The 115,343-nt window shown below is 42.9% G+C and carries 110 protein-coding genes, 1 tRNA gene, 1 other RNA gene and 1 pseudogene (2 of these 113 cut by a window edge); 54 read left to right on the top strand and 59 right to left on the bottom strand.

All coding sequences use genetic code 11. The annotated features are described in order from the left end of the window. Nucleotides 1–624, bottom strand: the 5' portion of a protein-coding gene (locus ABIB50_RS14260) for a class I SAM-dependent methyltransferase (protein WP_429380543.1). It extends 57 nt beyond the left edge of the window; the window shows 624 of its 681 coding nt (coding positions 1–624); its start codon is at nt 622–624; the stop codon falls past the left edge of the window. Between the two features lie 162 nt (nt 625–786). On the opposite strand from ABIB50_RS14260, the gene ABIB50_RS14255 reads away from it, so the two are divergent. After that, nucleotides 787–1,296, top strand: a complete 510-nt coding sequence (locus tag ABIB50_RS14255; RefSeq protein WP_429380541.1) for a hypothetical protein — start codon at nt 787–789, stop codon at nt 1,294–1,296. Between the two features lies 1 nt (nt 1,297). On the opposite strand, the gene ABIB50_RS14250 is transcribed toward ABIB50_RS14255, so the two are convergent. Further along, nucleotides 1,298–1,495 (bottom strand): YqaE/Pmp3 family membrane protein, encoded by a 198-nt coding sequence (locus ABIB50_RS14250; RefSeq protein WP_429380539.1) that lies wholly within the window; start codon nt 1,493–1,495, stop codon nt 1,298–1,300. A 241-nt stretch (nt 1,496–1,736) separates the two neighbouring features. On the opposite strand from ABIB50_RS14250, the gene ABIB50_RS14245 reads away from it, so the two are divergent. Continuing rightward, a complete protein-coding gene (locus ABIB50_RS14245; protein WP_429380537.1) occupies nt 1,737–2,165 on the top strand; it encodes a secondary thiamine-phosphate synthase enzyme YjbQ in 429 nt (142 codons plus the stop codon). 63 nt (nt 2,166–2,228) lie between these two features. Here the strand turns inward: ABIB50_RS14245 and ABIB50_RS14240 are convergent, their stop codons facing one another. Continuing rightward, nucleotides 2,229–3,200, bottom strand: coding sequence for a GlxA family transcriptional regulator (locus tag ABIB50_RS14240; RefSeq protein ID WP_429380535.1), 972 nt, complete (start codon nt 3,198–3,200; stop codon nt 2,229–2,231). Between the two features lie 139 nt (nt 3,201–3,339). Between ABIB50_RS14240 and ABIB50_RS14235 the strand changes: the two genes are divergently transcribed. From ABIB50_RS14235 to ABIB50_RS14210, 6 genes are all read left to right on the top strand, one after another. Continuing rightward, nucleotides 3,340–3,765 (top strand): VOC family protein, encoded by a 426-nt coding sequence (locus ABIB50_RS14235; protein ID WP_429380533.1) that lies wholly within the window; start codon nt 3,340–3,342, stop codon nt 3,763–3,765. A 51-nt stretch (nt 3,766–3,816) separates the two neighbouring features. Then, nucleotides 3,817–4,314: a DinB family protein gene (locus tag ABIB50_RS14230; RefSeq protein ID WP_429380531.1), complete on the top strand. Its 498-nt coding sequence runs from the start codon at nt 3,817–3,819 to the stop codon at nt 4,312–4,314. Between the two features lie 8 nt (nt 4,315–4,322). Then, the gene (locus tag ABIB50_RS14225; protein ID WP_429380529.1) at nt 4,323–4,535 is read left to right on the top strand and encodes a hypothetical protein; all 213 of its coding nucleotides are present in this window, start codon (nt 4,323–4,325) and stop codon (nt 4,533–4,535) included. A gap of 30 nt (nt 4,536–4,565) precedes the next feature. Then, nucleotides 4,566–5,942, top strand: coding sequence for an MATE family efflux transporter (locus tag ABIB50_RS14220; RefSeq protein WP_429380527.1), 1,377 nt, complete (start codon nt 4,566–4,568; stop codon nt 5,940–5,942). A 292-nt stretch (nt 5,943–6,234) separates the two neighbouring features. Continuing rightward, nucleotides 6,235–7,020, top strand: a complete 786-nt coding sequence (locus ABIB50_RS14215) for a 3-keto-disaccharide hydrolase (RefSeq protein WP_429380525.1) — start codon at nt 6,235–6,237, stop codon at nt 7,018–7,020. Between the two features lie 207 nt (nt 7,021–7,227). Beyond that, nucleotides 7,228–7,467, top strand: coding sequence for a hypothetical protein (locus ABIB50_RS14210; protein WP_429380523.1), 240 nt, complete (start codon nt 7,228–7,230; stop codon nt 7,465–7,467). A 9-nt stretch (nt 7,468–7,476) separates the two neighbouring features. Here ABIB50_RS14210 and ABIB50_RS14205 read toward each other — a convergent pair whose 3' ends face one another. The 3 genes from ABIB50_RS14205 to ABIB50_RS14195 form a co-directional block, all read right to left on the bottom strand. Beyond that, a complete protein-coding gene (locus tag ABIB50_RS14205; protein ID WP_429380521.1) occupies nt 7,477–10,251 on the bottom strand; it encodes a PKD domain-containing protein in 2,775 nt (924 codons plus the stop codon). 182 nt (nt 10,252–10,433) lie between these two features. Then, complete coding sequence (locus ABIB50_RS14200) at nt 10,434–13,085, bottom strand: PAS domain S-box protein (protein ID WP_429380519.1); 2,652 nt, start codon at nt 13,083–13,085, stop codon at nt 10,434–10,436. A 450-nt stretch (nt 13,086–13,535) separates the two neighbouring features. Next, entirely contained in the window at nt 13,536–14,939 is a 1,404-nt protein-coding gene (locus tag ABIB50_RS14195) for an FAD-binding oxidoreductase (RefSeq protein WP_429380517.1), read from the bottom strand. Nucleotides 14,940–15,025: 86 nt separating this feature from the next. Here ABIB50_RS14195 and ABIB50_RS14190 point away from each other — a divergent pair, with 86 nt between their 5' ends. Then, on the top strand, nt 15,026–16,237 hold the full coding sequence (locus tag ABIB50_RS14190; RefSeq protein ID WP_429380515.1) for a glycosyltransferase family 4 protein: 1,212 nt from the start codon (nt 15,026–15,028) through the stop codon (nt 16,235–16,237). On the opposite strand, the gene folB is transcribed toward ABIB50_RS14190, so the two are convergent. Then, nucleotides 16,225–16,581: a dihydroneopterin aldolase gene (folB, locus tag ABIB50_RS14185; RefSeq protein WP_429380513.1), complete on the bottom strand. Its 357-nt coding sequence runs from the start codon at nt 16,579–16,581 to the stop codon at nt 16,225–16,227. The genes ABIB50_RS14190 and folB overlap by 13 nt on opposite strands. 138 nt (nt 16,582–16,719) lie before the next feature. On the opposite strand from folB, the gene ABIB50_RS14180 reads away from it, so the two are divergent. Both ABIB50_RS14180 and ABIB50_RS14175 read left to right on the top strand, forming a co-directional pair. Beyond that, nucleotides 16,720–17,901, top strand: a complete 1,182-nt coding sequence (locus tag ABIB50_RS14180) for an acyl-CoA dehydrogenase family protein (RefSeq protein ID WP_429380511.1) — start codon at nt 16,720–16,722, stop codon at nt 17,899–17,901. An 82-nt stretch (nt 17,902–17,983) separates the two neighbouring features. Further along, nucleotides 17,984–20,113: a tetratricopeptide repeat-containing sensor histidine kinase gene (locus ABIB50_RS14175; RefSeq protein ID WP_429380509.1), complete on the top strand. Its 2,130-nt coding sequence runs from the start codon at nt 17,984–17,986 to the stop codon at nt 20,111–20,113. On the opposite strand, the gene ABIB50_RS14170 is transcribed toward ABIB50_RS14175, so the two are convergent. After that, the gene (locus ABIB50_RS14170) at nt 20,081–21,436 is read right to left on the bottom strand and encodes a GH1 family beta-glucosidase (protein WP_429380507.1); all 1,356 of its coding nucleotides are present in this window, start codon (nt 21,434–21,436) and stop codon (nt 20,081–20,083) included. The two genes, ABIB50_RS14175 and ABIB50_RS14170, sit on opposite strands and share 33 nt — an antisense overlap. A 256-nt stretch (nt 21,437–21,692) precedes the next feature. Between ABIB50_RS14170 and ABIB50_RS14165 the strand changes: the two genes are divergently transcribed. The 5 genes from ABIB50_RS14165 (at nt 21,693) to rnpB (ending at nt 24,169) form a co-directional block, all read left to right on the top strand. Next, on the top strand, nt 21,693–22,184 hold the full coding sequence (locus ABIB50_RS14165; protein WP_429380505.1) for a DinB family protein: 492 nt from the start codon (nt 21,693–21,695) through the stop codon (nt 22,182–22,184). A 50-nt stretch (nt 22,185–22,234) separates the two neighbouring features. After that, the gene (locus ABIB50_RS14160; RefSeq protein ID WP_429380503.1) at nt 22,235–22,639 is read left to right on the top strand and encodes a hypothetical protein; all 405 of its coding nucleotides are present in this window, start codon (nt 22,235–22,237) and stop codon (nt 22,637–22,639) included. 2 nt (nt 22,640–22,641) lie between these two features. After that, entirely contained in the window at nt 22,642–23,277 is a 636-nt protein-coding gene (locus ABIB50_RS14155; RefSeq protein WP_429380501.1) for an SCO family protein, read from the top strand. Then, nucleotides 23,274–23,693: a c-type cytochrome gene (locus ABIB50_RS14150; RefSeq protein ID WP_429380499.1), complete on the top strand. Its 420-nt coding sequence runs from the start codon at nt 23,274–23,276 to the stop codon at nt 23,691–23,693. The genes ABIB50_RS14155 and ABIB50_RS14150 overlap by 4 nt, the downstream gene beginning before the upstream one ends. 88 nt (nt 23,694–23,781) lie before the next feature. Beyond that, an RNA gene (rnpB, locus tag ABIB50_RS14145) (RNase P RNA component class A) lies at nt 23,782–24,169 on the top strand. Nucleotides 24,170–24,230: 61 nt separating this feature from the next. On the opposite strand, the gene ABIB50_RS14140 is transcribed toward rnpB, so the two are convergent. After that, complete coding sequence (locus ABIB50_RS14140; protein WP_429380497.1) at nt 24,231–25,436, bottom strand: glycoside hydrolase family 76 protein; 1,206 nt, start codon at nt 25,434–25,436, stop codon at nt 24,231–24,233. A gap of 264 nt (nt 25,437–25,700) precedes the next feature. Here ABIB50_RS14140 and ABIB50_RS14135 point away from each other — a divergent pair, with 264 nt between their 5' ends. Next, complete coding sequence (locus ABIB50_RS14135; RefSeq protein WP_429380495.1) at nt 25,701–26,798, top strand: MBL fold metallo-hydrolase; 1,098 nt, start codon at nt 25,701–25,703, stop codon at nt 26,796–26,798. 247 nt (nt 26,799–27,045) lie between these two features. On the opposite strand, the gene ABIB50_RS14130 is transcribed toward ABIB50_RS14135, so the two are convergent. The 4 genes from ABIB50_RS14130 to ABIB50_RS14115 form a co-directional block, all read right to left on the bottom strand. Further along, complete coding sequence (locus tag ABIB50_RS14130; protein WP_429380493.1) at nt 27,046–28,248, bottom strand: PQQ-dependent sugar dehydrogenase; 1,203 nt, start codon at nt 28,246–28,248, stop codon at nt 27,046–27,048. A gap of 491 nt (nt 28,249–28,739) precedes the next feature. After that, nucleotides 28,740–29,243, bottom strand: coding sequence for a hypothetical protein (locus ABIB50_RS14125; protein WP_429380491.1), 504 nt, complete (start codon nt 29,241–29,243; stop codon nt 28,740–28,742). A gap of 116 nt (nt 29,244–29,359) precedes the next feature. Further along, nucleotides 29,360–29,920, bottom strand: a complete 561-nt coding sequence (locus tag ABIB50_RS14120) for an REP-associated tyrosine transposase (RefSeq protein WP_429380489.1) — start codon at nt 29,918–29,920, stop codon at nt 29,360–29,362. A gap of 123 nt (nt 29,921–30,043) precedes the next feature. Further along, nucleotides 30,044–30,847 carry a hypothetical protein gene (locus tag ABIB50_RS14115; RefSeq protein WP_429380487.1) on the bottom strand — a complete coding sequence of 268 codons (804 nt, stop codon included), beginning with the start codon at nt 30,845–30,847 and terminating at the stop codon, nt 30,044–30,046. 609 nt (nt 30,848–31,456) lie between these two features. On the opposite strand from ABIB50_RS14115, the gene ABIB50_RS14110 reads away from it, so the two are divergent. Together ABIB50_RS14110 and ABIB50_RS14105 are read left to right on the top strand one after the other, a co-directional pair. Then, nucleotides 31,457–31,939: a hypothetical protein gene (locus ABIB50_RS14110; protein WP_429380485.1), complete on the top strand. Its 483-nt coding sequence runs from the start codon at nt 31,457–31,459 to the stop codon at nt 31,937–31,939. A 289-nt stretch (nt 31,940–32,228) separates the two neighbouring features. Then, a complete protein-coding gene (locus tag ABIB50_RS14105; protein WP_429380483.1) occupies nt 32,229–32,759 on the top strand; it encodes a hypothetical protein in 531 nt (176 codons plus the stop codon). A gap of 274 nt (nt 32,760–33,033) precedes the next feature. Here the strand turns inward: ABIB50_RS14105 and ABIB50_RS14100 are convergent, their stop codons facing one another. Then, nucleotides 33,034–34,140: an AAA family ATPase gene (locus tag ABIB50_RS14100; protein WP_429380481.1), complete on the bottom strand. Its 1,107-nt coding sequence runs from the start codon at nt 34,138–34,140 to the stop codon at nt 33,034–33,036. A gap of 667 nt (nt 34,141–34,807) precedes the next feature. On the opposite strand from ABIB50_RS14100, the gene ABIB50_RS14095 reads away from it, so the two are divergent. Beyond that, complete coding sequence (locus tag ABIB50_RS14095) at nt 34,808–36,184, top strand: sigma-54-dependent transcriptional regulator (protein ID WP_429380479.1); 1,377 nt, start codon at nt 34,808–34,810, stop codon at nt 36,182–36,184. 108 nt (nt 36,185–36,292) lie between these two features. Further along, on the top strand, nt 36,293–36,814 hold the full coding sequence (locus ABIB50_RS14090) for a DinB family protein (RefSeq protein ID WP_429380477.1): 522 nt from the start codon (nt 36,293–36,295) through the stop codon (nt 36,812–36,814). A gap of 143 nt (nt 36,815–36,957) precedes the next feature. Here ABIB50_RS14090 and ABIB50_RS14085 read toward each other — a convergent pair whose 3' ends face one another. Further along, a complete protein-coding gene (locus ABIB50_RS14085; RefSeq protein ID WP_429380475.1) occupies nt 36,958–37,473 on the bottom strand; it encodes an SHOCT domain-containing protein in 516 nt (171 codons plus the stop codon). Nucleotides 37,474–37,557: 84 nt separating this feature from the next. Between ABIB50_RS14085 and lepA the strand changes: the two genes are divergently transcribed. Then, complete coding sequence (gene lepA, locus ABIB50_RS14080) at nt 37,558–39,345, top strand: translation elongation factor 4 (RefSeq protein ID WP_429380473.1); 1,788 nt, start codon at nt 37,558–37,560, stop codon at nt 39,343–39,345. A 170-nt stretch (nt 39,346–39,515) separates the two neighbouring features. Continuing rightward, nucleotides 39,516–40,397 carry a bifunctional 5,10-methylenetetrahydrofolate dehydrogenase/5,10-methenyltetrahydrofolate cyclohydrolase gene (locus ABIB50_RS14075; RefSeq protein WP_429380471.1) on the top strand — a complete coding sequence of 294 codons (882 nt, stop codon included), beginning with the start codon at nt 39,516–39,518 and terminating at the stop codon, nt 40,395–40,397. Between the two features lie 56 nt (nt 40,398–40,453). On the opposite strand, the gene ABIB50_RS14070 is transcribed toward ABIB50_RS14075, so the two are convergent. Then, nucleotides 40,454–40,792, bottom strand: a complete 339-nt coding sequence (locus ABIB50_RS14070) for a Rieske (2Fe-2S) protein (protein ID WP_429380469.1) — start codon at nt 40,790–40,792, stop codon at nt 40,454–40,456. Nucleotides 40,793–40,798: 6 nt separating this feature from the next. Then, on the bottom strand, nt 40,799–41,563 hold the full coding sequence (locus tag ABIB50_RS14065; protein WP_429380467.1) for a hypothetical protein: 765 nt from the start codon (nt 41,561–41,563) through the stop codon (nt 40,799–40,801). A 154-nt stretch (nt 41,564–41,717) separates the two neighbouring features. On the opposite strand from ABIB50_RS14065, the gene ABIB50_RS14060 reads away from it, so the two are divergent. Together ABIB50_RS14060 and ABIB50_RS14055 are read left to right on the top strand one after the other, a co-directional pair. Then, nucleotides 41,718–42,341 (top strand): 7-carboxy-7-deazaguanine synthase QueE, encoded by a 624-nt coding sequence (locus ABIB50_RS14060; RefSeq protein ID WP_429380465.1) that lies wholly within the window; start codon nt 41,718–41,720, stop codon nt 42,339–42,341. 39 nt (nt 42,342–42,380) lie between these two features. After that, a complete protein-coding gene (locus ABIB50_RS14055; RefSeq protein WP_429380463.1) occupies nt 42,381–44,279 on the top strand; it encodes an OmpA family protein in 1,899 nt (632 codons plus the stop codon). Here ABIB50_RS14055 and ABIB50_RS14050 read toward each other — a convergent pair whose 3' ends face one another. Both ABIB50_RS14050 and recQ read right to left on the bottom strand, forming a co-directional pair. Beyond that, nucleotides 44,280–46,709, bottom strand: a complete 2,430-nt coding sequence (locus ABIB50_RS14050) for a hypothetical protein (RefSeq protein WP_429380461.1) — start codon at nt 46,707–46,709, stop codon at nt 44,280–44,282. Between the two features lie 85 nt (nt 46,710–46,794). Further along, nucleotides 46,795–48,987 carry a DNA helicase RecQ gene (gene recQ / locus ABIB50_RS14045; protein WP_429381004.1) on the bottom strand — a complete coding sequence of 731 codons (2,193 nt, stop codon included), beginning with the start codon at nt 48,985–48,987 and terminating at the stop codon, nt 46,795–46,797. Between the two features lie 247 nt (nt 48,988–49,234). Here recQ and ABIB50_RS14040 point away from each other — a divergent pair, with 247 nt between their 5' ends. Next, nucleotides 49,235–50,320, top strand: coding sequence for a mannose-1-phosphate guanylyltransferase (locus ABIB50_RS14040; protein ID WP_429380459.1), 1,086 nt, complete (start codon nt 49,235–49,237; stop codon nt 50,318–50,320). Nucleotides 50,321–50,488: 168 nt separating this feature from the next. Beyond that, nucleotides 50,489–50,893, top strand: a complete 405-nt coding sequence (locus ABIB50_RS14035; RefSeq protein WP_429380457.1) for a DUF1761 domain-containing protein — start codon at nt 50,489–50,491, stop codon at nt 50,891–50,893. Between the two features lie 42 nt (nt 50,894–50,935). Here the strand turns inward: ABIB50_RS14035 and ABIB50_RS14030 are convergent, their stop codons facing one another. Then, a complete protein-coding gene (locus ABIB50_RS14030) occupies nt 50,936–51,310 on the bottom strand; it encodes a DUF1801 domain-containing protein (protein WP_429380455.1) in 375 nt (124 codons plus the stop codon). A gap of 41 nt (nt 51,311–51,351) precedes the next feature. Beyond that, nucleotides 51,352–52,119, bottom strand: a complete 768-nt coding sequence (rlmB, locus tag ABIB50_RS14025) for a 23S rRNA (guanosine(2251)-2'-O)-methyltransferase RlmB (protein ID WP_429380453.1) — start codon at nt 52,117–52,119, stop codon at nt 51,352–51,354. 278 nt (nt 52,120–52,397) lie between these two features. Between rlmB and dnaB the strand changes: the two genes are divergently transcribed. After that, nucleotides 52,398–53,957, top strand: a complete 1,560-nt coding sequence (gene dnaB / locus ABIB50_RS14020) for a replicative DNA helicase (RefSeq protein WP_429380451.1) — start codon at nt 52,398–52,400, stop codon at nt 53,955–53,957. Between the two features lie 92 nt (nt 53,958–54,049). On the opposite strand, the gene chrA is transcribed toward dnaB, so the two are convergent. Both chrA and ABIB50_RS14010 read right to left on the bottom strand, forming a co-directional pair. After that, on the bottom strand, nt 54,050–55,249 hold the full coding sequence (gene chrA / locus ABIB50_RS14015; RefSeq protein ID WP_429380449.1) for a chromate efflux transporter: 1,200 nt from the start codon (nt 55,247–55,249) through the stop codon (nt 54,050–54,052). 96 nt (nt 55,250–55,345) lie between these two features. Next, nucleotides 55,346–55,684 carry a tetratricopeptide repeat protein gene (locus ABIB50_RS14010; protein WP_429380447.1) on the bottom strand — a complete coding sequence of 113 codons (339 nt, stop codon included), beginning with the start codon at nt 55,682–55,684 and terminating at the stop codon, nt 55,346–55,348. 46 nt (nt 55,685–55,730) lie between these two features. On the opposite strand from ABIB50_RS14010, the gene ABIB50_RS14005 reads away from it, so the two are divergent. The 6 genes from ABIB50_RS14005 to ABIB50_RS13980 all read left to right on the top strand — a co-directional run bounded on the left by ABIB50_RS14005 (nt 55,731) and on the right by ABIB50_RS13980 (nt 61,126). Continuing rightward, complete coding sequence (locus ABIB50_RS14005; protein ID WP_429380445.1) at nt 55,731–56,468, top strand: electron transfer flavoprotein subunit beta/FixA family protein; 738 nt, start codon at nt 55,731–55,733, stop codon at nt 56,466–56,468. A gap of 17 nt (nt 56,469–56,485) precedes the next feature. Further along, entirely contained in the window at nt 56,486–57,463 is a 978-nt protein-coding gene (locus ABIB50_RS14000) for an electron transfer flavoprotein subunit alpha/FixB family protein (protein ID WP_429380443.1), read from the top strand. A gap of 24 nt (nt 57,464–57,487) precedes the next feature. After that, a complete protein-coding gene (locus ABIB50_RS13995) occupies nt 57,488–58,090 on the top strand; it encodes a bifunctional nuclease domain-containing protein (protein ID WP_429380441.1) in 603 nt (200 codons plus the stop codon). Nucleotides 58,091–58,114: 24 nt separating this feature from the next. After that, nucleotides 58,115–58,633 (top strand): hypothetical protein, encoded by a 519-nt coding sequence (locus tag ABIB50_RS13990; protein WP_429380439.1) that lies wholly within the window; start codon nt 58,115–58,117, stop codon nt 58,631–58,633. A gap of 99 nt (nt 58,634–58,732) precedes the next feature. Further along, entirely contained in the window at nt 58,733–59,998 is a 1,266-nt protein-coding gene (locus tag ABIB50_RS13985; RefSeq protein WP_429380437.1) for a nucleoside permease, read from the top strand. A 33-nt stretch (nt 59,999–60,031) separates the two neighbouring features. After that, nucleotides 60,032–61,126 carry a DUF3667 domain-containing protein gene (locus tag ABIB50_RS13980; protein WP_429380435.1) on the top strand — a complete coding sequence of 365 codons (1,095 nt, stop codon included), beginning with the start codon at nt 60,032–60,034 and terminating at the stop codon, nt 61,124–61,126. A gap of 8 nt (nt 61,127–61,134) precedes the next feature. On the opposite strand, the gene ABIB50_RS13975 is transcribed toward ABIB50_RS13980, so the two are convergent. From ABIB50_RS13975 to ABIB50_RS13945, 7 genes are all read right to left on the bottom strand, one after another. Then, entirely contained in the window at nt 61,135–61,707 is a 573-nt protein-coding gene (locus ABIB50_RS13975) for a porin family protein (RefSeq protein WP_429380433.1), read from the bottom strand. Nucleotides 61,708–61,807: 100 nt separating this feature from the next. Beyond that, a complete protein-coding gene (locus ABIB50_RS13970; RefSeq protein WP_429380431.1) occupies nt 61,808–63,436 on the bottom strand; it encodes an acyl-CoA carboxylase subunit beta in 1,629 nt (542 codons plus the stop codon). 320 nt (nt 63,437–63,756) lie between these two features. Then, a complete protein-coding gene (locus ABIB50_RS13965) occupies nt 63,757–64,341 on the bottom strand; it encodes a TIGR00730 family Rossman fold protein (RefSeq protein WP_429380429.1) in 585 nt (194 codons plus the stop codon). A gap of 54 nt (nt 64,342–64,395) precedes the next feature. After that, nucleotides 64,396–65,865: an IMP dehydrogenase gene (guaB, locus tag ABIB50_RS13960; protein ID WP_429380427.1), complete on the bottom strand. Its 1,470-nt coding sequence runs from the start codon at nt 65,863–65,865 to the stop codon at nt 64,396–64,398. 348 nt (nt 65,866–66,213) lie between these two features. Beyond that, nucleotides 66,214–67,491: a M16 family metallopeptidase gene (locus ABIB50_RS13955; RefSeq protein ID WP_429380425.1), complete on the bottom strand. Its 1,278-nt coding sequence runs from the start codon at nt 67,489–67,491 to the stop codon at nt 66,214–66,216. Nucleotides 67,492–67,516: 25 nt separating this feature from the next. Continuing rightward, nucleotides 67,517–67,885: a four helix bundle protein gene (locus ABIB50_RS13950; RefSeq protein ID WP_429380423.1), complete on the bottom strand. Its 369-nt coding sequence runs from the start codon at nt 67,883–67,885 to the stop codon at nt 67,517–67,519. Between the two features lie 49 nt (nt 67,886–67,934). Beyond that, nucleotides 67,935–69,170, bottom strand: a complete 1,236-nt coding sequence (locus tag ABIB50_RS13945) for a M16 family metallopeptidase (RefSeq protein ID WP_429380421.1) — start codon at nt 69,168–69,170, stop codon at nt 67,935–67,937. 112 nt (nt 69,171–69,282) lie between these two features. Here ABIB50_RS13945 and ABIB50_RS13940 point away from each other — a divergent pair, with 112 nt between their 5' ends. From ABIB50_RS13940 to ABIB50_RS13930, 3 genes are all read left to right on the top strand, one after another. Continuing rightward, nucleotides 69,283–69,831 carry a hypothetical protein gene (locus tag ABIB50_RS13940; protein ID WP_429380419.1) on the top strand — a complete coding sequence of 183 codons (549 nt, stop codon included), beginning with the start codon at nt 69,283–69,285 and terminating at the stop codon, nt 69,829–69,831. Between the two features lie 1,048 nt (nt 69,832–70,879). Beyond that, nucleotides 70,880–71,434 (top strand): hypothetical protein, encoded by a 555-nt coding sequence (locus ABIB50_RS13935; protein ID WP_429380417.1) that lies wholly within the window; start codon nt 70,880–70,882, stop codon nt 71,432–71,434. 17 nt (nt 71,435–71,451) lie between these two features. Continuing rightward, nucleotides 71,452–72,243, top strand: a complete 792-nt coding sequence (locus tag ABIB50_RS13930; RefSeq protein ID WP_429380415.1) for a hypothetical protein — start codon at nt 71,452–71,454, stop codon at nt 72,241–72,243. Nucleotides 72,244–72,308: 65 nt separating this feature from the next. Here the strand turns inward: ABIB50_RS13930 and ABIB50_RS13925 are convergent, their stop codons facing one another. From ABIB50_RS13925 to ABIB50_RS13910, 4 genes are all read right to left on the bottom strand, one after another. Next, nucleotides 72,309–72,653, bottom strand: a complete 345-nt coding sequence (locus tag ABIB50_RS13925; protein ID WP_429380413.1) for a phosphoribosylpyrophosphate synthetase — start codon at nt 72,651–72,653, stop codon at nt 72,309–72,311. A gap of 105 nt (nt 72,654–72,758) precedes the next feature. After that, on the bottom strand, nt 72,759–74,216 hold the full coding sequence (locus tag ABIB50_RS13920) for a dihydrolipoamide acetyltransferase family protein (RefSeq protein ID WP_429380411.1): 1,458 nt from the start codon (nt 74,214–74,216) through the stop codon (nt 72,759–72,761). 44 nt (nt 74,217–74,260) lie between these two features. Next, the gene (locus ABIB50_RS13915) at nt 74,261–75,508 is read right to left on the bottom strand and encodes a competence/damage-inducible protein A (RefSeq protein WP_429380409.1); all 1,248 of its coding nucleotides are present in this window, start codon (nt 75,506–75,508) and stop codon (nt 74,261–74,263) included. A 4-nt stretch (nt 75,509–75,512) separates the two neighbouring features. Continuing rightward, nucleotides 75,513–78,224 (bottom strand): putative LPS assembly protein LptD, encoded by a 2,712-nt coding sequence (locus ABIB50_RS13910; protein WP_429380407.1) that lies wholly within the window; start codon nt 78,222–78,224, stop codon nt 75,513–75,515. Between the two features lie 94 nt (nt 78,225–78,318). Between ABIB50_RS13910 and ABIB50_RS13905 the strand changes: the two genes are divergently transcribed. Both ABIB50_RS13905 and ABIB50_RS13900 read left to right on the top strand, forming a co-directional pair. After that, complete coding sequence (locus tag ABIB50_RS13905; protein WP_429380405.1) at nt 78,319–79,218, top strand: N-acetylmuramoyl-L-alanine amidase family protein; 900 nt, start codon at nt 78,319–78,321, stop codon at nt 79,216–79,218. A gap of 115 nt (nt 79,219–79,333) precedes the next feature. Beyond that, the gene (locus ABIB50_RS13900; protein ID WP_429380403.1) at nt 79,334–80,284 is read left to right on the top strand and encodes an MlaD family protein; all 951 of its coding nucleotides are present in this window, start codon (nt 79,334–79,336) and stop codon (nt 80,282–80,284) included. Between the two features lie 268 nt (nt 80,285–80,552). Here the strand turns inward: ABIB50_RS13900 and ABIB50_RS13895 are convergent, their stop codons facing one another. From ABIB50_RS13895 to ABIB50_RS13885, 3 genes and pseudogenes are all read right to left on the bottom strand, one after another. Continuing rightward, nucleotides 80,553–82,592: a PAS domain-containing protein gene (locus tag ABIB50_RS13895; protein ID WP_429380401.1), complete on the bottom strand. Its 2,040-nt coding sequence runs from the start codon at nt 82,590–82,592 to the stop codon at nt 80,553–80,555. A 139-nt stretch (nt 82,593–82,731) separates the two neighbouring features. Continuing rightward, a pseudogene (locus ABIB50_RS13890) lies at nt 82,732–82,848 on the bottom strand (hypothetical protein); the annotation flags it as partial. 256 nt (nt 82,849–83,104) lie between these two features. After that, nucleotides 83,105–83,695, bottom strand: coding sequence for a hypothetical protein (locus tag ABIB50_RS13885; RefSeq protein ID WP_429380399.1), 591 nt, complete (start codon nt 83,693–83,695; stop codon nt 83,105–83,107). A gap of 154 nt (nt 83,696–83,849) precedes the next feature. On the opposite strand from ABIB50_RS13885, the gene ABIB50_RS13880 reads away from it, so the two are divergent. Next, nucleotides 83,850–84,737 (top strand): winged helix-turn-helix domain-containing protein, encoded by an 888-nt coding sequence (locus tag ABIB50_RS13880; RefSeq protein WP_429380397.1) that lies wholly within the window; start codon nt 83,850–83,852, stop codon nt 84,735–84,737. Between the two features lie 33 nt (nt 84,738–84,770). Here the strand turns inward: ABIB50_RS13880 and ABIB50_RS13875 are convergent, their stop codons facing one another. The 4 genes from ABIB50_RS13875 to ABIB50_RS13860 form a co-directional block, all read right to left on the bottom strand. Then, entirely contained in the window at nt 84,771–85,682 is a 912-nt protein-coding gene (locus tag ABIB50_RS13875; RefSeq protein WP_429380395.1) for a ribonuclease Z, read from the bottom strand. Nucleotides 85,683–85,703: 21 nt separating this feature from the next. After that, nucleotides 85,704–86,081 carry an STAS domain-containing protein gene (locus ABIB50_RS13870; protein WP_429380393.1) on the bottom strand — a complete coding sequence of 126 codons (378 nt, stop codon included), beginning with the start codon at nt 86,079–86,081 and terminating at the stop codon, nt 85,704–85,706. A 53-nt stretch (nt 86,082–86,134) separates the two neighbouring features. Further along, nucleotides 86,135–87,079, bottom strand: a complete 945-nt coding sequence (locus tag ABIB50_RS13865; protein WP_429380391.1) for a phosphoribosylaminoimidazolesuccinocarboxamide synthase — start codon at nt 87,077–87,079, stop codon at nt 86,135–86,137. 85 nt (nt 87,080–87,164) lie between these two features. Then, complete coding sequence (locus tag ABIB50_RS13860; protein ID WP_429380389.1) at nt 87,165–88,124, bottom strand: PhoH family protein; 960 nt, start codon at nt 88,122–88,124, stop codon at nt 87,165–87,167. 104 nt (nt 88,125–88,228) lie between these two features. Between ABIB50_RS13860 and ABIB50_RS13855 the strand changes: the two genes are divergently transcribed. The 3 genes from ABIB50_RS13855 to ABIB50_RS13845 are packed head-to-tail and all read left to right on the top strand — an operon-like array spanning nt 88,229 to nt 90,926. Further along, nucleotides 88,229–89,014, top strand: a complete 786-nt coding sequence (locus ABIB50_RS13855) for an SAM hydrolase/SAM-dependent halogenase family protein (protein WP_429380387.1) — start codon at nt 88,229–88,231, stop codon at nt 89,012–89,014. Beyond that, nucleotides 89,011–89,538 carry a hypothetical protein gene (locus ABIB50_RS13850; RefSeq protein ID WP_429380385.1) on the top strand — a complete coding sequence of 176 codons (528 nt, stop codon included), beginning with the start codon at nt 89,011–89,013 and terminating at the stop codon, nt 89,536–89,538. The genes ABIB50_RS13855 and ABIB50_RS13850 overlap by 4 nt, the downstream gene beginning before the upstream one ends. Continuing rightward, nucleotides 89,535–90,926: an MBL fold metallo-hydrolase gene (locus tag ABIB50_RS13845; RefSeq protein ID WP_429380383.1), complete on the top strand. Its 1,392-nt coding sequence runs from the start codon at nt 89,535–89,537 to the stop codon at nt 90,924–90,926. The genes ABIB50_RS13850 and ABIB50_RS13845 overlap by 4 nt, the downstream gene beginning before the upstream one ends. Before the next feature lie 211 nt (nt 90,927–91,137). On the opposite strand, the gene ABIB50_RS13840 is transcribed toward ABIB50_RS13845, so the two are convergent. The 9 genes from ABIB50_RS13840 to ABIB50_RS13800 form a co-directional block, all read right to left on the bottom strand. After that, nucleotides 91,138–92,091, bottom strand: a complete 954-nt coding sequence (locus tag ABIB50_RS13840; protein ID WP_429380381.1) for a D-2-hydroxyacid dehydrogenase — start codon at nt 92,089–92,091, stop codon at nt 91,138–91,140. A gap of 110 nt (nt 92,092–92,201) precedes the next feature. Beyond that, nucleotides 92,202–93,269 (bottom strand): 3-phosphoserine/phosphohydroxythreonine transaminase, encoded by a 1,068-nt coding sequence (serC, locus tag ABIB50_RS13835; protein WP_429380379.1) that lies wholly within the window; start codon nt 93,267–93,269, stop codon nt 92,202–92,204. Nucleotides 93,270–93,474: 205 nt separating this feature from the next. Next, nucleotides 93,475–94,125: a ribulose-phosphate 3-epimerase gene (gene rpe, locus ABIB50_RS13830; RefSeq protein ID WP_429380377.1), complete on the bottom strand. Its 651-nt coding sequence runs from the start codon at nt 94,123–94,125 to the stop codon at nt 93,475–93,477. A gap of 90 nt (nt 94,126–94,215) precedes the next feature. Continuing rightward, nucleotides 94,216–94,491 (bottom strand): hypothetical protein, encoded by a 276-nt coding sequence (locus ABIB50_RS13825; RefSeq protein WP_429380375.1) that lies wholly within the window; start codon nt 94,489–94,491, stop codon nt 94,216–94,218. A gap of 233 nt (nt 94,492–94,724) precedes the next feature. Next, nucleotides 94,725–96,845, bottom strand: coding sequence for a polyribonucleotide nucleotidyltransferase (locus tag ABIB50_RS13820; RefSeq protein WP_429380373.1), 2,121 nt, complete (start codon nt 96,843–96,845; stop codon nt 94,725–94,727). A gap of 132 nt (nt 96,846–96,977) precedes the next feature. After that, complete coding sequence (gene rpsO / locus ABIB50_RS13815; protein ID WP_429380371.1) at nt 96,978–97,256, bottom strand: 30S ribosomal protein S15; 279 nt, start codon at nt 97,254–97,256, stop codon at nt 96,978–96,980. Nucleotides 97,257–97,369: 113 nt separating this feature from the next. After that, entirely contained in the window at nt 97,370–98,125 is a 756-nt protein-coding gene (locus ABIB50_RS13810) for a hypothetical protein (RefSeq protein WP_429380369.1), read from the bottom strand. A 50-nt stretch (nt 98,126–98,175) separates the two neighbouring features. Next, nucleotides 98,176–98,541 (bottom strand): VOC family protein, encoded by a 366-nt coding sequence (locus tag ABIB50_RS13805; protein ID WP_429380367.1) that lies wholly within the window; start codon nt 98,539–98,541, stop codon nt 98,176–98,178. A 49-nt stretch (nt 98,542–98,590) separates the two neighbouring features. Continuing rightward, nucleotides 98,591–99,169 carry a hypothetical protein gene (locus ABIB50_RS13800; RefSeq protein ID WP_429380365.1) on the bottom strand — a complete coding sequence of 193 codons (579 nt, stop codon included), beginning with the start codon at nt 99,167–99,169 and terminating at the stop codon, nt 98,591–98,593. 112 nt (nt 99,170–99,281) lie between these two features. Here ABIB50_RS13800 and ABIB50_RS13795 point away from each other — a divergent pair, with 112 nt between their 5' ends. The 4 genes from ABIB50_RS13795 to ABIB50_RS13780 all read left to right on the top strand — a co-directional run bounded on the left by ABIB50_RS13795 (nt 99,282) and on the right by ABIB50_RS13780 (nt 102,937). Then, the gene (locus ABIB50_RS13795) at nt 99,282–99,701 is read left to right on the top strand and encodes an acyl-CoA thioesterase (RefSeq protein WP_429380363.1); all 420 of its coding nucleotides are present in this window, start codon (nt 99,282–99,284) and stop codon (nt 99,699–99,701) included. 255 nt (nt 99,702–99,956) lie between these two features. Further along, complete coding sequence (locus tag ABIB50_RS13790) at nt 99,957–102,152, top strand: penicillin acylase family protein (RefSeq protein WP_429380361.1); 2,196 nt, start codon at nt 99,957–99,959, stop codon at nt 102,150–102,152. 264 nt (nt 102,153–102,416) lie between these two features. Next, nucleotides 102,417–102,650, top strand: coding sequence for a hypothetical protein (locus tag ABIB50_RS13785; protein WP_429380359.1), 234 nt, complete (start codon nt 102,417–102,419; stop codon nt 102,648–102,650). Then, complete coding sequence (locus ABIB50_RS13780) at nt 102,635–102,937, top strand: type II toxin-antitoxin system RelE/ParE family toxin (RefSeq protein WP_429380357.1); 303 nt, start codon at nt 102,635–102,637, stop codon at nt 102,935–102,937. Before ABIB50_RS13785 ends, ABIB50_RS13780 begins: the two co-directional genes overlap by 16 nt. A 257-nt stretch (nt 102,938–103,194) precedes the next feature. Here ABIB50_RS13780 and ABIB50_RS13775 read toward each other — a convergent pair whose 3' ends face one another. After that, complete coding sequence (locus ABIB50_RS13775; RefSeq protein ID WP_429380355.1) at nt 103,195–104,172, bottom strand: D-alanine--D-alanine ligase; 978 nt, start codon at nt 104,170–104,172, stop codon at nt 103,195–103,197. A 130-nt stretch (nt 104,173–104,302) separates the two neighbouring features. Here ABIB50_RS13775 and ABIB50_RS13770 point away from each other — a divergent pair, with 130 nt between their 5' ends. The 7 genes from ABIB50_RS13770 (at nt 104,303) to ABIB50_RS13740 (ending at nt 109,622) form a co-directional block, all read left to right on the top strand. Next, the gene (locus ABIB50_RS13770) at nt 104,303–105,073 is read left to right on the top strand and encodes a PASTA domain-containing protein (RefSeq protein ID WP_429380353.1); all 771 of its coding nucleotides are present in this window, start codon (nt 104,303–104,305) and stop codon (nt 105,071–105,073) included. Further along, nucleotides 105,073–105,375, top strand: a complete 303-nt coding sequence (locus tag ABIB50_RS13765; protein ID WP_429380351.1) for a rhodanese-like domain-containing protein — start codon at nt 105,073–105,075, stop codon at nt 105,373–105,375. Before ABIB50_RS13770 ends, ABIB50_RS13765 begins: the two co-directional genes overlap by 1 nt. A gap of 15 nt (nt 105,376–105,390) precedes the next feature. Next, nucleotides 105,391–106,446 carry an endolytic transglycosylase MltG gene (mltG, locus tag ABIB50_RS13760; protein ID WP_429380349.1) on the top strand — a complete coding sequence of 352 codons (1,056 nt, stop codon included), beginning with the start codon at nt 105,391–105,393 and terminating at the stop codon, nt 106,444–106,446. After that, entirely contained in the window at nt 106,447–106,854 is a 408-nt protein-coding gene (locus ABIB50_RS13755; protein ID WP_429380347.1) for an acyl-CoA thioesterase, read from the top strand. It abuts the gene before it with no gap. 11 nt (nt 106,855–106,865) lie between these two features. Then, nucleotides 106,866–107,837, top strand: a complete 972-nt coding sequence (locus tag ABIB50_RS13750) for a YihY/virulence factor BrkB family protein (RefSeq protein ID WP_429380345.1) — start codon at nt 106,866–106,868, stop codon at nt 107,835–107,837. A 106-nt stretch (nt 107,838–107,943) separates the two neighbouring features. Beyond that, a tRNA-Ser gene (locus ABIB50_RS13745) sits at nt 107,944–108,028 on the top strand. 271 nt (nt 108,029–108,299) lie between these two features. Next, nucleotides 108,300–109,622 carry a site-specific integrase gene (locus ABIB50_RS13740; protein WP_429380343.1) on the top strand — a complete coding sequence of 441 codons (1,323 nt, stop codon included), beginning with the start codon at nt 108,300–108,302 and terminating at the stop codon, nt 109,620–109,622. Between the two features lie 67 nt (nt 109,623–109,689). Here ABIB50_RS13740 and ABIB50_RS13735 read toward each other — a convergent pair whose 3' ends face one another. From ABIB50_RS13735 to ABIB50_RS13700, 8 genes are all read right to left on the bottom strand, one after another. Further along, complete coding sequence (locus ABIB50_RS13735) at nt 109,690–109,947, bottom strand: hypothetical protein (RefSeq protein WP_429380341.1); 258 nt, start codon at nt 109,945–109,947, stop codon at nt 109,690–109,692. 26 nt (nt 109,948–109,973) lie between these two features. After that, nucleotides 109,974–110,243, bottom strand: coding sequence for a helix-turn-helix domain-containing protein (locus tag ABIB50_RS13730; RefSeq protein ID WP_429380339.1), 270 nt, complete (start codon nt 110,241–110,243; stop codon nt 109,974–109,976). A 316-nt stretch (nt 110,244–110,559) separates the two neighbouring features. Then, complete coding sequence (locus tag ABIB50_RS13725; RefSeq protein ID WP_429380337.1) at nt 110,560–111,510, bottom strand: hypothetical protein; 951 nt, start codon at nt 111,508–111,510, stop codon at nt 110,560–110,562. 34 nt (nt 111,511–111,544) lie between these two features. Next, a complete protein-coding gene (gene traM, locus ABIB50_RS13720) occupies nt 111,545–112,657 on the bottom strand; it encodes a conjugative transposon protein TraM (RefSeq protein WP_429380335.1) in 1,113 nt (370 codons plus the stop codon). 12 nt (nt 112,658–112,669) lie between these two features. Next, on the bottom strand, nt 112,670–113,287 hold the full coding sequence (gene traK / locus ABIB50_RS13715) for a conjugative transposon protein TraK (protein ID WP_429380333.1): 618 nt from the start codon (nt 113,285–113,287) through the stop codon (nt 112,670–112,672). Between the two features lie 3 nt (nt 113,288–113,290). Further along, nucleotides 113,291–114,418 carry a conjugative transposon protein TraJ gene (gene traJ, locus ABIB50_RS13710; protein WP_429380331.1) on the bottom strand — a complete coding sequence of 376 codons (1,128 nt, stop codon included), beginning with the start codon at nt 114,416–114,418 and terminating at the stop codon, nt 113,291–113,293. A 7-nt stretch (nt 114,419–114,425) separates the two neighbouring features. Further along, a complete protein-coding gene (locus ABIB50_RS13705) occupies nt 114,426–115,079 on the bottom strand; it encodes a TerB family tellurite resistance protein (RefSeq protein WP_429380329.1) in 654 nt (217 codons plus the stop codon). Nucleotides 115,080–115,097: 18 nt separating this feature from the next. Next, nucleotides 115,098–115,343, bottom strand: the end of a protein-coding gene (locus ABIB50_RS13700) for a hypothetical protein (protein WP_429380327.1). The gene runs 408 nt beyond the window's last position; the window shows 246 of its 654 coding nt (coding positions 409–654); its start codon lies beyond the right edge, outside the window — the gene reads right to left on this strand; it ends in the stop codon at nt 115,098–115,100.

The following is a 115,343-nucleotide window of genomic DNA, read 5'->3' as shown; positions in this document are numbered from 1 at the left end:
GGTATAGCCTGCTTCAATAGCTATTTGCTGCAGGGTATGCTCATCAATATACAACCAGTTAAACCATTCGGTTTTTAGGTTTTTATATTCGTATTGATACTGTATTTCGCCGTAATAGCCTTGTTTGGGCAGCTTACCCTCATACAGGTAAGCGATATCGGACGAATCGAACAACAATTGGCCGCCTTTATTTAACATGGTTTTAAGATGGATGAGCAAATCTTTTAAACCGGTTAAGGTACCAGCCAAACCAATACCGTTCATCAGCAATAGCAAAGTATCAAATTTGCCCTCAAAAGTAAATATGTCTGCTTCGGTTGCTTTATTAACGCCGCGCTCCTGCATAGTTTTAACACCTAACGGCGAGATATCAATTGCTGTAACGTCTACCCCTTGCTCCTGTAGCAGCAAAGCATGGCTTCCTGCCCCGGCCCCTATGTCCAATATTTTGCCGCGGCATTGCTCAAGCGCCATCCATTCAATATCTGGTATATCATCCTCTCCCCTAAAATAGGTAGCTATGGGCATTGCCTCTTTAGGGCCATATTTATTGTTTATCCAGAGTTTACCCCCGGGTAAATTGCGGTGGTGGTCAAATATGGCTTGTCCTAAAACATCATTCATAAATAAATAAAATTGGCTGCAAGTTAAACAAACACAACCATTGCTTCATTTGTTACGTAATACAATTATACTCCCGGGTTATTTCAAACTATTATTTCCGTTACAAAAGCAGCGGTGTATAATTATTTATATAGTTTTGGATGAACCTAAGTAACCTAACCTATGAAAAATTCACATCTTATACTTACATCTTTAATAGCCTGCACGGTGTTTTCCTGTAAAAAGGATGAGCTGGCCGGCGCAAAATCGCAATATGCCAAATTAATTGTAGGCACCTGGAAGGCGTATCAGCAAAACACAAAAGTTTATGATCTTACTACAAACGAGCTTTTAAAAGATTCGACCGTTAATTTTACCGATGCAAATGCGGGAAGAGCATTTACTGAAATTTACAATGGAGACGGCAGCGCCTATGTTACCGTCCAAACCCGCAAGCTTGGCGCTTTAGTAGCAACTACCGATACAACCAGCTACCTAAAATATACCATATTAGGTGCAAACCTTAACTTAAAACAAAATATTGGCGGCACTGAAACCAAACCTATACTTACCTTAACATTAACCGTTATGGGTCTGCAAAGCACACGTACCGGCACGCTAAATGCCGGCTGGGGTTTGGAGAGTGATGCGCCTTATAAAATAATACAGGGAACCTACTACACCAGGCAATAACTTACCTGCCGTATTTCATTACCCTGACCAACTGGCGGTGCCTTTTGGCGGCGTAATAATCGTTGGTAACCAGTATGGCGTGTATTACGCCCGGTATCCAGAAACAGATGGTTAATATAATGCTCAATATAAAGGCGCCTATCCTGCCTGTGCTAAACACAGCAAGGGGCGGCAATAACAAACAAAGAAAATAGCGCATAACTGTAAATTTATATACTCCAATATATCTGTTAGACGGTGCAGCAGCTAAGTAGTTACAACCTAAATTAGATTAAGGGATCATTGTTTTGCTTTGCCGGCCAACAGCCACAGTTCGCTTGAACTAAATTCAAAAAAAGCTAAAGTATTCATGGATAAAGGTTTTTACTAATTTACAGTTTTATATCAGATTTTAAATATTAGCCTGATTATTGCGATAAATTTGCAAGCACATACTATCGATGAAAATATATCAGCAACAAATACAGCTTAGCCAACGCCGCCGGGGCTTCCATTTAATAACTGCCGAGGTTTGGAATTCATTACCTGAGTTACGTGATATAAAAACCGGCATGTGCCAGGTATTTATTCAGCATACATCGGCATCGTTAACCATCAATGAAAACGCCGACCCCACAGTACGCAAAGATTTTGAAATGTATTTCAGCAAAACAGTACCCGAGAACGATCCTGATTATTTGCACGATGATGAAGGGCCGGACGATATGCCCGCACATTTAAAAGCCGCGCTGTTAGGCAGCTCGGTAATGATCCCTATCCGCAACGGCAAGTTCGCGCTGGGCATATGGCAGGGGATTTATTTATGCGAGCATAGAAACTACGGCGGCAACCGCACTTTGATGATTACTGCGTGGGGATCACCCCTCTAAATCTCCCCAATGGGAGGGCTTAAATTTTTAAAGTCTCCCCTTTGGAGAGGGTTGGGTGGGGTGTCATCCCATATAAAACTTTTCCCGGTACCCGGTTGGTGTCATGCCGACGGTTTTCCTGAAGATCTTACGGAATGCTTTTGAATCGGTGTAACCCGAGTTAACCATAACTTCGGTCATTTGCTGATTGGTTTCTACCAATAGTTTCTTTGCAGCTTCAATACGTGTTTTTTGCAGGTACTCTATAGGCGTTATGCCGGTTACCTGTTTAAAACGGCGGGCAATGTTGCGGCGGCTGCCCGGTATTTCTTTTATCAGCTCTTCAATAGTACCCGTGTTATGATAAGCGCTTTCAATACTTCTTTGCGCCATGGTGACCAGCTCGTCATTATGCTGCTGCGATGGCGAGAAGGTGCTGAAATAAGTTTGATGCTCCCTGTCCATATCAATAGAAAACAATTTGGCTATCCGTACAGCTATATCTTTACCACAATACTTTTGCAGCAGGTGCAGCATTAAATGAAAACTTGACGTTGAGCCGCCGCTGGTATAAAGCCCACCATCGCCGGTTACCACTTTGTCGGCCTGAAGCTTTACTGTTGGGAAAGCATGGGCAAACTGCGGGCAGGCATCAACATGGGTAGTGGCCAATTTACCGTTTAACAGCCCGGTGGCGCCTAATAAAAACGCGCCGGTACAAACGCAGGCCAGTTCGGCCCCTGCTTTAAACTGTTGCTGCAGCCAGGGAATATATTTTTGATTTTCATATACAGCCAGCCCAATATCCGCCGAACCAAATGCCGGTATAAATATCAGGTCTTGCTTTGCTGAATTATTAACCGATTGGATTTGATAGCTGTTAAATTCGACTGCTTTTTGCTGATCTATCACATCGGCGCTAAACAATGAGATATTAAAAACCGGGTCTTTCTTATCATTAACATAAAAACGGTTAACGCTTTCAAAAACATCTAAAATAGCGGCTACGCTTAATAGCCTGTACCTGTTTGTAAGTAAAATGCCCAGTTGTATCATCTGTATTAAATATTTGGTGACGGCTAAATATATAAAAAAATGTCCCGAATACCCCCTATAGTTGACATTTACACACACCTTCAATATTGTAAATAGCCCTTACCTTAGCATTATCAAAAACACTTAAAACAACACAACAATGGCAAAGATCAATCCGTACTTAAACTTTTTAGGTAATACCGAAGAAGCTTTTAATTTTTACAAATCAGTATTTGGCGGCGAGTTTTCATCTTTTGTACGCTTCAGAGATACTGAACATGGCGCCAATCTTCCTGAAGAAGATAAGGACAAGCTGATGCATGTTTCCTTACCAATTGGCGATAACATATTAATGGCTACCGACGCTTTGGAATCAGCAGGCCATACGATAAGAATAGGAGATAATTTCTCGATCTCTATCACTCCCGAAAACATGGAAGAGGCCAATAAAATATTTGACGGCCTGGCTGCCGGCGGTATTGTAGAGGTGCCTATCGAGAAAATGTTTTGGGGTGCCTGGTTTGGTATGCTGACAGATAAATTCGGCGTAAAGTGGATGGTAAATTACGACGAAAATCAGAAATAATAAATCCAAGTGCTTCGCTTGAAAGAGCGGAGCACCTAATCACTCTACCTTATGAAAGACTTATTAACAGAATTAGAAAAAACTAAAACGCAGCTTATCCAGGCCATTGCTGCTATCAGCGAGGAGCAGTTTAATACTGTACCCTTTAAAGATAGCTGGACAGCAGGACAAGTTACAGAGCATATTTTTAAAGCGGTAGGCGTTGGTGTGCTTTATGGCAAAACCCAACCAACAGAACGCGCACCGGATGAAAACGTTGAAGAAACTGGCAAACTCTTCTTAAACATGGATATCAAAATGAAGTCGCCTGATTTTATTTATCCGTCTGATGGACCGCATGATAAAAATGAAATGCTGGCTAAACTGGAAGACAGTTTTAACAAGTTGATAACTGCTGCTAAAACGCTCGACCTGACTTTGACTTGTGTTGATTTTGCCATACCCGGCGCCCCACCCTGGACAAGGCTTGAATTTATCTGGTTTTATGTTTTCCATACCACCAGGCATACCAATCAGCTAAAAAATATAGCTAAGGCATTAGCGGGATAATTAATTCTATGATAGTCGAGGTCTTTAAAACAAATGTTAATGAGGTTGAGCCGTCTGAAATATTGATCAGGCAGCTGCTTGACCATTTCCCTGAAAGCCGGATCAACTTTGACCTGGAAGACTGCGACAAAATTTTACGGGTTGAAGCGAAAGCCATCATATCCAAAAAAATAATTGAAGTATTAAACGCAAATGGCTATTCTTGCGAAGTACTTTTGTAAGTAATTATAGCCTTTCCCGACTACCCTATCATGACCTTAAAAACTATCTTTTCTGTAATCAAGCAATCCCTGAATGGCGAAAGCCAGGATTATACGCAGGGCAGTATCCGCAAAGCGGTATTCCTGCTGGCAGTGCCGATGATATTAGAGCTAAGTCTTGAAAGCGTATTTGCTTTGGTTGATATATTTTTTGTAGGCAAGCTTGGCGAAAACGCTATAGCCAGTGTTGGGCTTACTGAATCTGTTATTACCATAGTTTATTCGATAGCCATTGGCTTAAGCACGGCCACGGGCGCGGTAGTTGCCCGCCGCATTGGCGAGAAAAATCCGGACGGCGCAGCGCATGCAGGTGCGCAATCATTAATTATCGCTTTTATAATATCAGCAGTATTAACTGTTGTGGGCATGGTATATGCCAGCGATATTTTAGGGCTGATGGGCGCCAGTAAACAAGTAGTAGCCGACGGCGCGATATTTACCCGCATTATGTTTGGTGGCAGCCTGGTTATTATCCTGATCTTCCTCATAAACGGCATCTTTCGCGGCGCTGGCAACGCGGCAATGGCCATGAAAAGCTTATGGATAGCCAGTTTGGTTAATATCATACTCTGCCCTATCCTCATCCACTTCTTTGGGTTAAAGGGTGCGGCTATGGCAACAGTAACCGGCCGTACCTCTGGTGTGGTTTACCAGGTTTATCACTTAATAAAAGGTAATGGCATAGTGAAATTTACAGCCGCTCACTTCAATTTTGATACACCTGTAATTAAAACCATCATAAACATAGCCTGGCCCGCTACATTGCAGTTTATTATAGCCAGTGGCAGTTGGATAGCAGTAGCACGTTTAGTGGCTGAAACAGGCGGAACGGCGGCCTCTGCAGGTTACCAGGTGGCTATACGTAACGTGGTATTCTTTATTCTACCCGCCTGGGGTTTAAGTAACGCGGCAGCAACCCTGGTTGGTCAGAATTTAGGTGCCAAAGAAATTGACCGCGCCGAAAAGAGCGTAATGATCACAGCAAAGTATAACGCCATTTTTATGGGGATAGTAATGGTTATATTTTTATGCTTCTCTAACCATATCATCCGCATATTTACGCAGGATGCGGAAGTAGTAAAATATGGCACGCAGGCTTTGCAAGTGTTTGGCTCGGCTTATATTTTTTACGGGATAGGTATGGTAATGACCCAGGCCCTTAACGGCGCCGGCGATACCCAAACGCCTACCTGGATAAATTTTATCTGTTTCTGGCTGATACAAATACCGTTGGCCTGGTACCTGTCAAAACATTTAGACATGAAAGCCACCGGTGCTTTTATTTCCATCCCGATAGCAGAAACAATGCTGGCCCTGGCTGCGTGGTATTACTTTAAAAAAGGTAAGTGGAAAGAAGTTAAGGTGTAAACAATTAACAGCAACTATAGTATACACCAAAGCAGGTCTACAATCAATAATAGGGCTACACCCCAGCCTAAAATCACAAGTCCGATAGGTTTCTTTGGGTAAGGGTCTTTGTCTAAAAATTCCATATTAATTGTTTTCTTATACTGATTATACGTAATTAATCCTGTTTGGGTTGGCGCTTTTGTAAAATTTTTGTTTGCTCAGTTAAAAGACAGCTATAAATCCATTAAATAAATTAAAATCTTATAGATTTGGCTTGAATATTATAAACGATCACACAAAAACTAAATTCATGAAATACAATTTTATTTTGGCAGCGAGCCTGCTATGTTTAACATCTGTTGGCTATGGGCAGGTAACTACAGCTACTATTAAACAAGCTAACCTTGCATCGTCAAACCCAAACAGTGCCGAGCTTTTTGAACCAATACCTAATGTGGTTACCCCTGCTAAAACTTGGGGCAATGCCCCTTCGGATGCTATTATTTTATTTGATGGCAAAAATTTAGACGAATGGCAATCACCAAAAGATCAATCGGCTGCAAAATGGACCGTAGCAAAAGATATCCTTACCGTTGATAAAACGGCAGGCGATATTGAAACCAAACGTAAATTCGGCAGCTTTCAGCTGCATATCGAGTGGAAGATACCCGCGGATATTACCGGCACCGGGCAGGCCCGCGGCAATAGCGGTATATTTTTATCAGGCAAATACGAGATCCAGGTATTAGACACTTATAACAACGATAACAAAACCTACATTAATGGTATGGCAGGCAGCGTATACCGCGAGTCTATCCCATTGGTGAACCCTGCTAAAAAAGCCGGCGAATGGAACGTTTATGACATCGCCTATACCGATCCTGAATTCAATGCCGATGGTACTGTAAAAGAACCTGCGCGCGTTACTATTTTCTTTAACGGGGTGTTGGTTCAAAATAACGTTGCCATTAAAGGCGCTACGTCAACCACCAGTGCGCACAAATATACTGCACACGGCCCTGCTTCAATAAGATTACAGGCACATGGCGATAAAAGCGCCCCTATCAGCTATCGTAATATCTGGATAAGAGAATAATATTTCCTGCAATAAAATCAAGCCGTCCGGATACACATTGGGACGGCTTTTTAGTGTACTTATAATTTAATTGTAAAGAGACTCAATCTATTACAACATTTAACGTTTCGCCATGCAATATTAAATCAGATACAGCGTATTTACATATATTAAAACCCACTGCCATTTGATAAAAAACGGACTATTCAAGTATTAAATCATCACAACATGAATTATAAACTGAAGTTAGCCGACGGTACCACACAGCTTATTGAAATTACTGCCGGATATTTTAAAACCTGGCGCGTGTGGAAAGTTAAAATAAACGGCAAAGCAGCTATGCTTTATAAACTGGGTAGCGAGTGGATGCAGCGTAATGAAGACTACCTGGATATGTATACGCTTAAGGCTATTGGTGAATTTATAGACACGATGATAACCCCACCCGGTAAGCAACAATTGGCTTAAATAGTTTGACTATCTGATAATGGTAACATAACCTGATACGGGTTTGCGGCCATTTTTGAGATCAATTATATAATAATATACCCCAAAAGGCAGGTCGCCGGTATTGGATTGTCCAGCCCAGGGAGTTTTATAACCAATGGATGAAAATACCTTTAGCCCGTTACGGTTAAAAACATCAACAGTACAACCCGAAAAACTATCTAAATATTTAATATCCCATTTATCATTTATACCATCGTTGTTTGGCGTAAAAGTATTGGGTACTACAGGGTCTAACAATGCCTTTATATTTACATTATCACTAACCGAGCATCCTTTATTATTGGTTACGGTAAGCGTGTAAGTAACGTCCTTAGTTACCGTAATAACGGGATCTAAAATAGTGGTGCTGCTTAAACCTATTGCCGGCGACCATTGGTACTTGAGGCTATCGCCTGTTGCGCTGGCGTTCATGCGTGTAACCCCTCCGGCTAATACAACCATATCTTTCCCGGCATCAACTGTAGGTATGGGTTTAACAACTATTACACGGGTTACCGTGTCGGCACATGCTGTTGCGGCCGTATAAATGTAGCTTATGGTATGGGTGCCTACACCGGCCGCCAATGGGTCAAATAACCCCGACGTGCTAACGGCTGTTCCTTTATACGTACCATTACCTGCAATACCACTAATCTCTTTCGCCGCAAGCTGTGTGGGGCCATTATTTATACACAACGAGTCGGGGCCGTTAAAGGTAAGCGACGCTGCTCCATACACTGTTATGGTTACTTCTTTGGGTTTCATGCAGGTTTCGCCTGAATAGGCATACATTACCACCCTAAAAGTTTTTTTCGGCTGTGAGCTAAATTGAGGGTAAAAATGATAATATAGTTTACCGGGGGATGGATTGTTATCTACCTCGGGCGGGATACTTGTATTATCGGCATCATAATACCAATCTATCCTGGTTATTGAACCCGGGAAAACAGAAGCTTTATTACGGAAGTATGTGTTGCGCCCGCTACATAATGATGCTTCATTTAGTACGTCAAAATCAGCTTCAGGATTTGAGCCGTTGATCATAACAGGTTTGGTTACAGAACCGACACAACCCGAGGCTGAAGTTACAGTTAATGTAACCTGGTATAACTGCGCCTTCAAAAATATATGCTGTGGATTTTTTTGTGTGGATGTATTGAGGGTGCCGCTGCCCGGGTCGCCAAAATCCCACAAGTAAGTGAGGTTACTATTGTCCGCTATTTTGGTGTTATCAGTAAATTTAGCGTAACTGCCATCTGCGCAAGTTGGCGGTAAGGTAAAATCAACTACCGGCAATGGGTTTATCACAATGGTTCTGCTTAATACCGACGTGCACCCTCTGTCAGTATTTATGGTTAATTTTAACTGATAGCTGCCTGCTGTTGCATAAGTATGCTGGAAGGGAGCCATCGCGTTATGGGTTTCTGTAGGGCTGCCATCGCCAAAATCCCAAACCCGCGCCAGCACAAAACCATCGGTACTTACTGATGCATCGGTAATAGTTACGGCTTTTGTCACACAATCAGGTGTTGAATAACTAAAAGCCATATCAATACTTTTAAAAACGTGTACTACCTTAGCCGTATTTGTTGGTGTACATCCAAGCTTATTCCTAACTGTTAGCTTAACCGGGTAATCGCCGGGGGCGTTATATATGTGTAAGGGGTTTTGCTCTGTTGATGTTTGTCCATCACCAAACTCCCAAAGCCAGCTTCCTACTTCTGAATCACCGGCCGTAGATTGGTCTGTAAACAAAATGGGCTCGCTTTGACAAGTCGCCTTCGCTACCAAAAAATCGGCGGTAGGCAAAGCCAAAACTTTTACTTCAAATGCATTTGAAGCTACTACACAGCTTGGCGTATTAATATTAGCTAACGAACTGGTAACAAGCCGGTAAGAGTACGTCCCCGGTTCGGGTGGAGACATAACAGTGAACGATGTAGCTGTACTTGGCGGGGTTTGATCTACCCAGTTACGGTTTTTATAAATCTGTACCTTTTGAGAATTACCTGCAGGAAGCAACGTAGTGGATTTAATAGTTACGGGGTTAGAAGTACCCTCACAAAAAGCGCTGTTGGCCTCGTCAGACGTAACCCTTACCGGTGCTCCATAGGGTCTAAAAACAATATCATCAATTGCTATATCGTTACCCAGGCCACCGGGCGCGTTGTTTACCATTTTAATAATAACAGCTTCTCCATCAGATGTTGTGGTAAATGTAAAAGTATAGTTTGTCCATACACCCAATTGACTGATGTTACCGGTGCTGCCACTGCCCAGAGGGGCACCGTCAAGTGATTCAATACTGAAACTAACGTTAGGCAAAATTGGCCCCTGTATTTTTATGATATTTTTTATAAAGGCAGAAAATTGATAGGTTGTATTGCCGCATAAGCCGGGAACTTTACGCCTGTAAAATTCGCCGGGCGTATAACTTGCATTCACTATCATCATATAACCATTTGGGTCGCCTGTATGATCAGTAGTAAGACCCCAGCCATTATTTAAACCGCCTGTAGTACTGGCAATGGTATAGGAATTATCATCGGGCGTTGCTGCTACATAAGAATAGGTGGTTGATCCTGAATCGGGCCTAAGGGCTCCGCCAAATTGGTTGATACCCGCCCCAAAAGTTATATGCACGATAGGATCGCCCAAACTTTGTGAATAACTTTTACTGGAAGTGGTTATAATAAACAGCAGAACATAAGCCACTACCAAAAGATATCGCTTATAAATTATCCTGCTAAAATATGGTAGCATGTTTCTTCCCCCTCGGCACATTTATAGTTGGTGCCTAAAAGTATCATAAATTATGCAAATACTCAATAAGCTATACAGACCTTTACGTCAGTATTTCTCTTGTGGTTGCACCCTGCGATCATCTAAATAATCTTCTTATCATCAGATTGGATATTTTTACGCTTACCGGGGCAATCCTATATCTATTCGGCCTTGCCGTGCAAAGGTATCGAAAAGCAAAAAGTTGAACCTTTGCCAACGCTGCTGGTCACCCAGATTTTGCCGCCTTCGCGCTTAATTATTTCTGATGATATGTATAAACCAAGCCCCAGGCCCGGGAAAGTGTGCTGCATATCGCCGCTCACACGGTAAAATTGCTCGAAAACCTTGTTCAGCTTATCCTCAGCGATCCCGATACCAAAATCCTGTACGCATAGCCTTACCTCGTCATCCTTTAACGATGTGCTTATTATGATCTTATCTGCCTGCGGCGAATACTTAATTGCATTGGTTATCAGATTGGCAATAACCTGGCCTATGCGTTCTTTATCTCCAAATACTATACCAATATCTACATGATTTTCAACCAACGTATGCTTTTCGGTTGTGCGTTGCAGGTCTTCAATCAATTCCTGCACCATTGGTACAAAATCAAACTCCCTGTCATTAAACTGCAGCTTGCCCGAGTTTATTTTGGTAACATCCAGCAAATCAGAAATAAGGCTTGTAAGGCGGTTTATTTGCGCGTCCATGCGGGCTATCATGGCAGCTTCTTTAACCTCACCTTTTTTAAGCAGCATTTTTTCTAATACCTGGGTATAGGCTTTAATACTGGTAACCGGGGTTTTAAGCTCATGGCTGGCTATGCCTATAAAATCATCCTTTTGTTGCTGGATATGTTTTTGCTCGGTTATATCAACACATGATCCAATATAGCCCGCGAATTTTCCACCACTATTGTACTGCGGCTGCCCGGTTAAAACACACCAGTGAACGCCACCATCCACATGGTTAAGCCTGAATTCAACTTCAAACAGGCCATGTACCGCTATATTACCGCTTAGTTTTTCGGCTACTTTTTTGCGATCTTCCGGTAAAATTGCGTGCAGCCAGCCTGTACCCAAATGCTGCTCATAATGCCTGCCTGTCCAGTCTATCCAGGTTTGGTTTACATATGTTACCGCGCCCGACGCATCAGACATCCACAGTGTTGTTGGCGCGGCGCTGGTAATATTACGTAATAGCTGCTCGCTGTCTGCAAGCGCCTGTTTAGCTTTCAACTCGGGCCGCATATCGCGCATTACTGCACCTACAGCTATAGGGATACCCGAAATTGGGTCATCTATCCGGATACAATTATTATATACCGGGAAAATCTCGCCGGTTTGAAGGTGCCTTACCAGCATGGTTCCTTCCCAGCGGCCCTTGGCCATTACAGTTGGTAAAACTTCCTGCTCAACCAGTGCAAAGTGTGCCGGGTCATGCAATTCGGATATCGGCACCCTTGAAACGTGAGCCGCGTCATCAAAACCCAGCATCGCCATGCCGGCCTGGTTAATGTAAGAGTTAGTGCCATCCATGCTCAATATCGACATTAAGTCGACGCTGTTATCAACCAGGGTAATTAATTTACGTTGTTCTTCTATGGCTTTCCTGTGTTCGGTGGTATCAAGTAATGTACCTAAAATACGCACGGCCTCTCCTTTGTCGGTATAAATAACTTTCCCCTCCACCTTTAACCAATGGATTGATTTGTCTTTCCTGATCACCCGGGCCTCATACAATAGCTTGCCTGAGGTAATAGCATCTTTATGAGCCTTTTTTCTAAGCTCCAGGTCATCCGGGTGGAAAACAGATAGGTATTCGTTGCGAGGAGCGGGTTCATCAAACCCCAAAATATTTGCGGATATGCTTGAAGTTATCATCTCACCGGTCACCAGGTCGAGGTCAAAGGTACCCAGGCCAACCGCGTCGACAGCAAGGCGGGCACGTTCTTCCGCTTCTTCTATTTTCTTTTTTGCGATAATTGTTTCGGTAACTTCATTGGCGACAACGATAACGCCGCTTATGGTGCCATCGGTTTCCCTGAATGGCTGATAAACAAAGTTTACGTATACGGTATCCAATTCGCCGTTGCGCTCTAACAATACCGACGCGCCCTCGCCTTTAACCGGCACACCGGTAAGGCGCACACCATCCAACAGTTCTTCAAACCCCTGCCCCTTTACGTGCGGGATACAATCAAATATGGGCCTTCCCATCATCTGGGTGGCCGTTTGGCCATATAGCTCAGATATTTGCGGGTTGATCAGATCAACCACAAATCCGGCTCCCTTTAGTATGGCTATACCAACCGGCGCCTGCATAAATGTAGAATACAATTGCTGCTGCTGTTGTTTAAGTGCTTCAACCCCTGCCTGTTCGCGTTGGGTTAATTTATACAGCTCGGTTACATTTATAGGCGAATGTATGAAGTATACCACATTGCCATCGTCATCTAAAACCGGGGTGTTGGTAGTTGTCCACCAGCGCTCCTCAAACTCATTAGTACCGGGTATAGGGATATCATACCGGTAATTACTCATGGTATGTGGCTTTTTTGAGCGGATAGCCTCATCAAACGAAAAAATGGTACGCTCGATATTTTTCGATTCCTCATCGGTTGGATTTGCCGGGAATGCTCCAAAAACAGATGTGCCGATCAATGATTCACGGGTACTGTTGGTTGCTTTAAGATAGGCATTGTTTACATCAATAATAGTGTATAACGGCTTATCTATGCTTATAATAAGCATGGTAGCCTCGCTATTGTAAAAAATATCTTTATAACCGTATTCAGGTAGTTTTGTAACCATATTTAAAGGATTTATCCCTGTCTAATAAAATCAATATCACATAACAAGTTATAAGCCTAATTGATTTAAATAATGCTCAATATGCTAAAATATTTATACTTTTTAAAGATGCCATATTATTCATATATCCAAAACCATTAGCATTTTCACCCTTCAATCAATTTTAGGGTCATGGCTTGCAGCTATATTTCCTTAAAGGAAAATTTTAACAACGAATTAATGTTAATAAATAATAAGTTATATTTGTAATATCATGACCCCACCCCTACAGGATCCAGCCCAGAAAAAAAAAGCTGTAAAATCTTATCCTGTTTGCCCAAAGTGTAAAAGAAAAATGGATATCCGCATTACACGCAGCATCCTTGTTAAAATATTATTGTTCTGGTTGCCTATCCGAAGGTATAAATGCAGTAACTGTGGTCGCAAACGCCATATCCTGTACCGTTAATATTACCTGTTAAATATTTTTCCCGGGTTTAAAATATAATTTTTATCAAATACCTGCTTAATGCCCCGCCATATTTCAAAATGTACCGGTGTGTATTTTATTGGCATAAAATCTTTTTGTACCAGCCCTATACCATGCTCGCCGGACAGTGTCCCGCCCAGGAATACCGTCAGCTCAAATATTTCGCGGATGCCGTCTTTTAGTTTATTATTCCAGTCGTCATCGCTCATATTGGCTTTTATGATATTTACGTGCAGGTTGCCATCGCCTGCATGGCCATAGCAAACCGACTCAAACCCATATTTATCCCCGGTAGCTTTAATGCCCGCTATTAATTGCGGTAATGCCGCACGCGGTACAACGGTATCTTCTTCCTTATAAACCGAATTTGATTTTACCGATACCCCTATAGTTCGCCTTATGCGCCACAGTTCTTCTTTTTGGATGGCTGTGTCTGCAAATAATACATTAGTACAGCCAAACTCTTCTAATACCGTATTGATCTTTTCGCAATCGGTAAATATGATGTCAGCATTGTTTCCATCCACCTCAATCAGCAGGAATGCCGCATCACCAGGTTGCAGGTCAAAAACTATCGCGTCTTTTTCTATCACCCATTCTATTGCCCTGCGTTCCATAAATTCAAGAGCCGACGGTATAATGCCTGCCCTAAAAATGGCCGATACTGCCTTACAAGCGGCATCATTTGAAGTAAAGGACGCCAGCATTAATGCGTCAACAGTTGGAGCCGGGATAAGCTTTACCACAATTTTGGTGACTATACCCAATGTACCTTCCGACCCGATGATGAGCTGCGTTAAATTATAGCCTGATGCATATTTTAAAGTGTCGGCGCCGGTCCATATAATTTCGCCAGAGGGCAATACCAGTTCCAGGTTCAGAATATACTCCCGTATCGTCCCGTATTTTACCACCCTTGGCCCGCCCGATCCATGCGACACATTCCCCCCAATAAAGCAGCTACCTTTGCTTGCGGGGTCTATCGGGTACAGCAATCCTTTAGCTGCTAGCTGGTTCATAAATTCTTCGGTAATAACACCGGGCTCTACAGTTGCCTGCAGGTTTTGCTCATCAATAGCTATGATCTGGTTAAAGCGTTCCATCGCCATAACTAAACCACCCATAACCGGTAATGCTCCCCCGCTTAAACCAGTGCCCGCGCCGCGTGGTGTTACCGGTATTAAATGTTCATTACAAAGTTTTAATAACGCGGCAACTTCCAGTGTAGATTTTGGCTTAACCACAACTTCGGGGTAATAGCGCAGGTCCTCGGTCTCGTCATGGCTATAGCGCTCCATTTCGGCGTGGCCGGTTATAACCGCATCACTACCAACAATATGGGTAATTGCGCTCAATATATCCGGGGTTATTTTATTATAGGCCATAAAATTGATGAAAACCAAAACTATGTATTATGCGCTGTAAATTAATTTTTATACGTATAATTAACACACAAATATATCCCGCCAATATGAAAAAATTATTGCTATCTGTTTTTGCATGCGATCCTTCTAAAGGATCAGAAGATGGCAATGGCTGGAACTGGGCCTTAGGTATGGCCGGTAAAGGCTATGAGGTACACTGCCTAACCCGGAGCGTAAATCGCGAAGGTATAGAATTACATACCAGGCCCGATAAAGTAACTTTTCATTATATAACAATGCCGTTAGGTACCGAGAAGCTGTTTCATGCACCGGGACCAGGAATTTATATGTATTACATGCTTTGGCAATGGCTGGCGTATAAAAAAGCAGCCGGCTTGCATAAGCAATTCAAATTTGACCTGGCCCACCACGCAACCTGGGGCAGCTTACAGATGGGGTCATTTTTATATAAGCTGGATATCCCCTTTGTTTTTGGGCCTGCAGGTGGCGGGCAGATAGCCCCCGAGGCTTTTAAAAGCTATTTTAAAGGCTACTGGGCATCCGAAGTAAAAAGGGAGAAGGTGAGCGATATGCTGGTTAAGAATAACCCGGCCTGCAAAAAGATGCTTAAAAAAGCGTACTCGGTGCTGGTCTCCAACCGGGAGACCATGGCGTTGGCAAAATCTGCCGGTGCAAAAAACTGTCACATATCATTAGACACCGCCTTGCCCGATAGTTTTTACCCGGAGGTGCTTAAAATCAAATCGCCCAAAAAAGATAAACTGCAATTATTGTGGGTGGGCCGCTTTATGCCGCGCAAGGGTGTTTTACTGGTATTGGAGGTTATGCAACAGTTAAAATCATACCCCGGCATAACCCTTACCGTTGTAGGGCATGGCGAAATGCAGCAGGAAATTGAAGATTGTATCATAGAATATGGCTTGGAAAACACCGTACGATTAACGGGAAAAGTACCTTACGAAGAGGTCCGCTCCTATTATGATTCGCATGATGTTTTCTTTTTCACTTCGCTGCGCGATTCAAATGGTGTGCAGGTTATAGAAGCTATGGCATTTGGTATGCCTGTTATCACCCTTAATTTACATGGGCAGGGCATTATTGTAAGCGATGAAACCGGTATAAGGTGCAGCCCCGAATCGCCGGCTATTGCCGTGGCCGAATTAAAAGAAGCGGTGCTTGAACTTTATAACAACCCCGCTAAAGTAAGCAGCATGAGCGCCGAAGCCGCCAAATATGCCGCCAAACAAAAATGGCCCGAAAAAATAAATGATACCGTAACTAATTATTACCCTTTTTGATAACTGAGCGATACGGCCGAATAAGCTACTTTACCGCCCAACGGCGGGTTAGCTTTTTTTAAGGTAAGCTTTATAACATCCACAAAATTATATTGTTGCTTTACTGCGTCAATAATAGCCTGCGCAACAGTTTCCAATAACTTTTTAGGCACTTTCATTATTTCGCAAATAATATTATAAAGCTTTTCGTAATTAACGGTATTAGCCAAGTCATCCAGGTTTAAGTTGCCCGGTTGGATAAATTCAACCTCGATATCAACAATAAAGCACGTCCCTAATTTTTGTTCTTCGGGATAAAAGCCGTGGTAGGCAAAAAATTCTGCTCCGTGTAATGCTACAATCATAACACAAAGTTAACACTTTGGGTTGATTAGTTGATTTAGTGAGTGGTGAATGGTTCTTAATTTGATTCAACTTTTTATGCACCATTCACCACTCACTAATCGCTATTCAACTATATTTGTTTACAAACAAATACCACTATGGCTAAAACTGATCTTTTTGAATCGCCCGATTATTACTTATTAGACGAATTATTAACCGATGAGCATAAGCTGATCCGTAAAAGCGTGCGCGATTGGGTAAAAAAAGAAGTAAGCCCTATAATTGAAGACTATGCGCAACGGGCCGAGTTCCCCAAACAGCTTTTAAAAGGACTGGCCGAGATAGGCGCCTTTGGCCCTACCATTCCGGTACAATATGGCGGTTTGGGGTTGGACTATATGGCCTATGGCATCATCATGCAGGAGATCGAGCGTGGCGATTCGGGGATCCGGTCAACCGCGTCCGTACAGGGGTCATTGGTGATGTACCCTATTTATGCTTACGGATCTGAAGATCAGAAAATGAAATACCTGCCCAAACTGGCAAGCGGCGAACTGATGGGTTGCTTCGGCTTAACCGAGCCCGATCATGGATCTGACCCGGGAGGCATGACCACCAATTTTAAAGATGCCGGCGACCATTACCTGTTAAATGGCGCAAAGATGTGGATCTCCAACTCGCCATTTGCTGACATTGCTATTGTTTGGGCAAAAAACGAACAAGGTAAAATACAGGGCCTGATAGTGGAGCGCGGCATGGAAGGTTTTACCACGCCCGAAACACATAATAAATGGTCGTTACGCGCGTCGGCAACCGGCGAGCTGGTATTTGATAATGTTAAAGTACCAAAAGAAAATTTATTGCCCAATGTATCCGGGTTAAAGGGGCCGCTTGGCTGTCTTAACCAGGCACGTTACGGCATTGCCTGGGGCGCTATCGGCGCGGCTATGGATTGTTATGACACCGCCCTGCGTTATGCCAAGGAGCGTAAACAATTTAACAAACCAATTGCGGCATTCCAGCTACAGCAAAAAAAGCTGGCCGAGATGATAACCGAAATAACAAAGGCCCAACTATTGGTTTGGCGCTTAGCAACCTTAAAAAACGAGAATAGGGCCACGCCCGCGCAAATATCAATGGCTAAACGTAACAGCGTTGAAATTGCTATAAATATAGCGCGTGAAGCAAGGCAGATACTTGGCGGAATGGGCATTACCGGCGAATATCCTATTATGCGGCATATGATGAACCTTGAGTCGGTAATTACGTATGAAGGTACACATGATATACATTTATTGATAACTGGTTTGGATATTACCGGCGAAGAAGCTTTTAAATAGCGTTATTGTAAAAAACTTATTCTTTTAGTTTAATTATAGCTGTAAATATTATATTTGTTCATCAGCCCCAGTAATTATTAGTTTGAATTGCCTTAACAAACATCAGTACGCTAAATATACCCTACGTAATTGGTGGTGGTTGCTGTTGGTACTGGCAATAACTTCCTGCAAACAAAAAAGCTCCGAAGCAATTGGTAATTCTGATGACTTTAAAAAAGCAGCTGTACATGTTGATGCCTTGTTTGCCAACAATCGTGCAGAACAGGCTATAACTGTGCTTGATTCGTTAATAAAACATTCCAATAACCTAACGCGCGAAGACAGGTACCGCACTTATGGTTACCGCTATTTTTATTACCACAAAGCGGGCGATCAAAAAAAAGCTTTATTGTACGCAGATACCATGCTTAATTTTGCTACACAAAGCGTAGCCGTAAATAAAAAACAATACATAAACCTTTATGTAGATGCTAATTTTGCATTGGTTGATACCTACTTCGCATTACAACAATATAATGATGCCTATCATCATCTTTTTCAGGGATATCTAATCGGAAAAAATAATTTCAACAAAGTCGTGTTGTCCTATTACCTATACCGCATGGGCATGATCACTTATAAAATGGGTAGTTACAAGTTGGCTAAAAACTACTTCAAAGAAAGCTACAATTATCTTGAGATAAACCCCAGTGATTTTGTGAACTTTTATCATGTGCAGGAATTGCTGGATAACATTGCCCTTAGCTATAAGCATAATAACCAGCTTGACAGCGCATTGATTTATTTTGACCGGTCTTTAAAATTCATTAACAAATACGGGCCGCAATTTAAGGACCGGCCAAAAATGATAGAAATTGCCCGCGGGGTGGTTTATGGAAATCAATCAGAAGTGTTGGTTTTACAAGGTAAGTATCAGCAGGCTATCCAGCTTTTAAAAAAGAGCATTGCAATAAACCTGCAAAAAGATTATGATAATAATGATGCTGCCTTCAGTGAAATAAAACTGGCCAAACTTTATTATGACCAGCATAGGGATAAAGAGCTGCTTGAGCTGTTAACCGCAGTGAGCAACCAGCTTAAAAGCATCAATAACTCTGATGTGGAAGCCGACTGGAACAACCTGATGAGCAAGTACTACCAGCGTAAAAATGATTTGCCTAAAGCCCTGGCATACCTGCAAACCTACAATACTGTTAAAGATTCGAATATTAAAAAACTCAATCTCTTAAAGGAGAGTGATATCAATAAGCAGTTTGACAGTTACGAAAAAGAGCGGCAAATAGAGCAGCTAAGCAATAACAATAAAATACAACTGATATCGCTTTACGTAATAATTGTTGTTACTCTAATGGCTTTGGTTATTATCTTCCTGGTTTACCGCAACTGGAAAAGATCAAAACAGGATGTAAAAACCGTTAACCTGCTAAACCAGCAGATTAATGAGCAAAACAGTGTATTGGAAAAAGCATTGGATGAGCTGAAAATAAGCAGCCAGGAAAAAGACAGGATACTACGTACCGTAGCGCATGACCTCAGGAACCCAATAGGGGGCATAGCATCATTAACTAAGTTAATGGCTGATGACGAATACACTGACGATCAAAAAGAACTGATAAACCTGGTTAAAGAAACATCGTATAATTCGCTTGAGCTGATCAATGAGATCCTGGAGGCAACAAACATCTCCTCTATCGAATTGAACCCTGAACTGGTCGAAATTAACTCGCTGGTAAATAACAGTGTGGAATTGCTTCGCTTTAAAGCATCAGAAAAGGGGCAAAAGATATTTTATGAACCCCTGAGCGCGCCTCTTGAATTATTAATAAGCCGCGAAAAGATCTGGCGGGTAATAAGTAACCTTATAAGTAACGCCATTAAATTTAGCCCTACCGGCGCGCCTATTTTTGTAAAGGTGGCTAAAGAGAAAGAACAGGTTATAATTTCGGTGTTGGATAATGGTATTGGGATCCCCGAAAAATTAAAGGACCAGGTTTTTAATATGTTTACTGCCGCGCAGCGCCCGGGTACCAATGGCGAAAAATCCTTTGGGTTAGGCTTATCTATCTGTAAACAGATCATTGAAAAATCGCACGGAAAAATCTGGTTTGACAGCAGTAACCACGGCTCCATATTCTTCATCGCCCTGCCTATAAATACAAACGGTGTGGCATCAGCCCAACTACCTAAGCAGGTTGGCATACCACAGTCCTGATGCTTTTACAGTGCGTTGTAAAGTTTCAAAATCAACATATATAATTCCAAACCTGGGGTGATAGCCTTCGGCCCATTCAAAATTATCGGTCAATGTCCAGATAAAGTAACCGCTTACTTTACAGCCTTCGTTTTTGGCTTTTAATACTTCCTGCAGGTATTGTTGCAGGTATTCAACACGCTGTGGGTCATTAACCTCGTCCTCAACCAGCTCATCTTTAAAAGCCGCGCCGCTTTCGGTAAGGTAGATCTTTTTGATCTGCGGATACTGGTTATACTTTTTAAGGATATGATAAATAGAAGCTGGGTACACTTCCCAGCCCATGGCAGTAATAGGTACGTTGCGCTTTTCGGCCTTAACCAAACTTGCATGGATATAGGGTGTAAAAAACGAGTGTTTAACTATCTCGCGGGTATAATTTTGCAGGCCTATGAAATCGAAATCAAACTTTACGTTATCCAAATCGCCCGGCAAAATATATTTATCCATGCCTTTAAGTACCGGGGTAAGCTCGGCAGGATACCCCAAACCTAATACCGGCTCAATAAATAAACGGTTAAGTAAAGCATCAACCCTTGTTGCAGCGATGATATCTTTCTGTTTATCAGAATAAGGTTCGATGTAGGAGCAGGAATAAGTGGTTCCTATCTCCGCATCAGGCAAAGCCTTGCGTAATATTTTACCGCCGGCGGCAATACTTAACGTAGCATGGTGTATGGCCGGTAAAAAGTTCTTTAGCCCTTTTCTGCCCGGTGCATGGATCCCTAAAAAGTACCCTGCTCCGGTAAATACAGATGGCTCGTTCATTACCATCCAATGTTTTACCCTGTCGCCAAAAGCAGTGGCACAAATGGTAACGTAGTTGGAGAACCAATCAATAACGGCACGGTTTGTCCAGCCGCCCTTTAGTTCCAGCGCGTGCGGCAGGTCCCAATGATATAAGGTGAGCCAGGGTTGTATACCTTGTGCCAAACAATAATCAATAACGCGGTTATAATAGTCAATACCAGCCTGGTTAACTTCGCCTGTACCGGTTGGTAAAATACGCGACCACGCTATCGAGAACCTGAAATTTGGAATATTAAGCTGTTTGATGAGGTCGATATCGTCCTGATACCTATTGTAAAAATCGGTTGCTGTACGGTGGTGATGGCCGCCCTTTATTTTACCTTTTTTTTGGGTAAAAATATCCCATACAGATTCGCCCTTGCCGTCGGCATCATGCGCGCCCTCTATTTGGACAGCCGCGGTTGATACCCCCCAGGTAAAATCTTCGCCGAAAAATTGTTTGTTTAGTACGGTATCCTGGATATTAGATTTCATTAAATTGAGCTACACAACGCCCAAATTGTATATTATAATTGTATTAAAGAAACGTTAGTAAAAATAAATTAGTGAATGAAAGATGACCTGATACTTTTTAAGATCATCCATTCGCGTAAGCTGTTGAATAAATTGACGATGAATTTCATAACAGTTTGTTTTAATTTTCAATACTAAGGTAAGGCTCCTGTGTGTGGTTATGATGTTGTTAATATTATGTTATTGTTAATGATTTAGTAACATCAAAGCTTTAATAATGTTTAATTTAGCCGTTATTATTACAATTACCATGAAGGATTATTTTATCAAACTATTTAACTACGATAAGTACACCAACCAAAAAATAGCCGAAACCATAGTAGCCGTAAACGGCCCCGAAAAACCGCTGCAATTGATGGCCCACCTGCTAACAGCCGAACAGGTTTGGCTGCGCCGCTTAAATGGCGAATACAAAATAAGCGTTGTTTTATGGCCCACCTGGCAGGCCGGCGAGTTGGAGCCGGTAATTAACGAAACACATGCATCGTGGGTGAGCTACTTAAACAACTTTACTGATGCGGACCTGGAGAAAACCATTACCTACCAAAATTTCCAGGGGCTTGAGTTTACCATGCGCGTGGTTGATATTATAACCCATGTAATAAATCATGGCACGCATACGCGGGCGCAGGCCGGCGTACATTTAAGGCTGGCTGGTGCCGAACAGTTGCCCGTAACCGATTTCTCTTTTTACATTAATACCATATAAGTAAGCTGCTTATTTACAATATTTGTAGTCCTGAAAACAACCCATCAACAATGAAAAAAATATTTATTGCCGCATTTGTTTGTTTGGCGCTTAACGCTTGTAAAGACCCTAAAGCCGATGAAAAAGCAGTGTTAAATGACGTTATTAAACTGCATGATAAAGCCATGGCATTTGACGAGCAGGTAATGCATAACAAAATGAAGCTTGACACTTTGTTGCTGGAAGCTAAAAACGACGAAGCCAAGGTCAGGATCAAGGATTTGGCCACTAACCTAAACAAAGCCGAAGTTGAAATGGAAAAATGGATGCAGGTTTTTGATCCGGGTAAGAAGGGCACACATGAAGAGATCATGAACTACCTGACAGATCAGAAAAAGCAGATAACAGTGGTCGACTCATTATTAGCAGGCTCGGTTAAAGAATCAGACGAGTATTTAAAACCGTTTAGAAAATAAGCATGAAAAAAATATTTGGTATTGCTTTTATACTGGCTATCGCTGCCTGCAAGTTTAACGGCGAACAAACGGCATTACCTTTTTACGGTAACCGCACGCCCACTACCGTAAATGGAAAAACAGATACCATTTACCAAACCATCCCCGCATTTAAAACGGTTAACCAGTACGGCGATAGCATCACCAATAAAAGCCTGGACGGTAATATTTATGTAGCCGATTTTTTCTTTACCACCTGCCCGTCCATCTGCCCTACCATGCACCGTAACATGCTTACGGTTTATGAAGCATTTAAGGCCGAGAAAGATATTAAGATCATATCCTACTCTATCGACCCAAAACACGACAGTGTAGCGGTGCTCAAAAAATATGCCGATAAAATGGGCGTTACGGGCAATACCTGGTGGCTGCTGCAAGGCAAGAAGGAGGAAATTTATAAGCTATCAGAAAGCTACCTGGTGGGCAAGCCTAAGGAAGACGCCCAGCAGCAATTTATACACGATGGTTTCTTTATTTTGATAGACAAGCAAAAGCACATTCGCGGGTTTTATGATGGCACCGTGCCCGAGCAGGTTGCCAACCTGATAACGGATATCAAAAAGCTAAAAAGCGAACCCGACCAAATAGTCGCTAAATGAAACTGAAAGTAATAAGCGGTATCGGGTTGCTATTGGGGCTATTAATTTTCTCATGTCAAAACGACGACGGGATCACCTTTAAGCGTTATTACTCAACGGGTAGCGTTGTATATCAAACTAAATGTCAAAACTGCCACGGTAAAGACGGGCAGGGCCTGTCATCCTTAATGCCGCCGCTTACAGATACTCCTTTTCTCAAAGCTAATAAAACCTCATTAGCCTGTTTTGTTAAATACGGAATAAAAGGCAAGCTACTTATCATCAACCACAAACCCTTTGAAGGCGACATGCCGGTAACCGACCTCGCCCCAATTGAAATTGCCGAGGTGCTGACCTATTTTACCAACTCGTTTGGTAATAATATGGGAATTGTTACAGCGCAACAGGTTAGTGACGATCTGGCTAAGTGTAAGTAGTCCGGTTCCCGCCACCACTTGCAAGAGGCGAATCGCACAAACCCCTCCCTTTGCTCTCCTATTTCCCGACTAAAACCCTACCTTTACCCCTGCAAAACGTTCTATCGCTGCTCCAACCTACGGGCGGGGCGGAGGAAAGTCCGGGCAACACAGAGCATCCTGCTTCCTAACGGGAAGGCGCCCGCAGCGGGCGACAGCAAGTGCCACAGAAAATAAACCGCCTTGTTTACAGGGTAAGGGTGAAAACGTGAGGTAAGAGCTCACGGCTTTCCCGGGCGACCGGGATCGCGGTAAACCTCAGGAGTTGAAAAACCAAATAGGTCTTGAAAGCGGGGCGGCTCGTCCCCTGTTCCCGATTTATCGGGAGCCGTCAAGATGGGTAGGTTGTTTAAGCCTGTCAGCAATGGCAGGACCAGATTAATGATAGAAGTCATCATTCGATGATACAGAACCCGGCTTACAGGTTTGCAGCTGATTAAGAAAACACCCCCGATTCGTCGGGGGTGTTTTTGTTATAGAGCAAGCTAATTGTTTTGGTTAGCGATAAAGGTAAACACCATTCATCATAGCAACGCCGCCGGTAGTTTCAAAGGCGTTTCGGTTGGTTTCGGCAGTGCGGGTGCCCCAGATGTTCCACATCAATCCGCGCGAGTTACGGATTGACCAGGCTTGCCCGGCATTATTATCCAGCCAGGCGCCATAGTTACTTACCGTACCGGTATTTTTAACAAAGCGGCAGGCCCAGCGTGCAAAAATGCTTTTCATGCCCTGGGTATCGGCGTTACCATTCTCGTCCTTTAAAATACCGCCCGATGTGATACATAAGTTGGTGCGGGCATAGTCCATTGCCTTGCTGCCCGTAGCCAGGTAACCGCCTGATGGGTATGGCGCCCTCATCAAATCGCAAGCGCCAATAAAGGTACCCTGCGTGTATGACAGCGGCCCCTCGGTAATGACACCCGAGTTGTTAATGGCGCCCTTAACTTCGCCGGTTGAGGCTACGTAAAGTTTGCTTATCATCCAGTCCATGATCAGCTTGGCTTTGTCGCGGTAGGCTACATCACCGGTGGCTTGGTAAAGCAGCAGGGCGCAGATAGCCGCCGGTGCGTTTACGCAGGTATTTTTGGTATTGTTGGCTGTTGTCCAGAACAAGCCGCCGCCATTAACCGAGGTGTTCCAGGCGCGGTTCCACATCATGTTAAAGTTATTTTTGGCCATGTCCAGCTGTCCGCCGTCATTGGTTATTTTCCAGGCGCGCACGCACATCAACGCTCCCCAAACCACGTCGTCGTTATAAATATTGCTGGTCCATAGCGTACCGTAGCCATCCCGCACCCCATTGTACAGGTATTGGATCTTGTCTTTAAAATCGGTGCTTGGGTTAACATCGTAAGCATCAATCAGCATTTCAATAGCCTCCTGCTGGGTCCAGAAATCCATGCGACCGGTGTGGCCTTCGTCTTTCCAGTAATAAGCTTTAAATGATGGCCCATAAGTGCCATATTGGTTATAAAACCGGTTGTTATAAACCTGCATAGCCACCAACGCTTCGTTTTTGGTAGGCAGCGTAGCGAAAGACAGGTCGGTACTTTCGGTTGGTACCGTAATACCCGGTGTAGTGTTGCTTTGCAGGTTGGCCTGGTCTTTTTTACAGCCGGCAAACATAGTGCTGGCAGCCAGTGCTATTAAAATTAATAGCCGGCCCGGGTAAGGGCATAAATCCCTAAGGTTGTTTCTTTTCATAATGTAATAATTAAGTGGTTATTTTTGGTTTACTTGCTCATTCGGCTTTTTCGCCTCGGGGGAAGGCGGGTACTGTAACACTTATAAAACATGATCTTAATTAGGTCAGATTAAGATGGTAAGGCTATTATACGCACATACCCTGCTTTAAGTTATAATACACAACAACACAGGGCGTTAATGGTTTTAACCGGGGTTTATGATGTAGCCTTATTACTTTATCTATAAAACAACTCTAACAAGCCGGCGTTAAATTGTATTACAATGACTAAAATAAATAACAAATATTTCAGATCAGGGGCATTTGCTGCGTTACTGGCCATATCGGCCGGCTGCGGCCTGTACAGGCAAATGGGGCAGGATCCGGAAGGTGAAGAGCTTGCCAGGATAGACACTTTGGCTAATTACAAAAATGGCAGTTTTGAAAACCTGGCCGAACGAGCCGACTCCACAATTAAGCGACGGTTTCTTTTTATGCGCAGTAAGCCTGAAAGTATCAGACCCTCTTTCGGGCTGCCATGGGTTAAAACTGATCTGAAGACGCTGACCGCTCCTGCACCCACCATCGTTTGGTTCGGGCATTCGTCATTACTTATCAAAACCGGGCAGGGTAATATCCTTATCGACCCGGTTTTTAGCAACCATGCCGGCCCGGTACCAGGCCTGATGACGGCTTTTCAAGGCACTACGCATTACCACGCTAAGGATATGCCGCCCATTGATGTGCTCATCATTTCGCACGACCACTACGATCACCTGGACTATCGCACCCTGAAAGCATTAAAAAACCAGATCAAAATAGCGGTAGTGCCAAAGGGTGTCGGTTCAAATTTGATATACTGGGGGTTTGACCCTAAAAAGATCATTGAGCTGAACTGGAACCAGTTTACCACGCTGCCCGGTGGCCTGCGTATTATCGCTACCCCGGCGCAGCATAAAAGCAACCGGTCGTATACCGCCGAAAATAAAACGCTTTGGGCATCGTACGTAATACAGGCAGGCACTTACCGGTTATTTTACAGCGGCGATAGCGGTTACGGGCCGCACTTTAAAAATATCGGCAAGCAATACGGCCCATTTGACCTGGCGCTGCTGGAATGCGGGCAGTACAGCCCCAACTGGCCGTGGACACACCTGCTTCTGGGCCAGGCTGCCCAGGCGGCTGTAGACCTGCAGGCCCGTTTGCTGCAACCCATCCATTGGGCAAAGTTTGAGGAAGCCGATCACCCCTGGAACGAACCCATAAAAAAGCTGGTGCCCGCTGCCAAAAAATTAAATGTCGAACTAAACGTGCCGCGCATAGGCGAACCTTATACACTGGGCCAACCGCCCAAGCATACGGTATGGTGGGATTTTGAGTGAAGTTTTTCTGACCGGGTGAGTAAACGGCGCGCGTTTATTACCGCCAACCCGCGTTAAGGATTGAAGCGGATACTCCGAAGGAGTCTTTTGGACCGGCCATGTTGCTAAGGCCTTGCGCAGTATGAGCGAAAAGCCTGACCCGCAGGGGAACGCCATTTTTAGTTAAGTAGTGATTAGTTGATTAGAGATTAGTTAAACGCGAAATACAACTAATCTCTAATCAACTAATCACTACTTAATCAACTATCTACTGCTTAGCTATCTTATACAGCTTACCGCTATCGGTACCGGCATAAATTGCGCCGTCTTTACCGGTGGCTATGCAGCGCCAGCGTTCGTGGCGGTTCTCTAACAGGCGCTCCTCGCCTACTACTTTATTGTTTTGGATAACCAGGCGGATAATGTGCGAGCCGCTTAGCGCGCCTACAAACAGGTTGTTTTTCCACTCGGCTATGTTGCCGGTATAAAACATCATACAGCCGGGCGATGTTACCGGGTCCCAATAATAAACAGGTTGCACGGTACCTTCTTTTTGCTGGATGCCGTCGCCAACCTTTTGGCCGCTGTACTCAATGCCGTAGGTTACAACAGGCCAGCCATAGTTGCCGCCCGGTTTAATCAGGTTGATCTCGTCGCCGCCGCGCGGGCCAAACTCGGCCTCCCAAAGGTCGCCGGTTGCAGGGTTAATAGCAAAGCCATCCGGGTTACGGAAACCAAGGGCATAAATCTCGGGCTTAGCACCCGCAGTGCTCATGAACGGGTTACCGGCAACCGGTTTACCCTCTTTGGTAATGTGGATGATCTTGCCGGTAGTAGCGCCAAGGTCCTGAGCTTTTACGCGGATATCGCCAGCCTGGCGGTCGCCGCTGCTGATGAACAGGTTGCCCTGCTTGTCAAACACAATACGCGATCCAAACTGGCCGCCGCTTTTTTTATAGTGCGGTGTCGCCTCCCAAATTACCTTTACATCCTCCAACTTCGTATCATCGGCAGATAGTTTGCCTTTAGCTACAGCCAGGGTCGAGGTGCCCTCCTCCGTCGGTTCAGAAAAGGTCCAGTACACCATGCGGTTTTTCACGAAATCCGGGTCGATGTTCACATCCAGCAAACCACCCTGCCCCTGGAACACCACCGCCGGGAACCCCGTGATCGTCTTATCCAGTTTACCGGCAGTAGTAAAAATCTGCATCGTGCCCGATTTACCGCTTACCAGCAGCCGCCCGTCAGGCAGCACGTGCAAGCCCCACGGCAGCATCAAGTCGGTAGCAATAACTTCGTCCTTATAAGGCGTTTGTGTTTTAACACTGCCAATGCGGGTTTGGCCGGCAAAGGCGGGCTTATAGTCGCTGTTGGCTTTGTTTTTTTCTACCGGTTCGCCGGTTTGGGCCGTGCAGGCCGTAGTTGCCAGCGCAAGCGTGGCAGCTAATGTTAATGACTTATAAAATTTCATGCTCATCATATCTATTGGTGTTAATACCAGTTAAGGTACAATGTTATGGGCAATATGTTTAATTACATCATGTTTTTTACAGAGGGATGCTATGAGCGATGCCAATGGCATTCCCCGATTTTAATCGGGGCCACGCTGTACGTTCATACGACTGCAGGCGTTAGGCGCGAAGGCCGGTATCCACTCCCATCGTTAACGCGGCCGGCGCGCAATGGCACGCAATGGTTTATAAAGTCACGAGTACGCCACGATTTTGCCCTGCGCTGCATACTCGCGCCAGAGGGGGGGCAGGCCGCTCGACCATTTATAGCGTCACCAGTACTCCACGCTTTATCCTGCGCTGCTTCGCGCCAATCGAAAATAAATTAAATATAAGGCAGAAATAAAGAAAACTTGATTTCTATAATTTTAGAATGCTATTCATTTCCCTGAAAGCAAATCTTTACAGGGAAACGAATAAAGCAGTCATTGTTCAACATTCGATTTTAAACTTATTGAAGCTTGCGTTTTCGTTTTTCCAGAATCTCTTCGCGGTTGGAGGTTTTCAGCACTATAGAATCTGCTAAATTATCGAATGACTTCAGGGACGTTTCGTCTACAACCACATCATCTGAAGCAGAATATAACATTCCGTCGAGTTTAAGCGGTAGTCTTCGCTTTGAAGTGCTGACATTGTGTTTCTTGTAGATGTCGCCAATTTTAGTCAGTTTTACCCCAGCTGTAGGGGTTACAATAAAAACAACATTTGCACTTGAACCAAACCGCTTTTGCACCAGGTCAGCCCTCATTTGTTCTAATTTAGCAATTTTCGAATTGTTTATAATCAGATTATGTGTTACCATTAACTCCTTACCTGACGAAGGTGACAACACAATATATAAAGTTGAAAACTTTTCTCTTGGTTTTTGATTAGCGTGTTCTGCAAGCGGATTTTGAGCCAATAATATCGCGGGGAAAAACATTGCCCCCAACATCAGTTTTATGTTTATTTTCATATTTTATATAATTATTTTTTACTATAAATTGTGCGCACACCTACTCTGGCGCGAGTATGCAGCGATGGCCGGGCGCGGGGCGTACTCGTGCCCCGTATGCTTAGTAAACAACTATCTTAATAAACCATCGGGTCAACTAAAATTATTTCAATTAATCCAGGGATGCCACAATAATCGCGTGCGCTGCTGTATAAATAATCTTCGGGTCGTTCAACTATACCTGCCACAGCCGGGTTATTATGTATATAATCCAATTTTTGGTATAATATCTTTTGATCGTATAATTCAATAGGATGATTGTCTTGCTGCCATAGCTGGAAATTTACATTTTGACTGTTCTTTTTACCGGCTCGCTCCATCATCCATAACATCCATTCGCTTCGGCTCTCGCCCGGGTGGTTTTTTATGGCGGCTTTTAAAGCTACAGAAGTATGCTTTTTCATGTCGCGCAAAATGTCTTCCATTTTTTCACCATGGCTGCCAATAATCATGTGCACGTGACTGGTCATTATGCACCAACCATATATTTCAAGGCCCTTATTTAGCTGGCAATATCGCCACGATGCTAATAAGATATCTTTGTACTCGTTACGGATAAACAGGTCTATCCAGTTTACAACGGCAAAGGTTACAAAGTGTAATTGCTGCTGATCCTGAAATTTGTATTTGACACTCATTTATAAATAAAAGTACATACTTACGGTCATTATGCAAATTTGACTTTACGGTTTAATAAAGTCACGAGTACGCCGCGCTTTTGCCCTGCGCTGCATACTCGCGCCAGAGGGGGGGGAACTGCATCATAGGATTTTGTCGATAATATTCTGCAAATTTTTTATAGAAGTATCAATATTTTTCATTTCAGAAACAGCTTTGGTCAACTCCACTCCAAATTCGTTTTGAAAGTATTTCGATAGAATACGTTTTTCACAATTTATTAGTTCTGTAGTTAATTTTACATCCTGTTGAAGTTGCTCTTGCTTCATCGAAAAAATGACCGAAATTATTACTACTAAAAATAATATGCCAACTATAAGGAATGATGAAAGTTCTACAATTCTAGCAATGATTGATATTGGCTTTACTAATTCAATGTCACCAAATGTTATGGTTTTGAAGGTATAATAGAAAAAATCAAAACCAGGAGTGTTCCCGTTGTAGTTAAAGTTTGATGGATCAACCTTATAAAGTTGATAATTTAAAAACCAGAAACTCACGATTGATAATATCAAAAACCAAAACGCTCCTATTATTGAGGATAACAAATATGATTGCTTAGTTTTAAACCCATTAAGCTTTTCGGCTATAATTTCAAAAGCAGTTACAGCTAAGATACTTCTTGTGATTTGCTTGTCCTTTTTTATTTCCACCTCCAATTTATCATCACCTTGTTGGTTTATATAGGATTTGATTACAAATGATTCATCTGTGTCATTTCTCTGAATGAATTCTTTTAGCTTTTTTTCAATTATTTCCCCAAAAAGCGTTGGTGTACTAAAGGACTCTCTTAATGTTTCATATATATAAAATATATAAAAATACGTCCATACGATTATTACGGCCCACCTACTTAATTCATTGTTAACTCCGATATAGATAATCAAAGCGATTAAGATTAGACTAAAATGGAAAAGGCTTCTTTTGTAATGATAAAACTTTGAAAAAACCGAACTTATATAATTTCCAAAAAGATAGATTTTACCTTTATTCAAAATGGTCTTTGGTATAAACCAAAAACATAATAGGATTGGGTAAAATAGAAATGCTAACGCCCAGTACCATCTCAAAAAAAACAGTGTCGTTACCAACCCTGCGATATATAACAGTGGTATTATAACGGTAAGATTGTAAATGCCTAATTTGTCAACGATTGCGACGTCAACGCGAAATACCAATAGTAATATTCCCAGGGACCAAAAAAAAGTAAATAGTACGTGTTTAAAAAAAAAGTTAAAATTGATTTTCTTGTTTAGATTAAGGTTCAGGAAAGTCATTAGATTAATTAAAGGTTTGTCGCATACATAATAAAGATAGGATACATTTTAAACTTTTCAATTATATTTAAAGGAAAACGACTCATAACATCAAGTAAATATGTGAACCGAAAGGCCGAGCGATTATATTTCACTATTTCACCCGCTGGCGCAAGTATGTCGGGATGACTTGCGCGTAAAAGCTACTTGTGCCTTTAATTAATATACTTATATTTAAATATGAGTACAAGGTATAAATTTCATGACCAGGCAATGAAATCATTAGTAATATTTTGCTTAAGTCTATTTGGGTTCTTTTGTTCATCAAGTGCACAAGAGTTGATAAAGAAAGACACCATGTATTACCTTTTAGATACGCTTAAAATTCCGATTAATGACAGGATGATAACATTAGCCGAACAAGAAGGCGACGGCAAATTCTTCCTGATAAATTGCCCTTGTTTAAGCCATGATGAAAAACCGCAGTTTTATTATCGGATCTCGAAAAAGATATCGGTGTCAAAAAAAATGTTCAATTCAATCAAGTTAATAAGCTTAACATCGCTCATAGAAATTACTAAAAAAAGTGGCAACGATTTTAGTAATAAATATGTTTTTTATATGATTGAACCCGATAATAAATCTTACGTCATGCATCAAAGCTATTTTATTGGGCGGGTAGATATAGAAGTAGATGACTCTTTCATAATAAAAAAACAGTAGAATTTGACTTGGCATCAGGTGTAAATTTCATAACCAGGAAATGAGATCAGTATTAATACTTTGCTTAAGTTTATTTGGATTCTTTAGTATAATAGCCAGTCTTATCAATGCGCAGTTTCACACATGCCCAAAAGCAAATTAATATTAATAACCCCCGCTAGCGCAAGTATGTCGGGCTGGCCGCGGGCAAAGGCTACTTGTGCTTTTACAACTAACTGTAATATATACCTATATTTAAATATGAGTATCCGATATAAATTGCATGATCAGGAAAGGTTGTTTTTGTAAAATGAAAAATGCAATACTATTAATTGCATGCACCTTATTAAGTTTAGGATGCTTTGCACAACGCTTTCAGATCGATGAATCAGTTGATGTTGCTAAGCCTGCTAAATTAGAAAAATTAACGAAAGCTGAGTTTTTGCGTTTTAAAAAAGAAAAATTAAAAGATAGTGTATTGTATATCGACAATGTGCTGCATAATGCTGAAGGCAACTACAGGATCGGTGATGTGCTTGTTAATTTAAAAGTGCAACGGGGAAAAATGCCCCCTACCAGGTTATTAACAATGAAGAAGGCTATGGAGCCTGAGCCCGACGAAAAAAGAGATCCAAATTCCGTAAGAATTGAAACCATTAATGGCAGGCAGATTTTACTAATAGAAACACAAGATTATGGCATGAAAAGTTATATATTCTATACGATTAACGAGAAAAATACCATTTTGGTGCACGGTATTATCCAGGGCCTGGTTGCTGATGACGAACAACTTAAAAGTATCATAGCTAATTTTGTAAGGACGGCACGTTATAAGGATTAACTACGCTGCTGTCCGGAGAACGTGCGGAAATTAAGACAATCAATTAATCAAATAATCAGCGGTTCAGACTAAAGGCCAGGCGCGCAGGCCGCGTTAGTGATGGAAATGGATACCGGCCTGCGCCTAACGCCTTGTGCGCGTATGAATGAACAGCACGGGCCGCAGGCAACGCCATAATTAAGTTGGCAGCTCCTATCGCTTCGTTAACCCCTCCCTACACCCTCCCGTTGGGAGGGAATCGCACGGGCCGATGCTTTTTCCATACTCATTCCAATCAATCCCCCACCCGCTCAACCCGTTTCACAATCCTATGCACGGTACTGAACGACAAGCCGGTTTCGGCGGCGATAGCGCGGAGGGTAAGGCCCTGGCTGTTTAGGGTGGCTACGCGATCCTCCACAAATTTGCGTTGCTGCTCGGTGTAGTGCAGCAAATGCGTGGCTTCGTGGCCGTTGCCTTCAAAATCAAAATGCAGGAAGCTAAAGGGTTTGATCATTCGGCACAGCCGAACATTGTCGGCCCCGTAAACCTGGCCGCCGCTGCGCTGTTTGATCTGTTTGAGGTAACGCAGGCCTTTGTTGGTTTGGCTCTCGCCAATGGCAAAGGCGCTGTCGGCAAAGTTGATGAGCATTTTACTGCCCTGCAGATCATTACGGCTGATGGGTTTGGCGGGATTACGTTTGGGCGTATGCGCCAGCACCAGGATAGACAGGCCATACTGGCGCTTAAATTCCTGCAGCTTGTTCATCAAACTTACGGCGCTGGCGGCTGCCTCGGTACCGCTGCGCAGGCAGGTAATGTTATCAATAATTAAAATGCGGGCGCGGGTGGTTACCAGCACGTTTTCGATCGCGTTGTTTAAATAGTCGGCATAGGTGGCAAATTTGCGCGCGCCTTCGGCATCGGGATTAAAAATAAGGCGGGTAAAGGCAGGGCCAAATTCATACCTGCCATACACATCGCTGCTGTACCGCTGCCTGAACTGGTGGGCACTTAGCTCGAAATCGAAATACAAAACCGTCTCGGGTTTACCATCTGTTCCGAAACCGGGGATGGCCACACCCCGGCTCAGGGCATCGCCTATTTGCACGGCCAGGATGGATTTACCCACGTTGGTATCGGCAAACATAATGCAAAGCTCGCCGCGATACCAAAAATCGCCGAACAGCATGGGCGGCTCGGGCTGGCTGCGGTCGGGTGGTTCCAGCCAGTCGGCCGCGGGCTTCATAATGAAAGCGTCCTTGCTGTCGGCCGGGCTGCGCAAAAGCTCATTCAGTTTATTATTCTCTTTGTTGGTTAAGGGCCTGTGCGCCATGGTGCGGATAAGCTCGATCTCCAAAGGTCGCTCGGCCGAGGGGTGGTTACGGTAATGATCGTTCATAAATTTTAAAGGATTTTATGCAAGGTAGCGAGGTTTGGGTTGTGAAATGGTGACACTGTTTTGTCAGTAGGTTTGTCGGTTATCTATCGGCGTCGACTCACCCCGACTACACTTCGCTGGTCGACCCTCTCTTCCGCAAGCGGGAAAGAGGGTTGTTTTTTTAGAACTTCCCTACCCTCTTTCCGCCAAAGGCGAAGAGAGGGTGATCCAGCGAAGCGCAGATCGGGTGAGTAAACGGCGCGCGTTCATTAACGCAAATATCCGTAACCTCGGGCAGATACTTGGTGACACTGCTTTGTCAGTACCCTAAAATCTTGTTTCACAACATCCAAAATGTGAAACAAAAAACCTGTTTCAGGGGGCTAAAATGGCGGTATTTGTAATTATTTAATTATCAGAAAATTAGTTAAAATTCAAACATAAATTTACTGACGTAAAAGTTGTTTCATTTTGTTTCACCGGTTTTTTATAAAGTAATTATTATCAATGATTTAGGTTAAAATGTTGTTTCACGTGTTTCATTTGATTCGTGTATTCGTGAAACAAAACAGGGTGACGCTAAAAAAATCACACGCTACTAAAACAAGTCGGGCTTAAAAGTGTTTAGTTTCCTATACAATACCTATATTAGTAAACGTTATTACAGCATAATCTATCCTTTAAACAAATGGCTAAAATTTTAATAATTGACGATGAGCGCGCTATCCGGAGCACGTTGCGCGAGATACTTGAATACGAAGACTACGAAGTTGAAGATGTCGACAACGGCATAGACGGCCTCGACCTGATAGCCAAAAACGATTTCGACCTGGTACTGTGCGACATAAAAATGAGCCGCATGGATGGCATGGAGGTGCTAAGCGAGGGCCTGGCTATTAAACCAGATCTGCCTTTCATCATGATATCGGGCCATGGCACGGTTGAAACCGCTGTGGAGGCCAGCAAAAAAGGGGCATTCGACTTCATCTCTAAACCACCGGATCTTAACCGCCTGCTAATCACCGTACGCAACGCGCTTGACCGCGGGAGCCTGGTGGTTGAAACCAAGGTATTAAAACGTAAGGTATCAAAGGTTCGCCCAATTTTAGGCGAGTCGACCCCTATTGCCAAGATCAAAGAAACCATAGACCGCGTTGCCCCTACTGATGCCCGGGTATTAATTACCGGCGCAAACGGTTCAGGTAAAGAGCTGGTGGCCCGTTGGCTGCACGAGAAATCAAACCGCAGCAACGCCCCATTGATCGAGGTTAACTGCGCGGCTATCCCGTCGGAGTTGATAGAGAGTGAGTTGTTTGGGCATGAGAAGGGTTCGTTTACCTCGGCCATAAAACAGCGCATAGGTAAGTTTGAGTCAGCATCGGGCGGCACTTTATTTATGGATGAGATTGGCGATATGAGCTTATCCGCGCAAGCGAAAGTATTACGCGCCTTACAGGAAAACAAAATAACCCGCGTTGGCGGCGAAAAAGAGATAGATGTGGATGTACGCGTAGTAGCGGCAACCAACAAGGACCTGTTAAAAGAGATTGAGGCCGGTAACTTTAGGATGGACCTTTACCACCGCCTAAGCGTTATCCTGATCCACGTACCGCCGTTAACTGAGCGTCGTGACGATATAGCACTGCTTACCCAAAGCTTTTTAGAAGAGATCTGCACGGATTACGGCATGCCGGTTAAAAAGGTGTCTGAAGGCGCTATGGAGGCCCTTAAAGCTTTACCGTGGACGGGCAACATCCGTGAGCTGCGTAACATGGTTGAGCGCTTGATCATACTGAGCGATAAAACTATCACCGAGGATGATGTTAAGGCATTTGCCAACCCATCGGCCCCGGTTGCAGCATCGGCACAACCCGCCGCGCCGCAAACCGACTTTAACCAGTTTAAAAACTTCCAGGATTATAAAGACTTTGCCGAACGCGAGTATATTAAATTCAAACTGGAAAAGAATAACTGGAACGTATCAAAAACTGCTGATGACATTGATATCCAACGCAGCCACCTATATAGCAAAATAGAAAAGTACGGATTGAAGCGCGGCGAATAAGATAACCTTGCAAAATCCCGGATGCGGAGTATATGCTGTTAAAAGACAGAAATATTCCGCATCTTCGTTTTATAATAAACTGAAATCATTAACCAAATACCTCACATCATGAAAAAATTAACCTTATTAGTAGCCTTGTTTGTTATTGCCTGTACATCAGCGTTCGCGCAGATAACCCGTGAGCAATCGGTAGCCGAATGGAAACGCGCAAAAGCTTACTCCAAAGCCTATTTAGATGCTATGCCGGCAGATGGCTACACGTTTAAAGCAACGCCCGAAGTACGTACGTTTGCCCAGCAATTTCTGCATTTAGCAGATGCTACTTATTACTTTATCACGTCGGCCAGCGGCAAGCCAAGCCCGATTGGTAAAGTATCTGTCGAAAAAACTGTAGCGCAAACCAAAGACGCTACAACCAAAGCGGTCTTGGATAGCTATGATTTTGCCATCGCCACTATTGAAGGCATGAGTGATGCCGATATGCAGCAAATGGCATCAGCCGAAGGCATGAAGGCCACCAAGGGCCTGATATTAGCCAAAGCGTTTGAGCACCAGACACATCATCGCGGCCAAACAACGGTTTACCTGCGTTTAAAAGGCGTGACCCCTCCGGGCGAAATGCTGTTTTAAGACACTAACCACTACGCTAAAGCCATTTCGCCTTATGGGACGAAATGGCTTTTTTATTTATATGCTTATTTATAGAATTATTTAAAATTTGAGTGAAACACTTAACGTGAAACACGCCTAAGCATCTTAGGTAGATGCAATTATTAGTTCAATAACTTCTTTTTCTGCGCCTCATATTCGGCTTGGGTTATAGCGCCCGAGTCAAGCAGCCCTTTAAGTTTTTTGATCTCGTCAGCAACCGATCCCGCTGTTGGGGGGTTAGCACTGTCCAGAGTTTTGCAGGGTTTAACTTCGCAAGCCTCAATGGCATCGTCAATAAAAACGGTGTAGCGCATCGGTCCGCCGGGATTTACACCGAACATATATTTATCAACCCCATTAATTTTCATTTTACGAATGCTTTTTACGGTAGCTGTAGCATTGGCAAACTCTTTGGGCAGGCTACGCGTACTGCGTGGGTTTGGTATTAACCCGTGATCTTCCAGGTATAAAAAAGACCCATCCGGCTTAGTACCCCTGCCCAATCGTACAGTATCACCCACATGATAAGTTACGCCGTTTGATGCTTTATATTCGGTAACCGATGTCCCGCCAAATAAACCTTGCGCTTTGGTTAAAAAAGGAATAAGTAGTAGGGTTGCGAATAATATTCTTTTCATAAGGTTGTTAAGTGATTTGAACAAGGTAGGTAATTCCCAACAAATATGCCAATTTATCGCCCAAAAAACCTATTTTTGCGCTGAATGAAGCACATACGTAATTTTTGTATAATAGCACATATTGACCACGGTAAAAGTACCCTTGCCGATAGGTTATTAGAGTATACCAATACCATTACCCAACGCGAAAGCCAGGCCCAGTTGCTTGACGATATGGACCTGGAGCGCGAGCGCGGTATCACCATAAAAAGCCATGCCATACAAATGGATTATGAGCTTGACGGGCAGAAATATGTTCTGAACCTGATAGATACACCCGGCCACGTGGATTTTTCGTACGAGGTATCACGCTCAATTGCTGCCTGCGAGGGCGCGTTGCTGATAGTTGATGCGGCGCAGGGCATCCAGGCGCAAACCATATCCAACCTATATTTAGCGTTAGAGAACGACCTGGAGATCATCCCGGTACTAAACAAAATGGACCTGCCCGGTGCTATGCCCGAGGAAGTTAAGGACCAGATTGTTGAACTGATAGGTTGCAAACGCGAAGATATCTTAGCTGCATCGGGCAAAACCGGCTTGGGTGTTTATGATATTTTACGTGCTATTATCGAGCGTGTACCCGCCCCTGTTGGCGACCCGGAAGCTCCTTTACAGGCGTTGATATTCGATTCGGTTTACAACTCGTTTCGTGGTATCGTGGCTTACTTTAAGGTTGTTAATGGCGAGATCCGCAAAGGCGACCGGGTAAAATTCTTCGCTACCGAAAAGCAATACATTGCGGAGGAAGTTGGTACACTTAAGTTAAAACAATTACCAAAGGACGTTATTAAAACCGGCGACGTAGGTTATATTATATCTGGTATCAAAGAATCGCGCGAGGTAAAAGTTGGCGATACCATAACTACCATTGCACGCCCATGCGAAGGCGGGATACAAGGTTTTGAAGAGGTTAAACCGATGGTGTTCGCGGGAATCTATCCTGTTGATACCGATGATTTTGAAGAGCTGCGCGAATCAATGGCCAAGCTGCAATTGAATGATGCTTCGCTGGTTTTCGAGCCGGAATCATCTGCCGCTTTAGGCTTTGGTTTCCGTTGCGGTTTCCTGGGCATGCTGCACATGGAAATTATCCAGGAGCGTTTGGAGCGTGAATTTAACATGACGGTTATTACTACCGTGCCCAACGTGTCGTACCTGGCCTACTCTACCAAAAACGAAGAAATTACAGTTAACAACCCGACTGACCTACCCGATCCAAGCAAAATTGATCGCGTAGAAGAACCATATATTAAAGCAACTATTATCACCAAGTCTGACTTTGTTGGCCCTGTGATGTCGCTTTGTATCCAAAAACGTGGGTTTGTTAAAAATCAATCATACCTGACATCAGACCGTGTTGAATTGGTTTTCGAGATGCCAATGGGCGAGATCGTTTTTGATTTCTACGATAAGCTAAAGACCATATCAAAAGGTTACGCGTCGTTTGATTATCACCAGATAGGTTACCGTCCAAGTGACCTGGTACGTTTGGATATCAAATTAAACGCTGAGCCGGTTGATGCTTTATCATCATTGATCTTCAGGGGTAACTCTTACGATTTTGGTAAAAAGATCTGCGAGAAACTGAAAGAGCTTTTACCGCGCCAGCAGTTTGAGATCATTATACAGGCATCTATAGGTGCCAAGATCATAGCCCGCGAAACTGTTAAAGCCATGCGTAAAGACGTTACCGCCAAATGTTATGGCGGTGATATATCGCGTAAGCGTAAACTGTTAGAGAAACAAAAAGCCGGTAAAAAACGCATGCGCCAGGTAGGTAACGTAGAGATACCGCAAAGCGCGTTTATGGCGGTGTTGAAGTTAGACTAAGCCGTGAGGATTGTTTCGCCGCCCGTCATTGCGAGGAACGAAGCAATCTCTACACATGCTAATCAATTGGGAAAATTACATTCATGGCGAAAGCCTTATTTAAATAATCGCGTACGATACTATCTCATTAGAGATTGCTTCGTTCCTCGCAATGACGCTTTATTAGTATTATGCAGCTTTTAGACGGAAAATACGTATCAGAAAAATTAAAGGTTGAAATAGCAACCGAAGCAGCTAAAATTTTAGCAGAAACCGGGCGCAAGCCACATTTGGTTGCTGTATTGGTTGGTCACGACGGTGGCAGCGAAACCTATGTTGCCAGCAAGATAAAGAACTGCGAGAACGTGGGTTTTAAATCAAGCCTGGTACGTTACGAGGATACCGTTACTGAAGAAGAGCTGCTAAAAAAAGTAAAAGAGCTAAATGCTGACGCGGATATAGACGGCATTATCGTTCAGCTTCCCCTACCCAAACATATCGACCCTGAAAAAGTAACCGAGCGAATTGACTACCGCAAGGATGTTGACGGCTTCCACCCCGTTAACCTGGGACGCATGCAGCGTAACTTGCCATCGTTTATCCCGGCTACGCCTTATGGCATAACATTAATGCTGAAAGAATACGGCATTGACACTGTTGGCAAGCATTGCGTGGTTGTGGGCCGCAGCAATATTGTTGGCTCGCCTATGAGTATCCTGATGGCAAGGAACACCACTCCGGGCAACTGTACGGTAACCATTTGCCATAGCCGCACTCCTGATATCAAAAAGTTTACGCTTGACGCTGACATCCTGATAGTAGCCATAGGCAAAAAGAATTTTATTACTGCTGATATGGTGAAAGACGGCGTAGTAGTAATTGACGTAGGCATGAACCGCGAAACATCAACCGTAACCAAATCGGGCTTTAAGCTTTATGGTGATGTTGACTTTGAAGGTGTCGCACCAAAATCATCCTATATAACCCCCGTACCCGGTGGCGTTGGCTTAATGACCATTATTGGCTTGTTGAAGAATACCTTGGCTTCGGCTAAGAAAGAAGTGTATCAATAATCTTTTTTGTCATTGTAATTTCTATGATAAAAGCAAATTAGAATGACAAGTTCCTTTTATTTAAATGCGTTTTTTACCCTCTCCAAAAAAGACCTTATCCCTATATAAACCCCATCCTCCCTTATTTCAACGGGATACGTATCTACAAAATCATTTTGTCCCGGATCGCCTTTACCTGTATGAATATCGTAAGCATAACGATGAATCGGGCAGATCAATTTCCCATCTTTACACCAGCCGCCGCTTAACTCACCACCGGCATGCGGGCAGGTTGAACCAAGCGCGTAAATACCGCTATCATAACCAACCAAACAAATGCCTTTGCCGGCTAATTTAACTTTTTTAATAAAAGGGTGGTTGGTGGGCTGAAGGTTGGGTACTTTATACCAGGTCATATCCGGTTAAAAATCGATCTTCAGGTTCATAATCGACGGATCCTTAATAGCATCGTCCATGGTAGTTACCAGTGTAACCTTGCGCCTGTCGGCAGATACTATGGCTTTAGCATTATTTACCTTTTTAACAGGCTTGGCGAAATTCAATACTACTTTATAAGGCATATCTATCAGCATAGCTTTGGCCATGTTTAATGTGCTTTGGGTTTTCTTTAAAAACGCGTTAAACTTAACCTTATCAACTATGCGGTAAAATTTATGCGGAGTAACTTCGTACTGGTAATAATCCTGGCCGGCAATCAATTGCTGTGTATCAAAACCTCGGGCCTGGGCGCTGCTTTTTGCAACCGCTCCTAATTGGCTACCCATCGGCATTTTTGAAAAATGCTCCAGGTAGTATTGTAATTCGGCGGCGTTTTTTGCCGAGTGTGTAACACTCATCTTCATGATATTTTTTTGCAGGTCCATTTTAATGGCCAGGTTACTGTGCTCGGCCATTGTAAACTCCTCTTTGCTTAGTTTGCGTTCAAGGCTATCGGGTACGGCGGCTAAAAAGCTCATGGTGGTATCCTTCACCAGGTTAAACTGGGCGCTTTTTTTCAGAGAATCGGTCATTAAATTTTTAAAAACCGATATGGCGCGGCCCATATCAAACCCATAAACTACATTACATGACCCATCAAGTTTAAAGTCGTAATGCTCCTCAATATCCACACATGACGTGAAACTAAGCATTAAAATAAAGACGATGAATTTGTAATGTTTCTTCATTGAATCAAACTTAATGAAATAAGCTGAAAGGTAAAAGCAAAAAGCTTAAAGCTTTTGTTAATAGTTAGTTTCGCAATTGTAAAGTCATACTTTAAGTGCTTTCTGCTTTAAGCCTTCTGCTTTCGGCTCAAAAAATTTACCTTTGCGCCCTATTATGGCACACCAGGTTCCGGACGACGGCACATTACTTCCTTTAATGGAAGAGTTTTATACGATACAGGGCGAGGGATATCATACCGGTAAAGCGGCATATTTTATTCGCCTTGGTGGCTGTGATGTGGGCTGCCACTGGTGCGATGTTAAAGAAAGCTGGGACGCCGAACTGCACCCGCTAACCACTGCCGATAAAATTGTTGAAAATGCCATGCTTTACCCGGGCAAAGCCGTAGTTGTTACCGGCGGCGAGCCATTGATCTACAACCTTGATTATCTTACAGCGCAATTACAGCAAAAAGGCATCAAAACTTTTATTGAAACATCAGGCGCTTATCCCCTTTCGGGCCATTGGGACTGGATCTGTTTATCGCCTAAAAAGTTTAAGGGGCCTACCCTGCAGGTTGCGCAACATGCCAATGAGTTAAAGGTTATCATCTTCAATAAATCCGACTTTGAATTTGCTGAGCACAACGCTACCCTGGTAGGCGAAGGCTGCAAATTATATTTACAGCCCGAGTGGTCGAAATCAAAAGAAATGACGCCGCTTATAGTTGATTATGTTATGAATAACCCTAAATGGGAAATATCTTTACAAACGCATAAGTATTTAAATATCCCCTAATAGTTTTAACTTAGCGTATAAACTATTGTATCCTTAAGGATGAAAACTGTACTATTTCTTGTTTTATTTCTTTTTTCGGGTGTATTTGCCTTTGGGCAGGAACCATATTCTACCACAGATAAGGAGGCTATCAAAAATTTTGTATTAGGCAATCAGGCTATTAATGACCATGAGTATGACAAAGCCGTAGCTTTTTTACAAAAAGCCATTGATAACGATGCCAAATTCATAGAGGCCCACGCCATGCTGGGCGACATTATGCAAAAGCAACGTAACTTAAAGGGTGCTATAGTGGAATTTAGAAAAGTTATTGCTATTAATCCCGAATACAGCCGTTTGGTATATTCAAAAGTAGCTGATATGGAAGTATCAGAAGCCATGTATCCCGAGGCGCTGGCTCATTTACAAAAGTATTTAAGTATTGCGGGCATAACAGAGCAAGGCAGGGCTTACGCCCAAAAACTGGTTAAGGATTGCATCTTCGCTATGGAGGCGATAAAACACCCTATTACTTTTAAACCCATTAATATGGGCCCTAATATTAATACAGCTAATGATGAATACTCGCCGGTATCAACCGCCGATGATAAAACTATCATTTACACCCGTCAGATAGCCTTGAATGAAGATTTCTACCAAAGCAGTAAGGTAAATAATGATTGGCAAAAATCTGTTTATTTAAGCGACAGGATCAACACGCCAAATTATAATGAGGGGTCTGAATCGGTATCACAAGATGGTAAGTTTTTATTCTTTACCGGCTGCAACCGCCCGGATGGCCATGGACGCTGCGATATTTATGTGGCACAAAAAAAGGGCGAAGACTGGGGCAAACCGTTTAGCTTAAGTCCGCCGGTTAATACCGGTGGCTGGGAATCGCAGCCGTCTATCAGCGCAGACGGGCGCACGTTATTCTTCGTGAGTAACCGTAAAGGCGGATATGGTGGTTATGATATCTGGAAATCAACCCTGACAGCGAATGGCTGGGGCGAACCGGAAAACCTGGGGCCAACTGTTAATACATCCTATAACGAGCAATCGCCGTTTATTCACCCGGATGATAGTACGCTTTACTTCTGCTCAAACGGCTGGCCGGGTATGGGCGGTCAAGATCTGTTTGTAAGCCGGTTAGCTAAGGATGGCAAATGGCAGGCACCTAAAAACCTGGGCTACCCCATAAATACCAACGGCGATGAAAGCGGGCTGAGCCTTACCGCGAATGGCAGCTTTGCCTTTTTCTCGTCTAATAAACTGGATGGCTATGGTGGTTTTGATATTTACACCTTTGAACTACCGGTGGAGCTGCGACCACATATGGTAACTTATGTAAAAGGTTTTGTAAGCGATGCCAAAACACGGCAACCGCTGGAATCGGCAGTAGAGATCATAGCGCTCGACAACAACAAAGCTGTTTACCAGGATTATAGCTCGGTTGAGAAGGGAGACTTCCTGGCTACTATTGCCGCGGGCAAAAATTATGGTTTAAATATATCTAAGCCGGGATACCTGTTTTACTCCGAAAACTTCTCGTTAGCCGGGCATACATCGAGCAATCCGTTTAATATTATTGCCTTGCTGGAGCCTATAGAGGTTGGTAATAAAGTGATATTAAAGAACATCTTCTTCGATACCAATAAATACCAGCTGGAGGCGGAATCAAAATCAGAACTACAAAAATTATTAGAATTTTTAGCGCTGAACCCTACCGTACATATCGAAATATCAGGCCATACAGATAATGTGGGCAATGACGAACTGAACCAGAAGCTTTCAGAAAACCGCGCCAAATCAGTTTATGATTATTTGTTGAGTGGTAAAGTTGATCCTGCAAGGTTGATTTATAAGGGCTATGGAAAATCACAACCTATTGCAGCTAATGATACCGATGAGAACCGCGCCAAAAACCGGCGGACAGAGTTTAAGATAACGGCTAAGTAATTAATTAGGCTTTACAACATCAAATGTTTTTTCGCCGTAAGTCACGTCATCGCTGGTTGCGCCCTGAACAATTATTTTAAACCTGCCGGTGATGTCGCCTGTATAAAATGACAGTTCGGTATCCTGCCCCGATTTTACTTTAACCAGGTGGCGCCAAAACAGGGTTGACAGGTATATCGGCTCTTCCGTAGTTTTCTCAGGTATATTTTCAACATAAAACTTTTTTGGGAGATAAATACCCTTAAGCGACAACTTATTGTCTGTCGCCCCGCAGCCAAGGTAAACTGTATTTACCCCATACCTGATATAACTTCGGCCCACAACGGGTAAAACATTGTCCGACTCGTACGGGTGATTAGGACAATTAAAAATATGATACCGGCAAATATAGTCGCCACACGCATTAGCATACACCTGACGGTCGGCACGGGCCTTAATTTGCACCTCTTTTATCTGTATGGCATGTTCCGATCCGGGGATACGCAGTTTTTGCGTATCATGCTGCTCAACAAAATTAATATCATTAATTTCTACATCGTTGGCTACTTTTTTATTCAGCGCAATGTAGGGATCTGCTAATTGGATGATATATTCATTTTCCAGCGCGCCTTTTACTACATAGCTTACCATTTTATCGGGCCCGGTTACCATATCCAGGTACCTCAATTCAAAATCGCCATTATCATTAGTATTTATAGGCCGATAGGTATTGCCGAAGCTTAGCAGCGGCACCGCTTTTTTAACGGGTTTGTTTGAGTGGGTAACAACTGTTCCTTTAAAAAAAACATCTTCAACTTTTACCGTATCGGTAGGTAATACGTTTAACATATCAAGCCAGGTGTACCTGCGCCAGCCTTTTACAAGCAGTATATCTTCCAAAAATTGCTTATCAAATATGCTATTACCCAGATAATTATCTTTGGCAGGCAGGTTTAATAACTTATCTTCTAAATAAAAATAACTTTCTATATCTTTCTTTTTGGTGATATCCAACCTGTTTTGCTGTACACATGCAAATGATACCAGGGCACTATCCAATTGCTTTGTTCCGTCTAATTTAAGTTTGACGGTAACCTTTTGCCTCGGGTTATAGGTGAGCCGGTCGGTACTGATATTTAACTTTTCCCTTTTATCATAATGTGCAAAGATCAGCCTTTCGGCAAAGGGCCGCCCAAGACTGTCTACAATAGTGAGTTGCAGTAAACCCTTAGGTGCATCGTTCATTATTAATTTCACCCTGCGGTTTTCGGTGCCAATATTAACCGGGCTGGCAAAAAAAACCTGCCTGTAATCATGCCCTATTAAATACATTTTTTCGGCCTTGCCGGCCCTTACCATCACAGTTAAAGTATCATTAACTATGGCGTTGGCTATTGTTATTACCGGCCCTTTATTTATAGCTGCCGGCAACTCATACAAAGTATCTTTTTTATTCACGCCAACAAGCTTAACGTAATACTTATGTCCTGTGGTGGGTTTTAGCAGGAATCTGTTTATTCCATATTGACTGGTCGCGATATTTGCTATCGCTTTTCTATCCTCAAAAAGTATTGCTTTTACCTGTAATGCACTACCTGTAACCGTAGTTGCCTCCCACCCTATATTGCTCCTGATATTATTTACAAGGCTTCCTCCTTCGGGGTAAAACTTAACTATTGCCGGTTGCGCGGGTACAGGCAAAGCCATATTAAGATCTTTTATTTCTTTATTATAGATAAGCTTTACATGTAATTTATTATTGCCCGTGCTTAACAAGTTTGATGGGATGTTGAATATGTATTTCCCATATTCTGTTGTGGCCTTGCCCTGTAGTACGGGATGTGTGCCGTTACCCACATAGTAGCTAACCAGTACAGTTTCGGGTGGTTTTGCAAGGTCTAAGAAACTTACCAATAGCATTATTTTTTGCTGGTCGGCAGTTACTGAAGTATCTAAAGGATTTAAAGAAGCTGTAAATGTAGGCTGACTTGCAGATTTTATAGTTATACGCTGCGTAAACAGCACATTTGGCTTACCATTTAAAAGGCGGTTGGTATAAGCTATGAAGCTATAATTGCCTGCACTAACAGAATCGGGTACGGTTGTAGCGCCTAAAACAATTCCATTGCTTATAACAAATTTATCATTCAATAACACCGCATGGGTATCATCATTAACTAAAGCAATTGAAAGCGTTTTATAAACCTGGTGATTGAAAGTTTTAAATAAATACCCGGTAAACCACACCCGTTCATTGTTTGTATAGATATTTTTATCGAAATGGATGAATAACGTCGGCGACTCGTTTTTCCAACGGTTTAGTTTTAGCTTTTCGGCAATATCATCGGTTTGGAAATTTGGCTGTTGGGCGATTGCGTTAACAGAAAACAGCAATAATACAAAAACAGGAATAACCAGTTTATAATAGAAAAATGCAGGTTGAGTTTTCATGAAGATAGGGTGACAGGTTTATTGATTAAATGTAAGCAACACTTAATCAATAAAAAAGGGAAGATTTTAAATCCTCCCTTATTCGTCAGTTTCCTAACTCAGACATAAACTTTATCCGCATCAGTTGTACCTCTTCGCGGGTATAATCATCGCTGCCCAGTTCGGCCAGCGCATCGTCTATCGAGTCGACCTCGGCCGTGCGGAAGTAATCAAATACTTCTTCCTGCTTATCCTCGTCTATAACCTCGTCAATATAATAGTTAAGATTTAGCTTGGTGCCAGAGTTTACAATGGTTTCTACCTCTTTTAAAACCTCTTCATAGGTTAATCCTTTAGAGGCTGCTATATCATCCAGGTTTAAATGCCTGTCGATATTCTGGATGATGAATACTTTTAGTGCCGATTTGTTGGCGGCGCTTTTGATCACCATATCAATAGGGCGATCAATATCATTATCATCTACATATTTAGCGATGAGGTCGATGAACGGAGCGCCAAATTTCATGGCCTTGCCCGCGCCTACGCCCGAGATCTGTTTCAACTCATCCTGGGTGATAGGATAATGCGTACACATTTCCTCTAACGACGGGTCCTGGAACAATACAAACGGCGGCAAGCCTTTTTGCTTGGCTATTTTCTTGCGCAGCTCCTTCAGCATTTGCAGCAGCTCGGTATCTAATGCGCCGCCGCCTTGTTTTGGGCCATCGGCATCGTCATCATCATCCGGTGCTTCAATAACCCTGTTTAGTATAAACCTGATGCTGTGCGGATTATCTAAAAACGAATGACCCAGCTTGGTTAACCTTAATAAACCATATTGGTCAATATCTTTTGACAGGTAGTTATTCAATAATGCCTGGCGCAATAACGAGTTCCATAAAATTTCGCCATCACCTTTACCTGTACCAAAAAGTGGCAATAAATGGTGCTCGTAGTTATGGATCTGTTGCGTTTCAACACCCATCAAAATATTAATAATGTGGTGATCGTCAAACTTCTCGCCTATTTGTTTGATCAGGTTTAATGCTTTATGCAATTGCTCCTCGGCATCAAAATGTGTTTTTGGTGCGCAGCAGTTATCGCACATATTATTACAGCCGGCCTCGTTAAAGTTCTCGCCAAAGTAATGCAATAATTGCTTACGCCGGCAAACTGACGACTCGGCATAATCAATAACCTCTTTTAAGATCTGGGTGCCAATTTCGCGTTCAGAAACCGGCTTGTCCTTCATGAATTTTTGCAGCTTATCAATATCCTTTTGCGAATAGAAAGCCACACAAACACCCTCGCCGCCATCACGCCCCGATCTGCCTGTTTCCTGGTAATAACCTTCCATGCTTTTAGGCACGTCATGATGAATAACGTACCGTACATCAGGTTTATCAATACCCATACCAAAGGCTATAGTTGCCACAATAACATCCACATCTTCCATCAGGAATTTATCCTGCGTATCGGCCCGTACTTTTGGGTCGAGCCCGGCATGGTAAGGCAATGCCTTAATGCCGTTTAATGAAAGCGCTTCGGCCACTTCCTCAACCTTTTTACGGCTAAGGCAATATATGATGCCCGATTTCCCCTGGTTTTGTTTAACGTATTTTACGATCTCTTTAATCACATTTCGCTTGGCACGTACCTCATAAAAAAGATTCGACCGGTTAAATGATGATTTATAGATGGTAGCATTATTCATCTGCAGGTTTTTCTGGATATCCTGCTGTACTTTTGGCGTGGCTGTAGCGGTTAAAGCTATAATAGGGATATCATCGCCTATATTGCTGATAACCTGGCGTATCTTACGATATTCCGGCCTAAAATCATGCCCCCACTCTGATATACAATGCGCTTCATCAACTGCCACAAACGACACCTGATTCAAGCGTAAAAAATCTACGTTCTCTTGTTTTGTTAATGATTCTGGCGCAACATACAGCAATTTGGTTTTGCCGCTCAGTACATCCTCTTTAACTCTTACTATGTCTGCCTTTGTTAAAGACGAATTTAAAAAATGCGCAATACTGTCCGATCCGCCAAATGCCCTTAACTGGTCAACCTGGTTTTTCATTAAAGCAATAAGCGGCGAAATTACTATAGCAGTACCCTCGCTCATTAGCGCGGGCAATTGGTAACACATGGATTTACCACCACCTGTAGGCATAATAACGAAGGTATCGTTACCGGCTAAAATGTTGGTTATAATCGCTTCTTGCTCCCCTTTGAAATTATCGAACCCGAAAAAGTTCTGTAGGTTATCAAAAAGCGACTTCTTTGTCTCTATCATTATTTTACTGGTAGTTGTTGTGATTTAAAAGTTTAAAGTAACAAAAATTTATGAATAAACGATAGATTTACTTAAAAATTTTATACTCAAATGATTATTCGTATTAAAACAATTTGTTTATTTATTCTTTTATATGGTGTGGCATTTTAAGCTATTAATTATTTAGTATTGATTAACGATTATTTAACAGATAAATACCCACATTTGCTCCAGTTATACCAAACTATATTTCTACAATTTAACAATGAATAAAAACTATTATGCCATTATTATGGCAGGCGGTATTGGAAGCCGTTTTTGGCCAATAAGCCGCACTTCACATCCAAAACAATTTATTGACATATTAGGAACAGGCAAAACATTGATACAACAAACGTACGACCGCTTCCTGAAAGTATGCCCTAAAGAGAATATTTTTGTGGTGACCAACGAGAGTTATACTGGTTTGGTTAACGCGCAATTACCTGACATGGCCGGCAATCAGATCCTGACAGAGCCTGTAATGCGTAATACAGCCCCGTGCATAGCTTATGGCTGCTTTAAGATACAAAGTATTAACCCTGACGCCGCGATTGTTGTAGCGCCCTCTGATCACCTGATATTAGACGAGCCGGGGTTTGTTGCTACCATAGAAAAATCATTACAAACAGCTACCAAACACCAGTGCCTGGTAACTTTGGGTATAAAGCCATCAAGGCCCGATACCGGTTATGGTTATATCCAATATACCGACAATGTTATTGACAACGATTTTCATAAAGTAAAGACCTTTACCGAAAAGCCTACGCTTGAAATTGCCAAAACGTTTTTACAAAGCGGCGATTTTTTATGGAACGCGGGGATATTTATATGGTCGGCCAAAGCTATTACGAAAGCGTTTGAGCAGCACCTGCCGGACATGAACGATATTTTTGCCGAAGCACGCCCGCATTATAATACCGACGGCGAACGCACCCACGTAAACCGGGCTTACCTGCAATGCACCAATATATCTATTGATTATGGTATTATGGAAAAGGCTAACAACGTATACGTTCTGCCATCAGAATTTGGATGGTCTGATCTGGGTACCTGGGCGTCTATTTACGAGCTGGCTGATAAAGATTATGTTGGCAACGCGGTTATCCCTTCCGAAAAAGTAATCATGTACGATTCATCAAACTGCATGGTTAATGTGCCTAATGATAAACTGGTTATTTTACAGGGACTGCATGATTACATTGTAGTAGAATCAAACAACACACTATTGATCTGCCCGCGCGACCAGGAGCAAAACGTTAAAAAGGTTGTTGCTGATGTGAAGGCACAATTTGGAACCAAATATATTTAGCCCCTCCGCCCCCTAAAAGGGGTACTAAAAGCCTAAAGGCACCTTATCTATAGGGTGCCTTTTTTATTGGATATCAGTTGTTTATGATAATACTTTTATTTATCTTTATATGAACATCCTCTTTGGTACCCCCTTTAGGGGGCGGAGTGGGCTTAACCTAAAACAATTATGAACCCTGCATTAATTAACTGGCCCGCCGTATTGGTAGCGGCATTATCAGCTTTCGCGGTAGGCGGCGTATGGTACAATCCAAAAGTATTTGGTACTGCGTGGATGGTAGATAGTAAACTATCACAAGAAGAAATCCAGAAATCAAACATGGCCAAAACGTTTGGCTTTACAGCACTATTCGCCTTAATATCATCAGCCAATTTAGCGGCATTTTTAGCCGAACCCAAAACCGATCTTGCCTGGGGCGCAACGGCCGGCTTCTTAGCCGGGATCTGGACATTTAGCGCTATTGCTACACACAGCTTGTTTGAACAAAAAAGCTGGCGCCATATCTTTATAAATGGCCTATATAGTGTTGTTTCACTTACGCTGATGGGCGTAATATTGGGTGCCTGGAGATAAAAATCTTTTCTGTCATTCTTAGCGATAGCGAAGAATGACAAATTAATTTATTTTGATTTTGCCTGATCTGTACAGATCTAATGCCTGTTGAAGTAAACTTTCTATAGTTGCAACCGGCAAATCCTTACCCGGATCAAAAGTCATAGTTTTCATACGGGCGCGTTCGCCTAATATCAAGTCGGGATGATTAAGGTGTTTGCCTTCAACAAAGCCAATATAAGGTTGCAGAGTTAACTTATGCACCCATAAATAGCAAAACATTTTCCCTTTATAACAAAAAAACGGCATGCGATATTTCCACGCAGCCGTTATGTTTTCATCTTGTTTTAGTATGATACTCCTTAGCGCCAGCAAACATTCGTTTACAGGTTCGGGGTGTTGGAGATAGAAGTTGTCAAGATCGCTTACTGTCGCCATTTTTATATAACATGCTATGCAACCTAATCACTAATCTCCAATTAACTAATCACTAACCGCTGCCTTATCGCCTCATACAAAATAACCCCTGTCGCTACCGATACGTTCAACGATTCTATTTCCCCATACATAGGTATTTTAGCTAAATGGTCTGCAATGCGGATGATCTCGCTGCGTACACCGTCTTCTTCCGATCCCATGATAATAGCTGTTGGGCCGGTATAATCGGGGGTGTAAATATATTCTTTGGTCTTTTCCGTACAGCAAACCAATTGTAAGCCCGACTCCTGCAAGAATTTTATGGTTTGCATAAAGTTATCATGTCTGCACACTGGGATAATGTACAACGCCCCTGCCGAGGTTTTAATAGCATCCGGGTTGATCTGTGCCGAGCCCTTTGCCGGTACCACTATAGCATGCACCCCACTGCACTCGGCCGTACGGGCAATAGCGCCCATATTGCGCACGTCGGTGATAGAATCAAGCACTAATATCAGCGGCACCTCACCCTTCTCAAATATCTGCGGGATGATGTCTTCTATCTTCTGGTAAGTTATAGGCGATATAAAAGCAATAACCCCCTGGTGATTTTTCATCGTAATGCGGTTAAGCTTCTCCACCGGCACTTGTTGGGCCGTTAGGTTATATTCATTCAATAAAGCCCTAAGCTCGTTAAGCAGCTCACCGCCAATGCCCCGCTGTATGTATAATGATTCAATTTCTTTACCTGCCCTTATGGCTTCAATAACCGCTCGGATACCAAAAACTACCTGGTTGCTTTCGCGGGGTTCCCTGTTATTATTATACATTTATAATCAAATTAAGGCTGCAAAAATAGCCATATTAATTAACTTTGTATCAGCGGACGATAATGCTGTTTTTGAGTTATAAATTTTCGGTTCAATTAGCAAAATTATTTTATTAACAACCTTAAAATAACGACGTTTTACAGCTAAAATTTATATTTCCCAACAATCGGCTGTTAATAACAAGTGGCTAAATTTTACTATTTAGGGCGTTTTACCTTTTGTGAAAAAAAGATGTCAACGGTGGATAAATACGCCAAAAATTAGTATATTTTTGAACAATGACTTTTGAGAACGATAACACCAATTACAAGCCGAATACAAACGACAAACGTAGCCGGATCACTAACCCTACCCCCTACACCGGGTTGGGCAAATTACCCCCACAAGCAACCGACTTAGAGGAAGCTGTACTGGGTGCATTAATGCTGGAGAAAGATGCACTTTCATCGGTTATTGATATTTTAAAACCCGAAGTTTTTTACCGGGATAATCACCAGAAAATATTTAAAGCGATACAGTACCTGTTTGAAAAAACATCACCGGTTGATATACTGACTGTTACCTCGCAACTGCGCAGCCAGGGCGAACTGGAAATGATAGGCGGTGCTTATTATATAACAGAGTTAACCAATCGTGTGGCATCGGCGGCGAACATTGAGTTCCACGCTCGTATCATTATTCAAAAATTCATTCAGCGCGAGCTGATCAGGATCTCGACAGAGATCATTAACAGCGCTTACGAAGACACTACCGATGTTTTGGACCTGTTGGATAAAGCAGAGAAGAACCTGTTTGATATCGCCCAAAATAACCTCCGCCGCGACTCGCGTAAGATGGATGATTTGTTGCACGAGACCTTAAAAGAAATTGAAGCATTAAAAGATAAAAAAGATGGACTAACCGGTGTGGCATCAGGGTTTACGGATCTTGACCGCATGACCTCGGGCTGGCAAAAATCCGATCTGGTAATTATAGCCGCCCGCCCTGCAATGGGTAAAACGGCTTTCGTATTAACCTGCGCACGTAACGCCGCGGTTGATTTTGAAAAGCCGGTAGTCGTATTCTCGTTAGAGATGTCCTCTGTTCAGTTAGTTAATCGTCTGATATCCGGTGAAACTGAAATAGAGCAGGAAAAGATCCGTAAAGGGACTTTAGAAGAATGGGAATGGCAACAGATCCACTCTAAAATTGGCCGCCTGGAAGCCGCGCCGTTAATTATAGACGACACTCCTGCCCTAAATATATTCGAGTTTCGCGCTAAATGCCGACGCCTAAAATCGCAGCATGATATCCAGCTGATCATCATTGACTACTTGCAGTTAATGCAAGGTAAATCGGCAGATGGTAAAGGTGGCGGTAACCGCGAGCAGGAAATTGGTAGTATATCGCGTGCCTTAAAATCGGTAGCTAAAGAATTAAATGTGCCGGTAATAGCCCTGTCGCAGTTAAGCCGTGCGGTTGAGAGCCGTCCGGGCGCATCCAAAAGGCCAATGCTATCGGATTTGCGTGAGTCAGGCTCTATTGAGCAGGATGCGGATATGGTACTGTTCCTTTATCGTCCTGAATATTATGGCCTGGATGTGGATGAGGACAACAACCCAACCAAAGGCGTTGGCGAGATTATTATAGCCAAACACCGTAACGGTGAAACCGGGACTGTCCGCTTGAAATTCGTAGGTAAATATGTTAAGTTTACAGATTTAGATACCAGCGATAATTTCCCTACTTCCGGGGCCGCATTTACCGGCCTTAACCCATCGCAGGATTTTGATAAGCCAAGCAACTTTATTATCCGCCCGTCAAGAATGGATGACATGGATGATGAGCCGCCGTTTTAGCCCCCCCCGCCTCCTAAAGGGGGAGTTTTTTGAGTAGCAAAACCTGTTACTCATTTGTTGCATTATTGTTCCCCCTTTAGGGGGTCAGGGGGCTAAAACACCAACCCCAACACCACCCCGATAACTATAACTATCGGGGTTTTTATTTTGGTGAATTGCAGCAGCAGGAACGTGGCTATCATTATTAAATAAGCCAGCCAGTTTAACCCAAATGGGCGGGTAAGTAATATCAACGCTGTCGCCATAAAACCTACGGCTACGGCGTTGATACCGCTTAATGAGTTTTTTATGCGGGTTATTTTTTTCAGATCATCCCAAAACGGAACAATAAAAAGGATCAATATCATCCCCGGCAGGTTAATACCTATTACAGCAATGGTGCTCCCTAATATCTCACCCGCTATGCCATAACCTTTGTTGCCTAAGGTTAATCCTCCTACAAAAGAAGTGAAGGAAAAAGTCGGGCCGGGCAGGGCTTGCTGCAGGGCATAGCCAGATAGGAATTCGGCGCTGGTTAGGTAGTGCTTTACTTCAACAAACTCGGTATACATCAGTGGCACCAGCACTTGTCCCCCACCAAATATCAGGATCCCGTTACGGTAAAAATTCTCGAACAAGCGGATAGGTAAACTAAAAGGCGATGTCTGGTTGATCAATGCTCCCAATGCCGCAAAAGCCAATAATATCCCAATAAAATAAGCCACCTTGTTAGGATTTACATTGGCAAACAGCTTTGTTCGCAATTCGTTTTCCTGCGGCTGGGTTTCTAATGCAGATGAGATGATACCACCAATTAAGATCAGTATCGGGAAAGCATAAGCATTTTGCAGGATAAGGGTGACTATTAATGAACCAATGGCCAGCATAGTGCTAACCTTTGTCTTTAAAAATTTATTGGCGAAAGTATAAGTGGCATAAGCCACAATGCCTACCGCCATTGGCTGGATAAAACGCAATACGCCTGCTACTTTACCATGATCGGCAAACAGTTTATAGCTTATGGCCGCCAAGCACATAATAGCGGCTGATGGTAAGATCCATATCAGGAAAGTAATTATAGCCAGCCAGGTGCCACCCACTTTCCAGGCTATACCCACCAGGGTTTGGGTGGATGACGGTCCGGGTAAAACCTGCGCCAGGGCATTTAGCTCCATCAGCTCTTCTTCGGTAATGTACTTTCGTTTCTGTACAAACTCGCGCAGCATAATGGCAATATGCCCCTGCGGGCCGCCAAATGCGCTAAGTGTATACAGAAAGGCATCACCTAAAAAAAGGAGCTGGCGTTTTTTCATAAGTACACGGCCCCCTCTAAATCTCCCCCGGTAGGGGAGACTTTTAAAAAATATCTATTTAATAAGCCCTCCCTACCGGGGAGGGTTGGGTGGGGCTTAATAATCATCGTCATCATCATAACCAATAGCCTCGCGATACACCGCCTGCAACTCACTAAAAGCATGATTATCGCGCTTGGCTTTGGTAATTTCCATGCCTTTTTCGTAGATTTTTACGGCATCGTCCTTTCGGTTAAGCGCTTCGTAAAGCTTGCCCAAATGGTAATAGGTGCCCGAGTATTGCGGGTGGTTATTCACCAGGTCCTCATAATATTCTAAAGCCTTATCCACCTGATTTAAACGGAGATACTCTGTCGCCAGCGCATATTTTAAAAATTCATCATTAGGTTCGTTTTTTATAAATTCCAGCAGTTTCTCTAATCTGTTTATCTCCATTTTTATACGCTATGTTTTTTAACTAAATTTGTAAAAACCTATTTCTATGAAAGTATTGGTATGTATAAGTAACGTTCCCGACACCACCACAAAAATAACTTTTACTGATAACAACACGCAATTTAATACCAACGGCGTGCAATTCATTTTAAACCCTTACGACGAAATAGCGCTTGCACGTGCTATCGAGTTAACCGAGGGCGATGGTGGTACAGTAACTGTAATAAACGTAGGCGATACCGGCACCGAAGCTACCATACGCAAAGCTTTGGCCATTGGCGCTACCGACGCGGTACGCATAAATGCCAAACCGCATGATGCCTGGTATGTTGCCTACCAAATTGCACAGTATGTTAAAACTAATCCGTTCGACCTGATATTAACCGGGCGGGAGTCTATAGATTATAACGGATCGAAAGTTGCCGGTATGTTGGGCGAACTATTGGATCTGCCATCTGTATCCATCATCAAAAAACTGGATATTGAAGGTGATAAAGCCACGGTTGAGCGCGAAATTGAAGGCGGTAAAGAATTATTAACTATCCCCCTGCCTTTTGTAGCCGGCGCTGCCGAGGGTGTCGCCGAACCTAAGATCCCTAATATGCGCGGCATTATGTCGGCACGAACAAAGCCTTTGGTTGTAGTTGAGCCTGTTGAGGTGAAAACAAATTCAGAGATTATTAGTTATGAAACACCGGCCCCACGCGGTCAGGTAAAACTGGTTGCTGCCGACGAGGCTGCCAAACTAATTGAATTGCTGCATACCGAAGCGAAGGTTATATAATTACTAATAAATAAACTATGTCAGTTTTAATATATGCGGAAAACGCTGATGGCAAATTCAAAAAATCAACTTTTGAAGCCGTAAGCTATGCCCGCACCATTGCCGATCAAAATAATTCTACGCTTACCGCCATTTCTATTGGCGATGTTAGTACCGGTGACTTGAATAATCTTGCAAAATACGGTGCCGATAAAATATTAAATGTAGCCAACGCGCAGTTAAAGAACTTTGTTAACCAGGCCTACGCAACTGTTATAGCCGAGGCCGCAAAAAAAGAAGGTGCTGATGTTGTTGTGCTATCCAATTCGTTTTCGGGCAGAGGATTGGCACCCCGTTTAGGTGTTAAGTTGGATGCAGGTGTGGTTGATGGCGCGGTAGCCCTGCCTGAACAAAGCGGTAGTAATTTCACTGTTAAAAAAACAGCTTTTTCAGGAAAAGCTTTTGCAACAGTACAGTTAACATCAGCCATTAAAGTTATCGCGCTTATACCAAACTCCTACAAGATAGTTGAGGATGCGAAACCCACAAAAGTTGAAGACTTTAGTGTAGCAACAAAACCGTCGGATTTTAAGGCGATGCTGAAAGAGATCGTACGGTCGACAGATAAAGTATCATTACCTGATGCAGAGATAGTTGTATCGGGTGGGCGTGGCTTAAAAGGGCCCGAAAATTGGGGCATGATCGAAGAACTTGCCGACCTGTTAGGCGCCGCTACAGCTTGCTCAAAACCGGTATCAGACGCCGGCTGGAGGCCACATAGCGAACATGTTGGACAAACCGGTATAGCTGTCAGTCCAAATTTGTATATTGCAATAGGAATTTCAGGGGCTATACAGCATTTGGCAGGTATAAGCTCATCAAAAGTAATTGTGGTTATCAACAAAGATGCAGAGGCCCCATTTTTTAAAGTGGCCGATTACGGTATAGTTGGTGATGCCTTTGAAGTGGTACCAAAATTAATAACAGCTATTAAAGAACATAAAGCCTTGGCATAAGCATAGGTAGCGATGGGTAATAACATGAAAAAAATAAAGCTTGACATTGTTGGCTTATCTTACAGCCAAACGCAGTCGGGCGCGTATGCATTGGTTTTGGGCGAAGTAAGCGGCCGCCGCAGGCTACCTATTATTATAGGTAGTTTTGAGGCCCAGGCTATTGCCATTGAAATTGAAAAAATGACCCCAAGCAGGCCACTAACGCATGACTTGTTTAAGAGTTTTGCCGAAGCCTATCATATAATGGTACAGGAGGTTGTAATTTACAACCTTGTTGATGGCATCTTTTATTCAAAGCTGATATGCAGCGATGGTAAGAAAGTAATGGAGATAGATGCCCGCACATCCGACGCTATTGCGATAGCAGTAAGGTTTGAATGCCCTATTTTTACGTACGAGTTTATCCTTTCGAGCGCGGGTATTGTAATTGAAGGCAACGATTTTGTTTACCTTGAAAATATTACAGAAACTCCCGAAGAAATAACACCCGTTACATCAGCAACCACAGGCTTTGCTGCTTTAAGCACAGAAGAATTAAAGACCAAGCTGCAGGAGGCCCTTGCCGAAGAATCATACGAAAAAGCGGCCAAGATCCGCGATGAGTTAAACAGGCGAAAAGAATCATAAAAGCAATCCTATACGTTTATAAAGATGGATATAAAAAAAATCGCTCTGATTTTCTTTGCATTTGTTTGTATTGCTGCTTGTAAATCCTCCGATAAAAACAAATCGGTTTGGACAAAAGAGTACGAGAACAAGTTATATAAGCAAATTGACGATGCCGCAAAACCAAGAATTCCTGATGAAAACAAGCGATCAGAATTAGTGGTATATACCCTTAAACGTTTAAAACAGGCATTACCAAACGGTTTAGAATCCGTATCAAATGATAGCCTTCAAACTATAAGCGCTAAAATTGGGGCTGACTATAGCTCTACGCACAAGTACGCAGCTATCGGTGTCAGGTCTTTTATTAAATGGACACCTAAGGTTCAACAGGCTATCAAGGAATATATTTTAAGAGATAAGCCAAAAGATGGTAATAAACTTTACGGTTGTGTCATCTTAAAAATTAAAAAGGCTTATCCCGACTCATTAGTGGTTCCTTTCGATCGCGATTTGATTGTTAACTACACCAAAGAGTGTGATTCTACAGCAACTAATCATTGATCTCTAATTAACTAATCGCTCCCCTTTCCATTTCCCATAAAATTCATTACTTTCAGACTTTAATTTTTAACTGATCGTAACTGATTTTAACCCCGCTATATGAATATTAAGTTTCGCCTGATATTGATGAATTTTATGCAATTTTTTATATGGGGGGCGTGGCTGCTTACCATAGGTGCATATTGGTTTCAAAACAAGCATTGGTCGGGCGCACAATTTGGTGTTATATTCTCCACCATGGGCATTTCGGCTATTTTTATGCCAGCCATTACCGGTATCATCTCAGACAAATTTATTAATGCCGAAAAGTTATATGGCACCATGCATATCCTGGGTGCTTGTGTGCTGTTTTCACTACCCCTGGTAACTAATCCTACCACATTTTTTTGGGTGATGTTGTTGAATATGATATTCTATATGCCAACGCTATCCTTATCTATAACTGTTGCTTATTCGGCATTAAAAAACAGCAATATTGATATCGTTAAAGAGTACCCCCCTATTCGTATCTGGGGCACTATTGGCTTTATTGTAGCTTTGTGGGCCGTTAGCCTAACCCATAACGAAACATCGTCTAACCAATTCTATATCGCATCAGCAGTGTCACTTGCATTAGGAATCTATTCCTTTACCTTACCAAAATGCCCGCCGCTATTAAACAAGGTTGATAATAAAACCTTTGCCAGCTCATTAGGGTTAAATGCTTTCGCTTTATTTAAGAGCCCAAAGTTTGCCATATTTTTTGCATTCTCTTTACTATTAGGGGCTGCCCTGCAACTTACCAACGCTTATGGCGATACTTATATCCACGATTTTAAAAACGTCCCTGCTTATTCAGATACTATAGCTGTAAAATACCCAGCAATTATAATGTCGATATCACAGATCTCTGAAACGCTTTTTATCCTCGCTATTCCGTTCTTCCTGCGCAGGTTTGGTATAAAGTACGTAATGCTGTTTAGCATGCTGGCATGGGTACTGCGTTTTGGTTTATTTGCATTTGGTAACCCAGCTGATGGTTTATGGATGATTGTACTGTCATGTATCGTGTATGGCATGGCGTTTGATTTCTTTAATATATCAGGTTCGTTATTTGTGGAAACACAAACCACGCCCGAAATAAGGGGCAGCGCGCAAGGTTTATTTATGATGATGGTTAACGGCTTCGGCGCTTTATTTGGTAGCTTTGCAAGCGGCGTTATCATTGATAAGTTTTTTACCATGAGCGATCAAAGTAAAGACTGGCACGGCATCTGGCTTTGTTTTGCCGTTTATGCTTTGGTTATTGCCGTTATTTTTCCGTTTGTATTTAGATATAAACATAATGCAGCGTTGGAACGCGCCATACAAAACGTACAACATTAATATTTTTTGAATCGACCTACGTTTCATTAACTGATGAAAAAACATTATCGCAAAGAAAACAACTGTGCCAACTGCGGAACAGACCTACAGGGTAAATTTTGCCATGCTTGCGGGCAGGAGAACCTGGAGCTGAAGGAAAACTTTGGCCACATGATGAACCATGCTATAAGCGACTATTTTCATTTTGACCACCAGTTTTTTCATACACTTAAACCACTTTTATTTAAACCGGGCAAACTCACTAATGAGTATATGGCCGGTAAGCGGGTACAATATCTGCACCCTGTAAAAATGTATATCTTTATTAGTCTGGTATACTTTTTATTGCTGTTTCAAAGCGGTTTTGAGCCAATAAAAGTGAACCAAACGCATACTGGCAAACCAACTAAGAAAGAGCTTGCAGCCAGTGCCAAAGAGTTAGATAAAGTACTTAAAGACCCTAATGTCCCTGACGTTGCTAAAAAGGTGATTGTCAAGGGGAAAGCGAAGCTCGATACTTCAGACAAAGGGATCATTAAAATTACGGAGCGTGACAAGGATATCGACATTGATGATTCGGGAGTAAACGGTAAAATTGCGCGCCTGCCTGGTGCAAGCCGTGATTCTACTTATGAGGCTTACCTGGCCAAACAGCAAAAATTATCGGCGGACGAACGCGATGGCTTTTTAATGAGGATATATAATAAAAAAGCCTTTCACTACCAGGAAAAATACGGCGAACGGGCTAAAGAAGTTTTTTTTGATGAGATAAAACACAACATCCCCAAAATGATGTTTTTACTACTGCCATTGTGCGCTATTATTTTCAGAGTTACTTTTTGGCGCAACAAAAAGTTTTATGTTGAGCACCTGATCTTTACCTTTCACCTTCACTGCTTTATTTTCCTTTACCTGGCTATTATTATGATCTTGCAGATGGTAATACCCAAACCCTGGGGATTAGAAGGATGGTTAAGCTTTGCAGGATTTTTAGGCATCAATTGGTACATATACCGCGCGCTCCGCGTGTTTTATAACCGCAGCCGCTGGCGCACGATAAGTAAAATGTCAGGTGCAAGTTTTATGTACCTGCTGATGTTTACTGTTTGTATAACTATCGTATCTGTACTAACAGCCCTTGTAATATAGCGCGGCAGTTAAAATAATTTATAAGCTAACGACAGGTTAAACAGGTTAATTTTGGTTGAACCTGTACCGTAACTTTGTTTGCTTAAACCAGCCTCATAACGTAAGTCGACAGATAAGCTACGGATATCAATACCGGTACCAACCTGCCACGCATAATTTTGGTTACTATAATTTAAAGAAGTTATATTACCTGCTGCCGAGTCATAATTTTGATCTTTATTAATTGCGAACGATACCAAAGGGCCGGTATAAAACCTGGCACCAAAACCAAATGCGCCAATTTTGCCACCTACCAATAATGGTACATCAACACTGGTGAATTTACGTTCAAAACCATCCACAGTAACGTTTTTACCGGTAACATACACTTCGGGTTGGAAGTTAAAACCCAAAGCGCCAAACCTTGCCCAAATCCCGCCAAGATAGCCCGCATTATTACTGCTGGCAAACGTGCCACTTTTTGAAATGCTGGTTAAATTCGTCCCTCCTTTTATACCAAACTGGAAGCTTGGGATAATCTGGGCTTTGGTTATAGCTATGGTTGCGATACAAATTGTTAAGGTAAGTATTAGTTTTTTCATGTTTTTGGGTTTATAGTGTGTAAAAATAGAAAATTTCTTTGTTGTAGATATCTGGTTTTGTCAACAGCAGAATTACTCCCCCCTTTTCTTTTTTGGGGGCTTATGTCTGTATCACTCCCACATTAAACGCTTTCTCTATTGGCGCATGATTTGCTGCTTCAATACCCATTGATATAATAGTGCGTGTCTCCAGCGGATCAACAATACCGTCAACCCAAAGGCGGGCAGCTGCATAGTATGGTGTGGTTTGGGCGTTATATCTGTCGGTTGTCGCCTTTAACAGTTCGGCTTCTTTCTGTTCGTCAACATCCTCGCCCCGGGCTTTCATTCCGGCTGCCTGCATTTGCACCAATGTTTTAGCAGCCTGCGATGCACCCATTACCGCTATTTTGGCCGACGGCCAGGCATAGATCAAACGGGGATCATACGCCTTACCGCACATGGCATAATTGCCCGCGCCGTACGAATTACCTAGTATAAACGTAAACTTAGGTACTACCGAATTGGATACCGCGTTAACCATTTTGGCACCATCTTTTATAATCCCGCCCTGCTCAGACCGGCTACCGACCATAAAGCCGGTTACATCCTGCAAAAACACCAGCGGTATTTTCTTTTGATTGCAATTCATGATAAAACGGGTTGCTTTGTCTGCCGAATCAGAATAGATCACGCCGCCAAACTGCATCTCGCCTTTTTTTGATTTGATGACCTTACGCTGGTTGGCTACAATACCAACCGCCCACCCATCAACCCTGCCTAACCCGCAAATGATGGATTGCCCGTAACCCTCTTTATATTCCTCAAATTCTGAATTATCCAGCAGGCGTAAAACTATCTCACGCATATCGTAGGCCTTCTCCCGGTTATCAGGTAATATGCCATAGATATCCTTCATATCCAACTTCGGAGTACCAGGTTTTATGCGGTCAAATCCTGCTTTGGTATAATCGCCGATCATGCTCATTATTTTTCGGATAGAATCAAGCGCAGCTTTATCATTGGGCTGCTTATAATCGGTAACGCCTGATATTTCACAATGCGTGGTAGCGCCACCTAAAGTTTCATTATCAATCTCCTCGCCTATGGCAGATTTTACCAGAAATGATCCCGCAAGGAAAACTGAGCCTGTACCTTCAACTATCATGGCCTCGTCGCTCATAATTGGCAGGTATGCTCCACCGGCAACACATGAACCCATAATGGCCGAGATCTGGATAATACCCATACTACTCATTAAAGCATTGTTGCGGAATATGCGGCCAAAGTGTTCTTTATCCGGGAAGATCTCATCCTGCAAAGGCAAATAAACGCCGGCCGAATCAACCAGATAAATAATAGGCAGCCTGTTCTCCATGGCTATCTCCTGCGCACGCAAGTTCTTTTTAGCAGTTATCGGGAACCACGCTCCTGCTTTAACAGTGGCATCATTGGCCACAATAACACATTGCCTGCCGGATACGTAACCAATACCGGTTATAACTCCACCTGATGGGCAACCGCCATGCTCCTGGTACATACCTTCGCCTACAAAAGCGCCTACTTCAAGCCAATGGCTATCTTTATCAATCAGGTAGGCCACCCGTTCGCGGGCCAGCATCTTGCCTTTTTCTTTTTGTTTGGCCGCGGCTTTTTCGCCGCCCCCCTGGTATATTTTTTTAAGCCGTGTTGTTACATCAAACGCCAGCTGCTTGTTAATATCTTCGTTTTTATTGAATTCGATATCCATAAATAGGTTTATTCAGAAAAATACAATTTAGGTAAAAAACGATTGGTTGGCTTTTTTTTATAATCCAAACAAGAGAAACGCGTTTGTAACTTTTTTGTTGCAAAATTTAGAAACGTAACTAAGATTTTATCAGCTCGTATAAGCAGTATCTAAATCCCCTATCCATGATAATTTTAACAATAGTTTATTTGTGCAAACGCTTTAATTTATTACGGCGTGTTTAGCTTTTGGTTTTGACCCCCTAAATACCCATTAACACTTGCTACGTGACTGTGCCTGTTTTAGGCGCAGTCATTAATTTAAGCTGATTTGTAGTTCTTTTAAGAAAGATTTCTGTCCCTGAACCAGACCTCATCCGGTTCAATTTTTACATTTTCCATCAGGTCTACCAGTTCAATCGCATCTGCCGATGTAATGACTAACTGGCGGTTTACAGGTTTAAGAAAACGCTGTTCAACCATTACGTCCATTTGCTTTAACAGGTTATCGTAAAAGCCGTTAACGTTTAATACACCTACCGGGTGGTGGTGCAGGCCCAACTGAAGCCAGGTTAATACTTCAAAAAATTCTTCCAGTGTGCCAAATCCACCGGGCAGCATAATTATACCATCGCAAAGATCGTTCATCATTTGCTTGCGTTGGTGCATGTTCTCAACAATGTGCATTTCGGTTAAGCAGGTGTGGCCAACCTCTTTATCCATCAAAAACCCGGGGATTACACCGATAGCTTTGCCGTCACGTCCTAATACTGCGTCGGCTATCAAGCCCATTACGCCTACCTTTCCACCGCCAAAAACGAGGGTGATGTCTTTACTCACCATTACTTCGGCCAGCAGTTCTACAGCTTCCTTCAATACCGGATCGCCGTTGTAATTGGCTCCGCAGAATACGCAAATGGATTTCATGTATGAATTATTGATTTATTGAATTATAGAATTACTGAGTTAATAAATCGATAATTAACGTGTATAATTCGGTGCTTCTTTAGTTATTGTAATATCGTGCGGGTGTGATTCGCGGATACCTGAGGCTGTTATGCGTACAAATTTGGCTTGCTGCAGGGCTTCAATGTCTTTGGCACCGCAATACCCCATACTGGCTCGAAGGCCGCCTACAAACTGGTATATCACTTCTGAGAGCGTTCCTTTATAAGGTACACGCCCCACAATGCCTTCCGGCACTAATTTTTTAATATCATCCTCTACATCCTGGAAATAACGATCCTTCGATCCTTGCTCCATGGCCTCTATCGACCCCATACCACGGTATGATTTAAAACGTCGGCCCTCGTAAATAATGCTCTCACCCGGCGATTCTTCAACGCCTGCGAATAACGAGCCTGCCATGATCGTACCTGCACCGGCCGCTATAGCCTTGGCAATGTCGCCGGTGTGTTTAATACCGCCATCGGCAATAACCGGAACGCCCGTACCTTTTAAGGCCTTAGCACACTCGTAAACCGCATATAACTGCGGAACGCCTACACCGGCAATAATCCGGGTAGTACAAATAGAACCCGGGCCAATACCAACTTTAACTGCATCAGCTCCTGCATCAGCTAAGGCTTTGGCCCCATCGCCTGTTGCAACGTTACCTGCAATAACCTGCAGATCGGGATATCTAGCTTTTACTTCTTTTAGTTTATCAATAACACCTTTGGAGTGGCCGTGCGCGGTATCAATAGCGATAACGTCAACACCGGCTTTAACTAAGGCATCTACCCGTTCCATTGTATCGGCAGTAACACCAACTGCGGCGCCTACGCGTAAACGGCCATGCTCGTCTTTACAGGCATTGGGGAAGTTTTTAAATTTTTGGATATCTTTAAAAGTGATCAGGCCGATCAATATGCCATTATCATCAACAACCGGCAGCTTTTCAATTTTATGTTGTTGTAATATTCCTTCGGCTTGCGATAAGGTGGTACCTTTTGCAGCAGTGATCAGGTCGTCCTTGGTCATCACCTCCTGAACAGGCTTGCTCATATCTTTTTGGAAACGCAAGTCGCGGTTGGTGATAACACCTTTCAGCTTGTTATCCTCACTAACTATCGGAATGCCGCCTATTTTAAACTCGCGCATTATTTTAACGGCGTCGCCTACGGTTGATGCTTCATGCAGCGTAATCGGGTCCTGGATCATTCCGCTTTCTGACCGTTTTACTTTGCGCACCTCATCAGCTTGTTTATCAATGCTCATGTTTTTGTGCAGCATGCCTAAGCCGCCGGCCTGGGCCATGGCGATAGCCAATTGCGCTTCGGTAACGGTGTCCATAGCGGCTGATACCAACGGTACGTTTAACCTGATATTACGGGTTAAGAACGAGCTTGTGTTAACATCACGCGGTAAAACTTCTGAATAAGCCGGGAGTAGTAATACGTCATCGTAGGTTAAACCTTCGGCAACAAATTTTGATGGGTCTGACTGCATAGCAAATAATTATTTGGAGGTATTATTTGCCGGGCAAAGCTAACAAATTATTTGAGATTTCGGAAGTCTGTGTTCGGAATTGTTTGAGATTTACAATCACGTGGCAATCCCTTGTTTCATTTTACGAAAAGGTTAAACAAATGAAACAAGTGAAACAAGATCCCGACTTAATTTAATGATAATTAATACTTTAGCAAAAATCAGTGAAACAAAATGAAACAACTTTTACGTCAGTATTTTCACGTATGGAATCTATTTAAAATACTAATAATCAACAAACTAAAAATCAGGCGTTTTTTGTTTCAGGGTGAAACAAGATAAACTAGCCTGATCTTTAATTCTTGTTGCTTAATATTTACCGACTATCACCTTATAGAACCCACTATAATCCAAATAACGGTTAGCCAGCTCCAATAGTTCTTCCGCCGTTACATTTTTTACCACGTTGGTATAACGCCCATAATATTCATAACCGATGCCCGAGAAGTACAGGTTTTTAAATTTGTCGGCATGCGAGAATACATTCTCCAGGCTACCCAGTAAGGAGCCTAACATATAGTTCCGCACCAATGACAATTCCTCAGCCGGTATCAATTCGGTTTTTAACAGGTTGATCTCTTTTTCGATTTCTACAGTAGCAGCTTTGCAAACATCCGCGCCAACCTCGGTAGCAATAAACAAGGCCCCACCCTGCTTATAAGACGTTATGCCGGATCCAATCCCGTAAGTGTAACCTTTGTCCTCCCGGATGTTATTCATCAGCCTGGAGCCAAAATAGCCCCCTAAAACGGTATTTAAAACCTGCACAGCCGGGAAGTCGGGATGCTCACGGTTAATAAAAGGTGTGCCCATGCGGATGGCAGACTGCAGCGCTTCTGGCTTTTCTACATAATAAAAGCGGTCGGCAGCGCGGTTTGCTTCCGGTTGTGTAATATCTGCAGGTGTTGCTAAGTTCTCCCAACCATCGCCAAAAGTACCCACCAACAAATCAAGCGCCGGTTGTTCAACCTTGCCGGCAATAATAATAGTACAGTTTGATGGCTGGTACATCTGTTTAAAATGCGTCGCCAGGTCATCACGTTGCAGGCTGTTATAAGTATCCAATTCGGGGATCAAACCATAAATAGTATCGCCATAAACTGCCTTATTGAACACACGGCGGGCAATCACATCATTTTTTTGCAGGTTTACCTGTAGTTTTTGCTGTTGGTTGCGGATAAACGTTTCCAGCTCCTTTTGCGGGAAAATGGAATTGGTTAAAATATCCTTAACAACCGGCAATGTTTTATCTAAATGCCTGGTTAACGAGTATAATGTAACCAATGATTGCTCAAAACCATAATCAACAGAAAGGAACGCGCCGTAAAAATCGATCTTATCGGCAATCTCCGCACCTGTCAAACTGGTGGTACCGTCAGTAAGCATGGTATTGGCAGCAACGTTTAATAACGGCTTCGCCGGATCAAAACGCAGGTTGTTAAAGATCCATTCTATACGCACCAATTCCTGGTCGCCAGAGTTAAAGCAGAAAATATCGCAGCCATTTGCAAGCTTCGTCTGATCTGGTTTTAATAAATTTATATTTTCAATTGCCTTAAATTCAGGCGCCATTGTTCTGTTTATCATTTGGTTAGTCATTGGTCATCGGTCATTAGTCATTGGACATTTTACCGATGAATTTTATATATGCGTTTAATTTGATATGTACCGTTTCAAGCTTGCTTATTAGTGTTTGATATTGATCTTCGGTTATAAGATTACGGGTATAGGATTTCTTTATCCAGCTTTTCGTTTCAATTAATGATCCCCTACTGAAATAACAAAAATTCTTGTTTTCTTTATAATGATATCTCCCAAACCCTTCGGCAATATTAGCGCTAATTGAATCAGCCGCTCTTGTTAATTGCTTACCTACAGTATCTTTTGTAAAATAATCCCATGTAGCCACTATGAACCATATCTCGTCAGCAAATGTTTCTGACAGTGTATATATTTCTAAATCTTCTAATCTATTACTCATTCAAACTAATAAATAATACAACTAATGACCAGTGACTAATGACAAATGACTATTCAGCTAAATATATAAGGGTAGAGGAATTATCTTTTCTGAAAAGCTTATTAGCTTCTTCTTTTATCTGCGCAGGTGTTACTGCTAAAAACTTCCCGGTTTCACCATTAAGCAACTCGGCATCACCTAATAACTCATAATAGGCCAGGTTCATCGCTTTGTCTAACAATGACATTTCAGAGAATATCATGGTCGATTCGGTTTTGTTCTGCACCTTGGTTAGCTCATCGGCCGGTACTTCGTGTTCTTTCAATTGTTCCACCTCTGCCCATAAAGCGGCTTCTGCCTGCGCTACAGTTACGCCTTCGGTTGGCTTACCTTCCAGCACAAACATGCCTTTATCCAGGCTGCCAAATACATAAGCATGCACCTCGCTAAACAATTGCTTATCCTTAACCAGGTTACGGTACATCCGCGATGAGTTACCGCGTGACAGGATATCAGACATCAGCTCGACCGCATAAAATTCCTGCTCCCTCCTGCCCGGCATCTGTAAAGCTATGTACACATCATTCAGCGGCACTTTAGCGCTAACCGTTTCACGGCGCTCTTCGTGCTGCTCGGGCTCCTGCGGTAAATTACGGTGATATTTTTCGCCTGCCGGAATCGGTCCAAACCATTTTTCGGCCAGTTCCTTAACCTGCTCCAGCTTTACATCGCCGCCCACAACCATAATAGCGTTTTGCGGGTTGTAATGCTTTTTAAAGAAGGCTTTTACATCTTCTATCTTCGCATTTTCTATATGCTCGATATTTTTGCCGATGGTGTCCCAAAGGTATGGGTGCTTTTTATAAACCATTGGCCTTAATCGCAGCCACACATCGCCGTAAGGCTGATTCAAGTAACGCTGTTTAAACTCCTCGATAACAACTTTACGCTGTACTTCGAGGCTTTCTTCGCTGAAGGCAAGGCTTAGCATCCGATCGCTCTCCAGCCAAAAGGCTGTTTCTAAATTGGCCGATGGCAGCGTGATATAATAGTTGGTAATATCGTTACTGGTGAAGGCGTTGTTTTCGCCACCCACCTGTTGCAATGGGCCGTCATAGTTGGGGATATTTACCGAGCCGCCAAACATAAGGTGCTCAAATAAGTGCGCAAAGCCGGTTTGCTCCGGGTTTTCATCGCGGCTGCCAACATCATACAAAATGTTAACTACGGCCATTGGGGTGGTATTATCTTCGTGAACAATAACCCTAAGGCCATTATCCAGTGTAAATCGGTTGAATTTAACCATGTATATGTTAGTCGTTATAAAAGTAGTGAGCAAATGTATGATTTTAGATAAATTGTAGCAGTCAGGACAGGGTTATTTTTTATTTTCGTTTTGTAAAGCAAATCAGCGGATTATGGATAAAGCCGAACTCATCAAACAAATCACCGCCAGTATTGGCAAGGTAAAAGTGTTGGGTTTAACTAAAATACTGAACGAGCAGCAATTTGATCTGCGCGACCTGATAGCTGTTACATTTCACCACGATAAAGATGTTGCCTTCAGGGCCACCTGGTTGCTGGAAAACGTATTCCTGCAAAAACCCGAAACATATTTGCCGCAATTAGAATACCTGTTATCGGGTATTAATAAGGTAAAGCACCCGGGGCCGCAAAGGCATTACGCCAAAATAGTGATGCATATTACCAACGCTGATGCCCCTCAAATTATAAAAGATAAAGTAGCAACACTGGATTTTGAGCCGGTGGTTGAGCAATTATTCGACTGGATGATAGACCCCAAAGTAAAAATAGCTGTGAAAGTTTTTGCCGCCGAAGCCTTATTTAACCTGCGCCGCCGATATGATTGGATCCAGGACGAATTGAAAAATCAATTACGATTTTTGATGCGGAACGGTAGCGCGGCGATACAGGTTAGGGGTAAGAAATTGTTAAAGGAACTTTAAAGAGTTATCGGATTTAGTATAACTATTTATAAATTTTGTTATCCGAAATTATGGCTATTAGAAAGACTTAAAAGCCATCGGCTCGAAACATATTGTAGCCCCGGGTTTCAACCCGTGGTGAACAAATCTTAAATCTTGTCGAGTGCCGTAGGTACGACGCATATTTATACGGACCGAACCTACGGCTCTTTGTAATATTTCTTTTTTTCACTACCACGGGTTGAAACCCGTGGCTACAATATAGGTCGAGGCTACGCCTCTATTGATTAAATCTTTCGAACACTCCTATTGGATAGCCGAAGAATTGAAAAATCAATTACAATTTTTGATGCGGAACGGCAGCTCGGTTATACAAAGCAAGGGGAAGAAGTTGTTGAGGAACTTTAAAATGATATCGGATTCGGCTTTTCAATTGCGCATTTTGAAGAGACTTAAGAGCCATCGGCTCGAAACATATTGTAGCCCCGGGTTTCAACCCGGGGTGAACAAATCCCCCATCTTGTCGAGTGCCGTAGGCACGATGCATATTTATATGGGCCGAACCTACGGTTCTTTATAACATTTCTTTTTTCAATACCACGGGTTGAAACCCGTGGCTACAATATATTTCGAGGCTACGCCTCTATTGATAGATCTTTTCTGTTTATCCAGATTTCAATCGCTTCCATACTGGGATTGCAAATCTAACAACAATTTAGTCCGGATTTACATCGCGGACTTACGGAAAGCTTTGCCACCGAAGCGTTATTTAACCTGGCCACCGATATTGACTGAATAGCGGAGACTGGCAAACCAGCTACAGTTTTTTAATGTGTGATGGTAGCCCGGCTATACAGGTTAGGGGAAAGAAATTGTTGAAGGAACTTTGAAAATATCGATTTCGAATTAGGTCTGTTGGATAAAACTGAAGTACACACTTGTATAGCGGTATCTGCAACATCCCTTTCTATGATTGCTTGATTTTTATTTTATTTTATAATTTAGTTTAATTTCATAATTAATGTGGAAATTTATACCATTAATTAAATATTAACTTAAACTTTACATCATGAAATCTTTAAAAAATCGGTATCCCATCTGTATGGGATCATCGAACGCTCTAAAAGTTATCTTATTTCTAATTGCCTTATCTACTTCCACCGCTTTTGCGCAGGGCGTTACTTCTTCAACTCAAACCTCTACCACTTCAACTCAGAGCTTAACTGCTTTAGCACAAAGTTCTACTTCCTCGTACTCGATGAGTGAATATATGGAGGAAAATGAAACTCCCGATGAGACTGAATATGTTTCCGATACTTTTGGTGGTGCGCAAACTCGCAGCTGGATAGTAGCGCAAAACAAATTTTTTTTGTGGACAATTTGGGCGCTTGACACAGTAAATGGGGATATCTTTACTGGGATACAGGCAGCAAATATAAGTGTAATTCGCGAGGGTGCATTATTAATTGGCGACCTCGTAGTAACAGGTAAAACCGGTTATGGCGTATGGCAAGCCAGTAGTGAAGTTTCTGTTAGCATAGCTTGTGAAATAAGAATAACAGCGTGGGCTGGAACACCACCTTTCGGCAGTGGGTATTTTAGATCACATACTCATAGGCTATAAATTATATTCAAGATTATATGTTGAAAATTAAAGCGCTACTGATTTGCTTTACCGCTTTTACCCTCAAAAGCTTTTCCCAGGATGCCGCAAACGCCGGTGGTAAAAACAAGGAGGCAATTATTGTATACAAGATTACCTTTAGTAAGGCTGGATACAAGATGACTATAGCAGATACCTTATTTGTTAGGAATTTTTTTGTTTTAGAACCGATAAGGGTAGATTTCGAAAACAGTGAAACCAGTAAAAGTACCGGGATCACTAAAATAACATCATCGGGCCGGAAACTCCAGTGGTATTATTTTACAGATTTGTCAAAAATGATGGGAATGGGTTTTAATGTTGAAACGCAACTTACGCGTGAAAACATTAAAACCTTTACAACTAGCTCCAAAACATTAGGATACGGGTTATCTGCAGAGCCTTTTTTTTCAAACAATGGATATCTCATCGATGATTATATAAAAGGTAAAGACACTATCTATAACGGGCAAAAATGCTTTATTATAAAAGCGAACAGGAAAATATCGTTCATGGCTAATTCTTCTAAAGAGGAATTACTGTTGACAAGGATGATTATTAATCCGGGGATGAGGGACCAAAATTACCCCTTTATCAGTAATGTCATAACCCAGCATTTTGGTGGTGCCATAATGTTCGTTGAATCCAGTTACCAAAGCGGCATGAATTATACCCTGGAATTAGCGTATAAGCCCGCACTAACACCGGCATATCGAAAACTATTCGACAAATACCAATCGCTATATTTTGCTAATACTGCATTACTTGATCAGCTAAAAAAAACTGATTAGTATTTTTCACCCTAAAGGGCGGGACTTTTATTTAAAAGCCCTCCCCTTTAGGGTTGGGTGGGGCTTTACGCCGATGGCCTGTCGCTGCCGTGCAAATTTTCACTCACCATGTGGTGATGCAGCTTTGCCTGTATAGCCGATGAGCTATCATCAGCATAAGTACCGTAAGCGTTTACAATAATTCCTTTTAGATTATACTTGGGCGAACTAACCGCGTAAACAATCGACATATCGGCCGGGTTGCTTTGGCCCTCGAAACGATAAAACTCATCTATCGAGAAATCATCAGCAGTCATATGTATATCCTGTGATTTATCGTCTATGGTGTCGCCTTCCAGGCTTAGGTTGGCAGTATATCCTCTTTTCATCAAATCATTAGTGGCATCCACTAAGGTTTCGTAATTTTCCATGGTAGTTGTAGTTTAAGTAACGGGCAGCTCAACGCGGCCTCTATTTGCTTAAACTAAAAAACGAGCAAGGTTGTTTGGAATGTTAAGAAGATTTTTAGAAAGGATCTATACTTCCTTATCGGCGTCCCATTTTTCAAGGTAATGCGCTATCCGGCTTAAAAATGAGCCACCCAATGCGCCATCTACCACCCTATGGTCATAGGACAGCGACAGGAACATCATATGCCTTATAGCAATTACATCACCCTCGGGCGTTTCAATAACGGCAGGCTTCTTTTTAATAGCGCCTACGGCCAGTATAGCTACCTGTGGCTGGTTAATAATAGGCGTACCCATTACGTTGCCAAATGTACCTACGTTAGTTATGGTGAAAGTACCGTCCTTAACGTCGTCAGGCTGCAGCTTACCCGTACGGGCCTTAGCGGCAAGGCTGTTAACCGCTTTGGTAAGGCCAAGCAGGTTCAGCTCATCAGCCTGCTTAATAACCGGTACTATCAGGTTACCGTTTGGCAAAGCGGTTGCCATGCTGATGTTTATAGCGGCTTTTTTAATGATCTGTGTACCATTAACGGTAACATTAACCATCGGGAAGTCTTTTATAGCTTTTACTACAGCCTCGATAAATATAGGGGTGAAAGTAATTTTTTCGCCCTCGCGTTTTTCAAAACTGTTTTTAATTTTCTCGCGCCACAATACCAGGCTGGTTACATCAGCCTCGACAAACGAGGTAACGTGCGGCGAGGTATGCTTGCTCATAACCATATGGTCGGCTATTAAGCGGCGCATCCTATCCATTTCAATTATTTCGTCAACCAGCGGTTTTGCCGGTTTGGCAGACGCTGTATTTGGCGCTGCCGGTTTTGGCGCTTCGGGCTGAGCCGGTTTTGCTTGTGCAGGTGCTGCCTGTTGTTGTGAAGCTGCAGGTTGTTGTGGCACCGCTGGTGCAACAGGTGCCGCTTGCGGCTGTGGAGTAACTACTCTATTGCGGAGATAATTTAACAGGTCATCCTTGGTTAAACGCCCCTCCGATCCGCTGCCCGGTATACCGTCCAACTCGGCAACGCTGATGTTTTCCTGTAAGGCGATATGTTTTACTAAAGGCGAATAAAATCTTGACTCGCTCTTTACCAGTTCTGTTGATGGTGGTACCGCGCCGTTTCTTTGTGTAAGCTGTTCCATACCGGGTATGTTTGGTACGGGTTGTGGCGCTGGTGGCTGATAAGTTTGCTGTGGCGCGGCAACAGGTGCCGGTTGCGGTGCGGCTACCGGTTGAGGTGCCGGAGCGGCAACAGGCTGTGGCGCCGGGGCCTCTTTTTCAGGTGCGTCTGTTTCAATAATGGCTATAACAGCCCCTACCTGTACAACTTCATCCTCTTTGCAAAGTTGTTCAACTAACCTTCCTGCCACTGGTGACGGAACTTCAGAATCGACTTTATCAGTAGCAATTTCCATTACTGCGTCGTCTGCTTCAATATAATCACCCGGTTTTTTAAGCCATTTAATTATAGTTGCTTCTGCAACACTTTCACCCATCTTCGGCAACAACAGCTGATATTTAGCCATACAATAAAATATAGTTCTTTGGTCAAAATTAGATAAAAGATTGCTTACTTCTCAACATCCTTGAGTAAAGTATTCAACATAAATAATGCGCTTGTAGCACTCCTTTCAATATTTTGCTGCCTTTTAGAGCCAAATGTGAATTTCTTTCTGACAGTTTTTTGAGCGCAGGCCACCGCTATCCAAACGGTGCCGACAGGTTTATCAGGCATTCCGCCGTCTGGGCCGGCAATACCGGTTACGGCAATAGCAAAGTCTGATTTAAAATTACGCAGCGCACCTTCCACCATTTCAACAACGGTTTCTTCGCTTACCGCACCATATTGTAGCAGCGTATCGTGTTTAACATCCAGTATGCTTTCCTTTAGTTCGTACGAATAAGATATAGCTCCGCCAAAAAACACTTTTGATGAACCGGCATGCTGCGTAAACAGGTGCGATATATAACCGCCGGTACAACTTTCGGCAACCGAAAGGGTTAAGCCCTTTTGGGCCATATAATTTAAAATGGCTTTTTCAAGCGGGATGTCTTCCGCGGCAACTACAAAAGCGCCTACACGCTCAATAAGTTTTGATGCGTATTTATCAATCTCCTGCGTTAAGGCGGCTTCATCGGCTCCCTGCCCGCTTAAACGCAAACGTACCTGGCCCAGTTTTGGCAAATAAGCCAGTTTGATGTGTGCAGGTAATGAATCCTCAATATCAGCAACGCGTTCTGACAGGTAAGATTCGCCCTCGCCTACTGTTAAAATGGTTTTATGAACGATATACGGCAGTTTAAATGACGCCTTTAATTTTGGTATCACCTCCTCCTCCATCATGTACATCATCTCGAAAGGTACGCCCGGCATAGATACATAGATCTTGCCATCAACATTAAACCACATACCCGGCGCGGTCCCGTTTTTGTTGACAATCACCTCGCAATTAGCCGGCACCTGCGCCTGCAGCCGGTTAATTTTAAGCATGGGCCGGTTGTATTTTTCGAAGATCCCGAGCACGTTGTTTAAAGCGCCTTCATCTTCAACCATACCTACTCCAAAATATTCGGCAAGGGTATTTTTGGTGATGTCATCCTTTGTCGGGCCAAGCCCGCCGGTAATTAAAATCAGGTCTGCTCTTTCGGCAGCTTCTGCCAATGCCGTAAGGATATGCTGCTTATCGTCAGACACTGAGGATATTTGCTTAACACGGATGCCTGCATTGTTTAGCTGCTGGGCCATCCAGGCCGAATTGGTATCAACAATCTGCCCTATTAATATTTCATCGCCTATAGTTATTATCTCTGCAAGCATTGTGTTATTGATTAAAGTTGGCATTGCTGGTATAATCGCTTCTTTTACTCAATTTTAATGCCTGTAAAACAGCCGATTTTACCCTTAATGTAACGTTATATGATTTAAAGTAACCAAACGGCAGCCACTGTATTGACAGGTCCCAGCAATGCAGGTCGCGATAGATGGCAAACGAGGTAGCGCTGCTTAGCTGGCCAACTTTTAAATCGTAGTTGGTATTAAATTGTACTTTCCATTTAGCGGTAAGGCTCACATCGCCGCTTAACATTATTGTATTAGCAGTTTGGCTTGAAATGTACGCGTTTGAATAGCTAAAGTTATAATTAAGCGTTAGGTTCCAGGGGATGTTAAAATCAATATAGGCACTTGGATCGCTGTTAAGCAGGGCCAGGCTTTGCCGTTGCTGCGCGGTAGCGTTTGCCAGAGAATTTATCCGTGCTGCTGTACTATTATTATTGTTATTATCACCATTTTGCGACGGATGAAACGCAGCCGGATTTAATGAACCGCCTATAGAGAGACTGAAGTTGGTAAGCATAGGTATTTTGCCATCCTGCCAGGTATACCTGTTTATTTGCCGTATGTATTTTGCCATTTGCCCGTTGGATATAGAATCGCGTACCTGGGTAACATAGGGGTCAAAATTGGCGCTAAAGCTTACGTTTATTTTATCATGAAACAACCCGGTATGCCCCGATACGGCAATTGGCGACAGGTTTAATGAGTCGGCCGCGAAATTGTAAAATGTGTTAAACGACAAGCTTTGAAGCAACTGTATTTTCCGGTCATCCTGCACAGAATCTGTACTTTTAGCCCTGATCTTTGCCTCAAGGTTATTGTCGACACTTAAACTTATACCTGCCTGTTTGCCGCCGCCCGGCCCGCCATACACCGCTCCGTTATAAATAGAGTAACGTTGGTAAACAACAGGATATGGCACAGTGGCATTACTTACAATCAGCCTGTTATAAGGCCTGTCAAGGCCCGAGTAATCCGGCGAATAGCTAAACCCTACACTGGGTGTAATAACGTGACGGATGGCTTTAATTTTACTATTTTTAAAGTTTAGTATACCATATACTTTGGTTGATATGCCGGCACTCATATTATAATTACCCACCCGTTTAAAGCCTGGTATGGTGTCAATTACCAATGAGTCGGCCCTGGCAAAATGCTCGTTTATTGATTGGAAATACCAACGCTCTGTATAATTTGTATTTACATTAAACTGAAAGTATTTAAGAAGGTTAAAATTCAATCCTACCGGTATGCTATGCTGGATACCGTTTTGCATTTTCTTGGTTAATGTTTCTTTCTTGAAAAGCTCAGACTCGGGCAAATTATTTATCCGGTTGGTGGCCGTCATGGTATAAGCCACGGTTATTTTCTGATACCATTTTTGCTCGTCGACCCTGTCTTTTTTGTCGAAAGGGTTTATACTGGCCATACTAAAGTTAACGTTTGGCAATTCAAGCGATACCGTTTTTTGTGTAAGGTCCTGGCTATGCGAAAGGCTGGTGGTTAAGTTAAATGGCGATCCCGGCCAGGTTTTTGAATAAGATATACTTGAACGCAGGGCATTTTGCGTAAGCTGCTGCAAATTATACCCGGTTGAAGCCGGATTGTTCCTGTAAAAGCTTGAGGTACCTGCATTTACAGAGGCGCTAAAAGTACTGCCCGGGCTTGCATTTGGATTTTGGCTATGCTGCCAGTTAATATGGAAGTCGCGCGCGGGCGGGTCGCCGGGTAAGGCATAATTGTGCGAACCATAGCTTAACGCTACGTTGCCATTATACTTATACCTTTTCATGTAATTCATTGAACTGCTTACCTCGTACGATCCGTTTGAGTAATACGTACCCAGGTTTGTCAGGTCCATATAATCATTTATGCCTATATAGTAACCAAAATCCCGCAGGAAAAAACCCAAGGTCGCGTCCTCGCCAAAAGTGGGTATAATTACACCTGATGACCTGGTATCCGTTTTAGGGAAAAAGCCAAACGGCACGCCAATAGGTAATGGTATGCCCTCTATCATTAAATAAGCCGGGCCCGAAATTATTCTTTTCGGCTCGCCGATACCTTTTGTAATAACAATACCGTAATCCGGGTCCTCGCCTCTTGATGGCTTATCGCAGGCGCTGAAAATAACGTTGGCCAAGGCAACCTCCTCCTCGTTCAGCTTTTTGGCTTGCCCGTGCGAGATATAGTTACCATCCTGTTGTGTATAGATATTCCAGGTATTGCCCCGTTTGGTTTCATAATTAAACAGCAGCGAATCGGACGTTATCGGCTCATCCTTACCTTGTTTAGAGATAGGGCGGCCTATGTACCTGCCGGTTTTCTTATCGCGGAGCCCGCTTGCGAAGATGAGATGTTTTTTTCTGTCGATCCTTATATACTCGGCATCAAGCTCAAAATCGCCATAAGTTACCCGGGCATTACCAATACGGTAACTGATACCCGTTTTAACATCATTATAACTTGAGTCGGCAATATCTTTGATCTCGGTATTCATATCCGATTTCTTTTTTGAAGTATCAGATGCAATAAGCTTACCGCTGCCAGCGTTTTTTATAGCAGAAGTTGAGTTAGAATTTCTATCTTTAGTGGGCTTAGGAAGTCTCCGGTTAGAATCAAGCTTAATTATTGTATCTGCAACTGACCTTTTTATAACAGCCCTGCTATTGTTAGCATAAGCTATTATGTTAACCATTAAAATAAGTGCAAATAGAAAAATTAAGTTGGTAAATTTCAAAATTGATTATGAATAGTATTTTTGCAGATATAGTTAACAGCGTTCAAAAATAATGAAAAATAAGGCATTGAAAAGATTGATTTTTGGTTTATTGGCATTACCCGTTTGCTTTTCGTTATTTTCCTTTACAATAATCCCTTCGGTACCAACTGATACTGTTGTAAATAACGGCTTTAAGTTTAAAACTGTCATTGTTGATGCCGGGCACGGCGATAAAACCACCGGTCCGGGGCATTTCTCGCGTGGTGCCGACGGCACTTTCTCTACCGAAAGACAAGTAACGCTTGCCGTAGCACTTAAATTGCAAAAAGCGATAGAAAAAAATATAGTTGGCGTTAACGCCATACTTACACGCAAAACACCAGAAGACGTATCATTTGAACGGCGAGCCGAAATTGCCAATGAAAGCAAAGGCAACCTGTTTATATCCATTCATTGCAACTCGCTTCCTGAAAGGACTATACGCGAAAGAGTGGGCACTAAAAGAGGCAGGGGTGTTTATAAAACCGTAAGGGTTGCAGACAGATCGGGTAAAGGAGTTTTAATGTTAATTTATGCTTTAAAGCGAACCCGCGAGCAGCAAAACGAAATCAAATCAAACACCTTAGAGGAAGATATAGAAAATGGCGGCGTTGATCCCAACGATCCGGAGACCATCATATTAACCAACGAATACAACCGGAAGTTTAGGGTGCGAAGCATAACTATGGCAAATATCCTGGCTAACCAATTTGTTGATACCGATGGCCGGCGGCTGGAAGGGATACGAGAACAAAGCCTGTATGTGCTTTGCCATGCCGCTATGCCTTCTGTGCTGGTTGAGATAGGATACATTAATAATGCGGAGGAAGAAGAGTACTTAAATTCTGAAGAAGGACAAGAAGCTATAGTAAATACGATCGTACGGTCAATACAGGCTTATAAAGATAAAGTAGAACAAGTGGTAAGGTAATTGGTTATAGTGGTGTAAGATTTTCAATTAAAATAAGCAACTAAAAAAGATAGCGTTATCTTTCATCCGTTTTAGGAATGATAAGGTAAATCTTAGATCAACATCACAACTACACATGAAAATATCAAACGAGACAAAAATAGGTGCCCTTACTACCATAGCTATTGCGGTATTAATATTAGGTTACAGCTTCTTAAGAGGCAACGATATATTCTCAGGTTCCAATAAATTTTATGCGGTTTACAAAAGTGTCGACGGGCTTACCGTTTCAAAACCGGTGCTGGTTAACGGCTTCCCTATCGGGCACATATCAAAAATGCAATTGGGCGAGGATGGACGCACTACCGTAGAGCTTAAAATTAAAAGCGAATATAACGTACCCGTTAATACACTGGCCAAACTGGTAAGTACCGACCTGCTTGGCAGCAAAGCGATTGTGTTTTTGCTGGGCGACAGTAAACAATATGCCGAAAACAAAGATACCCTGCGTGCCGATATACAGGGTAGCCTGGCCGAAAGCCTGCAGCCTATCCAAACCAAGGCAGAGAACTTAATGACTAAGTTAGATTCATCGCTTGCATCTATTAATAAGATCTTAAATCCAAACTTTCAGCGAAATGTCGACCGTAGCTTTACCAGTATAGCTAATTCGCTGCAAACGCTGGAAAGTACGACCAAAAAAATAGATGCCCTGGTAGGCACACAAACCGGGCATATCAACGGTATCCTGGCTAACGCCGAAACTATATCGGGCAATTTAAAGGTTACTACAGCCGGGTTAAATAACGTAACCGCCAACTTCCAGAAGTTTAGCGGCGATTTGGCCAACGGCAACATCAAACAAACACTGGATAATGCCAACAAAGCGGTAGCGGATCTGCAAGCCACTATTGCTAATATCAACACTAATAAAGGTTCTTTAGGTTTATTATTGAATGATGACAAGCTTTACAAAAACCTGCAGGAAACGTCTTACAACATGAACGAGTTGTTTATAGATCTGAAAGCAAATCCTAAACGCTATGTACACTTCTCTGTATTTGGCGGTGGTAATAAAAAGGATTAGTGTTTCACTTTTTTGTGAGACACTTTGCAACAATTGAAACACTTTTTTTTAGGTAAAAAACTGTAAGTGAATACTTTAGCAAAGCAGTGTGAAACACTTTGCAACAGTACAAAAAATAGAGGTAACGACACTTAAAACATTACAATACAGTTAGTTACTCTTTTTTTTTGACTTATTGACCAAATGGAGTGAAACAGCTAACGTGAAACACTTTTTTGCTTCGTTAGGAGCAACAGGTCTTTAACACTATCCGGCGGTAGGCAATAGACTATTTTGCTGGCCTGAATAAGGAATTGCGCTTATCAACCAGCGAAGAGAAATCGATATTAAGCGAATTTATTTGTCGTTTCTGCTCATACACCTGGTTTAATTCATTCATAAACTTATCCATTTCTTTGGCGACCGGATGCAGCTGGTGGGCTAAATGCAACATTTCTTCGTGGTCAAGTTCGCCTTCACTGATGAGTGTAGTAATACCCAACATCGATGAAACAGGCCGGCGCATGACGTGCGAAATATCAAACAAGATCTGCTCCACCGAAGCGATGTAATCAACCAGGGCCGTAATGTCGCGGGTAGCTCCATACCAGATCACCTTGCCCTCCTTGTTTTTTTCAGGAGCAGCCTGCAACCAACGCCACCGGATCATATCGTTGACTATAATTCGGTATTGAAAGCTCATCACTGCCTCCGACTGATAAGCCTCTTTCATCTTTTCATGGAAAAGGGCTCGGTCCCCTTCATACCAAACCTCCAGCACTTTATTCGGATCCGCGGAAATCTCCTCCAGATCAGCGGTATAATTGAACTCCTCCATGCCGCGGTTAACAAAAAGGATGTTCGGTTTGCCGCTTTCTTCTATTTCAAACATATAGGTATTACCAGGCACCTGGCTGGTGATCTTTCTGACCAATTGTTCGCTTTCTTTGATCTTTTCTTCGGCTTTAATGCGTTCCGAAATATCGGTGTGGGTACCCAGGGTTATATTGGTGATATTGCCATCGCGGTCATGAAGCCGGCGGGCACGCGACCAGATCCAGACCCAATCTCCGTTTTCATGGCGCATCCGAAAAAAACTTTCATATAATTCCAGAGAGCCACTCTTTAAAAACTCATCAAAGGTCTTTATAGAACGTTCCCGGTCTTCCGGATGGAGCCGATCCATCCAGGTCGTGGCCATAGTTTCATCCCAAAAATCATCTGGTCTGTTTATGCCCAGCATGGCGAAATATTGGGCACTGTACCATACCCGGTCCGCATCGAGATCGTATTCCCAGGCGCCGGTATTGGAAACGGTGATAATAGATTTATAGCGTTCTTCACTGGCCCGCAGCTGCTCCAGGGCTTCTTTTTTAGATGTGATATCCCGGTTAATCGACATATACTGGTAGACCTTTCCATCCCCGTTCAAAAACGGGACGATCGTCGTATCTACCCAATACAGGGAGCCATCTTTGGCCTTATTGCAAAATTCCCCCCGGTAAGATTTCCCCTCCTGCATGGCCATTCCCAGCCCGTTGAAATACTCTGGTGGGTGATAACCCGACCACAGCATGCTATGCTGATTACCTATAAGTTCTTCCGGGCTGTATTTGCTGACCTTGCAAAAGTTCTCGTTGACAAAGGTAAAAGAGCCGTCCACAGCAGAAATACTGACGATAGAAGAAGTATCTAAGGCGTATTTATAATCTTTTAGTTCGTTTTCCCGTGCGCCCTTTATCGCTTCCGCTTCTTTCCGCTTGATGATCTCCCGCTGCAAGGTGATCAAACTGGTGCGCAGGTGATTGATCGCGTAATATTGTAAGACCATGATGGTCGCAAATGGAATGATGGCGCTGATCCACCGGCTAACCGGATCATGTATGATTGCAGCGGCCGGCAAATGACCACTCACTTCCAGCCAGGCCAGCACAAGGTCTGCAAGCATGGTTAACAAGCCGATGACCAGCCCCCCTCTCCGGCCCAGTAAAAATCCGGCGGTGAGTATGACGCTCATTTGCGATAGAATGCCCGGTGCAAATATTCCCCCTGCAGAGTAACAGGGAATGGTAATGTATAACCACAGCATGGCGGTAAGTGACCAACTGGCTGCCCGGATGCGTCCAAAATGATTCAAGGTTAGGTTAAAGGCTGCTATAAAAAGGGCAATACTCAATAATATCATCCACCGCAACCACAATTGAGGAAAATAAAAGAACCCTACAGAAACAACTATTCCGGTTACCATAGACCAGATAATGGTCAATACATAAACCATGTAGCTTTGGTAGTTCTTTTCTTTATCGGGCGTTAAGAAGGCGTTTTTCATAAAAGCGATTGGGTAAATTTTGGCACGGAGAAAAGGAATCTAGCTTGCTATCAGCTACCGCATTAATAAATGTACATAACTTTGGGGTAATAATCCCTACGGATTGTGGGCGGAAAAATATCTTGATACTTGATACTAACTACTTAACACTATGTAGCAAACGTCCGGCCGTTAATGTTTTATTTTCATAAATAGACATAACCCTATCATGGGCAATCCAAAGATTGCCTTTTCTATCTTCCAGGACATCCCAAAATCTGCGTCAACCTATTTTACTTGTAATATTGGTAAATGATTTTCCATCGTATCGAAAAATACCCTGCCATGAGGTAATCAAAATGGTACCATTTCGGCCTTGTTTTATATTACGAACTTGCCCGGGAGGGCCGTAAGAAGTGATTATGTCTTTGAGTACGCACTTAGGTGCGTTTGGTTGGTTTTGCCCGCACCAGGCGCAAAACCAACCGCCAGGAACAAGATGTAAATGTGTGCGTATTTCCTAATTTATTTACTTAGCAACCGCCTTTGCGAGGGGCACGTTTATAAATTATTGTACTATCCCGTTCTACATAGTCGCCCGATACTATTGGATATGAGTACTTGGGGGCGTACGATACATTATGGCTTTTTATAATTATTTTGTCGTTAACTTTCAGGCTATGCAATTGCTGAAATTCATTGTTAAATATTAAAAAAAGCTTGTCAGACTGTTCCGGCCCAAAGGCAAGAATATAATCGTCAGCATTAATCCTGACCATCACTCCGAAACCTAATCTTGAGCCTGGCGGAAGAGAAAGAGAGGTTACAACAGCCTCCATATTGGTATAGTCCTTAATATGCTTCCTTATTTTAGCAGCACCGGCATACACTTTTTTACCTTCTGGAGACGCTTCCCATTTTTTGTAATTTATACCATCAGGGGTAGCCTCCCATTTTTTCAATGCAGCTTTCCTTTCGGCAGCAGAGAGTGGCTTTAGGGTTGACCTTTTAGAAGTTTCATTTTTAATTTCGCGATTAGCAAATACTATTCCGCTTACCACAACCAGCGGTAAGATCAGCGCATAAATAACTTTTTTCCTATTTTTTTCAGGTTTAATTAACATAGATGTATCTACTGATAAATCAGATCCGTTTAAGGCATTTTTTTTTCTTCATGTCCTTTTAAAGTTGGTTCAACAAAAATACTTTGATATATTTCAGCCTGAGGAACTTAGATTGTAAATAAAAATGTAAACTTTGTAAATAAAATATAATATTATGCGTGATAGCCGAAACCTCTTCTCTGGGAAACGCAAGTACCTGGGCGTATTTATATTACTGCTGTTTGTTTTTGTATCCTGTATAGCTTTCCGTATGGCGGGCAGCGACGACTTTGATATAGCCAGAAAGGAAGTTTTGCTCCGCAAGATCGGGCATGAAGTACTCTTACAATCGGGCGACAGTGCATCGAGAGTACTCCCCGTAAAAAAGACCGCAGAAAATGAATACCAGATCAGGTTTGAGAATGCGTTTACTTTTCAATCGGACTCGCTGATGAATACAACCCGCCGTTTGTTGGCCAATGACCCGTTAACCGGCGATTATGTTGTCAACGTTTTAAATCCTGGCAACGCAGGTGTGGTCTTTGGATACGCTATATCCAAAAATAAAAAAAATGATATTGTAACATGTTCAAAAAGAAAGCAACCTACTGCACGCTACATGATTAACCTAAAATTTAAACCTGTCGGCATATATACAGCTGTGAATGGATACGTTTTGGGCAGCCTGCCATTTTTAGCATTTGTTGGTTTTATTTTTTTGAGATCTAAGCCGCGGAAAGCCTTAACAAACGATAAGTATACTAAGGCATTCACTTTAGGCTCGGTATTGTTTAATGTGCATGAACGGCAGCTGCTAATAAATAATGAAACCGTAGACTTAACCGGAACTGAAACGCGCCTGTTGTTAATTTTCGCGTTGTCGCCTAACGAGATTATAGAGAGACGCCGGTTGCAAAAAGAGATATGGGAAGATGAAGGTATTATTGTGGGCCGTAGTTTGGATATGTTTATTTCAAAACTTAGAAAAAAATTGGAATTTGATCCGAATATCAACATCGTTGTTATACGCGGGAAAGGATATAAGCTTGAAATTAGCCATTAGGAAGAAGAGCCTCGTCCAATACAATCCAAGTTACTAAACAACAAACGTCCTGCCCTCAATAGCCAAAGCTGTATTAGGGAATACACTTTGCGCTTCCTCCAACAATTCGTCCAATGTTTTGTACCGTGCCGAGAAATGGCCTATAAGCAGCTTTTTAGCGTTAACTGTTAAAGCTATCTGGCCGGCCTGCAAGGCAGTGGTATGGTGGGTTTCATTTGCCCTATCCACCATGTTATGCAAAAATGTGGCCTCGTGGTAAAGCAAGTCGGTATTATTTATTTGTGCGAAGTATTGCTCATTAAATAAGGTATCAGAGCAATAAGCATAGGTTTTTGGCACGTCCGAATCTGTGGTGAGGGTATCATTTTTATAAACCTTGCCCTTTAAATCGGTGTAGTCGGCGCCTTTTTTTAGCGCGGTAAAAACCTCTACCGGCACCTGTAAACGTTCCAGCTCGTCCTTCAATAATTTGCGCAAGCGCTTTTTCTGTCTGAATAAAAAACCGGTGCAGGCTATGCGGTGATCAAGCGGGATGGTTTCAATCGTAACATCCTCATTAACCACAATTACCTGCCGGCGGGTAGCATCAGTAGGAAAAAAATCAATAGCGTACTGTATTGTAGTTTCTGAATACTTAAACTGAAGGTCGATAATTTCCATCAGCTGCGGCGGCCCAAATAGCTTGAGCGGTTTTTTGCGCCCGTTTAAATGGAGCGACGACAGTAAACCTACCAGGCCCAGGTAATGGTCGCCGTGCAGATGGCTGATAAAGATATGATCTATCCGGCTGGCCCTTACATCAAAGCGCAACATTTGCTGCTGCGTGCCTTCGCCGCAATCAATCAAATAAAGGCGCTCATTAATATTGAGCACCTGCGATGTGGGATTTCGATTATAAATAGGAGTTGCAGAACTACTTCCGAGAATTGTTACCTCAAATTTCATATCAGGTAAACAATTTAAGTATTATCTTGCTTCTTTTTTTAATTCTTTTTCTATCTCCTCCATAAAGATATGGTCAATACCTTCTTCGGATGTAGGGACAATAATTAAAACGGTTTCTAATTGAGATATGGTAACCAGGCGTGATACAGCAGCATTTAATCCCGTAAGGATAAATGAGCCACCCGCGTTTTTGCATAAACGATGGCCAACCAACAAGCTGCTTAAGCCCGAAGAATCGGCAAATTTAACCTGTGACAGGTCAAGAATAATATTTCTCTGCCCTTCGGTATTGATCAATATTAATTCTGATTTTAGCTGTGGCGTGATCAACGAGTTTAATTTTGACTCATTGAGCTTCAGCAAAATATATTTCTCGTGTTTATCAACTGTAAACTTCATTTTATTAATTCAGTAATTTAAGTGCTAATATATAATTTTATTTACAAATAAAATCACAATGTGGCTAACGCGCTTATAATTGCACCTTCTACCCTGTCCAATACGTTTACTCCTGCAGGTTTTACAAACGTCTCGCCTGTTATTTGTTCATAAAGCTCAATATAGCGTTCTGATATCGATGCTACCTTCTCCGGCGTCATTACAGGCACCACCTGTCCATCTTTACCCTGGAAACCATTATCTATTAACCAACGGCGCACAAACTCTTTAGACAGCTGCTTTTGCGGCTCGTTATTAGCTTGTCTTTCGGCATAGCCTTCACTATAAAAATAGCGCGATGAATCAGGTGTATGGATCTCGTCGATCAGGTAGATCTGGTCGCCAACCTTGCCAAATTCATACTTGGTATCAACCAAAATTAAACCTTGTTTGGCGGCAATTTCGGTACCCCGGGCAAATAATGCCCTGGTATATTTTTCTAATTGCTCATAATCCTCAACCGATACAATACCTTGTTTTAGTATTTCTTCGCGTGATATATCCTCGTCATGCCCCACAGCCGCCTTGGTTGTCGGGGTGATGATGGGTTCGGGCAGTTTATCGTTCTCTTTTAAACCTTCGGGCAGGCTTACACCACAAACCCGGCGCTTGCCGGCAGCATATTCGCGCGCGGCATGGCCCGCTAAATAGCCGCGGATAACCATTTCAACCTTAAATGGCTCGCAAATGCGGCCAATGGTTACGCTTGGGTCGGGCACACTCACTACCCAGTTAGGTACAATATCGGCAGTGGCTTTTAAAAATTTGGCGGCTATCTGGTTCAATACCTGTCCTTTATATGGAATTGGCTCGGGCAGTACCACATCAAATGCCGAGATGCGGTCGCTTACCAACATTACCAGGTACTTATTATCTATCGTATAAACATCCCTAACCTTACCTTTATAAAAACCGGTTTGGTTTGGGAAATTAAAATGGGTTTCCTTTATTGCATTCATTTATTAGTTGTGAGTTATGAGTTGTGAGTTGTGAGTTAAAGCGGGCGAAAAATTACTCACCACTCATAACTCATAACTCAAAACTCTACTGTATATCTCCGTAAGCTTCTAATATCTTGCGTACCAGTTTATGGCGTACAACGTCTTCGCCGCTTAGGTACACTATTTCAATACCTTTTATATCGGTTAATATACGCAGGGCGGTATGCAGGCCCGATTGTTGTTTTTTAGGTAAGTCTATCTGCGTAACATCACCCGTAACAATAAACTTGGCCGACGGACCCATACGCGTTAAAAACATTTTTAACTGCATATCGGTAGCATTTTGGGCCTCATCCAATATCACAAAGCAGTTATCCAATGTACGGCCGCGCATAAATGCAAGCGGTGCTATCTCAATAGTACGGTTCTCTAAATATAATTTCAGCTTTTCGGCCGGGATCATATCGTCCAGCGCATCATATAGCGGGCGCAGGTATGGGTCTATCTTTTCTTTAAGGTCGCCCGGTAAAAAACCCAGGTTCTCGCCTGCTTCAACAGCAGGGCGGGTAAGGATAATCCGTTTGATCTCTTTGTTTTTCAAAGCCCTTACCGCCAAAGCAACCGCAGTGTAGGTTTTACCTGTACCCGCAGGGCCTATGGCAAACAGGATATCGCTTTTGTTGATACAATCAACCATTTTGCGCTGGTTGGCTGTACGTGCCTTAACCATAACACCGTTAGGGCCAAATACAATAACCTCGCCGCTGGCAAATTTGTCAGCAGCCGGATCGGCAGGCGCATTTATATCAATCTTCGAACCTAATACCCGCTCAAGGTCGGTTATGTTCAGGTTCTCAAACTTCTCAATATGCTGTATCAGGTGATTAAATTTTTCTTCAAAAATTACCAGCTCGCGCTCGTCGCCCAGTACTTTTACCTCACTTCCACGCGCAACTATCTTTAGTTTTGGGTATTGTTTTTTAATGATCTCGAAGTGATCATTGTTCGGCCCCCATAAAACGGCGGGGTTAATATTTTCAATTGAAATTTTGAGCTCGTTCAATAGTAATTTTGATTATTTTGTTGCTAATTTTTATGAATTAAAAATTGAATATTTGCAGCGTCTAACGCTTGTACAAGATTAGTAATAAATATTTAATAAATTTAATGGCAATAATAACTTTAACTACTGATTTGGGCGATAAAGACATTTATCAGGCTGCCCTTAAAGGTAGTATTTTGAAATTGCTGCCAACCGTTAATATTGTTGATATTACCAACAGTGTTGCCGCTTACAATGTACAACAAGCGGCGTTCATTTTAAAAAATAGTTTCTATTATTTTCCTGACGATACCGTGCACCTTATTGGTATTGATACCGTATACAGCGATAATACCAAATACCTGGCCCTGCGTTATAAGAACCATTACTTTGTAGGATCAGACAACGGTATATTCTCATTGATGTTTAACCAGGAGCCCGAAGAAATAGTGGAGATAAACATTATGCAGGACCTAAAGTTCCTGCATTTCCCGCTGGCAGATATTTTTGTGAAGGCAGCGGTGCACCTGGCAAAAGGCGGGAAGCTTACAGAAATTGGTATCCCAATAGCGGGCATTGAACAAAAAATGAACCTGCAGCCGGTGATAGAAAAGAGTGTGATAAAAGGCGCGGTAATTTATATTGACTCTTTCCAGAATGTAATTACTAATATTACCAAAGAGTTTTTTAACCAGGTGCAGCAAGGCAGGCAGTTTACGTTATACTTTAAGCGCAACGAAACGATTAACCACCTTAGCTGGCATTACAGCGAGGTACCCGAGGGCGAAAAGCTTTGCCTGTTTGGTATTAGCGACCACCTGGAGATAGCCATAAATAAAGGTAACGCCAGCGGCTTGTTGGGCCTTAATTTAGGCGATAGTGTAATTATTGACTTTGATTATAACAGATGAGGAAGATAATATTAGTTTGCCTATTATGCTTTTTGTTTGCTGATGGATTTGCACAGGCAAATACCGACTCGGTTGCTTACCAGCGCCAGCGCGCAAAAATTAACAGCATGCTGGCTGTGCGGGGCGAAAAGTTTGGGCAGTATGATGAAAGCCTGGGCACGCATACCGGCATTTTTGGCCTGCAAACTAAAAAGGACATCCGCCGCAGTAATGAAATACTGATGGATATTGTTAAAACGGATAATGACATATACCGCGAGCTTAAAATATTATTGGATTACCGGGCGTTTCAACAAACACAGGCTGTGGATAAATCAAAAGAGGTTGAAGGTACCGCCCTTGAATCTATGTATACCATTACCCGGTTGCAAAAACAATTAGAGAAATTAAAAAAACAAGACGACGAGAATATCAGGCTATCAGATAAAGCATCACTTAATTTTAAGATCATTGTTTTTATACTGGTTGGGATAATTTTATTCCTTCTTAAAAACCAGATCCGCCGCAAAGAAAATCTTAAATGAAATTAACTATACACGGTGCTGCCCGCCAGGTTACCGGCAGCATGCATTTGCTTGAAGTTGGCCTATATAAAATATTAATTGATTGCGGGCTTGATTACGAAAAGGACCGCAGCATCCAATCAAACGAAGATTTCCCGTTTAACCCGGCTGATATTGATGTAGTAGTGTTAACCCACGCGCATATCGATCATTCTGGTAATATACCTACACTGGTGCGTATGGGCTTTAACGGGCAGATCTTGTCCACTCCCCCCACTGCTGATCTGACCGAGTTGTTATTATTGGATTCGGTTAACATCTTTATAAATAAGGCCCATAAAAGCCGTAAGCATGGTAAAGGTAAGTTTGGCACCAACGTGCAGCCGCTATACCTGCAAAAGCATGTAATGGATGCGATGGACAGGTTTGTAACTATTGGCTTTAACAAGCCGTTCCGCATTACCGGGGATATTGAGTTAACGTTTATCCCGGTTGGGCACTTGTTAGGTGCTGCCGCGGCAGTTTTTAAAGTAAACGATAACGGAACCGAAAAATCCATCGCCTTTACGGGTGATATCGGCCGTAAAAATTACCCGGTATTGGACGATCCGGAACCACTACCCCCGGTAGATTTTATAGTAACCGAATCAACCTACGGCGGGCGCATGCATACCAAAGACAAATCGGTTGAGCAAACACTGGTTGAAGTGATTGACAAGTGCTGCGTTAAAGAGCAGGGTCGGTTAATTATCCCGGCATTCAGCATCGGGCGCACACAATCATTGGTTTATTCGTTAAACAAGATCTTCAGCAGCGGACTGTTGCCACCGGTTAAAGTTTTTGTGGATAGCCCGATGGCCAGCATGGCTACAGGTATCTTCCGTAAATATCATAACCTGGTAAACAAAGAAGCGCAGGATTTTTACAAGGCTCAGGGCGATGAGTTTGAGTTTGATAATTTAGAGTACATCGAGTCGCTAAAAGACAGCCGCCAGATCTCTAATTATTTCGAGCCTTGTATCATCATCTCATCGGCAGGTATGCTGGAGGGCGGGCGTATCCAGGATCACCTGTTTTATAATATCCAGAATTATTACTGCACCATCCTTTTCATTGGCTATTGCGCTAAAGGTACTTTGGGCCACCGTTTATTGCGCGGAGATTCGATAGTCCACATCAAGGACCGCGATCTGGCCGTATATGCCACCATTAAACAAACCGACGTCCTGAGCGCCCACGGCGACCACGAAGACCTTATAAACAACATTAAAACGCAGGATAAAGCCAATCTTAAAGGCGTCTACCTTGTGCATGGCGAAGAAAGCAGTATGCAACTGCTGGCTGATAGTTTAACTAATGATGGATACCCGGTTACTATCCCGGAAAAGGGAGTCAGTTATATACTTTAACAACCGACTACTACAACACGTCATTGCGAGGAACGAAGCAATCTCTACGTAGGATATTCAATAGGATAAATCTCATTAGCATCCGTCTCAAACTGAGATCAAGGACATTGATTAGCATGTGCAGAGATTGCTTCGTTCCTCGCAATGACGCATTTTTCACAAACAAAAAAGGCGCTGATAGCGCCTTTTTTGTTTGTTGTGAGTTATTTCACTATTTCTTAAAGTGCCCGATAATTAAACTGGCCAGCTCTACGCCTATCCGCTCCTGCGCTTCGTTGGTTGCAGCGCCGATATGCGGGGTTAATGATATTTTTGGGTGAGCTAAGATCTCGGGACGAGGAGTCGGCTCGTTATCAAACACATCTAATGCCGCATAAGCTACCTGTCCGCTGTTTAACGCGTCGATCAGGGCTAACTCGTCAATCAATCCACCACGTGAAATATTGATCAGTTGAACACCTTTTTTCATTTTTGCCAATTCTTCGGCTCCAATTAGGGCTTTGTCGATGAATGGTGTATGCAGGGTGATGAAATCAGCAGTTTTGATAATCTCGTCTAACGTAGCTTTTTTAACAGCAACGTTAACTTTTGTACCGCCGGTTCCTAAAACAATCTCAACCTCGGCGTTAAACTCGAACAGATCATAAGCAATCACATCCATACCGATACCGATAGCAATTTTAGCTACCTCGCGGCCAATACGGCCAAAACCTACAATACCTAAAGTTTTACCACGCAGCTCGATACCTTTGGCGTAAGCTTTTTTCAGGTCGTTAAACTTGGTGCCGCCATCAACCGGCATTTTGCGGTTACTGTCATGCAGGAAGCGCACACCGGTAAATAGTTGTGCAACCACCAGCTCGGCAACTGATAATGATGATGATGCAGGCGTGTTATATACACCTACGCCTTTTTCTTTAGCGTATTCTACATCAATATTATCAACACCAACACCACCGCGGCCAATAAGCTTCAGGTTAGGGCAGGCATCAATTAACGCTTTGCGTACTTTGGTAGCGCTGCGTACAGTAATGGCATCGTAGTTTTGTAATTTAACAGGTAGTTCGTCCTGTGGTATGTTATTAGTGTCAACCTCAAATCCGGCATCCTCTAACATCTTTTTACCGATAGGGTCTATCCCATCGTTAGCTAATATTTTGATCATCTTTAGTTGAATAGTTTATTAGGTTGATTAAGTTGATTAAGTTGATTAAGTTGATTAAGTTATAATGGTTAAAACCACTCACCTAATCAACCTAATCAACCATTCACCAATTATTTATTTTTCTCTGCAAACTCCTGCATTGCGTCAATCAGCACGTAAATGCTGGTTATTGGCAATGCGTTATATATTGAAGCACGGAAACCGCCTACACTACGGTGGCCCTTAATGCCTATTATGCCTTTTTCGTCGCATAGTTTCAGGAATGGTTTTTCCAGCTCAGGGTTTTCCATCACGAAACAAACGTTCATGTCCGAACGGTCTTCGACAGCGCACACTGCTTTAAACAGCGGGTTGCGGTCAATCTCTTCGTACAATACGTGTGATTTTGCTTTGTTTTCTTTCGCGATAGCTTCAACACCGCCTTTTGATTTTAACCAGTTTAGTGTCAACATCGAAACATAAATGGCAAATACAGGTGGGGTATTATACATCGATCCGCCTTCTATTTGTACCTGGTAGTTAAGCATTGCCGGGATCTTACGATCAACTTTGCCTAAGATCTCGTCCTTAACAATTATTAAGGTAGTACCGGCAGGGCCCATATTTTTTTGTGCACCGGCGTAAATGATACCAAAATCGGCAACATTAATTTTACGGCTAAAAATATCCGAAGACATATCGCAAACCACAGGTATCGGCGATGCCGGGAATTGATGCAGCTGCGTACCGTAAATGGTATTGTTTGATGTAAGGTGCAAATAAGCCGCATCAGTTGGTACGGTATAATCTTTAGGGATGTAAGTAAAGTTGGCTTCTTTAGAAGTCGCGATAACCTCAACCTCTCCAAAAAACTTAGCTTCTTTTAATGCTTTATTAGCCCAAACGCCCGACTCGACATAAGCCGCTTTGCCGGTTGACGGTAACAAATTATAAGGCACCATTGCAAATTGTGTGCTTGCACCGCCTTGTAAAAACAATACCGAATAACCCTCCGGAACTTCTAATAATTCTTTAACTAATTTTACGGCTTCATCTAAAACCGCCTCAAACTCGGCCGAACGGTGCGAGATCTCTAAAAGAGATAAACCGATACCGTTAAAATCAACAACCGCGGCTGCTGCCTGCTTTAAAACTTCATGAGGTAAGATGCCCGGACCGGCACCAAAATTGTGTTTCATATGTTTTGAAAATTGGTTTGAACAAAATATAATATTGTAAAGTTTATATTTTGATGGGGCAAAGGTAATTAATCTGACAAATTTTATAGGCTTTATTTGCATTTATTTTAAAAAATGCAAATGTTTTATAAAATCAGCTTTTTAGGCTACTATATTGAATAAAATGAAAATAAAGGCACTATTTGTATTACGATTGTAATAAAAATCAGGCATGTTTAAGGGTTGATATCATTGCCGATGGATCAGCTGCTGCAAACACCGCGCTACCCGCCACCAATACATTCGCACCTGCCAAAAACAGCTTACCGGCGTTGTTTTGATCAACACCGCCGTCAACCTCAATAAACAGGTTTGGCTTATTCGCTTCAGCCAGTTTTTTTACTTCGGCTACTTTTTTATAGGTGTTTTCAATAAAGTGCTGCCCGCCAAAACCCGGGTTTACCGACATCACCAGCACCAGGTCCAGCTCGCCGATAATATCAACCAACATAGCTACCGGTGTATGCGGATTAATGGCCACCCCTGCCCTGCAACCGGCTTCTTTTATAACCTGCACGGTACGGTGTAAATTAGGGCAAGCCTCAAACTGTACGGTGATACCGGCTGCGCCTGCCGCAGCAAAACGTTTGATGTATCTATCAGGGTCAACAATCATTAAATGTACGTCAAGCGGCTTCGTAGCGTGCTTATAAGCCACCTCGGTTACCGGGAAACCAAAAGATATATTGGGCACAAACAAACCATCCATAATGTCTACATGGATCCAGTCGCCCTCGCTTTTATTAAGCATTTCGATATCGCGTTGCAGGTTACCAAAATCGGCAGCTAAGATTGATGGGGAGATTAGATGGTTCATAAAGCAAATATAGTAAACCCCCCGACCCCCTAAAGGGGGAGAAGAAAAAAATTATAAGTTATTTTACTCCCCTTCAGGGGGCTGGGGGGCTCAGTCACAGTTTAACAACAGATCATAATATTTCTTCATCAGCACTACATCATAGTTAACTAACGAGTTATAAGCTTCGGTAACCAGCTCGGTCAAAATAGAAGCACCAAGCTGCCCGCCACCATTGGGGATGGAGTCGTAATAGGCAATCAATTCTTTCACCCTTATTATTTCGTACAATAACAACTGGACTAAATCAGCATGGGGTCCTGCCGGTTTGCCTGAATTATTGTTGCTATTGAGAAAATCTAAAGGGTCATGCGGAGTAGAGGTCATTTTTCAATAGATCGGCCTTTTAGCTTTTATCAACACTATAACTGACGTAAATATCAGAAAACCACTTTTTGTTTTAATTATTTTAGATTTTTAAAACAAAATTTTGATAAACCAACAAAGGCCTTATAAATAAGGCCTTCACAAGCCCATCCCAAACCCTCCCCTTCCGGGGAGGGCTTTAGAAAGTGCAAATATTAAGTCTCCCCAACCGAGGGAGATTTAGAGGGGGCAAATTATTGCGCTGCTTCCGGCTTAGGCAATAAAACTTTACGCGAAAGTTTCAGTTTACCTTGCTTGTCAACATCTAATAATTTAACACGTACTTCATCACCAACTTCAAAAATGCCGTCCATGGTTTCAATACGTTTGTGGTCTATTTCAGATATGTGCAACAAACCATCTTTACCCGGCATAATTTCAACAAATGCACCAAATGGCATAATTGATTTTACTTTACCTTCGTATATCTCACCAACTTCTGGTTTAGAAGCTATGTTTTTAATACGGGTAACTGCTTTATCAATTGCGTCTTTGTTATCAGCAAATATTTGAACTACACCCTGGTTGCCAACTTCCTCGATAGAGATAGTAGCACCGGTTTCGCGTTGCATTTCCTGGATGATCTTGCCGCCAGGTCCGATAACGGCACCAATAAACTCTTTGTCGATACGGATAGTAACGATACGCGGAGCGTGTGGTTTGTAATCTTCGCGGGGCGCGCTCATGGTTTTGGCCATTTCGCCAAGGATATGTAAACGACCGTCTTTAGCCTGGTTTAAAGCGTTGGTTAACACTTCCCACGAAAGGCCGTTTATTTTCAGGTCCATTTGTACAGCAACAATACCGTTTTTGGTACCCGTTACTTTAAAGTCCATATCACCTAAGTGATCTTCGTCGCCAAGGATATCAGAAAGGATAGCATATTTAGTACCCATTTCGTTAGTGATCAATCCCATCGCGATACCAGATACCGGGTTGGTAATTTTGATACCTGCATCCATCAACGCCAATGTACCGGCACAAACCGTAGCCATTGATGATGAACCGTTTGATTCTAAAATATCAGATACGATACGGATAGTGTAAGGATTTGCATCCTCGGCAGGTAATACACGTTTTAATGAACGCATGGCTAAGTTACCGTGACCGATCTCGCGACGGCCTGCACCCCTGTTAGGACGAACCTCGCCGGTTGAGAAACCAGGGAAGTTATAGTGTAACAGGAATTTTTGATAACCATTGATGAACGCACCATCAATCATTTGCTCATCATCCTTAGCGCCTAAGGTAACTGATGTTAATGATTGCGTTTCGCCCCGGGTAAATACAGCCGAACCGTGAGCAGCCGGTAAGTAACCAACTTCGCTCCATATTGGGCGTACCTCTGTAGTTTTACGGCCGTCTAAACGTTTGCCTTCGTCTAATACAAGGTTACGGATAGCGTCATACTCCACATCATGGTAATATTTTTTAGCTAAGAATTTAGTGATATCATCTATCTCGCCTAACGTTGCGATATACTCGTCGCGTACGGCTTTAAATTTAGCACCACGCTCGTCTTTACCTGAAGCTTCGCCTGCAATAGCGTAAACTTTATCGTAAGTAGCAGCGTAGATAGCTTTCTCCAACTCATCATTACTATGCTCATGGCTATAAACACGTTTTTCGGTTTTACCAACTTCAATAGTTAACTCTTTTTGAGCTAAACACTGAACTTTAATAGCAGCGTGTGCAAATTTAATTGCTTCAACCAATTCAGGCTCCTGGATCTCGGCGCCTTCGCCTTCAACCATGTTAATGTCATGCTCGTTACCTGCTACAATAAACTCTAAAGTTGCAGTTTGCAGTTGGGTTAAAGTGGGGTTGATAACTAATTTACCATCAACTTTAGCTACGCGCACTTCTGATATGGGGCCGTTAAAAGGGATGTCAGATACAGATAATGCCGCTGATGCAGCTAAACCTGCCAATGCATCAGGCATGATATCTTTATCAGCTGATATTAATGATATCATTACTTGTGTGTCAGCATGATAATCACTCGGGAACATTGGGCGCAATGCACGGTCAACCAAACGCGAGATCAAAACCTCATAATCTGACAAACGGGCCTCGCGGCGTAAAAACCCACCGGGGATACGACCGGTAGCAGCGTATTTTTCTTGATAATCAACAGAAAGAGGTAAAAAATCAACTCCTTCTTTTGCTTCTTTTGATGAAACCACGGTAGCCAATAACATGGTATCACCCATTTTTATTACTACTGATCCATCAGCTTGTTTGGCCAGTTTTCCTGTTTCGATCTCGATGGTGCGGCCGTCACCTAAATCAATTACTTTCTTAATTATGTTCATCTTTTTTTGCGTTATGATGCACTTTTCATCTTTTAGAGCACATCGGTTTTTTTATGGTGTGTAATATTGTTGCAGAAAGTAAAAAAGCCGTACTCTAAACTGAGACGGCTTTTTATAAAAAATAACTTAAAGTTACTTAATGATATCCCTAAGCGCTAACGCTTTGATGATGGCACGGTATCTTTCAATATCTTTTTTGTAAAGGTAAGCCAGCAATCCGCGGCGTTTACCTACTAATTTTTGCAGTGATAACTGGGTTGAAAAATCGTGTTTGTTTTTTTTCAAATGGCCGGTTAAATGGGCGATACGGTAAGTGAATAATGCTACCTGACCTTCGGTCGAACCTGTGTCGGCTGCACTGCTACCGTGTTTTGCGAAAATTTCTTGTTTTTCTTCTGTACTTAAATACATTACGTAAATAATATTAAAGCGTTAATTATTTTGTTATTTGTGGGTGCAAAGGTAATGTTTTAATTCAAAAGTAAAAAGTTAAAAATCAAAAGAATATAATTATTTAACGATACTTAAAACTCACTAACATAGTCAGCAAAGCGCTTCTCTCGTGTAAAGCTATTATTTTGCCCGAAAACTGTAAAATGGTCTTTACGCCGTCCCGGGTCAAAATATTCTATTCGTAAATCATTACGGGTTTGAAAAAGTAAAAACGCCTGGTTGATCAATTCGCCTTTTACATAAAAATCAATAGTTAAGGGTTGCGTTGTAAAATTGGCTACGTAATCCATTAAAGTAACACTGGTTGCTGTTTTCCTGATGACACGATTAGAGTCAATGAAATTTAATTTAACTTTTCCGGTGTCCTTTTTAAACTTGCTTAACCATTGGCCAAGCAAGTCTTTATAAGAAGGCAATCTCATTTCTGTTCCGGGCAGCTCGTTTTTCACCTTCACAAACACCGTTACTTTTTTATTAGTAATATCAGCGTCTTTGGGTATGCCCCACATCATCCTGATTAAAAAGACACTGTCATTTAAAAATTTAATTTGAGGGTGACCGTACCTGGGATGTTTGGTATTTACCTGTGTTGTAAATTTCAATTCAATAATATCCTTATCAGCCTTTGCAGTATAATTCATTTTATTATGCACAAAGCCATCATTGGCTACCCATGCTCCTGTAGAGTCGGTTAAAAAAAAGATATTAACCTGCTTGCGCTTTGCTTCGCGCCAATGGCCGATAAGATTTTTTGGTGTGTATTGCTGGGCATAAACAACCGCCGTGCTAACAAATAAAATTAAAGTGATAAGTATTCTTTTGATCATGCGATAGTTGCATTTAGGTTCTCTCAAATATAAAACGAATGTTTAAATTATCAACTCCCGGTAGCAATCTCTATTAAAATATCCTGGTGCCTGAAATAAAACCCAAAAGTTTTACGAATTAGTTGCGGCTCTTGCGCTAACGGTATGCCGCCGGCTTTTAATCGTTCAAACGTAGCCGTTACTTCTTCGTCCGTTGATTGGAAGAACCCGATATGAAAAGCGTCCGGGTAAGTATGGTTACCATTTTGATTAAGCTTTTCGCTCATCAGCACCAAGGTAAACCCACCCCCGCCTTTTAAAATTGAGAGGGTATCGTTTAGCTTTACGTCAACCGGTTTAAAGTCGAAATAGGTTTCAAAAAAATCGCGGGCTGCCGCTACATCTTTTACTGGTAGGTTTATATGATTTAATTTCATGGTATAGGTATCGGCACAAATATACAACCAAATACCAATACTGACCTATCTACTTAGCAGGCGGTTCTACAACGGGCTTGTACGGCAACTTTGTAATCAGTTTACCGTCAATATAAAGCCTTAAATTATCAAACCACATTTTGCCCTTCCCTGTTAATAACCCGCCAACGTTGATGCTGCGCGCAACCTCGCTGTTATAGGGCATTGAAATGGTATATTCCTTCCAATCGTTGGTACCGTGCAGGTTTTGCTTTTCCATTTTATCAAATTCGTCAATACCATTTACCCGCATCCAAATACCTGCATAGCCATTGGTAACATTTTCTGTTTTAATAAACCCTTTTAATTGCAAGGTACTGCCGGTAAAATTATAAGGGAGAACACAGTTAATAGCGCCATAAGGGGCGGTATCGTTTGATGTAATACTGATTGCATATTTGCCGTGTTTCACCGTATTACTATCCAGTTGATACCTATACCCACCTTTCATTACGGTTGTCCAGGCTACCGGCATATTGGTTTTGGGGTCTATCTTTTCAAGATCACCATTAAATATCACCTGCGCTTTTAAGCGGTTACTGCTGATAAAGCATATCACCAGTATAAATATAAAAACAGGACGTTGCATGGCTTTAAATTGGTAATTAAAGTTACCTATTAAAATCGTCGGTTTCCTATTTAAAAAAGACAGCGATTCTATTTATTCCCTTTTGAATTTTTACTTTTGATTTTGACTTAACATGAGCTACGCCACCTTTCAAACCGAATACCGTGTTCGGCCCGACGATATTGATATGTACCGCCACGTGCACAACAGCCGGTATTTTGATTACGTGCTGGCCGCCAGGTACGACCAGATGGAACGCTGCTACGGCATGGCTATGGAAGTGTTTTTAGAGCAGGGCTACGGCTGGCTGGTGCGCAGCGTGTTTATGGACTATAAGCGCCCCCTAATTTTGGGCGACTATTTTACCGTTAACACCGGCATTGAAAGTATCGACGAAAAGATCTGCCGCGTTAAATTCGACATCAAAAACAAAACCAGCAATAAAATATGCTGCGATGGCTGGTTTGATTTTGTAATGGTAACTATAGCCGATGGAAAAGCTGCCAAGATCCCGGCAGATGTGATTGAACACTATACTTCATTTAAAAAATAACCTGGCTAAGTAGGGCGCTCCGCTGGAGCCGTTAAATATTGTTGGTATTTACTATAAACAGGTAGTTCCGCTGGAACTCTCTTTTTTAAACTCCGGAGGAGTAACCTGTTTATAGTAAGAAGAAACAAATTAGAAGGCTCCGGAGGTGCCTCCTTAAACGGTTTTTAGTTAAAAAAGCAATTCCCTGCGACTGAATCAAAGTTCACTCTCATTAATTTCATCCAAAATAGCTAAATTAGGTTTCGCTATTTAGCTATGAAAAAAAAATTAACTGCTCTCCTGTTTTTGCTGTCCCCGGTATGTGTTATCGCTCAAAAATTCACGCCTGCCGAGATCTCCCGCTATCGACAACAAGCCAAAACCGTTACCATAATTAAAGATAACTGGGGCGTACCGCATATCTACGGACCTACTGATGCCTCAGTAGTATTTGGGTTGCTATACCAGCAATGCGAAGAAAATTTCCAGGGTGTGGAGCGTAATTACCTGTACCAGCTGGGCAGGCAGGCCGAAGCTGATGGTGCAACTGTATTGTATACCGATGTGCAGCTGCAAATGATAACCGACACGGCCTATGCCATAAAAGCTTACCAAACCTCGCCCTTATGGTTTAAAAAGCTGATGAACGCCTTTGCCGATGGTATTAACTACTACCTGTACAAACATCCCGAAGTGAAACCTAAAGTATTTAAACATTACGAGCCATGGTACGCCCTGATGTTTACCGACGGCAGCGTAAATGCTACCGTTACCGCAGGTTTGACTCTAAGAGAAACAGAAAACTTTTACGCGGGCATGGGCCAGGCTACCGGTGCTGTAGCGCCGCATAAAATAACCTCGCCGCAGGAGTTGTTGGATGAACGCGAGATCGGCTCGAATGGCTTTGCCCTATCTCCTGCTAAAACAGCTTCGGGCCATGCTATGTTGTATATCAATCCGCATGTACCTTTTTATTTCAGGGATGAGGTGCAGCTGGTAAGTAACGAAGGGCTTAACGTTTACGGCGCGGTAACCTGGGGACAGTTTTTTGTTTACCAGGGCTTTAACCAGCATTGCGGCTGGATGCATACCTCGAGTAATGCCGATGTTGGGGACTTGTACGCCGAAAAGGTTAGTAAGAAAGACGGCAAGTGGTATTACGAATATAACGGCGCGCTTAAACCTGTTACCGGGCGAAAATTAACTATCAATGTAAAGGATGGTGATAAGGTAACGCCTAAAGTGATAACCGGCTACTATACCCACCACGGACCGGTTTTGGGCAGTCGCGACGGTAAGTGGCTGGCTTTGAAAGCCAACAATCAATCGTACAACGCGCTTTTAGAATCATGGCTGATAACCAAAGCCAATAATTTAGGCGAATATAAAAAGGCGATGAACCTGTTATCAAACGGAACAAATAATACCGTTTATGCTGATGACAAGGGGAATATCGTTTTCTGGTACGGCAACTTTATGCCCAAACGCGACCCGAAACTGGACTGGACCCAACCCGTAGATGGTTCGACAATTGCAACCGAATGGAAGGGCCTGCACCCGCTTAACGAAATTGTACAGGTTATAAACCCGGTTACCGGCTGGATAGAGAACTGTAACTCCACCCCTTACACCTCATCAGGCAAAAGCAGTCCGGATAAAACAAAGTACCCGGCTTATATGGCTCCCGACGGGCAAAACTTTCGCGCGGTAAACGCAATCCGTTTATTAAGCGATGCAAAAAATGTTACTATGGATGGGTTGATAGCAAAGGGTTACGATCAATACTTAAGCATATTCGACGTATTACTACCGGCTTTATTTAACGCCTATAATAAAGCTGATGCCGGCACAAAAGCCTCTTTAGCCGAACCGATAATAGTACTGCAACAATGGGACCGGCGATCTGCCGTACATTCTATCGCTACCACGCTGGCAGTTGAATGGGGAAACAGTATCATACTGGCTATGCCACGCGCAAAATCGTCCGAAGATGGTACTTACCAAACCGAACGTATTGGCATCATCCTAAAAAACATGAGCGATAAGCAGCTGCTTAACCTGCTTGCCGAAAGCGTACAAAACCTGCAAACCCGTTACGGCATATGGAAAACCGAGTGGGGCGATATTAACCGCTACCAGCGCCCCGCCAACGGTGTGTTTGACGATAACGCGCCAAGCATCCCCGTGGGCCAGGTATCATCAGCCTTTGGCGAACTGCCATCATTTGTAAGCCGTACGGTTGATACCAAAAAACGTTATGGCTACTCGGGTAATAGCTTTATCGCCGTAGTTGATTTCGGTCCGAAAGTAAAAGCCAGATCTATCATCACCGGCGGGCAATCGTTCGATCCAACATCAAAACATTTTACAGACCAGGCAGAGGGCTATATCAATGGTAAATTTAAAGATGTGCTGTTTTATAAGGCTGATGTTTTAAAGCATGTGGAGAAGAGTTATCATCCGGGGGAATAGGAGGGAAATCGCTTTTAAAAATTAAAATTTTTCTAGGAGGCACCTCCGGAGCCTTCCACTGTGTTTTTTATTTCTATAAACAGGTTACTCCTCCGGAGTTTAAAAAAAAGAGAGTTCCGGCGGAACTACCTGTTTATAGTAAATACCAACATCTTAACGGCTCCAGCGGAGCCTCCTATTCTAAAAGCGATTTCGCTGGGGGGGGATAGTAAATTTTTTAATATTAAAACTCAAAATGTTTAACTTAGTATAAAAATGAAGGCCATGGATTTAAAGATCGAAAAGTTGAATATTTTACAAACTATAATGAATACTACAGACGAAGGACTTATTATGGATGTAAAAGCGCTTTTGTCTGATAGAAAAACCGACTGGTTTGATGGCCTAAATGATGAACAGCAAAAAGATGTTTTAGAAGGACTTGCAGAAGCCGACCGTGGTGAAACCGTTACGCATGCAGAAGCAGTAAAACTATTTGGAAAATGGGGGTTGAAATAATTTGGACCCCGAGAGCACTTAAAACATTTGGTAAAAGAATAGCTTATCTTGAAGAACACTGGACGGAAAAGGAAATATTTAATTTTACCGCAAGGGTTAATGAATACCTTGAAACATTAAAAACCGAACCTTTAATGTTCCGCAAATCCACCAGGCTGAAACAAACTCATATTGGTGTAATCATTAAGCAAGTATCCCTGGTATATCGATTCAAAGCCAAAAACAATAAAATTGAGCTGATTGCTTTTATTGATAGCAGGCAAAATCCTAAAAAACAGGATTATTAATATCTTCAAGATTGCTTTGTCTTGTTTCATCATGAAACAAAAAGGCGTTTCTCGCCACTAAAATCAGCTATTTTGCAATTAACTGATTATCAAAAATATACACTAAAATAAACTATAAATATACTGACGCAAAAGTTGTTTCATTTTGTTTCACTAAATTTCAGAAAAAAACTGTATATCAAATAGTTAACTCAAAACCTTGTTTCACCTGTTTCATTTGATTCGCATTTTCGTGAAACAAAACAAAGCAGCTTAAACTACATATTACTTTCTATCAACTCACCATAAAAATCAGGCACGCTCATGCCTGCTGCCCTAACCTGCTGCGGTATTAAACTGGCTGATGACTGGCCCGGCGTAGTGTTGATCTCGATAAAGTAAAAATCAAGTGTATCGTCTAACAATATAAAATCTATCCTGGCCATGCCTTTACAGTTAAGGCGCAGGTAAACTTCAGTTAATATCTCGGCTATCTGGGCATTTTTTTCAGGGCTCAGGTCGGCCGGGGTAATTTCTTTAGTTTCGCCGTCTGAATACTTGGCTTCATAGTCGAAAAAGTCCTTTTTAGTAATGATCTCGGTAGCCGGCAGCACGGTTATTTTGCCATGCAGGCGGGCAATGCCCCGGCTAAATTCGCGGCCCTTTATAAATTCCTCTATCAATATCTGGTCGTCCTCATGAAAAGCTTTGGCAATGGCCTCAGGCAACTCGCCAACGGTGTAAACCTTACTCATACCCACACTGCTGCCGCCATTATTAGGCTTAATAAACAACGGGAATTTTAAAGCCGCGGCAATATTAACAACATCATGCCCGTCATTCCTAAACAGCCGCAGTGATTTAGCCGTGTTGAGGCCATGTATGCCATGCACAATGGTTTTGGTATAAGCCTTATTCATGCTAATGGCCGATGTAGTAACATCGCAGGTATTGTAAGGGACATTTACCAGGTCGAGATAGCCCTGCATTTTACCGTCCTCGCCGGGGGTACCGTGAATGGTTATAAAGGCAAAGTCAAACTTTATTTTCTCCCCTCTTACAGTTATACTGAAATCGTTTTTATCCACATCAAAGCGTTCGCTGTCATCTTCGTAAAACCAGCGGTCGCGGTTAACTAATATGGTGTAAACGTTGTATTTGTTCTTATCTAAATTAGCCGCTATGTTTTGAGCGCTGTTTAATGATACTTCGTATTCGCCGGTAAAGCCGCCGGCCAAAAGTGCTATGTTTTTCATTGTCATACGGTCAAATATAAATATTTTTGAAGCAGGAGAGCTAATAAATACATTAGTTTTTCAAACTGCATAAATCCGAAATTATCCTTATGTTTGATGCATTATTAAGTATAATACTACCAGGCTGCAGATGAGTAAACTCGGAGAATATTTAAAAACCAAATCTTTCAGAAACAATATACTTTTGGCTATAGGTTTGGTTATAGCAATAGTATTGATCGCGTTTTTCAGTCTTAGTTTTTATACTAATCACGGCTCAGGTATTCCCGTTCCCAAATTAAAAGGTTTGCCTATCGATAAAGCCATCAGCATATTAGAAGATCAGGGTTTTGAATACCAGATAGATTCAGTGTATGTAGGCGATGCGCCTCCGGGTACGGTTATAGAACAAGACCCTGACCCCGAAACCAATGTAAAAGAACATCGTAAAATATATTTAACCATGGTTACGGTAAAGGCCCCGCCGGTGGCGTTCCCTGATATTGACCAGATGCCTTATATACAAGCCGTTGCTACCCTGCAAAACAATGGGTTAAAAGTTGGCGATACCACCTATCGGGCTGACATTGCATTGAACGTGGTTTTAGAAGCAAGATTAGCTGGGCAGACCATAAAGGCAGGCACAAAGATCCCTAAAGGCTCAAAAATTGACCTGGTTTTGGGCGATGGTGTCGGCGCCAGCGAAGTTGAAGTGCCTGATCTGATAAACCAGGACCTCGACGCGGTAAGGTTTATATTGAAAAACTCGAACTTAAGCGTGGGCACAATTACTTACGAGGGCGCGATAACAGATTCAGGCAACGTTGTAGTGGTTAGCCAATCGCCAATGAAAACCGACTCATTAACTAAGGTTAGCATCGGTACAAAAATTAACTTAACAGTTACGCAAGGCAAACAATAATGCAGCAAATTGATGCACAAAGTTTTAACAGCAGGTTAAAGGGCAGCGAGCCGCTTATTTTGCTGGATGTGCGCGAAGAAATAGAATATCATACTTATAACATTGGTGGTACAAACATACCGCTATCGCAATTAACCGAAAAACTGGCGCTGGTGGCCCCTAACAAAAGCGCCGAAATAATTGTTATATGCAAAGCAGGCTTGCGCAGCCAAACAGCGCAGGCTATTTTAATACAAAACGGCTTTACAAACGTTAAAAATTTAACCGGCGGATTACTGGCCATGCAAAGATTGCAGGCCTGATCACACACTACTATCATGGCTAAACAAAAAACATCATCGGGCGGCACATTTAAGAAATTTATTATCGCCCTTGTAATTATAGTTGTCCTGGCATTGGGCGGCACCCTATTGTTTTATTATTTAAGATATTTCGGGCCAAATGTTACCGGCAACGAAGAATACCTATACATACATACCGGCGAGGACTTTGACAGCGTTTATAAAACTATCCGCGATAAAAATATAGTTACCGATACGGCTACATTCTCATGGGCGGCGCGGAATATGAAATACGTGGGCCATGTTAAACCAGGTAAGTATCGTTTACATGAAGGGATGAGCAACCGCAAGTTTATACGGATGCTGCAGTTGGGCGAGCAGGAACAGGTGGAATTGTCTTTCCATGTATTCAGGACCAAAGAACAATTTGCCGCATTTGTAGGTAAAAAGTTCGAGGCCGATTCGGCAACACTGATTCGTTATCTTGACTCGGCCGACTTTGTGAAACAATACGGCTTTACTACTGATAATTCTTTTGTAATGATAATGCCGGATACTTATCAGCTGTATTGGAATATATCGCCCGAGAAGTTTTATAAGCGCATGTTTACGCATTATGAAAACTTTTGGACACCAGCGCGTAAACAACAAGCAGCCGCTTTAAACTTAACCGTACCACAAGTATCCATATTAGCTTCTATAGTGGACGCTGAGGCCGTTTATGACGACGAGATGCCAACTATTGCCGGCTTGTATTTAAACAGGCTACGTAAGGGTATGAAGCTTGAATCAGACCCTACAGTTATCTTTGCCATGAACGATTTTACCATCCATAGGGTGCTAAACAAATATCTGTCGGTTAACTCGCCTTATAATACTTATTTGCATACTGGTTTACCTCCGGGGCCGGTTATGCTGCCATCAGTAAACGCCGTTAAAGCGGTACTGAATTACGAGAAGAACGATTACATATACATGGTTGCTAAAGAGGATTTTTCTAACCGCCATAACTTTGCTACCAATGTGGCCGAGCATAACAGGAACGCGCAAAAATTCCGCAAGGCGCTTGATGAACGTAACATTAAAAAATAAATGTTTGAGCACTCAACCAAAATAAGAGTACGTTACGGCGAGACTGACCAAATGGGTTATATGTACTACGGCAACTATGCCGAGTTTTACGAAGTTGGCCGTGTTGAAATGTTGCGCAGCCTGGGCCTTACCTACAGCGGTATGGAAGCATCAGGTATAATGATGCCGGTGCTGGAGATGAAAAGCAAGTATCTAAAACCTGCTTTATACGACGAAGAGATCACAGTAAAGGTTATTATGGATAAAATGCCCGGCGTTAAAATTCATTTCAGGTATGATCTGTACAATGAAAAGAGCGAACTCATTCACCAGGGCGAAACCTTGCTGGTATTTGTAAATATGAAAACCAGCCGCCCCTGCCTGCCATCTCAAGAGTTTTTAGATAAAATAAAGCCATTTTTTAAGTAAATTAGCTTCAGATGAGATGGGTTCACCGTTTATTATTCCGTATAAAACTATACCGGGCGTTTATTAAATGGACCAAAAGCATTGTATTGCCGGGTTTTGGTAACCTGTCTGTACACGCTGTTACCATTTCGTTGATAAATGAGTTTTTGGAGGATTCTTTATTAAACAAAGCTTCATCACTGGCATATAACTTTATGCTGGCGCTTTTCCCGGGTACGCTGTTTTTATTTACACTGATAGCCTATATCCCGGTTGATAATTTCCAGGAAAAACTATTAGAGTTGCTCAGAACCATTTTACCAACCTATGCCTATCTGGCCTTCGAAACTACAATAGAAGACATTATAAAGCACCAAAATGCGGGGTTATTATCATTGGGTTTTATAACTGCCTTATATTTTGCCACCAATGGCGTTAGTAACTTAATGCAGGCTTTTAATAACTCATCATTGATATTAGAAAAACGCACCTGGCTTAAACGCCGTTGCATTGCCATGCTGCTTACCATAGTTATTGCTGTAGCTCTTATAGTGGCCATAGCTGTTATGATAGCTGGCGAAAGTGTGATAACCTATTTACAAAGTCACGTAGCAAGCAAAAGTCATTTTTGGATCTATTTGCTTACGCTGTCGCGCTGGTTTATTATAATCACCATCTTCTTTGTCAGTATTTCGGTGTTATATCGTTACGGGCCGTCTCATAAACTAAAATGGCCCTTTTTAAGCCCCGGATCTATCCTGGCAACAGGGTTGGCCATTTTAACTTCGTTGGGTTTTACTTATTACATCAATCATTTCGCATCATACAATAAAATATATGGCTCCATCGGTACTATCATCGTAGTGATGCTTTGGCTATATTTAAACTCATTAATATTGCTCATTGGCTTCGAATTGAATGCAAGCATTGATCTTTCCAAGCGCAATTTAAAGATCGTCAAGCCCCGTTTTAATAGTTTTCGCGCAGAAAAGTTGTCAGATTAAAAATTCAATAACTTAACAGTCAATTACTTATAAGCCTTTTAACAAAATGTTAAAAAAAGTAAAATTCCCGCTTGCCAATTCGGCCCGGATTTGTACTTTTGTCCCCGGAGAGCTGGCAGAGTGGTCGATTGCGGCAGTCTTGAAAACTGTTGACTGTAACAGGTCCTGGGGTTCGAATCCCTAGCTCTCCGCGGAATACATTATCAAAAACAAACAAAACCCTGTAAATCAATGATTTACAGGGTTTTTTATTTTCATCAAAACAGCAAAAAAGCACAAAAAAACACAAAAAGGCGTGGCAAATACGTGGCAATTCTAAAATTTTATAAATTGCCACGGCAAAGCATGTAACTCACTGTATATTAAGTTGTTCACGAGGTGAACATCTTGATTCCCAATGACTGTTTTTCGACATTTATTCACTTTTAAACGTGGCAATTTATGTTAGAAAAAAGCTTCGGATTGCTTTTCTTTCTGAAACAATCCAAAAATGAAGGTAAAAAATTCATCTACCAGCGTATCACCGTTGATTGCAAAGCAGTAGAATGGTCAACCAGGGAACAATGGGATTCGAACCGTTGGGATCAGGACAAATGCCGTGCTATCGGCATCAAGGATGATGTTAAACAAATTAACTTCTTCCTTGACACCCTGCATAGCAAGGTGCTTAAGGCCCGTCAACAACTGATCAGTGAGGAAGAAGAAATAACTGCCGAATTACTGCGCGACCTCGTTACCGGCAGGACAACGCAAAGAATGATACTGGAAATTTTCGCCCAGCACAATTCACAAATGAAAGCACTCGTGGGACAAGATTTCGCGGACGGCACGCTGGATCGATATGAAACCTCACTGGAACATACCCGCAAGTTTATTGCCTGGCAATACCACAAGGAAGATTTTTCCATCAAAAAACTTGATCATTATTTCATTGAGCAGTATGCGTTTTGGCTAAAGACCGTTCGTAAGTGCAACCACAATACCACCATGAAGTACCTGGCAAACTTTAAAAAGATCGTACTCATCTGCGTGAAGAACAAATGGCTGCCGGGCGACCCCTTTGTTAATTTCAAACTAACCAAGAAAGTGATCAGCCGCGACCCCCTGAACCAGTTTGAACTCGAAAGGATGGTTGTCAAAGATTTCGAAAATGAACGGCTAAACAACGTGCGGGATATTTTTGTATTCAGCTGTTGTACCGGTTTGGCCTATGCTGATGTAAAAAAACTGAAACGGACTGAGATCTGCCAAGGCAACGACGGGGAACAATGGATCTTTACCGCCCGTCAAAAAACAAACACCCCCTGCCCTATTCCCTTGTTACCATTGGCGCTAACCCTGCTCGCGAAGTACGCCGATCACCCCAAATGTCAGCATAGTCATATGGCGCTCCCGGTACTGTCCAACCAAAAAATGAACGCCTATCTAAAAGAGATAGCGGATATCTGCGGTCTTAACAGAGAACTGACTTTTCACCTGGCCAGGCATACTTTCGCCACAACCATCTGCCTCTCTAATGGTGTGCCGCTGGAAACCGTGTCAAAAATGCTCGGTCACACTACGCTGACGCAGACCCAACATTATGCGAAGATCATGCCTGATAAGATCGGTCGTGATATGGCACAGTTGCGCAACAAGCTGACAGGCGTAGCTTCAGCGGAACCGGTAGCAATAAAAACACTGTCGTTAACTGACGGTAAAACATTACCGGAAAGCACCAAGCCCGAAAAGGAAATTGATTTGCCCAGCCGGCGCAAGTACACCTATGTTTACTCTGTCTCCTAAACAGAAGAAGGAGGCCGAACGGTTCGGCCTCCTTCTTCTTAGTAAATACAGTAACGGCTCAGCGGGACTAGTATACCAGCAGCGTTACCCAACTCCCGTTGAAAGGGTTATAGGACGGCCGATAAATGATATAGCCGTAATCCCGCAACTGCCGGATACATTTATGATAGGTAACAATACTGCCGATATGCGTACGAGCCATGATCTCGCTACGCGAGATTGGAAAAGAATCAGGGAAGTCGTTTACCGCCCATTTATTAAATAAGCTAACGTAAATACTAAAATGCCACACCGTGACGCGCTGATCGCGGGCCAGGTTATCCAACAACGCGTTAAAAGATGATTGAAAATTCAAGACCGGGACGCCCCCTTCTCCAGCATGAGCTGCACATCCGCGTAACGGTAGTAATAGGAACCACCCACCTTGGAATATTTCAGCTGGCGCGTTATCCGCCAGGTACGCAGTGTTCCAGCGGAGATCCCCAGCAGTTTCCTTAACTGTAAAGGCTTCAACCATTCCACCGGTCGGGACTGCTTTTCAGAAAGCATATTCTTGATCTCAGTTAGTAATTCATTCCTAAAAAGCAATAGATCTTCTTTCGTTACAATTTCCACACTCATCTTTCACACATTTTAATTAACACCCGAAAAGCAGATAAATCTTACTTCGCTGATTCCTTTTAAAGGAAGGTTCATATCTGATATAGCCAAATTCGTGGAGGTCCCGAATACATTTATGGTAAGTAGTACTGGCAGAAATCTTTGCTATCGGCATGATTTCATGACTATAAGCACTAATCGGATTTGTAAAATCATGATCCTGCCAGTACTGTACCAGCGTCGCGTATAAACCAATATGCGTTATACTTATCCGGCCATCCTTCTGGATCGCTTCAAAAAACCCCGCTATCGGCTTAAACACCTCCACTTTGATTAATCAGACTTTGACACCTGTTTTCCGGCGATGGCCGTGGTCATTTTTCTGCTCGGCGGCGACCGTGTCTTGTTGTTTTACCTGCTCTGTTTTGGACTGGCTGTTCGTTTCACTTTGTGCCGCCTGCTGGCCTTGTGCCTGATCTACCCCACCAGCTTTCAGGTCGGTTTGTTTGGCCGCTTCACCGCGCGCAATGGCTGCCTGCTGCACCTGTTGAGGGGTAAGCTCCACTTTCTGCGTTTGGTTAACTGCCTGTTTGTCGACTTTTTTAAGTTCCATTTTCTGACCCGCCGCGTCATAAAAATCCAACCGCATCATCCTCGGATTGGCGACAACTTTCGCCGCGATCTCCTGACCGTCTTTAATGATCGTCACATTCGCGAGGTTTCCCCTTTGGATCGACGGCAGCAAGCGGCTCAGGTCATATTTTTCCTCCACACCCTTGACCGGGTATTGCTTCAGTTCTTTTTCATGATCCCAGAACATCACTTTCGGATCAAAATTACCAAACTTATCGGCGGACTTGAAGTCCAGGGCGCGCCAGGCAAAATAGGTTTCACCGGTCGGCATCATTTTCATTTCACCATTTACTTCCACCCGTTCCATTTTAGGCTGTTCCCGAAAAGCGGCACGACCTTCCATCATATTGTAGCGTTCCTGGAGCGTGTAATTATATTTTGCGCCGACAAAAAAGGTCTGGGTCAAATCTTCCATTCCCTCCTTTTTCAAGGTCGAGTCAAAGCGGTTAAAAAAAGTGATATCCTTTTCTAACTGGTCGCCTTTTGAAAAGTGCAGCACTGAGTCGACCACATCTTTACCGAATGCCCGGCTATGGTTCAGCGTGAACTCAGCCAAATTCTGATCCATTTTGGTGTGCAGGTCTTTGGCGATATCTTCGCCAAAACCAAGGTTCTTTAGTTGATCTTTTGTAAATTCAAAACTTTCCTGATTCATAATTTCTGATTTTAATGATTGATAAATCTGTTAATTAGTAATTGCCGGGTTTCAGGCTATTATTGTCGCGCAGCAACAGCTGGTGCTTATCTTTTAGCTTACCTTTTACCTGTTTGATCTTTTTGGAAAATAAACCTTTCGCCGTATTGATACCGGCAGTGGTCAGCTGCGCCGTCATGGACGGATCAAAACTCATCATATCCATGTTTTGAACGCCACCTACAGCCCCATCACGCAATACGTCACCGGTTACCGCTTCAGGCACACTGATCCCTTCCAAGCCATCGTGCATATCAAATACCGTCAGGTCGACCGGAAAAAAATTATAACCCACATGGATACTCCGGATGTTCAAGGTATAGCGCTGGCTTGTCAGCGTGCCGCTGCCATAGATCAATTGCCCTTTTTCGTAGAACTGCCCGCCGATGGTCACCGTGTCCAGCAATTGCATTTTAATAACCGTCCCCTGCACAATTTTCTGGTTGCCGACAATTTCCGCCGGGATCGCCCGGAATTTTTTAACCGCGCCCTTCTCGTCTGCGGTGTTCGCCGCCTTCGCCCGTTCCGGATGCTGGATCTCCAGGATCTTTTCCAGCAAACCGTTCATTTGTTTTAATTCGGGATCCTCCGTAGCCGATTTGACTTTAACCACGCTATCTACTTTCGGCAGCACGGATTCCCTGACTGCCGGCTTTAGGGCTACCGGCGGGGCATTAATTACTGCCTGTAATTGACTAAGCCGCTGGTTGATCCTGGCCTCATTGGCCGCTGCGGAATGATTTGTGGCGCTGGTTTCAAAAGCCGGCACCGGTTGCGGTGAATAAGGATCGCCAAAACTCAAACGGTTCGCGGTGGAATCGATGACCGCCTTTGTGTAGGGATCAGTTTTCCTTAACTGGTCTTTTTTCAGCGAATCGGCTTGCGCCTTATCATAAAAACTCATTTTGTCGCCCGTCTGTTCCGCGCCGATGATCGAAGCGGGCAGCTTCATGCGCAGACCTTTTTTAGCGGCAGCTTTGGCCGATTCAGGTTGTCCGCCGCCCAGCGCCCAAAAGAGCAAGGTCGTGCAGCAAAAAATGATTAGTGGTAAGACCAGCAGCGCGATACGCTGGCGTTTTTGTTTGCTAGTTAATTCAGTTGTTTTCATAGTTATTATTATTTAATGGTTGGTGACACTTAATTCTTTATTTTCCAGCGTATTCCAGTTTTCGATCAGGAAACCCAACAGGTTATTATCACTGCGGTCGACTTCCCGCAGCTCGCCTTGGGTCACCAGGCTTTGAGCCACCTGGCTGGTCGAACGGATAATACGCAGGGTCGCGTAACAGCGAAAATGGTAAGGGCTGCTTTTGAGGTCCAGCTGGACGCTGTCGACAATGATCCGCTGGCTGATATTACCGGCCATAATGCCCGCGTAGTAGCCGCTGACAGATAAACTGTCGTAGACTTTTTTCGCCGAGCCGTCGGCGAGGTACAGCGCCCGTGATATGTTACGATGAATCACTTTGTCATCGGGATCCAGCGTAAAGAACGCTTCATGGAAGGCACGGACATGCCCCCGTAATTGCATGGGCAGGTAGGCGCTTTTTTCAGCGGCGACGGCTGACCAGGCACTGTTACCCGCCAGGATATAGACCTTGCTCTGCAACGCTATTGACGCCGTTTTGAGTTCATAGGCCATGAAACAGATCGCGAGGAAGGCGCAGACTACGATCGCGATGGTGAACCCCCGGACATGCTGGAAAGCGGTTTCAAGATTCTTTGGTTTCTTAAACATAGGTTATGATTTATTGGGTGAGTTACCGGACAGCTTGCCTTTGCCAAAATTGTTGCTGTCCCCGGCGGGTGAATTATTGGTTTGCGGCGTGTTGGTTGGTTTGTTTAAGTTAGAGCTTTGCATCATCACGCCGCCGAGATAAGAGATCGCCATGGATGCCATGCCACTCGCTTTACTGGCCAATGAATGGCCACCAACGTTCATGATGTAATTAGCAATGCCCGGCACTGTGAAATAGCCGACGATACCGATGAGCAGAAAGATGAGATATCCGGTGTTGGTATTGCCCAGGTCGTTGCCGCCCAGGTTCCCCGAATCGGCCGCGATAATCATATTCAGCTGTATCTTGGCTATGATAGCGCCGAAGATATTGGCGACGGGCAACCACATAAATACGTTGACATACCTGGCCAGCCACTGTTTCAAACTATGCTGAAAACCATCGAAAATGGATAAGCCGAAACACAGCGGCCCGATGATCGCCAGTACAATCAGTTTAAACGTCCGTATCGTGTCGAGGCAAAGGGCTGCCGCCTGGAACAGTACATTCAGCACTTCTGCAATAAACTTCCGTGCCCAGTTTTTGATGCTCCAGCCGGAAAAGGCGTCGGCTATCGGGTTGCTATTACCGCTATCGCCGCCACCCGGATGGCTGTATTGATACCATTTATCGGGATCATTGTTGGATTCGTTGGGCGCCGCCGCTTCGCTATCTGCTTGCGGGCGGTCCTGCAGCAAGCGCGCGATCGCTTCATTGGAATTGGTCACCATGCCCTGCGTCGCGGTGACCACCGGTTGCAATAGGCCATTGATCAGCCCCATTACCGCCGGGAAAACCAGGATACAAAAACCGATAGCGAACGGCCGTAATAAAGGATAGACATCTACCGGCTCGGAAGCCGCCAGATGTTTCCACACCTTGGAACCGATAAACCAAAGGGTCGCGAAACCGGCAATGCCGCGTGCGACACCGATCAACCCGCTGCATAAAGGCAGCATTTGGTTGTAAAGCTGGGCGAGTACACCCTGCAATCCGTGCAGGTCTTCGGCGACGCCCTGCGCTTGTGAAAATAAAGGCATAAGCGTGGCTGCGATCGCTGTCAAAGCGAATTTTAAGATTTTGTTTTTCATAGGATTGTTAGTTGATACCGTACATACTTTTGACACCCTGCCGGTCAGCTTCCGCCCGCGCGCGTTGCCCGGACATTTGCGCCGCCTGATCGTTAAATTTGCGCAGGTAACTCAGCTGGTTATGGCTCTCCAGGCAAATGCGGTCAATGGCCGTCAGGCGTTCCGCGTCACTCATCCGCAGCTCGCTGTCCGTGACGACCATGGCCAGTTCGTTGATATTTTTCAGACTGGCGCTGATCAGGTTATTATAAACTTTTAACATATAGTCCAGTTCGCCCGGGGTGAAATGTTTATCCTGCCGGAAGCCGCCAAAGGCCTGTTTGTATTCCCTGACCAGCGCGGCCTGGTTATTCAAGATATCACTCACCCGCGGGTATTTCCGAACCGCGGGACTGACCAGGTAGAGACCGTCTAAAAAAGCCTCGTGTAAACTAAAGTTTCCCTGCGCCACGCTTTTTACCGCGCCGTAGCCTTTGGTCAAAACACCATAGCCATTATACATTTGCCCCAGGATATTTTTCAAGCCGGCCAGCTTTTGATAGTCCAAAGCCAGTTGTTCAATACAATCCGCTATCGACTGTGCACTGCTGCAAACGGGCAGCGCGATCAGGAATAACAGCGCCACCAGCGCCGTTTTGATCTTGTTCTTTATCGCTTTCACTTTGTTCCCTCCTTTTGTTTATTGAATACCATATAATTTTCTGATCTGCTCCTTTTCTCTTTGGAGATCTTTCCTGCTCAGCGCGAGTTTGCGGCATTTAGCCGTGAAGTAACCGGCAAAGGCCGCTTTATCCTTCATCGCTTCATACAGATGGTCCAGCCTTTCCAGGCGTTCCGCATCGGTCAGTTGCAGCTGGCCGGGGGTCAGCACTTGTTTCAGTTCGTCCATATCCGGTTTCGCTTTGGCACGGAGATTATCACCGAT

It is taken from the genome of Mucilaginibacter sp. UYCu711 (assembly GCF_050433825.1).
Classification (GTDB): domain Bacteria; phylum Bacteroidota; class Bacteroidia; order Sphingobacteriales; family Sphingobacteriaceae; genus Mucilaginibacter.
This window is presented reverse-complemented; position numbering and strand designations above follow the sequence as displayed.

Excerpts from the sequence above, each read along its gene's own strand:
- ABIB50_RS14255 (WP_429380541.1), top strand. The coding sequence starts at position 787 with ATGAAAAATTCACATCTTATACTTACATCTTTAATAGCCTGCACGGTG.
- ABIB50_RS14250 (WP_429380539.1), bottom strand. The coding sequence starts at position 1,495 with ATGCGCTATTTTCTTTGTTTGTTATTGCCGCCCCTTGCTGTGTTTAGC.
- ABIB50_RS14245 (WP_429380537.1), top strand. The coding sequence starts at position 1,737 with ATGAAAATATATCAGCAACAAATACAGCTTAGCCAACGCCGCCGGGGC.
- ABIB50_RS14240 (WP_429380535.1), bottom strand. The coding sequence starts at position 3,200 with ATGATACAACTGGGCATTTTACTTACAAACAGGTACAGGCTATTAAGC.
- ABIB50_RS14235 (WP_429380533.1), top strand. The coding sequence starts at position 3,340 with ATGGCAAAGATCAATCCGTACTTAAACTTTTTAGGTAATACCGAAGAA.
- ABIB50_RS14230 (WP_429380531.1), top strand. The coding sequence starts at position 3,817 with ATGAAAGACTTATTAACAGAATTAGAAAAAACTAAAACGCAGCTTATC.
- ABIB50_RS14225 (WP_429380529.1), top strand. The coding sequence starts at position 4,323 with ATGATAGTCGAGGTCTTTAAAACAAATGTTAATGAGGTTGAGCCGTCT.
- ABIB50_RS14220 (WP_429380527.1), top strand. The coding sequence starts at position 4,566 with ATGACCTTAAAAACTATCTTTTCTGTAATCAAGCAATCCCTGAATGGC.
- ABIB50_RS14215 (WP_429380525.1), top strand. The coding sequence starts at position 6,235 with ATGAAATACAATTTTATTTTGGCAGCGAGCCTGCTATGTTTAACATCT.
- ABIB50_RS14210 (WP_429380523.1), top strand. The coding sequence starts at position 7,228 with ATGAATTATAAACTGAAGTTAGCCGACGGTACCACACAGCTTATTGAA.
- ABIB50_RS14205 (WP_429380521.1), bottom strand. The coding sequence starts at position 10,251 with ATGCTACCATATTTTAGCAGGATAATTTATAAGCGATATCTTTTGGTA.
- ABIB50_RS14200 (WP_429380519.1), bottom strand. The coding sequence starts at position 13,085 with ATGGTTACAAAACTACCTGAATACGGTTATAAAGATATTTTTTACAAT.
- ABIB50_RS14195 (WP_429380517.1), bottom strand. The coding sequence starts at position 14,939 with ATGGCCTATAATAAAATAACCCCGGATATATTGAGCGCAATTACCCAT.
- ABIB50_RS14190 (WP_429380515.1), top strand. The coding sequence starts at position 15,026 with ATGAAAAAATTATTGCTATCTGTTTTTGCATGCGATCCTTCTAAAGGA.
- folB (WP_429380513.1), bottom strand. The coding sequence starts at position 16,581 with ATGATTGTAGCATTACACGGAGCAGAATTTTTTGCCTACCACGGCTTT.
- ABIB50_RS14180 (WP_429380511.1), top strand. The coding sequence starts at position 16,720 with ATGGCTAAAACTGATCTTTTTGAATCGCCCGATTATTACTTATTAGAC.
- ABIB50_RS14170 (WP_429380507.1), bottom strand. The coding sequence starts at position 21,436 with ATGAAATCTAATATCCAGGATACCGTACTAAACAAACAATTTTTCGGC.
- ABIB50_RS14165 (WP_429380505.1), top strand. The coding sequence starts at position 21,693 with ATGTTTAATTTAGCCGTTATTATTACAATTACCATGAAGGATTATTTT.
- ABIB50_RS14160 (WP_429380503.1), top strand. The coding sequence starts at position 22,235 with ATGAAAAAAATATTTATTGCCGCATTTGTTTGTTTGGCGCTTAACGCT.
- ABIB50_RS14155 (WP_429380501.1), top strand. The coding sequence starts at position 22,642 with ATGAAAAAAATATTTGGTATTGCTTTTATACTGGCTATCGCTGCCTGC.
- ABIB50_RS14150 (WP_429380499.1), top strand. The coding sequence starts at position 23,274 with ATGAAACTGAAAGTAATAAGCGGTATCGGGTTGCTATTGGGGCTATTA.
- ABIB50_RS14140 (WP_429380497.1), bottom strand. The coding sequence starts at position 25,436 with ATGAAAAGAAACAACCTTAGGGATTTATGCCCTTACCCGGGCCGGCTA.
- ABIB50_RS14135 (WP_429380495.1), top strand. The coding sequence starts at position 25,701 with ATGACTAAAATAAATAACAAATATTTCAGATCAGGGGCATTTGCTGCG.
- ABIB50_RS14130 (WP_429380493.1), bottom strand. The coding sequence starts at position 28,248 with ATGAAATTTTATAAGTCATTAACATTAGCTGCCACGCTTGCGCTGGCA.
- ABIB50_RS14125 (WP_429380491.1), bottom strand. The coding sequence starts at position 29,243 with ATGAAAATAAACATAAAACTGATGTTGGGGGCAATGTTTTTCCCCGCG.
- ABIB50_RS14120 (WP_429380489.1), bottom strand. The coding sequence starts at position 29,920 with ATGAGTGTCAAATACAAATTTCAGGATCAGCAGCAATTACACTTTGTA.
- ABIB50_RS14110 (WP_429380485.1), top strand. The coding sequence starts at position 31,457 with ATGAGTACAAGGTATAAATTTCATGACCAGGCAATGAAATCATTAGTA.
- ABIB50_RS14105 (WP_429380483.1), top strand. The coding sequence starts at position 32,229 with ATGAAAAATGCAATACTATTAATTGCATGCACCTTATTAAGTTTAGGA.
- ABIB50_RS14100 (WP_429380481.1), bottom strand. The coding sequence starts at position 34,140 with ATGAACGATCATTACCGTAACCACCCCTCGGCCGAGCGACCTTTGGAG.
- ABIB50_RS14095 (WP_429380479.1), top strand. The coding sequence starts at position 34,808 with ATGGCTAAAATTTTAATAATTGACGATGAGCGCGCTATCCGGAGCACG.
- ABIB50_RS14090 (WP_429380477.1), top strand. The coding sequence starts at position 36,293 with ATGAAAAAATTAACCTTATTAGTAGCCTTGTTTGTTATTGCCTGTACA.
- ABIB50_RS14085 (WP_429380475.1), bottom strand. The coding sequence starts at position 37,473 with ATGAAAAGAATATTATTCGCAACCCTACTACTTATTCCTTTTTTAACC.
- lepA (WP_429380473.1), top strand. The coding sequence starts at position 37,558 with ATGAAGCACATACGTAATTTTTGTATAATAGCACATATTGACCACGGT.
- ABIB50_RS14075 (WP_429380471.1), top strand. The coding sequence starts at position 39,516 with ATGCAGCTTTTAGACGGAAAATACGTATCAGAAAAATTAAAGGTTGAA.
- ABIB50_RS14070 (WP_429380469.1), bottom strand. The coding sequence starts at position 40,792 with ATGACCTGGTATAAAGTACCCAACCTTCAGCCCACCAACCACCCTTTT.
- ABIB50_RS14065 (WP_429380467.1), bottom strand. The coding sequence starts at position 41,563 with ATGAAGAAACATTACAAATTCATCGTCTTTATTTTAATGCTTAGTTTC.
- ABIB50_RS14060 (WP_429380465.1), top strand. The coding sequence starts at position 41,718 with ATGGCACACCAGGTTCCGGACGACGGCACATTACTTCCTTTAATGGAA.
- ABIB50_RS14055 (WP_429380463.1), top strand. The coding sequence starts at position 42,381 with ATGAAAACTGTACTATTTCTTGTTTTATTTCTTTTTTCGGGTGTATTT.
- ABIB50_RS14050 (WP_429380461.1), bottom strand. The coding sequence starts at position 46,709 with ATGAAAACTCAACCTGCATTTTTCTATTATAAACTGGTTATTCCTGTT.
- ABIB50_RS14040 (WP_429380459.1), top strand. The coding sequence starts at position 49,235 with ATGAATAAAAACTATTATGCCATTATTATGGCAGGCGGTATTGGAAGC.
- ABIB50_RS14035 (WP_429380457.1), top strand. The coding sequence starts at position 50,489 with ATGAACCCTGCATTAATTAACTGGCCCGCCGTATTGGTAGCGGCATTA.
- ABIB50_RS14030 (WP_429380455.1), bottom strand. The coding sequence starts at position 51,310 with ATGGCGACAGTAAGCGATCTTGACAACTTCTATCTCCAACACCCCGAA.
- rlmB (WP_429380453.1), bottom strand. The coding sequence starts at position 52,119 with ATGTATAATAATAACAGGGAACCCCGCGAAAGCAACCAGGTAGTTTTT.
- dnaB (WP_429380451.1), top strand. The coding sequence starts at position 52,398 with ATGACTTTTGAGAACGATAACACCAATTACAAGCCGAATACAAACGAC.
- chrA (WP_429380449.1), bottom strand. The coding sequence starts at position 55,249 with ATGAAAAAACGCCAGCTCCTTTTTTTAGGTGATGCCTTTCTGTATACA.
- ABIB50_RS14010 (WP_429380447.1), bottom strand. The coding sequence starts at position 55,684 with ATGGAGATAAACAGATTAGAGAAACTGCTGGAATTTATAAAAAACGAA.
- ABIB50_RS14005 (WP_429380445.1), top strand. The coding sequence starts at position 55,731 with ATGAAAGTATTGGTATGTATAAGTAACGTTCCCGACACCACCACAAAA.
- ABIB50_RS14000 (WP_429380443.1), top strand. The coding sequence starts at position 56,486 with ATGTCAGTTTTAATATATGCGGAAAACGCTGATGGCAAATTCAAAAAA.
- ABIB50_RS13995 (WP_429380441.1), top strand. The coding sequence starts at position 57,488 with ATGAAAAAAATAAAGCTTGACATTGTTGGCTTATCTTACAGCCAAACG.
- ABIB50_RS13990 (WP_429380439.1), top strand. The coding sequence starts at position 58,115 with ATGGATATAAAAAAAATCGCTCTGATTTTCTTTGCATTTGTTTGTATT.
- ABIB50_RS13985 (WP_429380437.1), top strand. The coding sequence starts at position 58,733 with ATGAATATTAAGTTTCGCCTGATATTGATGAATTTTATGCAATTTTTT.
- ABIB50_RS13980 (WP_429380435.1), top strand. The coding sequence starts at position 60,032 with ATGAAAAAACATTATCGCAAAGAAAACAACTGTGCCAACTGCGGAACA.
- ABIB50_RS13975 (WP_429380433.1), bottom strand. The coding sequence starts at position 61,707 with ATGAAAAAACTAATACTTACCTTAACAATTTGTATCGCAACCATAGCT.
- ABIB50_RS13970 (WP_429380431.1), bottom strand. The coding sequence starts at position 63,436 with ATGGATATCGAATTCAATAAAAACGAAGATATTAACAAGCAGCTGGCG.
- ABIB50_RS13965 (WP_429380429.1), bottom strand. The coding sequence starts at position 64,341 with ATGAAATCCATTTGCGTATTCTGCGGAGCCAATTACAACGGCGATCCG.
- guaB (WP_429380427.1), bottom strand. The coding sequence starts at position 65,865 with ATGCAGTCAGACCCATCAAAATTTGTTGCCGAAGGTTTAACCTACGAT.
- ABIB50_RS13955 (WP_429380425.1), bottom strand. The coding sequence starts at position 67,491 with ATGATAAACAGAACAATGGCGCCTGAATTTAAGGCAATTGAAAATATA.
- ABIB50_RS13950 (WP_429380423.1), bottom strand. The coding sequence starts at position 67,885 with ATGAGTAATAGATTAGAAGATTTAGAAATATATACACTGTCAGAAACA.
- ABIB50_RS13945 (WP_429380421.1), bottom strand. The coding sequence starts at position 69,170 with ATGGTTAAATTCAACCGATTTACACTGGATAATGGCCTTAGGGTTATT.
- ABIB50_RS13940 (WP_429380419.1), top strand. The coding sequence starts at position 69,283 with ATGGATAAAGCCGAACTCATCAAACAAATCACCGCCAGTATTGGCAAG.
- ABIB50_RS13935 (WP_429380417.1), top strand. The coding sequence starts at position 70,880 with ATGAAATCTTTAAAAAATCGGTATCCCATCTGTATGGGATCATCGAAC.
- ABIB50_RS13930 (WP_429380415.1), top strand. The coding sequence starts at position 71,452 with ATGTTGAAAATTAAAGCGCTACTGATTTGCTTTACCGCTTTTACCCTC.
- ABIB50_RS13925 (WP_429380413.1), bottom strand. The coding sequence starts at position 72,653 with ATGGAAAATTACGAAACCTTAGTGGATGCCACTAATGATTTGATGAAA.
- ABIB50_RS13920 (WP_429380411.1), bottom strand. The coding sequence starts at position 74,216 with ATGGCTAAATATCAGCTGTTGTTGCCGAAGATGGGTGAAAGTGTTGCA.
- ABIB50_RS13915 (WP_429380409.1), bottom strand. The coding sequence starts at position 75,508 with ATGCTTGCAGAGATAATAACTATAGGCGATGAAATATTAATAGGGCAG.
- ABIB50_RS13910 (WP_429380407.1), bottom strand. The coding sequence starts at position 78,224 with ATGGTTAACATAATAGCTTATGCTAACAATAGCAGGGCTGTTATAAAA.
- ABIB50_RS13905 (WP_429380405.1), top strand. The coding sequence starts at position 78,319 with ATGAAAAATAAGGCATTGAAAAGATTGATTTTTGGTTTATTGGCATTA.
- ABIB50_RS13900 (WP_429380403.1), top strand. The coding sequence starts at position 79,334 with ATGAAAATATCAAACGAGACAAAAATAGGTGCCCTTACTACCATAGCT.
- ABIB50_RS13895 (WP_429380401.1), bottom strand. The coding sequence starts at position 82,592 with ATGAAAAACGCCTTCTTAACGCCCGATAAAGAAAAGAACTACCAAAGC.
- ABIB50_RS13885 (WP_429380399.1), bottom strand. The coding sequence starts at position 83,695 with ATGTTAATTAAACCTGAAAAAAATAGGAAAAAAGTTATTTATGCGCTG.
- ABIB50_RS13880 (WP_429380397.1), top strand. The coding sequence starts at position 83,850 with ATGCGTGATAGCCGAAACCTCTTCTCTGGGAAACGCAAGTACCTGGGC.
- ABIB50_RS13875 (WP_429380395.1), bottom strand. The coding sequence starts at position 85,682 with ATGAAATTTGAGGTAACAATTCTCGGAAGTAGTTCTGCAACTCCTATT.
- ABIB50_RS13870 (WP_429380393.1), bottom strand. The coding sequence starts at position 86,081 with ATGAAGTTTACAGTTGATAAACACGAGAAATATATTTTGCTGAAGCTC.
- ABIB50_RS13865 (WP_429380391.1), bottom strand. The coding sequence starts at position 87,079 with ATGAATGCAATAAAGGAAACCCATTTTAATTTCCCAAACCAAACCGGT.
- ABIB50_RS13855 (WP_429380387.1), top strand. The coding sequence starts at position 88,229 with ATGGCAATAATAACTTTAACTACTGATTTGGGCGATAAAGACATTTAT.
- ABIB50_RS13850 (WP_429380385.1), top strand. The coding sequence starts at position 89,011 with ATGAGGAAGATAATATTAGTTTGCCTATTATGCTTTTTGTTTGCTGAT.
- ABIB50_RS13845 (WP_429380383.1), top strand. The coding sequence starts at position 89,535 with ATGAAATTAACTATACACGGTGCTGCCCGCCAGGTTACCGGCAGCATG.
- ABIB50_RS13840 (WP_429380381.1), bottom strand. The coding sequence starts at position 92,091 with ATGATCAAAATATTAGCTAACGATGGGATAGACCCTATCGGTAAAAAG.
- serC (WP_429380379.1), bottom strand. The coding sequence starts at position 93,269 with ATGAAACACAATTTTGGTGCCGGTCCGGGCATCTTACCTCATGAAGTT.
- rpe (WP_429380377.1), bottom strand. The coding sequence starts at position 94,125 with ATGAACCATCTAATCTCCCCATCAATCTTAGCTGCCGATTTTGGTAAC.
- ABIB50_RS13825 (WP_429380375.1), bottom strand. The coding sequence starts at position 94,491 with ATGACCTCTACTCCGCATGACCCTTTAGATTTTCTCAATAGCAACAAT.
- ABIB50_RS13820 (WP_429380373.1), bottom strand. The coding sequence starts at position 96,845 with ATGAACATAATTAAGAAAGTAATTGATTTAGGTGACGGCCGCACCATC.
- rpsO (WP_429380371.1), bottom strand. The coding sequence starts at position 97,256 with ATGTATTTAAGTACAGAAGAAAAACAAGAAATTTTCGCAAAACACGGT.
- ABIB50_RS13810 (WP_429380369.1), bottom strand. The coding sequence starts at position 98,125 with ATGATCAAAAGAATACTTATCACTTTAATTTTATTTGTTAGCACGGCG.
- ABIB50_RS13805 (WP_429380367.1), bottom strand. The coding sequence starts at position 98,541 with ATGAAATTAAATCATATAAACCTACCAGTAAAAGATGTAGCGGCAGCC.
- ABIB50_RS13800 (WP_429380365.1), bottom strand. The coding sequence starts at position 99,169 with ATGCAACGTCCTGTTTTTATATTTATACTGGTGATATGCTTTATCAGC.
- ABIB50_RS13795 (WP_429380363.1), top strand. The coding sequence starts at position 99,282 with ATGAGCTACGCCACCTTTCAAACCGAATACCGTGTTCGGCCCGACGAT.
- ABIB50_RS13790 (WP_429380361.1), top strand. The coding sequence starts at position 99,957 with ATGAAAAAAAAATTAACTGCTCTCCTGTTTTTGCTGTCCCCGGTATGT.
- ABIB50_RS13785 (WP_429380359.1), top strand. The coding sequence starts at position 102,417 with ATGGATTTAAAGATCGAAAAGTTGAATATTTTACAAACTATAATGAAT.
- ABIB50_RS13780 (WP_429380357.1), top strand. The coding sequence starts at position 102,635 with ATGGGGGTTGAAATAATTTGGACCCCGAGAGCACTTAAAACATTTGGT.
- ABIB50_RS13775 (WP_429380355.1), bottom strand. The coding sequence starts at position 104,172 with ATGAAAAACATAGCACTTTTGGCCGGCGGCTTTACCGGCGAATACGAA.
- ABIB50_RS13770 (WP_429380353.1), top strand. The coding sequence starts at position 104,303 with ATGAGTAAACTCGGAGAATATTTAAAAACCAAATCTTTCAGAAACAAT.
- ABIB50_RS13765 (WP_429380351.1), top strand. The coding sequence starts at position 105,073 with ATGCAGCAAATTGATGCACAAAGTTTTAACAGCAGGTTAAAGGGCAGC.
- mltG (WP_429380349.1), top strand. The coding sequence starts at position 105,391 with ATGGCTAAACAAAAAACATCATCGGGCGGCACATTTAAGAAATTTATT.
- ABIB50_RS13755 (WP_429380347.1), top strand. The coding sequence starts at position 106,447 with ATGTTTGAGCACTCAACCAAAATAAGAGTACGTTACGGCGAGACTGAC.
- ABIB50_RS13750 (WP_429380345.1), top strand. The coding sequence starts at position 106,866 with ATGAGATGGGTTCACCGTTTATTATTCCGTATAAAACTATACCGGGCG.
- ABIB50_RS13730 (WP_429380339.1), bottom strand. The coding sequence starts at position 110,243 with ATGAGTGTGGAAATTGTAACGAAAGAAGATCTATTGCTTTTTAGGAAT.
- ABIB50_RS13725 (WP_429380337.1), bottom strand. The coding sequence starts at position 111,510 with ATGAATCAGGAAAGTTTTGAATTTACAAAAGATCAACTAAAGAACCTT.
- traM (WP_429380335.1), bottom strand. The coding sequence starts at position 112,657 with ATGAAAACAACTGAATTAACTAGCAAACAAAAACGCCAGCGTATCGCG.
- traK (WP_429380333.1), bottom strand. The coding sequence starts at position 113,287 with ATGTTTAAGAAACCAAAGAATCTTGAAACCGCTTTCCAGCATGTCCGG.
- traJ (WP_429380331.1), bottom strand. The coding sequence starts at position 114,418 with ATGAAAAACAAAATCTTAAAATTCGCTTTGACAGCGATCGCAGCCACG.